The sequence below is a fragment of the Thalassobaculum sp. genome, from assembly GCF_040219615.1.
GTDB lineage: Bacteria > Pseudomonadota > Alphaproteobacteria > Thalassobaculales > Thalassobaculaceae > Thalassobaculum_A.
On the sequence record NZ_JAVJSE010000003.1, the window covers coordinates 57,101 to 169,576 of the forward strand.

Sequence of the window (112,476 nt, forward strand, 5' to 3'; positions counted from 1 at the left end):
GTCGACCCCGACTGGTACCGGCCGCATCTGGAGTTCCGGTTCCCGACCATGGGCAGCATCGGCTGGCGCGACCTGCAGGTCGAGATCCGGTCGGCGCTCGAGCCCTGGCACGTGATGGGCGAGGAAGGCGCGGTCGGCGGTACCGTGCGCTATGTCGACTCCTCGCTGGAGCGGCTGCAGGCCCGGGTCACCGGCTACGACCCGACCCGCTATCGCGTCACCTGCAACGGCTGGGACCTGCCGCTGGCCCCGACCGGCCGCAACGGCGAGGCGGTGGCAGGCGTGCGGTTCCGGGCCTGGCATCCGGCCGCGGCGCTGCACCCGACGATCGGCGTGCACGCCCCGCTGACCTTCGACGTGGTCGACGACTGGACCGGGCGGGCGGTGACCGGCTGCGTCTACCATGTAGGCCATCCGGGCGGGCGCAGCCATGAGACCTCGCCGATCAACGCCTTCGAGGCCGAGGGTCGGCGACTCGCACGGTTCGAGGCCATGGGTCACACACCGGGTCGGTCCGCATCGGTCAGGCAAGCCGTTGATAATCCGGAGTTTCCACTGACGCTGGACCTTCGCCTGACGTGATCGGATGCTGCGTGCTAGCGTCCCGCTCCCCACGTGCCGGAAACCAGAATGCCGCCGAGCGCCGCCGTGCACCCCGATGACCCCGACGATCTGCTGACCGGCTACCGCACGGTCGAGGGGATCTACGACGAACTCGTCGCGCCGGAGGGCGAGCGCCGCGGCTACTGGCAGGGATTTCTCGACGGGATGCGAATGCTGCCGGCCGGCGAGGTGGCGCAGCACTCCGAGACCGCGCTCCGGCTGATCCGGCAGCACGGCGTCACCTACAACGTCTACGGCGACCCCAAGGGCGAGCAGCGCCCGTGGGAACTCGACGTCATGCCCCTGCTCATCCCGGAGCACGAGTGGCAGGTGCTGGAGCGCGGGCTGAAGCAGCGCGCCCGGCTGCTGAACGCGATCCTCGCCGACCTGTACGGCCCGCAGACCCTGATCCGCGACGGCGTGCTGCCGGCGGCCCTGGTCTACGCCAACCCGCACTTCCACCTGCCCTGCCACGGCATCGTCCCGCCCTACGAGACCTTCCTGCAGCTCTACGCGGCCGACCTGGCGCGCTCGCCCGACGGGCGCTGGTGGGTGTTCAACGACCGCACCCAGGCGCCGTCCGGCGCCGGCTATGCGCTGGAGAACCGGGTGATCACGGCGCAGTGCCTGAGCGACCTGTTCCGCGAGGGCCGGGTCAGGCGGCTGGCGCATTTCTTCCAGGCGCTGCGCGAGAACCTGCGGGCGCTGTCCGGCAAGGACGACCCGCGGATCGTGCTGCTCACGCCGGGCCCGCTGAACGAGACCTATTTCGAGCACGCCTTCCTGGCCCGCTATCTCGGCTATCCGCTGGTCGAGGGCGCCGACCTGACGGTGCGCGACAACCGGGTCTACCTGAAGACCGTCGGCGGGCTGCAGCCGGTCGACGTGATCCTGCGCCGGGTCGACACCGAGTGGTGCGATCCGCTCGAACTGCGCCCCGATTCCGCGCTCGGCATCGCCGGGCTGGTGGAGGCGGCGCGCGCCGGCCACGTGACCATCGCCAACGCGCTCGGTTCCGGCCTGGTCGAGTGCACGGCGCTGATGGGCTTCCTGCCCGGCCTGTGCTCGCACCTGCTCGGCGAGGAACTGATCCTGCCGCATATCGCCACCTGGTGGTGCGGCCACGAGAACGCGCGCGAGCACGTCATCGGCAACCTCGACAGCCTGGTGGTGGCCCGGACCTTCCAGTCTCCGACCCTGGTGTCGGCCGACGCCGGGCAGGTCCTGGGCTCGGAACTGACGGCCGAGCAGCGCGCCGACCTGATCGAGCGCATCCGGCAGCGCGGCTACGAGTATGTCGGCCAGGAGGCGATCACCCTGTCGACAGCCCCGGCCTGGGACAACGGCCGGCTGATCGCGCGGCCGATGGCGCTGCGGATGTACGCCACCGCGCTCGGCGACGACTACGTGGTGATGCCGGGCGGCCTGACCCGGATCTCGTCGAGCAACTCGACCCGCGCGGTGACCATGCAGCGCGGCTCCGGCTCGAAGGACACCTGGGTGCTCTCCTCCGCCCCGGTCGACAGCTTCAGCCTGCTGCGCCAGGAAGAGACCTCGCCGGTGCTGCGCCGGGCCGGCGACGACCTGCCCAGCCGGGCCGCCGACAACATGTACTGGCTCGGCCGCTATGCCGAGCGGACCGAGAACCACATGCGGCTGCTGCGCAGCCTGCTGACCCGGCTGGCCGAGGATCCGGTCCAGGACTCCTCGGCCAACCTGGCGATCCAGAAGCTGCTGTACATGCTGGCCCGGCCCGGCGACATCGACGGGCTGATGCGACGGCGCGGCCGGACGCTGTCGGCGACCCAGATCGAGCAGCGGGTCCAGGCCTATATGTTCGACCCGAGCGAGCCGAACGGCATCCCGCAGCTGGTGCAGACCGTGAACCGGGTCGCCTCGCTGACCCGCGACCGGCTGTCGCTCGACGCCTGGCGCACCCTCGACCAACTGCACCAGGACGTGCTGCGGCAGCGCCCGCGGGTGTGGCTCGACATCGGCGACGCCTCGGCGGTGCTCAACGACATGCTGCGCACGATGTCCGCCTTCTCCGGCCTCGGCATGGAGAACACCACCCGGACCCAGGGCTGGCGGTTCCTCGACATGGGCCGCCGGCTGGAGCGGGCGACCACCATGGCGGGCCTGCTGCGCGGCCTGCTGGCGATGGGTGACCCCGAGGGGCACGGCTTCCTGGACCGGCTGCTTGAACTGGCCGACAGCTTCATGACCTACCGGGCCCGCTACGTCAGCACGCCCCGGCTGGTGCCGGTGCTCGACCTGCTGCTGGTGGACGAGAGCAACCCGCGCTCGGTCGCCTTCCAGCTCGACGTCCTGGAGCAGCATGCCGCCCGCCTGCCGCGGTTCGACGATGCCCTCGACCGCTCGCCGGAGCAGCGCCAGATCCTGTCATGCCAAGCGGCGATCCGGCTGGCCGACGTGCGGGCCCTGGCCAAGGCCGACGCGAAGGGTCGGCGGGTCGATCTCGACACCCTGCTGGCACGCGTCGGCAGCGCCATCGGTGATCTGTCCGAAACCATCGGCCGGCACTATTTCAGCCATGCCGACCTCGGCCGTCACACGGAGGCCGCCTCGCTCCGACGGTTCTTTGAGCCGTGACCGGCGCCCCGCCCTCCACGCCGATCCGCTACGACGTCAGGCACCGCACCGACTTCCTCTACTCGGCGCCGGTGTCGATCTCGCATCACCTCCTGCACCTCACGCCGCGCTCGACTCCCAGCCAGCGCACCGAGAGCTGGCGGGTAGCGCTGACCCCGGCGCCGGCGATCCGGCGCGGCGAGGTCGACTTCTTCGGCAATCCGGTCGAGCACCTGACGATCCAGGACGAGCACTCCCGCCTGGTCGTGCAGGCCCGCGGCACCCTGTCGGTCACGGCGCCACCGGCCGTCGATCCGTCGGCCACGCCCACCTGGGAGACCGCCCGGCTCAACGGCTCGGCGGTGACCGACCCCGAGGTGCTGTCGGCCCAGCCCTTCGCCTACGACTCGCCGATGACCCGGTCGAGCGAGGCGGTCTGGGCCTGGGCCCGGGAGTCCTTCGCGCCCGGCCGGCCGGTGCTGGAGGCGGCGCTCGACCTCAACCACCGGATCTTCACCGAGTTCGAGTACGACCCGACCGCCACCACGGTCTCGACGCCGGTCGGCGAGGTGTTCCGGATCCGCCGCGGGGTGTGCCAGGACTACGCCCACCTGATGCTGGCCGGCCTGCGCGGCGTCGGGATCCCGGCGCGCTACGTCAGCGGCTACCTGCTCACATACCCGCCGCCGGGCGGCGAGAAGCTGCAGGGGTCGGACGCCAGCCACGCCTGGGTGTCGATCCGGGTGCCCGGCCACGGCTGGGTCGACCTGGACCCGACCAACGACAAGATGACCACCACCGAGCACGTCACCCTGGCCTGGGGCCGCGACTACGGCGACGTCAGCCCGGTGAAGGGCGCCATCGTCGGCGGCGGCGAGCACGAGGTGAAGGTGGCGGTCGACGTGGTGCCCTTCGAGGCTGCTCTTCGCGCAGCACCTCAGGATGATGGACCTCAACGTTGATAATACTCACTCATCATCCTGAGGCGCCCGGCGCAGCCGGGCCACGAAGGGCCCCCTCGTGCCGCAGCAGCCAGCGCTTGCGCTCGAGGCCGCCGCCATAGCCGGTGAGCGTGCCGTCGGTGCCGATCACCCGGTGGCAGGGCAGCACGACGCTGAGCGGGTTGCTGCCGTTGGCATGGCCGGCGGCCCGGATCGCCGCCGGACGGCCGGCGCGCTCGGCCAGGGCCCGGTAGGTGATGGTCCGGCCGCACGGGATCGAGCGCAGCGCCTGCCAGACCGCCTTCTGGAACGCGGTGCCGCCGGTCTCGACCGGCAGGCTGTCGATGGCCGCGAGATCGCCGGCGAAATAGGCTGCAAACGCCGTGCTGGCACCGCCCGGATCGGCGGCCGGGCGCAGCCGCACCTCGCGCCCGCGGTACAGGGTGCGCAGCAGGTCGTTGAGCCGGTGCTCGTAGTCCGCCCAGTCGACGGCGCGCAGCCGCCCGGCAGCATCGGCAACCACCAGGAGCTCGCCGATCGGGGTCGGCAGCCGGTCGACCAGGAAGTCGAGCGCCGCGGCCACGGTAGCCACCCGCTACTTGTAGAACGTCGCCTTGGCCTTGGAGGTCGGGGCGATGCGCTCGACGCAGCCGGCGATCTCGCCGCCGGCGTCGGCGCAGGCGGTCACGTCGTTCAGCAGGATCGAGCCGATCTTGTCGCAGCCGACACCCGACACGTCGAACAGCTTGACCGAGGTCTTGCCGGCGCGCAGCGGCGCCGCGTCGATGGCCAGCCACTTCTGGATGATGCCGCCGGTATCGAACACCAGCAGCTCCATCTTGAATTCCTTGTACTCGGTCGTGCCCTCCGGCCGGACCACGAAATACGCCCGGCAGCTGCCCTCGATCGGCTCGAGCTTGTTCAGCTCGATGGCAATCCCCTGCTTGGTCTGGGCCGAGGCGCCGGCTGCCAGACCGGTTGCGGTGGCGAGCGCCAGCACCCCACCGACGATCGCAGTCGCCAAACGACGCATGCCTTGTCCTCCGTTTCCGTCCACCCGGAAGGGACTCCCATACCCGCGATATGTGACGGCCACAAGGCAAGTTGCGAACGGATCGCAGGGGTGGCCCGGAGCCGGCCTTGACACACCGGGCAGCGAACTTGATAAGCGGAGGGCCGACGGTTCCCCAGCCTGGGGATTGAAAGGGAACGCGGAGCGCGCGCCGGGTCGGTGCGCGAAGCCGCGGCTGCCCCCGCAACTGTGAGCGGCGAGCGAAGGGTGACCATGCCACTGCCCCCGAATCGGGGCGGGAAGGCGACCCGGAGCCGAGACCCGCGAGCCAGGAGACCTGCCGTCGGCCGTCGCCCGTTCCGGCCCGGGGTGCGGCCAGAGCGCGGGGTTTCCCCGGCGACGCCAGGCGTGCACGAAGGCGGCTCCCCCGAGCCCCCGGACGGAGGCCAGCATGGCGCAAAAAATTCCCGCGACCGTCGTCACCGGATTCCTCGGTGCCGGCAAGACCAGCCTGATCCGCCACATGATCGAGAACGCCGGCGGCAAGCGGCTCGCATTCATCATCAACGAGTTCGGCGACCTCGGGGTCGACCGCGAACTGGTGCGCGGCTGCGGCGACGAGAGCTGCACCGACGACGACATCGTCGAGCTGACCAACGGCTGCATCTGTTGCACCGTCGCCGACGACTTCCTGCCGACCATCAGCGCCCTGCTGGACCGGCCCGAGCCGCCCGAGCACATCATCATCGAGACCTCGGGCCTGGCCCTGCCGAAGCCGCTGGTCAAGGCGTTCGGCTGGCCGGAGGTGCGGACCCGGGCCACGGTCGACGGGGTGATCGCGGTGGTCGACGCCGCCGCCGTCGCCGCCGGCCGGTTCGCGACCGACGTGGACGCCGTACAGGCGCAGCGCGCAGCCGACCCGTCGCTCGACCACGAGAGCCCCTTGGAGGAGCTGTTCGAGGAGCAGTTGGGCTGCGCCGACCTGATCGTGCTGAACAAGACCGACCTGATCGACGCAGACACGCTGGCGCGTGTGAAGGCGGAAATGGCCGGGCACATGCGCCCGGCGGTCCGCACCCTGTCCGCCGTCGGCGGCGCGCTGTCGCCGTCGGTGCTGCTCGGCCTGGGGGCCGGTGCCGAGGACGACCTGGACAGCCGGCCGTCGCACCACGACGACGGCCACGAGCACGACCATGACGACTTCGCCAGCATCGTCGTCGACCTGGGCGAGATCGCCGACCCGGCGGCGCTCGAGGCGCGGATCAAGGGTGTGGCGACCCGCCACGACATCCTGCGGGTGAAGGGCTTCGTCGCGGTGCCCGGGAAGCCGATGCGCATGATCGTCCAGGGCGTCGGCGACCGGGTGCAGCGCTACTTCGACCGGCCGTGGGAGGCCGGCGAGATCCGCACCTCGCGGCTGGTGGTGATCGGCCAGACCGGCTTCGACGCCGAAGCGGTGGCGGCGGAACTGCGGGCGTGAACGTTTGCCGCCCGTCGCGGGGTGGGTTCCGGCTCGTCCGCGCCTGGACGGCGCGTCCGTCCGGAATGACGTCATGAATAGTGGTCGTCATTCCGGACGGGACGGGCCGCGCCAGCGGACCGGATCGAGCCGGAACCCACCGGCCGCCACGACGGGCCTGACGGGGACCGCCTGATGCACCTGCTCGCCACCCGCTCGGGCGCGGTTGACGACGGCTCGGAGGCGGCCGACCTCGGACAGACACCCGGTGACGTCGTGGTGCTGTCGGCCGCCGACACCGACCTGGCCGGGCTGGCGACCGCCCGGGCCCGGCGGCCGGCCGGTGCGACGACGCTGCGGCTCGCCAACGTCATGCGGTTGCTGCACCACCTGTCGGTCGACCTCTATGCCGAGGAGATCGTCGCCAAGGCCCGGCTGGTGGTGGTCCGGCTGATCGGCGGGGTCGCCTACTGGCCCTATGGCATCGAGCAGATCGCCGGGGCCTGCCGCGAGAACGGCGTGGGCCTCGCCTGCGTGCCGGGCGACGACACGCCGGACGCCGACCTGATGGGCCGCTCGACCCTGCCGGCCGAGGCGGTGCACCGGATCTGGCGCTACCTGCAGGAGGGCGGACCGGAGAACGCCGGGCAGATGCTGGCCTATGCCGACGACCTGCTGGGCCGCGGCGGCGATTGGCGGGAGCCGGCGCCGATCCCGCGCGCAGGGCTGTACTGGCCCGGCCTCGACCGGCCCGACCTGGACGCCATCCGCGCCCGCTGGCCGTCGCCGGACGCCCCGGCGGTGCCGCTGGTGTTCTACCGCGCCCTGGTGCAGGCCGGGCAGCTCGCCCCGGTCGACGCAATGGTCGAAGCGCTCGCCGAACGCGGCCTGGGAGCCGTGCCGATTTATGCCCAGAGCCTGAAGGAGCCGACCTCGGCCGCGCTGGTGTCCGACACCCTGGCCGCCTGCCCGCCGGCGCTGATCCTGAACGCGACGTCCTTCGCGGTCTCGCAGCCCGGCAAGCCGGTCGACGGCCCGTTCGCCGCCAGCGACCGGCCGGTGCTGCAGGTGGTGTTCTCAAGCGGAGCGAGGGATGCGTGGGAGACTGGGACCCGGGGGTTGGGCCCGCGCGACATCGCCATGCATGTGGCGCTGCCGGAGATCGACGGCCGGCTGCTAACCCGGGCGGTGTCGTTCAAGGGCGACGGCCGCTGGGACGAAGCGACCGAGTGCCCGATCGTGGCACCCGAGCCGGTCCCGGACCGGGTCGCCCATGTCGCCGACCTGGCCACGGCCTGGGCCCGGCTCGGCGCGACGCCGCCGGCCAAACGGCGGATCGCCCTGGTGCTGGCCAACTACCCGACCAGGGAAGGCCGGCTCGGCAACGGCGTCGGCCTCGACACCCCGGCGGCGACGGTAGCGATCCTGCGGGCGCTGCGCGAGGCCGGCTATGCGGTCGACGGCATCCCCGAGGACGGCGACGCGCTGATGCGGACGCTGAGCGCGGGCCCGACCAACGCGCTGGAAGGCCGATCCGGCAAGGCCGGCGGCGAGGACCTGACGCTCGCCGACTACGCCCGTTTCCTCGACCGGGTGCCTGCAGCCGCACGCACGCTCGTCACCGACCGCTGGGGCGCGCCGGCGGCCGACCCGCATGTCGAGGGCGACCGGTTCCGGCTCGCCGTCCACCGGCTCGGTAACGTCGCAGTGGCGATCCAGCCGGCGCGCGGCTACCACATCGACCCGAAGGCCAGCTACCACGACCCCGACCTGCCGCCGCCGCACGGCTACCTCGCCTTCCACGCCTGGCTGCGCGACGCCTTCGACGCCCATGCCGTGGTGTTCGTCGGCAAGCACGGCAACCTGGAATGGCTGCCCGGCAAGGCGCTGGCGCTGTCGGAGAGCTGCTTCCCGGAGGTGGCGCTCGGCCCCCTGCCCGTGCTGTACCCGTTCATCGTCAACGACCCCGGCGAAGGCAGCCAGGCCAAGCGCCGGATCGCCGCCACCGTGATCGACCACCTGACGCCGCCGCTGACCCGCGCCGAGCTGCACGGCCCTCTGCAGGAGCTGGAGGCACTGGTCGACGAGTATTTCCAGGCCATGGGCGTCGACCCGCGCCGGCTGCCGCTGCTGTCCGAGCGCATTCTCGACGCCGCCCGGCGCACCGGGCTCGACAAGGACGTCGGCATCGACCCGGACGAGGCCGACGAGATCGCCCTCGGCAAGCTGGACAATCATCTGTGCGAGCTGAAGGAGCTGCAGATCCGCGACGGGCTGCACGTGTTCGGCAGCGCCCCCCAGGGCCGGCTGCTGACCGACCTGCTGGTTGCCCTGGCCCGGGTGCCGCGCGGCCGCGGCGAGGGCGGCGACGCCTCGCTGCCGCGGGCGCTGGCCGCCGACCTGGGCCTCGCCGGCTTCGACCCGCTCGACCCGGACCCGGCCGCCGCCTGGGCCGGCCCGCGCCCGGAAGCCCTCGCCGCCGTCGACGGCCAGCCCTGGCGCACCCAGGGCGACACGGTCGAGCGGCTGGAGATCCTGTCGGCCGCACTCGTATCCGGTGATGCGCCCTGCCCCGCCGCATGGCCCCGAACGGCCACCGTGCTCGACCAGGTCGAAAGCCGGCTGCGACCGTCCGTGTTGCAGTCCGGGCCGGACGAGATCGCCAACCTGCTGCGCGGGCTCGACGGCCGTTTCGTGCCGCCCGGCCCTTCCGGTGCGCCGAGCCGCGGCCGGCCGGACGTGTTGCCGACCGGCCGCAACTTCTACTCGGTCGACACCCGGGCGGTGCCGACCCCGGCGGCCTGGACCCTGGGCTGGAAGTCGGCCGGCCTGGTGCTCGACCGCTACCGCCAGGAGAACGGCGACTGGCCGCAGCGGCTGGCGGTTTCGGCCTGGGGCACCGCCAACATGCGCACCGGCGGCGACGACATCGCGCAGATCCTGGCGTTCCTCGGCGTGCGCCCCGAGTGGGAACCGGCGTCCGGCCGGGTCACCGGCTTCGAGATCCTGCCGCTGTCGGTCCTCGACCGGCCGCGGGTCGACGTCACGGTGCGGGTCTCCGGCTTCTTCCGCGACGCCTTCCCGCACCAGATCGACCTGATCGACAGCGCCGTGCGCGCGGTCGCCGCCCTCGACGAGCCGGCCGCGCTGAACCCGGTCGCGGCCCGCGTGCAGGCCGACGCGGAGCGCATGACCGCCGCCGGGGTCGACGAGGCCTTGGCGAAATCCCGCGCCGCCTTCCGGGTGTTCGGCTCCAAGCCCGGGGCCTACGGCGCCGGCCTGCAGGCGCTGATCGACGAACGGATATGGGACACCGAGGCCGACCTGGCCGAGGCCTATCTGGAGTGGGGCGCCTACGCCTACGGCCAGGGCGCCGAGGGCGCGTCCGAGCCGGACCTGTTCCGCGCCCGCCTGGCCGGTGCCGAGCTGGTGGTGCACAACCAGGACAACCGCGAGCACGACCTGCTGGACAGCGACGACTACTACCAGTTCGAGGGCGGCATCACCGCCGCGGTACGCCATCTCTCGGGCGCCCAGCCGACGGTGTTTCACACCGATTCCAGCCGCCCCGAGAGCCCGAAGGTCCGTACCCTCGCCGAGGAGATCGCCCGCATCGTGCGCGGCCGGGCCGCCAACCCCAAGTGGATCGCCGGCGTGATGCGCCACGGCTACAAGGGCGGCTTCGAGATCGCCGCCACGGTGGACTACCTGTTCGCCTTCGCCGCCACCGCGCGCTGCGTCGACGACCACCATTTCGAGCAGCTGTTCGACGCGTACCTCGAGGACGACACGGTGCGCGGGTTCCTGGTGGACCACAACCCGGCGGCCCTGAAGGAGATCGCCGAACGCTTCCAGGAAGCCATCGACCGCGGCCTCTGGCATCCGCGGCGGAATGCGGTGCAGGATCGGCTCGCGGCACTCATGGAGGGAGAGACCCGATGACCGAACAGACCATCGACCCCGAAATCGCCGCCCGGCACGCCGAGAAGATGGCGAAGAAGCGCGCCGCCCGGAACAAGATCATGGCCACCAAGGACAAGACCGGCGGCCTGCTGATCGTCCACACCGGCAAGGGCAAGGGCAAGTCGACGGCGGCCTTCGGCATGGTGTGCCGGGCGATCGGCCACGGCATGAAGGTCGGCGTCGTGCAGTTCGTGAAGGGCAAATGGGAGACCGGCGAGCGCAAGGTGCTGGAGGCGTTCCCCGACCAGGTGTCGATCCGCACCATGGGCGAGGGCTTCACCTGGGACACCCAGAGCCTGGAGCGCGACGTCGCCGCCGCCCGCGCCGCCTGGGAGGCCGCCAAGCAGCTGATGGCGGATCCCGACATCAAGATGGTCCTGATGGACGAGCTGAACATCGTGCTGCGCTACGACTACCTGCCGATCGCCGAGGTGGTCGATACCCTGCGGAGCAAGCGGCCGGACCTGCATGTCATCGTCACCGGCCGCAACGCCAAGGACGAGCTGATCGAGGCCGCCGACCTGGTGACCGACATGACCATGGTCAAGCACCCGTTCCGCAGCGGCTTCAAGGCGCAGGCCGGCATCGAGTTCTGAGGGAGCCGGAGCGACCGACGCCGGCCCTTCGTGGCCCCGCGTTGCGGGGCACCTCAGGGCAACAGGAGGAAACGGGGCGGCATGTCCCTTCCCTGTCGCCCTGAGGTGCGCCCCCGGCCTCGGGCCGGGGAAGCCACGAAGGGCCTGCTTCAGCCGTCCCCGAACACGGCGTCCAGCCACGCCACCACCGCCCGCACCCGCGCCAGCCCGCGCAGTTCGGGGTGGATCATCAGCCACAGCTCGCGCTCCAGCACGGCGTCCGGGTCGTCGAGGCGGGCCAGCCCGGCCGCCCCGTCGCCGACGGCGCGCGGCAGCAGCCCGCGGCCGATGCCGGCGCGGATCGCCTGCAGCAGGCCGCCGCCGTCGTTGACCCGCAGGCCGGCCATGGGCCGGCCGTCGCGCGCCGCCAGTTCCATCATGCGCCGGGCCGGCGGCAGGTCGGCCATGGAGTCGTCGTAGCCGATCCAGGGCAGCGCCGCGGCGTCGGCACCGGTCGGGCCGTATGCGGCGTAGGCCAGACGGCCGATCCGCCGGGCCAGCGGCGCCTGCTCGCCGGTCGGGCGGGCCAGCCGCAGCGCCAGGTCGGCCTCGCGCCGGGTCAGGCTGAGCGCGCGCGGCTCGGCGACCAGTTCCACGGTCAGGTCCGGGTGCCGGGCCAGCAGCGCCGGCAGCGCGGGCACCAGCAGCCGGTCGACCAGCAGCGGCACGGCGGTCAGCCGGACGGTGCCCGCGACCCGCGTATCGGCCCCGGCCACCGCCTCGGCGAGCGCGCCGGCCTCGCCCTCCATGCGCTCGGCCGCTACGGCCGCCGACGCGCCGGCCGCGGTCGGCCGCCAGTTGCCCTCGACCCGGTCGAACAGCCGCACGCCGAGCGCCGCCTCGGCCCGCACGACCCGCCGGGCGACCGTGGTCGGGTCGACCCGCAGCCGCCGCGCCGCCTCGGCCAGCGTGCCGAAGCGGGCCAGCGCCAGGACGATGCGCAGGTCGCTCCAGTCGGGTTCCTGCATTTTCGCAGCCATGGTAGGCCGATCTCCCTCGTGCGGATGCAGCTTCGCCGGTCCACCGTGGAACCGCAAACCCGCCGTCGAGGAGACCGACCATGCTCTATGCCGTGCTGTTCGAGGACGATCCGGCGAAGGCCGACGAGCGCCGCCGGCACATGCCGGCGCATCTCGCCTTCCTGGAACGCGAGGCCGACCGGATCCGCGCCGCCGGGCCACTGCTCGACGGCGAGGCCGGGGCCGGCGGCCTGTGGCTGGTGGAGGCCGACACCGAGTCGACGGTCCGCCGGCTGGTCGAGGCCGACCCGTTCTGGCCGACCGGGCTGCGCCGGTCGGTGCGTATCCTGGCCTGGCGTCAGGTATTTTCCGACGGCCGCCGGCTCGGTTGAGGCTGTCGCAACCGTCAGGCTGGACCAACTTCGTTTCTTAAGAGATATTTAAGTGGGAGACGTTGAAGCTCGGATTCGTCCGAGAAGACGGAGGGGACAGCATGTCGAGAGAGTCGGCATGACGGACGGCGATGAGGGTCCACTGACCGACGTCGACCGCCGCAGTATGCGCATTCTCGCGCGCAGCACCAAGGCTGCCGGTCCGAACAACGCCCGTATCGCCGATCGCCTGGAGAAGGCCGCCGGCACCGGCAACCGGGGCGACTACCGTCGCGCCGAGGAGTCGTTCGACTCCCTGCCGCCGCGCGAGAGGCAGCGCATCGGCACCCATGCCGAGCGCCAGGCGGAGACCGAGAAGGAACTGCTCGCGGCCCGCAAGCTGAAACCCGCGCCGGTCAAACCGAAGCCGCCGGCCGCCGACGACTCGCTGGACTGGAAGCCGCTGATCATGAGCCACAGCCCGGCGACCGACCCGGCCGACGAGGTGGTGGCGAAGCCGGCAGCCCAGGCCCAGGTTCCGCGCCCGTCGGTTCCCAGGCCGATGGCGCCCAACGGCGCTCCCAGGGCCGCACCGAAGGCCGGTTCCGGACGGACCCCGGCGGATCCTTCCGCCGCCCCTGCCCGGGCCAAGCGGCCACCGACGACCGCCGCCCGCCCGGTTGCCGACGAGCCCGAGGAGCCCGACAGGAACTGGGATTGGCAGCGCATTCCCGAGGACCCGGTGCTGAAGTCCACGAGACGGAAGGGGCCTGCGGATCCGATCGCGGAACTGCGCCGCCAGATGCTCGGCGACGACTCCAAGCGACGCTAGCGCTCGGCGACGGCTCCAAGCGACGCTAGCGCTCGATTCCCAGCAGTTGCGGCGCGATCCGCCGCTGGATCGCCGGGTACGGCGCCACGTGGCGCAGCATGGCGTTGCGGACCGCCTGGCCGATGCCCGGCTTCAGGCGGGCGATCCGGAACATCCGGTCGGTGATCGCCAGGATGCGCGCGCCGATCGGGTGACGTTCGGCAGTATATCCGTCGAGGGTCCCGGCCTGGTGTCGCGCGGCGAACGCGCAGGCGTCCCAGATGCCGAGATTCATGCCGCGGCCGCCGGCCGGCGAATGCACATGGGCCGCGTCCCCCGCCAGGAAGCAGCGCCCCTCCTGATAGCGGTCGGCCTGCCGCAGCGCGACGTGAAACGTCGACTCCCAATGAACTTCCCGGACGCTCGCCCCCGGCGGCAGCAGGGCGAGCGCCTCGCCGGTCTGCGAGATCGCCCGGATCCGATCGGGCGCGATCGGTACCGTGAACAGCAGCGACCCGTCGCGATGCAGGAACAGATTTACCTCGCCGTAGCCGTAGTCCCAGTCGAGGGTGACGTCGGCGAGGCTCCAGGTCTCGTCGTAGCGCGAGCCGGTGAACGGGATGCCAAGGGTCTGGCGGGTCAGGCTGCGCGACCCGTCGGCGCCGAGCAGAAGACCTGCCGACACCTCGCTGTCGCCGGCCGCGGTCTTCAGGGCGGCCGTCACCTGGTCGGCGGAGGGCAGCAGGCTCGTCATCTCGGTCTCGCGCTCGACGGCGACGCCGCGCTCCGCCAGCGCCTCCTCGAGAACCCGCTCGGTCTCGCTCTGCGGCAGCGCCAGCAGGAAGTTGAAGCGGTGCCGGGCCTGCGACAGGTCGAGGGTGACCAGCTTCGCCCCGTCGAAGTGCAGGTTGGCGTGGGCGATCCGGATCCCGGCGGCCAGCAGCCGTTCGGTGGCCCCGCTCGGCTCCAGCAGTTCCAGGCTCTGCACGTTGATCCCGGCCGCCTTCGACAGCTTGGTGCGGCTGCCCTCCCGGTCGACGATCCGGACCGAGGCGCCGCGCCGGACCAGTTCGAGCGCCGCGGTCAGCCCGACCGGGCCGGCGCCGGCGATCAGCACATCCAACCCGGCCATGCTCCACCTGCCATGCACCCGTGACGCACAACGGGCCTGACGAACGGGGCCCGCGATGCCATTCTGTCGATTGCCAGCCTATCGGATTATCCAGTGGTTGAGGAGACAGGGGTGCAGCAGCGATCGACAGCAAGGGCGGCACGCCTGCTCGTCTCCGGTGCCGCCGTCGCGGTCGCCCTGTCGGTCAGCGGGCCGGCAGCCGCCCAGGCGCCGTTGCCGGAACCGGCGCCGCCCGCCCCCGGCGCCCCGCCGGTGCTCGAGCGGTCGCTCTACAAGACCCTGGTGTTCGAAGGCGCCACCAACGCCATCGACCTGCTGCTGTTCAGCAGCATCCTCGGCGGACACATCTATGGCGGACCGGCCTTCCTGGCGGTCAACGCCAGCGCCGCGATGGCGATGTACTACGGCCACGAGGTCGCCTGGGGCTATCTCGGCCCGCCCGAGGCCGAGTACGACCTCAAGGACAACCTTCTGAAGGGCATCACCTTCCGGCTGGCCAGCTCGACCCGGGCGTTCGCCGTCGGCCTCGGCTTCACCGGCAATCCGGTGGTGGCGGGCGGGTTCATGGTCGGCAGCGCGGTCGGCGAAACCGTCGTCTACGTCGCCAACGAGTACGGCTGGGCGTTCTACGACGACCTGCGCCGGGCCGATGCCGCGGGGCCGGTCCGGACGATTTCCGCGAACTGGCAGGGAGCACCGCCAAACCGATGAGTACCGGACGAAGGATCCTGACGACCCATGCCGGCAGCCTGCCGCGGCCCGGGCGCCTCGTGCAGCTCTACGCCCACCGGGTGAACGGCGAGGCGATCGACGAGACGGCGCTGGCTGCCGAGGGCGAGGCCGCCACCCGCGCCGTGGTGGCGCAGCAGCGCGATGCCGGCATCGACATCCCGAGCGACGGCGAGCAGGTCCGCGAGGGCTTCTTCCTGTACGTGCAGCGCCGGATGTCCGGCTTCGGCGGGAAATGGACCCGGCGGCCGAGCCGCGAGTTCGAGTCCTATCCCGAGTTCGCCGAGGTCCGCCGGCAGGCGCTGGCCACCACCAAGGGGGTCACCAACTTCTCGCCGCCGATGGCGGTCGGACCGATCCGCTACGAGGACCGCGCCGCCAACGCCGCCGAGATCGACGGGTTCAAGGATGCGCTGAAGGCCGCGGGCGGCGGTTTCGCCGACGCGTTCATCACCGCGCCCTCGCCCGGCATCGTGGCGATGGCCATGAAGAACCAGTACTACCCCGACGATCAGGCCTACCTGACCGACGTCGCCGAGGCGCTCAAGGTCGAGTATGTGGCGGCGATCGAGGCCAGGCTGATGCTGCAGATCGACGCGCCCGACCTGGCGCTGGAGCGGCACCTGACCTATGCAGACCGGCCGGTCGCCGACTTCGTCGGCTTCGTGGAACGGGTGGTGGCCACCATCAACACGGCGATCGAGGGACTGCCGCGCGACCGCATCCGCCTGCATGTCTGCTGGGGCAACTACGAGGGGCCGCACGACCACGACGTGGCCCTGCGCGATATCCTGCCGGCGATCGCCGAGGCCCGGGTCGGCACCTTCATGCTGCCGTTTGCCAACCCCAGACATCAACATGAAATCAAGGTTTTCAGGGATATTCCTCTGAAAAAAGATCAATCCCTGATCGTCGGCTGTATCGATACCCAGACGGCGTTCGTCGAGCACCCCGAAGTGGTCGCCGACCGCCTGGAACGGGCCGCCGAGATGGTCGGCGACCCGGCCCGCATCCTGGCCGGCACCGACTGCGGCTTCGACACCTCGGCCGGCATGGGCCGGGTCACCGCCGACGTGGTCTGGGCCAAGCTGCGCAGCATGCGCCAGGGCGCAGACATCGCGGCCGGGCGGCTGTTCTAGGCATCAACCCGGAGCGGCCGAGCGGCCGGTGGGTCCCGGAGCCGGCCGCTGGCGCGGCCCCTCCGGGATGACGAAAATGGCGAAGCTTCCTGCTCATCTTGTCGTCATCCCGGAGAGTCGGCGTGAGCCGACGGCTCCGGGACCCACGAAGCGACGTGCGCCTCAGTAGCTCTTCGGCAACCCCAGCACCCGCTCGGCGATGAAGCACTTGATCAGCTCCGGCGACACCGGGGCGATGCGGTTGATCAGCACCTCGCGGAACAGCCGCTCGACCCCGTACTCGGCGGCGTAGCCCATGCCGCCGAGGGTCATGACCGCCCGCTCGCAGGCCTTGAACGCCGCTTCCGCCGCCAGGTACTTGGCGGCGTTCGCCTCGGCGCCGCAGGGCTCGCCGGCGTCGTACAGGGCGGCGGCGCGCAGCACCATCAGCCACGCCGCCTCCAGTTCCATCCAGTTCTCGGCGAGCGGATGCTGGATGCCCTGGTTCTGGCCGATCGGCCGGCCGAACACGATGCGTTCCTTGGCGTAGGTCACGGCCCGGGCCAGCGCCTGACGGCCGATGCCGACGGCCTCGGCGGCGATCATCACGCGCTCCGGGTTCAGCCCGTGCAGCAGGCAGCGGAAGCCCTGGCCCTCCTCGCCGATCCGGTCCGCCGCCGAGACTTCCAGGTCGTCGATGAACAGCATGTTCGAGTCGACGGCGTGCCGGCCCATCTTGTGGATCGCCCGGATCTCCACCCTGGAGCGGTCGAGCGGCGCGTAGAACAGCGACAGACCGTCGGTCGGCTTCGGCGTGGCCTCGACCGGCGCCGTACGGGCGATGATCAGCACCCGGTCGGCCTCCTGGGCGGTCGATGTCCAGATCTTGCGGCCGGTGATGCGGTAGACGTCGCCGTCGCGCACCGCCGCAGTCTTGATCCGACCGGTGTCCAGCCCGGCGTCCGGCTCGGTGACGCCGAAGCAGGCGCGTTCCCGGCCGGCGATCAGCGGCGGCAGGAAGCGCTGGCGCTGTTCGTCGTTACCGAACACCACCACCGGGTTCAGGCCGAAGATGTTGATGTGGATCGACGAGGCCGCGGCCATGCCGCCGGCGGAGTTGGCCACGCGGTTCATCATCAGCGCCGCCTCGGTCAGGCCCAGCCCGGCGCCGCCGACATTCTCCGGCATGGCGATTCCCAGCCAGCCGCCTTCCGCCATCGCGCCGGCGAACTCCACCGGGAAGCGCGCTTCCTCGTCGGCCTTGCGCCAGTAGTCGTCGTCGAACCCGTCGACGATCCGGCCGACGGCATCGACCAGGGCGCGCTGGTCGTCGGTAAGCAGCTGGGCTCCGGTCATGCGTGCAGCATCCTCACAATGCGGGTCGACGATCGAACCAGGGGTGCGCCGCCTCGAGCTGGCCGGCCAGGCGAAGCAGCAGGTCCTCGCGACCATAGCCCGCCCCGATATGGATTCCGACCGGCAACCCGCCGTCGGTCCAGTGCAGCGGCACCGACATGGCCGGGCAGCCGGTCATGTTGAAGAAATGCGTCACCGGCATCTCCGCATGGCACTGCCGGGCGAACTCCTCGCCGCCGGTCGCGTCCGGCCGCAGGGTGCCGAGCGGGAACGGCGGCCGGCGCATGGTGGTGGACACCAGCACGTCATGGCGCTCGAAGAACCGCCCGAACGCCCGGCCGGCGCGGTGGAACGCCCCGACCGCCGCGGCGTATTCCGGCGCGGTGATGTCCGGCCCGGCCCGGGCGATCTCCCACGACGCGCGCTCGTAGCCGGTGCCGTCGGGCTCGCGGCCGAGCTCGGCCGAGCGGCCGACGACGGTGTTCCAGGCATTGGCGGCGACGATCACCATGATCGCCCGGTTCAGGGCGGCCGACTCGATCTCCGGCATCGCCTCCTCGACATGATGCCCAAGGTTCTCAAGCAGCCGACCCGCCCGCTCGACCGCCCGGCGGTTCTCCGGATCCAGCGCGATGCCGTCCAGCCCGGTGAGATGCAATGCGACGCGCAGCCGGCCGGGATCGGCGCCGACCTCCTGCACGAACGGCCGTGGCGGGGCCGGCGCGGCATAGGGGTCGCCGACCTCCGGCCCCGAGGTGGCGTCCAGCATGGCGGCGCTGTCGCGCACGCTGCGGGATATCACGTGGCTGCAGGCCAGCCCGGCCCAGCCCTCGCCGACGAACGGTCCCATCGGATTGCGCCCGCGGCTCGGCTTCAGGCCGAACAGCCCGCACTGCGCCGCCGGAATCCGGATCGAGCCGCCGCCGTCGCTGCCATGGGCCATCGGCACGATCCCGGCCGCCACCGCCGCCGCCGCCCCGCCGGAGGAGCCGCCGGCGGTACGACCGAGGTTCCAGGGATTCCGGGTCGGGCCGGTCGCGACCGGTTCGGTGGAGATGCTGATCCCCTCCTCCGAGGTCGCGGTCCGCCCGAAGCTGACCAGCCCGGCATCCCGGCAGCGCGCCACGTAGGTGAAGTCGGCCGGGGCCGAGAACCCGTCCCAGAACCGCGACCCGTTGCCCGTCGGCACCCCGGCCTCGAAGGTGTAGAGGTCCTTGAACAGGAACGGCACACCGGCGAACGGCCCGATCCCGTCCCGGACCGCCTGTCGGGCGCGCTCGTCGAGCCGCCGGACGATGGCGTTGACCCGCGGATTGACCGCGTCGGCCCGCGCCAGGGCGGCCTCCAGCACCTCGGCCGCCGACACCTCGCCACGCCGGATCAGGCCGGCCAGGCCGAGGGCGTCGTGACGGGCGTAGTCGTCGTAGCCGAGCATCGGGATCTCCAGCGCCTAGAGTGCCGGCACTCGGTCGAACCAGGGCCTGGCCTGCTCGAGCTGTGAGGCCAGCCGAATCAGCAGGTCCTCACGCCCGAACGCCGCCCCGATGTGGATGCCGACCGGCAGGCCGTCGGCGGTCCAGTGCAGCGGCACCGACATCGCCGGGCAGCCGGTGGCGTTGAACAGCGGCGTCACCGGCATCTCGTCCATCAGCAGCCGGTAGTACTCCTCGAGCCCCTGGTCGTCCTGCCGCAGCACCCCGAGCCTCGCCGGCGGCTCGTGCATGGTGGTCGACAGCATCACGTCCCAGTTCTCGAAGAACCCGGCGAGCTGACGGCCGGCCACATGGATCGCGGTGACCGCCGCGGCGTAGTCGGCGGCGGTGTACTCCCGGCCCTCCTCGGCCCAGGCCCAGGTCGCCTTCTCCAGCCCGTAGCCGTCCGGCCTGCGGTCGAGCGCGGCATAGCGCAGCGCCACGGCGTTCCACAGGTTGCCGGCGATGATCACCCGGAACGCCTTCGACAGCGCCGGCACGTCGACCGACGGCATCGCCTCGTCGACGTCGTGGCCGAGCTCCTGCAGCAGCTTGGCCGCCTCCCGGGCCGCCCGCGCGTTCTCCGGGTCGAGCGGACGGCCGTCGAGACCGGTGGTGTGGAGCGCGACCCGCAGCCGGCCCGGATCGGCGCCGACCTCCTCGCTGAACGGCCGGGCCGGCGGCGGAGCAGCGTAGGGATCGCCGGGCGCCGGCCCCGAGGTGGCGTCCAGCATGGCGGCGCTGTCGCGCACGCTGCGGCTGACCACGTGGCCGGTCGACAGCCCCGACCAGCCCTCGCCGACGAACGGGCCGGCCGGATTGCGGGCGCGGGTCGGCTTCAGGCCGAACAGCCCGCACTGCGCCGCCGGGATGCGGATCGAGCCGCCGCCGTCGGTGGCATGCGCCACCGGCACGATGCCGGCCGCCACCGCCGCCGCCGCACCGCCCGACGAGCCGCCGGCCGAACGCTCCGGGTCCCAGGGGTTGCGGGTCGGGCCGTGCGCCGTCGGCTCGGTGGTCCAGGCGATCCCGAGCTCCGGCGTGTTGGTCTTGCCGAACACCACCAGGCCGGCCTCGCGGCAGCGCCGGGTGTAGGTGAAGTCGGCCGGCGAGACGTAGTCGGCCCATAGCCGCGAGCCGTTGGACAGCGGCGCACCCTCGTAGCCCATGTACAGGTCCTTGAGCAGAAACGGCACGCCGGCGAACGGACCGGTCGGCAGGTCGGCCGCTACCCGGCCGCGAGCCTCGGCATCCATGCGGTGGACGATGGCGTTGATCGCCGGGTTGACGGCGTCGGCGCGGGCGATCGCCGCCTCCAGCACCTCCTCGGGCGTCACGTCCTTGCGGGCGATCAGCCGGGCCAGTCCGAGGCCGTCGTGGTTCGGGTACTCGGTGAAGGCTGCCATGGGAGCTCCGAGGCTAGAGATCGACCTTGTCGTCGAGGGAATCGCCGCCGAAGAACCGCTCGGCGTTGGCGAACATCTGGCGGAACTTGCGGTGCATGATGTCGCGGGTGCCGGGCGCGTTGTGCGGGGTCAGCACGACGTTGCGGAATCCGGCGAATGGCGACGGGCCGACCACCGGCTCGATCTCGAAGACGTCGAGGCCGGCGCCGCCCAGCTTGCCGGATGCGAGGCCCTCCAGCAGCGCCGGCTCCGAGACCACCGGGCCGCGCGCACAGTTGATCAGGATCGTCCCGTCCTGCATGGCGGCGATCGCCTTGGCGTCGATCATGTGCCGGCTCAGGTCGGTCAGCGGCACGTGCAGGGTGATGAAGTCGGAGCTGGCGATCAGCTCGTCGAACGGCAGCCGCTCGACCCGGAGCGCGTGCTCGACCGCCGGGTCCATCTCCAGCAGGTCGTGGTAGGCGACATTCGCGCACTCGAAGGGAATCAGCCGCTTGGCGACCTGCTTGCCGATCCGGCCGAGCCCGATGATCCCGACCCTGGCGCCGCCGAGGCCGAGCGCCTCGGCCCGCACGGTGTTGGAATGCCAGCGCCCGGCCCGCAGCTCGGCGTCCTGCCAGGCGAGCCGGCGGCCGACCGCCAGCATCATCATGATGGTGTGCTCGGCCACGCCCTCGGGGGTGCCGCCGGGGGTAATCGCCAGCGGGATCTGGCGGTCGCGCAGCGCGGTGGTGGCCACGGTGTCGTGGTAGCCGACCCCCTGGTGCAGCACCAGTCGCAGCCTCGGCGCCGCCTCGACATGCCACGCCTCCAGCCGCTTGGCGCCGATCATGACGACCTCCGCCTCGGCGAGCTTGGCGCGGATCTCGGCCTCGTCGTCGCGGTCGAGGTACATCAGTTCGTAGCCGTCCGGCCGCTCCTGCTCGATCAGGGCGCGCAGATTGGCGTCGGCGGGGACGAAATAGAGGATACGGACGGTCATGGATCGCACGCGGATGGGTGGCGGGATGCGGTCGGATCCGGGCCTCGATGGGCGCGAGCCGGACCGCACGAGCCCGGATGCTAGCGGGCGGACGGCGGGTTTGTCATGCAGCGCGAACCGTGTCCGGGAAAATCCGTTGCCGGACTGTCCGGCGGACGCTCCCTAGAGGCGCGCCGGGTCGATGTCGGCCACCGCAATCGGCAGAAGCAGCGGCCGGCAAGTGACTTCGACCGGTCCGACCGGGAAACCGCCATAGGCCTGGACCATGGCACGGCCGGCCATGAAATGGCCCAGCCGCTGGCAGTCCTCGAGGCTGCCGGTCACCGTGGTGTCCGGCCGGTAGGTGCAGACATCCTCGGTCGGCGAGCAGGCGATGATGAGCGCGAGCATCCACATCGGAAAATCGTGGGCGCACGCCGTGCGCCTGTCAAGCGCACGGCGTGCGCATTGAAGCAATCACGCTACAGCAGCCGGTCCTGGCGGGGGTCGCCGCCGTCGACCTCGACGATGCGGGCCGCGACCCTGTCGTGCTCCTCGACCGTGCCGTCGGCCCGCAGATGCCGGATCCGGTGCCCGCGTGCCAGCAGCAGCGGCGCCACCAGCCGGGCGCGGTGGCAGCGGGCCGGATCGGATTCGGCGCACATCAACGCGACCCGGTAGCGGGCCGCCCCGTCGGCCAGCCGGTCGAGGGCCGCCGCCACCACCTGCCCGGTCGGCGGCGGGGCATCGCCGCGCTTGCCGCCCAGGGCATCGCCGAGCCAGACATAGGCAATCCCGGCACTGGCCAGCGCGTCGCGCAGCGGCTCGCGGTTGAAGTGCCGGACCCGCCGGGAATACGGCGCCGAGCGCACGTCGGCGACAGCGGTCACGCCGGCCGCGCGCAGCAGGTCGAGGAACCGGTCGATCCCGTGGTTCGAGTGCCCGACGGTCCAGATCTCGGCCGGCGCCGTCATCGCGGCCTCTGTCACAGCGTGAACAGCGACTCGATCTTGCGGCGCAGCTGGTTCGGGCTGAACGGCTTCACCACATAGGCGTCGACGCCGTTGCGCGCGGCCGCGACCACGAAATCGCGGCTCGCCTTGCCGGTCAGCATCACGAACTTCATGTGCGGCCAGCGCAGCCGCACCGCCCTCAGGAACTCCAGCCCGGACATCTTCGGCATGTTCCAGTCCGACACGATCAGCTGGAACTGGCCCTGCTCGTGCTCCAGCACCGCCAGCGCCTGCTCGCCGTCCTTGACCGACACGATGTCGGTGATGCCCATGACCTTGAGCGCGCCCTGCGCCAGCTTGGTCGCCATCGGCTCGTCCTCGGCCAGCAGCACCCGCAGGCCGGCATAGGTCGGCAGCGGCTTTGGTGCGGCAGGTCGATCTGATTCCAGGCTCATCGGGCGGCACTCACTCGGCGGCGGACCTGCGGGCAGCGGCACGCAGGGCGGTCAGCCCCTGCTCGATGGCGGCCGGCAGGGCCTCGCACCCGGCGTGCGTGTCGTCCATATGCCCCGCCAGGGCCGCCTCTTCAACCATTCGGGCGCTTCGCCACGCCGTGCGCAGGCCGATGGAGCCGGCGGCGCTCTTCAGTCCGTGGGCGGTGTCGGCGATCGCCGGCAGGTCGCCGGCGTCGCGCGCGACGGCAATGGCGGCCAGCGCCTCGGCCGCGGTCTCCTCGAACGCCGCCACCAGTTCCCCGGCCATCTCGTCGCCCAGTTGATCGGCCAGGGCGTGGTAGACTTCCGGCTCGAACGGCTCGCTGTCGGACTCCAGCAGCGCCGTCGGGTCGCCCTCATCCGCCGGCTCGTCGTCCGTCTCGACAGGTGCCGTCGCCATCACCCGCGCCAGGGTCCGGAACAGGGCGCGCGGGTCGATCGGCTTGGCGACCGCGGCGTCCATGCCGGCCGCCAGGCAGGCCCGGACCTCGTGCTCCATGGCGCCGGCGGTCGCCGCCACCACCGGGACCAGCGACGCCGGGCCGTCGAGCGCCCGGATCGCCCGGGTCGCGGCGATGCCGTCCAGCTCGGGCATGTGCAGGTCCATCAGCACCAGGTCGACGCCGCCGGCCGCGACCGCCGCCACCGCCTGTGCGCCGTCGGGTACCACGGTCACCCGGTGTCCGCGCTTCTCCAGCAGGCCGCGGGCGACCTGCTGGTTGACCAGGTTGTCCTCGGCCACCAGCACGTGCAGCGGCGACAGGTCGGGCACCTCGGCCTCGGCGGTCGCGGCCGGCTCGCCGCCTTCCGGCAGCGTCACGCGGACCCGGAAGGTCGAGCCGCTGCCCGGCGCGCTCTCGACGTCGATGGTCCCGCCCATGCGGCCGACGATGCGCTTGGAGATCGACAGGCCGAGCCCGGTGCCGCCGTAGCGGCGGGCGGTCGAGGCATCGGCCTGGGCGAACTCCTGGAACAGCCGGCCCAGCACCTCCGCGGTCATGCCGATGCCGGTGTCGGTCACCTCGACGATCAGCGACACGTCGGCGCCCGTGCCGGCCGCGCGCCGGACCGACAGGGTCACCGCGCCGGAGTCGGTGAACTTCACGGCGTTGCCGACCAGGTTCAGCAGCACCTGCCGCAGCCGCCCGGCGTCGCCGCGCAGATAGGGCGGCACCTCGTCGGCGACCCGGCCCTGCAGCAGCAGCCCCTTCTCCGACGCCCGCCCGCTCATCAGCGCGACCGTGCCCTCGACCAGCCGGCGGACGTCGAAGTCGGTCTCCTCCAGTTCGAAGCGCCCGGCCTCCAGCTTCGACAGGTCGAGGATGTCGTTGAGGATGGTCATCAGCGCTTCGCCGGACTCCAGCACGATGCCTGCGGTCTCGCGCTCACGGGCCGCCAGGTCGCCGTCCAGCAGCAGGCGGGTCATGCCGATCACGCCGTTCATCGGCGTGCGGATCTCGTGGCTCATCATCGCCAGGAACTCGGACTTGGCGCGGGTCGCCGCCTCGGCCCGCTCCTTGGCGTCGCGCACCTCGGCCATGGCGTCCTTGAACACCGCCAGCGCCGCCGCCATCGCACCCACCTCGTCGCGCCGGCCGAGGTCGGGCACCGCCACCTCACGGGTGCCGCCGGCCAGCGCCGTCATCGCCTGCTCCATGCGACCGAGCGGCCGCACGATGGTCTGGATCATCCAGACCGCCACCGCCAGCGCCGTCACCGCCACCCCGGCGATCACCGCCAGGGTGAAGGTCTTGGTCTGCTCGATCAGCCGCTCGGCCTCCAGCCAGAACCGGTAGCCGCCGGACGCCGCCGCCTCGACCAGGATCTCCAGCTTCTCGCGGATCCCGGCGGCAATCTCCTGCCGGGCGGCGCCGGGTACGGCCTCCCGCCAGCCGTCGACCTCGGCCAGGATGGTGCCGACCAGCCCCCGCATCGCCTGCGACTGCGAGCGCTCGGCGACCACCGCCAGGTCCGAGACGAGTTGCTCCCGGCGCTCCTCCCGCTCGGTGGCGGAGTCGGCGCGCTGCATCACCGCGAAGGCGGTCTCGGCCGAGCGGGCGTGGTTGATGGCCTGCAGCGGCTGGTCGTACAGGCGCTGGGCGAGGTCGGCGAGCGACCAGGTCGCGGTCAGGGCGACCGCCGCCAGGGCGGCGGCGGCGATCACCGCGACCAGGAAGGCGCCCAGCAGCTTGAACCGGATCGACATGCCCCGCGCCCCTTCCTGTGGGCCGGCCGTCACTCGACCGTGATCACCAGCTTCATCTTGGGATGGATCCGACAGAGCACCTGGACCGTGCCGGCATTCGCCAGGGTCACCGCGTTGGTCTGGCCCGGCGGCTGGATGCCGAGGTTGAACACGTTGCCGTCGGACTCCGAATACACGTTGTGATCGTAGAAATCCTCGTTGGCGAACACGACGCTGTCGCCGGCCTTCACGGTCAACGCCTTCGGCTCGAAGGCCTTGCCGGTCTGGACCACCCGGCTCTCGGCGGCGAAGGCCGCAACGGCGACCAGGGTTCCGAGGGCGGTGCCGGCAACGGCGGCCGCCGAAACGGTGCGAATAGGATGGCGCATGATGCCGATTCCCCGAGCGTTCCGATGTCCAGCAGACTACCGCAAGGTCCGCAGCCGATGCGAGAAAGCTCGGTCCGTCACAGCATCTTGATGGGCCTGGAGTGAGGCCGTCGAAGCAGCGGATGGGTTTCGGATCGCCCACGCTGGCGCGCGTGCGTCCGGAATGGCGATGGGGTAAGGACGCGCCCTTTCCCCACAGCCGTCATTCCGGACCGGGCCGCCGACGGCAGGACGGAGCCGGAACCCACGGCTCGACGGACCCCGCGGCGAACGCTACCCCGCCAGCTTGGCCTTCAGCAGCTCGTTGACCATGCCCGGATTGGCCTTGCCGCCGGAGCGCTTCATGGTCTGGCCGACGAAGAAGCCGAACAGCTTGTCCTTGCCGGACCGGTACTCGGCGACCTTGTCCTGGTTCTCGGCCAGCACGGCGTCGACGATCGCCTCGATGGCGCCGGTGTCGGAGACCTGGCGCAGGCCCTTCTCCTCGACGATCGCCGCGGCGTCCTTGCCGGACTCGAACATCTCCGCGAACACGTCCTTGGCGATCCGTCCGGAGATCGTGCCGTCGCCCAGCAGGTCCATCAGCCCGCCCAGCGCGTCGGCCGAGACCGGGCTGTCGGCGAGGTCGAGCCCGGCCTTGTTCAGGGCGCCGAACAGCTCGCTGGTCACCCAGTTGGCGGCGATCTTCGGATCGCGCTTGCCGTCGCCGCCCCGGACCACCTGCTCGTACCAGTCGGCGGTCGCGCGCTCCTCGGTCAGGGTCGCGGCGTCGTACGGCGACAGCCCGTACTCGCCGATGAACCGGGCCTTGCGGGCATCCGGCAGCTCCGGCAGCGCCGCCCTGAGCTCGGCGATGCGGGCCGGGTCGAGCACCAGCGGCAGCAGGTCCGGGTCCGGGAAGTAGCGGTAGTCGTGGGCCTCCTCCTTGGAGCGCATCGACCGGGTCTCGCCGCGGTTGGCGTCGAACAGCCGGGTCTCCTGGTCGATGGAGCCGCCGGACTCCAGGATCTCGATCTGGCGACGCGCCTCGTACTCGATGGCCTGCTGCACGAACCGGATCGAGTTGACGTTCTTGATCTCGCAGCGCGTGCCCAGGCCGTCGCCCGGCTTGCGCACCGAGACGTTGACGTCGCAGCGCATCGAGCCTTCCTGCATGTTGCCGTCGCAGGTGCCGATGTATCGCAGGATCGACCGCAGCTTCTTGATGTAGGCGGCGGTCTCCTCGGGCGATCGCAGGTCCGGCTTGGAGACGATCTCCATCAGCGCCACGCCCGACCGGTTCAGGTCGATATAGGACTTCGACGGGTGCTGGTCGTGCAGCGACTTGCCGGCGTCCTGCTCCAGGTGCAGGCGCTCGATCCCGACCGCGCGGGTGCGGCCGTCCTCCAGGTCCAGATGCACCACGCCCTCGCCGACGATCGGCTGCTGGTACTGGCTGATCTGGTAACCCTGCGGCAGGTCGGCATAGAAGTAGTTCTTGCGGTCGAAGACGCTGACCTCGTTGACCTGCGCCTCCAGCGCCAGGCCGGTGCGCACCGCCTGGTCCACGCATTCCCGGTTGATCACCGGCAGCATGCCCGGCATGGCGGCGTCGACCAGGCTGACCTGGCTGTTCGGCTCGGCCCCGAAGGCGGTGGAGGCGCCGGAGAACAGCTTGGACCTGGAGACCACCTGGGCGTGGACCTCGAGGCCGATCACGACCTCCCAGGCCCCGGTCTCGCCCTGGATGCGGTAAGGCTGGGCGGTATGGGACTCGGCCATTTCTCAGACCCCTTCCAGCATGGCGGGCCGGGCGGTGAACGCCGCCGCCTTCTCGAGCGCGCGGGCGACCCGCAGCACCATCGGCTCGTCGAACATCCGGCCCAGCACCTGCAGGCCGAGCGGCAGCCCACGCGCCGACAGCCCGGCCGGCACCGACGCGCCGGGCAAGCCGGCCAGACTGGCCGGCACGGTGAACACGTCGTTCAGGTACATCTTCACCGGGTCGTCCTCGTTGGCGCCGACGGCAAAGGCGTCCGACGGCGCGGTCGGGGCCAGGATCGCGTCGACCTGTCCGAACGCCTCGTCGAAGTCGCGCCGGATCAACGTCCGGACCCGCTGGGCCTTGCGGTAGTAGGCGTCGTAGTAGCCGGCCGACAGCACGTAGGTGCCGATCAGGATGCGGCGCTGCACCTCGGCCCCGAAGCCCGCGCCGCGGGTGTTGGCGTACATCTCGGCCAGGCTGTCGCCGTCGACCCGCAGGCCGTAGCGCACGCCGTCGTAGCGCGCCAGGTTCGACGACGCCTCGGCCGGTGCCAGGATGTAGTAGGTCGCCAGGGCGTAGCGGGTGTGCGGCAGCGAGATGTCGACGATCTCGGCCCCGGCGTCGCGCAGCCAGGCGATGCCCTGCGCCCAGATCGCCTCGATCTCGGACGGCATGCCGTCGACCTTGTACTCGGCCGGAATGCCGATGCGCAGGCCCTTCACCCCCTGCTCGAGGCCGGCCGTCAGGTCCGGCATGGCCTCGGGCGCCGAAGTCGAATCCCTGGGATCGTGCCCGGCCATGGCCGACAGCATCACGGCGGCGTCCCCGACCGTGCGGGCCATCGGCCCGGCCTGGTCGAGCGACGACGCGAAGGCGACGATGCCCCAGCGCGAGCAGCGTCCGTAGCTCGGCTTCACCCCGACGATGCCGGTATAGCTTGCCGGCTGGCGGATCGAGCCGCCGGTGTCGGTGCCGGTCGCGGCCAGCGCCGCCCGGCCGGAAACCGCCGCCGCCGAGCCGCCGGACGACCCCCCCGGCACCAGCCTGGTCCCGGCGTCCTGTGCCGCGCGCCACGGGTTCACCGCCGGCCCGTAGTAGGACGAGCCGTTCGACGACCCCATGGCGAACTCGTCCATGTTGGTCTTGCCGAGCATCACCGCGCCGGCGTCCCACAGCTTCGCCGTCACCGTCGATTCGTAGGTCGGCTTGAAGCCGTCGAGGATGTGCGAGGCGGCGGTGGTCAGCACGCCCTCGGTGCAGAACAGGTCCTTCACCGCGATCGGCAGGCCCTCGAGCGCCCCGCCCTCGCCCTTCGCCAGCCGGGCGTCGGACGCCTCGGCCATCGCCATCGCCCTGTCGGCCGTCACCGTGATGTAGGCGTTCAGGTCCTTCGTCGCCTCGATGCGGGCGAGATAGGCCGCGGTCAGTTCGCTGCTGGTGATGTCGCCGGCGCGCAGGGCGTCGCGGGCGCCGACCAGATCGAGGTCGAGAATCCCGGCCATCACTCGACCACCTTCGGCACCGCGTAGAAGCTGCCGGCGGGGTCCGGCGCGTTGGCGGTCACCCTGTCCGGATAGCCGCCGTCGGTCACCGCATCCTCGCGCTGCGGCAGGCTGTGGCCGGTGACGCTGGCCAGCGGCTCGACGCTGGCGGTGTCGACCTGCTCGAGCTGCTCGACGAAGCCGAGAATGGCGTTCAGGTCCGCGACCATCGGCTCCAGCCGGTCGTCGGGAACCCGGAGCCGGGCGAGTGTCGCGATGGACGCGACGGTGGCCTTGTCGAGCGACATGGGCTAAAGACCGTATCAGTTAATCGTGAAAGCCTGAGAACGGCGGATTTCCGCCGTTTCGGAGCGCGGAAGCTAACACCGCCCATGCCCATCTGCAAGCTTGCCGACCTGCCCCGGCTGCTGCCCCCCGGCGGCCGCCTGATGGGCCTCGACTTCGGGACCAGGACGATCGGCGTCGCGGTCTCCGATGCCGCCCTGCGCGTGGCCTCGCCGGTCACCATCGTCCGCCGCCGCAAGTTCTCGGCCGACGCCCTCGAGCTCGCCGAGCTGGTGGAGAGCCGCAACATCGGGGGCTTCGTGGTCGGCCTGCCGCTGAACATGGACGGCACGGAGGGCCCGCGCTGCCAGGCGACCCGCGACCTGACCGCCGAACTGCTGCTGCGCATGGACCTGCCCTGCGCTTTCCAGGACGAGCGCATGAGCACCCAGGCGGTCGAGCGTGCGATGATCGCCGAGGCCGACCTGACCCGCTCGAAGCGCAAGAAGTCGATCGACTCCGCGGCCGCCGCGTGGATCCTGCAGGCCGCCCTGGACACCCTGCCCGCCCCCGAGTGACGGTCGCCACCCGATGACCGCCACGCTCAGCGCCCTGGCCCCGGTGTTCGGGCTGATCGTGCTGGGCGCCGTGCTGCGGCCGATCGGACCGATCGGCGAGGATGGCTGGCGGGCGCTGGAGCAGATCACCTACTGGCTGCTGCTGCCGGCCCTGCTGGTCCTCAAGCTCGGCGGCACCGACCTGAGCGACTACGAGATCGGCCCGATGGTGACGGCGATGGCCGGGGCGGTGCTGATCGTCACCGCCTTCCTGGTCGCGATCCGGCGAGCCACCGGCATCGGCGCCGCCGCCTACACCAGCGTGATCCAGGGCGCGATCCGGCAGAACACCTATATCGGCATCGCCGCCGCCGGGCCGCTGTACGGCCCCGACGGGGTGGCGCTGGCGGCGGTCGGGATCGCCGCGGTGATCCCGCTCGGCAACGTGCTGGCGGTCTGGTTCCTGACCCGCATGATCGGCGATACCCCGGCCGGTCTCGGCGTCGTGGCGAAGTCGATGGTCCGGAACCCGATCATCGTCGCCTGCGCGGTCGGCATCGCCCTGAACGCCGGCGGCATCGGCCTGCACCCGCTGCTGGCCGACGGGCTGGACCTGCTGGCCCGCGGCGCCCTGGCGCTCGGCCTGCTGGCGGTCGGCGCCGGCCTGCGCTGGACGGCGATCCGCAGCGGCTGGACGGCGCTGCTGCTGTCCAACCTGCTGAAGCTGGTGGCGGTGCCAGCGCTGACCCTGGCGCTGGCCGGGCCGCTCGGCCTGTCGGGCGTCGCCCTGCAGGTGGCGGTGCTGTTCAACGCCCTGCCGAGCTCGGCCTCGACCTACGTGTTCGCCCGGGCGCTCGGCGGCGACCACGCCCTGATGGCGGCGATCCTGACGACCCAGGTGGCGATGGCGGCGGTGACGCTGCCGCTGTTCATCGCGCTCGTCGGCTGAGCTACATTGGCGGTCGGTCACACCGTCAGCAGCGAGATCGGACCGTTGCAGGTAAACGGGGCCCAGCCGAGCGATCCGCCGCCGCACAAGACGCGAACGCCACCCTGGCAACTGCTGCTCTATGCGGTCGCGAGCCTCCTGTTCGGCGTATCTCCGCTCCTGGCCGCGGCATACGGGCCGGAGATCATGATGGGCGTGTTGATCGTCATCACTGCGCCGGTAGGCTTCTTCTTCGCGCTGTGTTTCGGGCTCGCCGCCGCCTTGAGAAGGCTCGGCGGCCTGCCCAATAAAGGCCGGCTTACGTCCGGACGACGCCAGGTGGCGTTCCGTTCGCCTGCCGTAAGCCTTGAGATCGTCGGATAGCCCTTTTCCGCACCGCAGCATCGCTCTACGCTTCGCTGTTACAGCCGGAGCCCCCCCATGCTGCCCGTCTTCGAGTTCTGGCCCGCCCTGACCGCCCTCGCCGTCCTGCACCTGCTCGCCGCCATGGTGCCGGGGCCGAATACCGTGGTGGTCAGTCACCTGGCCGCCGCCCAGTCGCGAGGCGCGGCGTTCCGTGCGGTCGCCGGGGTCGCCACGGCGACCGGCACCTGGGTGGTCGTCACGCTCAGCGGCGTCGCCGTGGTCCTGCACCAGGCCGAAGGGATGTTCTGGCTTATGCGGATCGCCGGCGCGCTCTACCTGTTCTACACCGGGCTGCGGCTGCTCTCGGCGCTGGTCCGGTCGTCCGGTGCGGACGGGGCTGCCGGCCCCGCGGCGGTCTTGGCACCCTATCGCCTCGGCCTGCTGACCAACCTGCTGAACCCGAAATCCGGGGTGTTCTGGGTCAGCGTGTTCGCCGTCGCGGTACCGACCGGCGCCCCGACCGGCTTCTACGTCGCCGCGGTCGCCCTGATCCTGGTGCAGACGTGCCTGTGGTACGGGCTGGTCGCGCTGGTGTTCGCGAGCGGCCCGGCCCGCCGATTGTACCGCCGCGCGGCCAAGTGGCTGGAGGGCGTGGCCGGCCTGGCGATGATCGGTTTCGGCATCAAGCTGGCGGTCGCAGGGCGGTAGCCCCGCCCGTGGGGTTCCGTCTCGGCCCCGGCGCGCCTACGGTGCCGGCCATGACACCCGATCTCGCCCTGGAGCCGGTCACCCCAAGCCTCGGCGCGCGCCTGACCGGCATCGACCTCAAACAACCGATCTCGGATTCCCTGGCGGCCGCCCTGCGCGCCGCACTGGCCGAGCGGCTGGTGCTGTTCCTGCCCGGCCAGTTTCTCGACATCCCGGCCCTGAAGCGCGCGACCGCGGCGTTCGGCCCGCTGCTGCGGGTACCGTACATCGCACCGTCGCCTGAAGACCCGGACGTGGTGGCGGTGCTGAAGGAGGCCGACGAGACCCGGATCTCGACCTTCGGCGGCGACTGGCACTCCGACTTCTCGTTCCTGGCGGAGCCGCCCGGCGGTTCGCTGCTGCAGGCGGTCGACCTGCCGCCGGTCGGCGGCGACACCCTGTGGGCCGACCAGGCGACCGCCTGGGCGACCCTGCCCGACGACCTGCGCGCCCTGGTCGCCGGCCGCCGGGCGATCCAGACCGGCGCGCCCTACGGCGTGACCCATGCCCCGGCGGCGGACATTGCGACCAGCCGGTCGATCCGGATCGCCCGCGGCGACCCGGAGGCCGACCGCGAACGCGCCCACCCGGCGGTGCGCCGGCACCCCGACAGCGGCCGCGCGGCGCTGTTCCTGAACCCGATCTACACGATCCGCCTGGACGGCATGAGCGAGGCCGAGAGCGCGCCGGTCCTGGCCCGCCTGTACGCCCACATGACCCGGCCGGAGTTCTGCTGCCGCCACCGCTGGCGGCCCGGCGACCTGGTGATCTGGGACAACCGCATGACCCTGCACTTCGCGGTCAACGACTATGACGGCCATCGCCGCCTGCTGTGGCGCACGACCTTCGCGGGGGAAGCGCCGATTCCGGCGTGAGACCCGGCGCCGGCGCTCAGAACGCCCAGACCAGCGCCGCCACGCCGCCGGCGTAGAGGACCGTCAGCGATGCGCTCTCGAAGCCGATGTTGGCGAAGCCGCGCCGCTCGCGGTGCAGCAGGCCGAAGATCAGGACCGCCGTCATGACCATGGCCAGCAGCACCAGGAAGACCTGATCCGGTGACAGCGTGTGGTAGATCGATCCCGGCCGGTAGGCGATGTCGGAGAACGCCATGAACAGCACGTCGAAGGTGTTGCCGCCGAGGATGCCGCCGACCGCCAGGGCGAGCGCGCCCCGGCGCACCGCCGCCAGGGTGGTCACCAGTTCGGGGGTCGAGGTGACGGTCGAGGTCAGGACCGCCCCGATCAGTCCTTCGCGTACTCCGAGGGTCGACGCCATCGCCAGGGCGCTGCCGGAGATCAGGTAGCCGGCGACACCGACGACCGCCCCCAGCCCCAGAATCGCGAGCACCAGCGGCAGGCCGACGCCGATGCGCCGCGCCTGTTCGTCCGGCTGGTCGACGCGGGTCTCCGAGGTCTGCCGCGGTATCCAGTTCTGTTGCCGGCCCGCCCGGTCGGTAGCCCGCACCGCCAGGACGTAGATCAGGAACAGGACGGGCGTCAGCGGGTGCACGCCGGCAACGGTCACCGGCGGGAGCAGCGCCGCCATCGGGAGCAGCCCGAGCAGGATCATCAGGACGGAGCCCGACAGCATGTTCGGCAGCGAGGCGGCGGCATGCTCCAGATTCGCCCTCCGATACACGAGGTCGCCGATCACCAGGAACATGGTCTGCGCGGCGATGCCGCCGATGGCGTTCGAGGTGGCCAGCGCCGGATGGCCGGCGGCGGCGGCGGACACCGAGGTGACACTGCCGGAGAGCGATGTCAGCGCGCCCAGGACCACCGCCCCCGTCACCGCCTGGCCGATCCCCGAGCGGGCGGCGAACCCGTCGGCCAGACGGGTCAGACGGACGCCGCACAGCAGCACCACCAGCCCGCTCGCGAGGAAGATCGCGACGACGGCGGAGAGGTCGAGGGACTGGATGTCGAGCACTGGCACGCGACGCGGCTGTTGGACGGGGCAGACGGACTCAACCACTGCCGGCCGGCGACGTTCCGGTTGCCGCGCCGATCCGGCCCCCGAGGGTCGTCCCGATTGTCACGCCCGACCATTCGCCGGACTCCGCCGATTCCCGCCGATCCGGCCCGGAACCCGGCCGGCGAGGCGCCCGGCCGGCCGTCGCCGGGCACCGGCAAGCGGCCGAAATCAGGGAATATCCGAGCCCGGTCGCCGGCGGCGCTTGCCGGTGCCCGGCGGCACCCCCTATAACGGCGCTTTAATGACCAGTGCCATCTCCCCCGGACCCGCGAGCGCCGTCTCCGACGGCTCGCGCTATCCGTATCGCCACCTCCTCGGAATCGAGGGGCTGTCGCGACCCGACATCGATTTTCTCCTGGACCGCGCCGACGGCTTCGTCGAGCAGAACCGGCAGGTCGACAAGAAGTCGTCGACCCTCCGGGGCCGCACCCTGATCAACCTGTTCTTCGAGAACTCGACGCGCACCCGCACCAGCTTCGAGCTGGCCGGCAAGCGGCTCGGCGGCGACGTCATCAACATGTCGGTCTCGACCTCGTCCATCAAGAAGGGCGAGACCCTGATCGACACCGCGATGACCCTGAACGCCATGCACCCGGACGCCCTGGTGGTCCGGCATTCGGAGTCCGGCGCCGTCCACCTGCTGGCCGAGAAGGTCAACTGTTCGGTGGTCAACGCCGGCGACGGCAGCCACGAGCACCCGACCCAGGCGCTGCTCGACGCCCTGACGATCCGCCGCCGCAAGGGCCATCTCGAGGGCCTGGAGGTGGCGATCTGCGGCGACGTCGCGCACAGCCGGGTGGCGCGCTCCAACATCCACCTGCTATCGATCATGGGCGCCCGGGTCCGGGTGGTGGCGCCGCCGACCCTGCTGCCGTCCGGCATCGAGCGGTTCGGGGTCGAGGTGCATCACGACATGGAGCGCGGGCTGGCCGGCTGCGACATCGTGATGATGCTGCGCCTGCAGACCGAGCGCATGAAGGGCAGCTTCGTGCCGTCGATCCGCGAGTACTTCCGCTACTACGGGCTCGACGAGGACAAGCTGCAGGCGGCCAAGCCGGACGCGCTGATCATGCATCCCGGGCCGATGAACCGCGGCGTCGAGATCGACTCGGTGGTGGCCGACGACATCGCGCGCTCGCTGATCCGCGAGCAGGTCGAGATGGGCGTGGCCGTCCGCATGGCCGTGCTCGAGATCCTCGTCACCAACCAGACCGAGCCGTGGGCGAAGAACCAGTGAGACCGACCCTCTTCAAGAACGCCCGGCTGCTCGATCCGGCCGCCCGCCTGGACGCCAAGGGCGCCGTCCTGGTGCGCGACGGCCGGATCGCCGAGGTCGGCCCGCAGCTGTTCGTCGACGCCATCCAGGAGGACGTCGAGGTGGTCGACTGCGGCGGCCGCTGCCTGGCGCCCGGCCTGGTCGACATGCGGGTCCAGACCCGCGAGCCGGGCGAGGAGCACATGGAGACCCTGGCCTCGCTGCAGGCGGCCGCGGTCGCCGGCGGCGTGACCACGGTCGCGACCCTGCCGAACACCAGCCCGATCATCGACGACATCTCGATCCTGGAGTTCGTCGAGCGGCTGGCCCAGGAGGTCGGGCTGGTCAACGTCCACCCCTACGCCGCCGCCACCAAGGGCCTGAAGGGCCTGGAGATGACCGAAATCGGGCTGCTGTCGGCGTCCGGCGCGGTCGGCTTCACCGACGGGGTCAAGGCGATCGCCGACGCGGCGGTCATGCGCCGGCTGCTGTCCTACGCCACCATGTTCGACCGGGTCGTCATCCAGCACCCGGAGGATCCGACGCTGGCCCGCGGGGGTTGTGCGACCGAGGGCGAGATCGCCACCCGGCTCGGCCTGCCCGGCATCCCGGCCTGCGCCGAGGTCATGATGATCGAGCGCGACCTGCGGCTGGTCCGCCTGACCGGCGGCCGCTACCACGCCGCCCACGTCTCGACCGCCGCCGCCATCGAGGCGATCCGCCGGGCCAAGGCCGACGGCCTGAAGGTCACCTGCGATACCGCCCCGCAGTATTTCGCGCTGAACGAGCTGGCGATCGTCGACTACCGGACCTTCGCCCACATGTCGCCGCCGCTGCGCGCCGAGTCCGACCGCCAGGCGGTCGCCGCCGGGGTCGCCGACGGCACCGTCGACGCGATCGCCAGCGACCACAATCCGGAGGACCAGGACGCCAAGCGGGTCCCGTTCACCCAGTCGGTGCCGGGCGCGGTCGGCCTGGAGACCCTGCTGCCGATCAGCCTGGGCTTGGTGCATGACGGCGCCATGGAACTGCTCGACCTGATCGACCGGCTGACCCTGCGCCCGGCCCGGATCCTGGGACTCGAAGGCGGCACGCTGGCGCCGGGCGCCTGGGCCGACCTGATGGTGTTCGAACCGGACCGCGCGGTGCGGATCGATGCCCACCGGTTCCGCTCGAAGTCCAAGAACAGCCCGTTCGACGGCAAGCCGGCCCAGGGCCGGGTGTGGCGCACGGTCTACCGCGGCCGTACCGTGTTCGACCTGGACGCCGAGGAGCCGCGCTCGCGGCGGGAGCAGTCCCATGCCTGACCCGATGGGTGGGTTCGCCTACACTTGGCCGTTCTATGCCGGCTTCGTGCTCGCCTACCTGCTGGGCTCGGTGCCGTTCGGCCTGGTGCTGACCCGGCTGGCCGGGCTCGGCGACATCCGGGCGATCGGTTCCGGCAACATCGGCGCCACCAACGTGCTGCGCACCGGGCGCAAGAGCCTGGCCGCCGCCACCCTGCTGCTGGACGGCGGCAAAGGCGCGGTCGCGGTGCTGATCGCCGCCCGGTTCGGGCCGGACATGGCGGTGCTGGCGGCGGCCGGGGCGATCCTCGGGCACTGCTTCCCGGTCTGGCTCAGGTTCAAGGGCGGCAAGGGCGTCGCGACCACGCTCGGGATCTGGCTGGCGCTGTCCTGGCCGGTCGGGCTGATCGCCTGCGCGGTCTGGCTCGGGGTGGCCGTGGCGTTCCGCTACTCCTCGCTCTCGGCCCTGCTGGCGGTCGCCGCCGCCCCGTTGGCTGCCTGGCGGTTCGAGGGGCCGCAGGTCGCCGAGCTCGGCGCATTCATTGCCGCGCTGGTCTGGATCCGCCACCACGAGAATATCCGACGCCTACTGCGCGGCGAGGAGAGCCGGATCAAGTTCGGCGGCTCCAAGAAGGACGTAAGCTGAGGCTTCACCTCGCGAAACCGACACAACAGTTTCGTTTCGACATCGCATCGTCCTGAAAACTGCGCTCGGGGTTTCATAGCCGGGAGGACCGCCGCCACCGGAGCGCCCCCGATGCCCGCCATCCCGCCAGAGCCCCCGCTGTCCGACACCGAGCGGCTCGACCGCCTGCGGCTGATCCGCACCGAGAACGTCGGACCGGTCACCTTCCGCCATCTGCTGGCCCGCTATCGCACCGCGACCGACGCCCTGCAGGCGCTGCCGGGGCTGGCGCGGCGTGGCGGCCGGCGCCGGCCGCTGGCGGTACCGACTACCGCCGAGGCCGAACGCGAGGTCGCGGCGGTCCGGCGCGCCGGCGCCGCCCTGATGGTGATCGGCGACCCCGGCTACCCGGTCCGGCTGGCGGCGATCGACGACGCCCCGGCCTGCCTGTCCGTGATCGGCGACCCGGCGCTGCTGGGCGTGCCGGCGGTCGCCCTGGTCGGGGCGCGCAACGCCTCGGTCAACGGCTGCCGCCTTGCCACCCTGCTGGCCCGCGCCTTCGGGGTCGCCGGCTATACGGTGGTGTCGGGCCTGGCCCGCGGTATCGACGCCGCCGCCCACGAGGGCGCGCTGGCGACCGGGACCGTGGCGGTCCTCGCCGGCGGCATCGACGTGGCTTATCCGCCGGAGCATACCGACCTGCTGCGCCGGGTCGCCGACTCCGGCGCGGTGGTCGCGGAGATGCCGGTCGGCACGGTGCCGCAGGCCCGGCACTTCCCGGCCCGCAACCGCATCATCGCCGGGCTGTCGCTCGGAACGGTCGTGGTCGAGGCCGCCCGCCGGTCCGGCTCGCTGATCACCGCGCGGCGCGCCCTCGACCAGGGCCGCGAGGTCTTCGCGGTCCCGGGATCCCCGCTCGACCCGCGGAGCGCCGGCTGCAACGCCCTGATCCAGGACGGTGCCGCCCTGCTGATCCAGGACGCCGACGACGTGCTGGCGGTGCTGCGGGCGATGCCGGAGCAGGTCCGGAACGCCGGGACCCCGGCCGGAGTCCCGGCCGGGGTCCTGCACGAGGACGGGCCGGGCTGGCGGCCGCTCGACACCGACGATTCGACCCGCCGGCGGGTGCTCGACGCACTGGGCCCGGAGCCGCTGCCGGTTGACGAACTCATTCGCGGCTGCCAATTGTCTGCACCAATCGTCGCGACCGTGCTCCTCGAGGCGGAGCTGGCCGGTCAGGTCGACCGGTACCCGGGAAACCAGGTGGCGCGACGGCTGGACCCCCCGGCCTGAAGGCGAACCGCCAAAGGGCGCGCCGGGCACGGACGACCGTGAACCCGACGGACTTCGCCGGGAAGCGCCACAGGGAAGTGAACCTGCCGAATGAGCAAAGTCGTCGTCGTCGAGTCCCCCGCCAAGGCCAAGACGATCAACAAGTACCTGGGTGACGACTACCGCGTCCTCGCCAGCTACGGGCACATCAGGGACCTGCCGCCGAAGGACGGCTCGGTGGATCCCGAGCACGACTTCGCGATGCTGTGGCAGACCGACCCGCGGGCCGAGAAGCAGATCAAGGCGATCGCCGAGGCGCTGCGCGGCGCCGACCAGCTGATCCTCGCCACCGACCCGGATCGCGAAGGCGAGGCGATCAGCTGGCACGTCCAGCGGGTCCTGGAGGAGCGGAAGGTCCTCAAGGGCATCGACGTGAAGCGCGTCGCCTTCAACGAGATCACCAAGTCGGCGGTGCTGGACGCGATCGCCCGGCCGCGGGAACTCGACCAGGACCTGATCGACGCCTATCTGGCGCGCCGGGCGCTCGACTATCTCGTCGGCTTCACCCTGTCGCCGGTGCTGTGGCGCAAGCTGCCGGGCGCCCGGTCGGCCGGCCGCGTACAGTCGGTGGCGCTGCGGCTGATCTGCGAGCGCGAGGCCGAGATCGAGCGGTTCCGCGCCCAGGAGTACTGGAGCATCGAGGCCGACTTCCGGACCCGCGAGCGCAAGTCGTTCACCGCCCGGCTGACCCATCTCGACGGCAAGAAGCTGGAACGGCTGGAGATCGGTGACGAAGGGTCGGCGAAGGCCGCGGTGGCGGCGGTCGAGGCCGGCGAGTTCGAGATCGGCGAGGTCGAGAAGAAGCGGGTCCGGCGCAATCCGCAGCCGCCGTTCACCACCTCGACCCTGCAGCAGGAGGCGTCGCGCAAGCTCGGCTTCGGCGCGACCCGGACCATGCAGCTGGCCCAGCGCCTCTACGAGGGCGTCGACTTCGACGGCGAGACCGTCGGCCTGATCACCTATATGCGGACCGACGGCGTCCAGCTCAGCCAGGAGGCGATCCAGTCGATCCGCGGCGCCATCGGCTCGACCTACGGCGACCGCTACCTGCCGAACACCGCCCGGGTCTACACCTCGCGCGCCAAGAACGCCCAGGAGGCGCACGAGGCGATCCGGCCGACCGATGTGAAGCGCACGCCGGAGAGCCTGCGCGACCGTGTCGACCCGGACCAGCTGAAGCTCTATACCCTGGTCTGGAAGCGCACCGTCGCCAGCCAGATGGCCAGCGCCGAGCTCGACCAGACCACCATCGACGTGGTCGACCGCAAGGGCCGCTCGACCATGCGGGCCACCGGGTCGGTCGTCGTGTTCGACGGCTTCCTGACCCTGTACCAGGAGGATCGCGACGAGCCGGCGGCGGAGGACGACGAGTCCGGCCGGATCCTGCCGGCGGTCGAGCGCGGCGAGGACGTCGCCCGCCAGGAGGTGCGCTCCGAGCAGCACTTCACCCAGCCGCCGCCGCGCTATTCCGAGGCCAGCCTGGTGAAGAAGCTGGAGGAACTCGGTATCGGCCGGCCCTCGACCTATGCCAGCATCATGCAGGTCCTGCAGGACCGCGAGTACGTGACCCTCGACAAGCGGCGCTTCGTCCCCGAGGACCGCGGGCGGCTGGTCACCACCTTCCTGTCGAGCTTCTTCAACCGCTACGTCGCCTACAACTTCACTGCCGACCTCGAGACCAGGCTCGACGACGTGTCGGCCGGGCAGATGGAATGGCGGCGGGTCCTGCACGACTTCTGGGACTCGTTCAAGGGCGCGGTCGACGGCACCAAGGACCTGTCGATCGGCCAGGTGATCGAGGCGCTCGACAAGGAGCTCGCCGACCACTTCTTCGCGACCGGGCCGGACGGCCAGCCGGAACGCGGCTGCCCGAGCTGCCAGGCCGGCAACCTGTCGCTTCGGCTCGGCAAGTTCGGCGCCTTCATCGGCTGCTCGAACTATCCGAACTGCCGCTACACCCGGCAGCTCGGCGAGGCGGCCGGCGGCAAGGCCTCCGGCGCCGAGGGCGAGGAAGCCCTGCCGAAGACCCTGGGCACCGACCCGGAGACCGGCCAGGAGGTGAGCATGCGCAAGGGTCCCTACGGGATCTACGTGCAGCTCGGCGAGCCGGCGGAAGGGTCCAAGGAAAAGCCGAAGCGGGCCTCCCTGCCCCGCCAGCTGGCGCCGGCGGACGTCGACCTGGCCAAGGCGCTGGTCCTGCTCTCGCTGCCGCGCCCGATCGGGACCCATCCCGAGACCGGCGTGCCGATCGAGGCCGGCATCGGCCGGTTCGGTCCGTACCTCAAGATCGACAGCACCTATGTCAACCTGCCGCCCGACGACACCGTGCTGACCATCGGCCTGAACCATGCGGTGCAGCTGATCGCCGAGAAGGGCGCGAAGAAGAAGCCGGCGCGCAGCCTCGGCGACCACCCCACGGACAGCAAGCCGGTGACCGTCCACGCCGGCCGCTTCGGCCCCTACGTGCAGCACGGCGCCCTGCGCGCGACGCTGCCGCGCGGCGAGTCGGCGGACGATATCTCCCTGGAGCGCGCGATCGAGGTCCTGAACGCCAAGGCCGCCAAGGGCGGCAGCGCCGGCGGCGGCAAGAAGCCGGCCGGAAAGAAGGCGTCGGCCGCCAAGGCGGCGCCCGCCGACAAGGCAGCCGCCAAGAAGCCGGCCGCCAAGAAGAGCGCCGCGAAGAAGAGCCCGGCCAAGAAGGCCGCCGGCGCCAAGAAGGCCGGAACCAAGGGAGGCGGGGCCGGCACCGCCGCGTCCTGAAGCCGCCGATGCCCCGTCCTTCCGCCCAGGTCCCGTCGCGCGAGGCGATCCTGGAATTCGTCCGTTCCAGCACCGGTCCGGTCGGCCGCCGCGAGATCGCCAAGGCCTTCGACGTGCGCGGGGCGGAGCGCGCCGAGCTGCGGCGCGTGCTCAAGGAGATGGCCGACGAGGGCCTGCTCGACTTCGGCCGCCGCCGCAAGGTGGCCCCGCCGGGCGCCCTGCCCGAGGTCGCGGTGGTCGAGATCACCGGAACCGACGAGAACGGCGAGCCGCTGGCGCAGCCGGCCAACTGGCGCGGCGACGGCCCGGCGCCGCGGATCCTGGTGCTGGAGGACCGCGGTTCCGGCGCGATGGGGCCCGGCGACCGGGCCCTGGTCCGGCTCGAGCGGCGCGACGAGAACCGCTACGTCGCCCGGGTGATCCGGCGGCTGACCGCTACGGCCCCGCGGGTGCTCGGGATCTACGAGGCCGCGGCCGACGGCGCCGGCCGGGTCCGGCCGACCGACAAGAAGGCGCGCTCGGAGATCACCGTGGATCGGCGCGACGCCGCCGACGCCAAACCGGGCGACCTGGTCAGCGTCGAGTTGCTGCCGCGCAGCCGCAACCGCCTCGGCCTGCCCGCCGGCCGGGTGGTCGAGCGCTTCGCCGGGATCGCCGACCCGCGGTCGTTCAGCCGGATCGCCATCCAGGAGCACGACATCCCGGACGTGTTCCCGCGCGAGGCGGAGGACCAGGCCGAGCGCGCCCGGCCGGTGACCCTGGGCAAGCGCGAGGATCTGCGCGACATCCCGCTGGTCACCATCGACGGCGAGGATGCCCGCGACTTCGACGACGCGGTGTTCGCGGCGGCCGACGACGATCCGGGCAACCCCGGCGGGTTCCGGCTGCTGGTCGCGATCGCCGACGTCGCGCACTACGTGCGGCCGGGCGATGCGCTGGACCGCGAGGCCCTGAAGCGGGGCAACTCCGTGTACTTTCCGGACCGCGTGGTGCCGATGCTGCCGGAGGCGCTGTCCAACGGCCTGTGCTCGCTGCGCCCGGACGGGGATCGCGCCTGCATGGCGGTCGAGATCACGATCGACGCCGAGGGCGGCAAACGCAGCCACCGCTTCACCCGCGGCCTGATGCGGTCGCGGGCACGGCTGACCTACCGGCAGGTCCAGCAGGCCGTCAACGGCGGCGACGGCGCAGGCGTTCCGGAAGGCGTGCTGGCCCCGCTGTACGGCGCCTACCGGGCGCTGAAGCTGGAACGCGGGCGACGCGGCGCGCTCGAACTGGAGATCCCGGAGAAACGGGTGATCCTGGACGACGACGGCAAGGTGGTGGAGATCGGCATCCGCGACCGGCTGGATTCCCACATGCTGATCGAAGAATTCATGATCCTGGCGAATGTGTGCGCCGCCGAGACCCTGGAGGCGCGCCGCCAGCCCTGCATGTACCGGATCCACGAGGACCCCGACCCGGAGAAGGTGAACGCGTTGGCCGACGTGCTGGAGAGCCTTGGCATCTCACTTGCAAAGGGCCAGGTCGTGCGGCCGAAGACCTTCAACGGGGTGCTGGCCAAGGTAAAGGGCCAGCCCGCCGAGCGGATGGTGAACGAGATGATCCTGCGCGCCCAGTCACAGGCGCAGTACTCGCCGTCGAACGCCGGGCATTTCGGGCTCGGCCTCGCCCGCTATGCGCATTTCACCTCGCCGATCCGGCGCTACTCCGACCTGCTGGTGCACCGCGCGCTGATTCGCGGCCTGCACCTCGGCGACGGCGCCCTCGGGCCGGCCGACGACGACAGCTTCATGGAATGGGGCGAGCACATCTCCGCCACCGAGCGCCGTGCCGCGGCAGCCGAGCGCCAGACCGTCGACCGCTACCTGGCCCGCCATCTGGCGGACCGCGTCGGCGGCCAGTTCGACGGCCGGATCAACGGCGTGACCCGGTTCGGCCTGTTCGTCACCCTGTCCGAGACCGGCGCCGACGGCCTGGTGCCGATCCGCTCGCTGCCGGACGACTACTACGATCACGACGAGGCCCGCCACAGCCTCACCGGCCGATTCCACGGCCGGGTATACCGACTCGGGGATCCCGTGGAGGTCCGCCTGATCGACGCCGACCCGGTTTCCGGTGCCCTGGCGCTGGAGATCCTGTCCGGCGGCACCCAGGAGACGCCGGGCGGAAGCGGCCGGGTACGGCGGCGCGGGGCCGCGCCGAAGCGACCCGGCGGCGGACGCGGCGGCAACCGCGGCGGGAGACGTCGTTGATCGTGCCGACGGAATGCCGCATGCTTTCGCATCTGCACACGACTGCAGTGGGTGAACGGGGGCCCTGGGACGCATGAGCCACGCGCACAGTCCAGCCCTCCATCGCCGTCCGTCCGCCCGGATCCGGATGGCGATGGCGGCCGTGGCCCTGTTCGGCCTCGGTTCCTGCGTCGGTGCGGGCAAGGCCGTCAGGTCCGAGCACTATCAGCGGCAGACCGCGGCCGAGATGTTCTCGGCGGGGTATGAGGGTATCGCCGACTACTATGTCGATGCGGTCCCCACCGACGCCATCGCGCTGGGGGCCCTCGACGGCGTCGCGTCGATCGACCCGGCCCTCGGTTATGCGCGCCGCGGCGACCGCCTGACGGTCACCATGGACGGTCGCCCGATCGCCGAGTTCGTGACCCCGCCGAACGACGACGTCCCGCGCTGGGGCATGCTGACCTCCGCGGCCATCGACGCCGGACGCAGCGCGTCGAAGCAGGTGCGCGACGCGACACCGGAGCGGATCTACGAGGTCGCGTTCGGATCCGCCCTGCGCAAGCTCGACCGGTTCTCGCGTTATCTCGGCGCCGAGGAGGCACGCTCCGCGCAGGCCTCGCGCAACGGCTATACCGGCATCGGCATCACCATCATCGAGCGGGACGGCGGCGTCTTCGTCACCTCGGTCTTCGAGCACTCGCCCGCCAGTCAGGCCGGCGTCGAGCCCGGCGACCGCATCGTCGAGGTCAACGGCCAGTCGACGGAAGGCCTGGAGATCGCCGCGGTCGCGGATCGCCTGCGCGGCCTGATCGGCAGCCGGGTCGACGTGACCTTCGACCGCAGCGGCGCCCCGGTGGTCACCACGCTCGAGCGCCGGCCGGTGATCGAGACCACGATACACGTCCACCGCGTTCAGGACATCGGCTACGTCCAGATCTCCGGCTTCAACCGCGACACCGCCAGCAGCCTCGAAGACGGACTGCACCAGTTGCAGGCTCCCGGTGCCGACCCGGTGCGCGGCCTTATCCTCGACCTTCGGCAGAATCGCGGCGGACAGCTGAACCAGGCGATCCGGGTCTCCGATCTGTTCATCGACCGGGGCACGATCCTGGCGACCCGCGGCCGGCACCCGAATTCCGTCCAGCACTTCGAGGCCCATGACCGCGACGCCACGGCCGTGCCGATCGTCGTGCTGATCGACAGCGGCTCGGCCTCGGCCGCCGAGATCGTGGCCGCCGCCCTGCAGGATGCCGGCCGTGCCCTGGTCGTCGGCGCCCGCTCCTACGGCAAGGGTACCGTGCAGCAGATCGTGCCGATGCCGAACGACGGCGAGCTGATCCTGACCTGGGCCCGGATGCATGCGCCGTCGGGCTACGGCCTGTCGCGCTTCGGGGTGTTCCCCTCGATCTGCACGGCCGACGGCCAGGTCGACGTCGAATCGGTGGTCGCCGGACTGCGCGACGGCCGGCTCCAGGCCGGCGAGGCGGTGCATCGCCGGCGCGGCGCGGACAGCCTGGACCAGGCCGGGCAGGAAGCCCTGCTGTCCTGGTGCAAGGCCGACCACCCGCCGAGCGACAACGACGTCGACGCCCGCATCGCGCGGCGGTTGCTGGACGAGCGGGACCTGTTCCAGCAGGCCTTCAACGCGTCCCGGATCGCCCTCGGCGAACAGCCGGGAACCCTGCACTAGCCCTCGGATTCCGGGATCGAGGCCATGCTTGACTTCCGAGGCGCGATAGTTATGTTGCGCGCTCCGATTTCGCGAAGGAGACGACAATGGCGAAGCCTGCGACCGTTCTGATCAAGATGGTCAGCACCGCCGAGACCGGGTACTTCTACGTCACGAAGAAGAACCCGCGCACCAAGACCGAGAAGCTCGAGCTTCGCAAGTACGACCCGGTCGTGCGCAAGCACGTGCTGTTCAAGGAAGCCAAGATCAAGTGATCTGGCCGGCAATGGCTGTCGTTTCCACGGGCCGCCCTCTGGGCGGCCCGCTTGGTTTCGAGCTTCTGCCCGACCGGTTTCGCGAAACGACGGACCACACGGCATTCCACCGCCGCCGGGGCAGCACAGATCGATTCCAGTCAGGCGGTGGTCGGAAGACTGCCGGCTGACCGGCACAGCGGCCCTATGGACCGGAAGCGCCGCCGAGGGCGGCCGGACCGTCCGGGTCCGGCGCCGAGATATGCTCGACCCGGTTGCGGCCGCCGGCCTTGGCCCGGTAGAGCGCCTTGTCCGAGCGCTGCATCAGATCCTCGGGGCTGTCGTCGTCGGGCCCCCCCCGCATCGCGCAGCCGATGCTGACGGTCAGCGAGAGCGCCCGGCCGTCCGGCAGGGCCATCGGGGTGTCGGCGATCCGCTGGCGCAGGCGGTCGGCGATCCGCACCGCGAACTCCTCATGGGTGTCCGGCATCACGATGACGAACTCCTCGCCGCCAAGCCGCGCCACCGTATCGACATTGCGCACGTTGGTCCGCATCACCTCGGTGATGTGCTGGAGCGCGATGTCCCCGACGGCATGCCCGTAGGTGTCGTTCACCTGCTTGAAATGATCGACGTCCAGCATCAGCACCGACAACGGCTTCTGACGGTGCGCGGTGTCCTGCATCAGCCGCTTCAGGTGGCTGAGCAGGTAACGGCGGTTGTACAGCCCGGTCAGGCTGTCGGTCAGCGCCAGCGACAGGCTCTGCTCGTAGTTCTCGCGCAACAGTTCCTGGAAGCGCCGCCGCCGGATCTGAGTACGGACCCGGGCCAGCAGCTCGTTCCGGTCGACCGGCTTCATCAGGTAGTCGTTGGCGCCGAGGTCCAGCGCCTTGGCCAACTTGTCGGTCTGGTCCTCCTCGCCGACCATCAGGATCGGCAGGTGCCGCGTCGCCTCATGGGCCCGGAACTGCGACAGCAGCCGTAGTGCGTCGTCGTCCTCCAGGTTGAGGCTGCAGATCACCAGGTCGGGGTCGTCGCGGCTGGCGACCTCGAAGCCGAGCCGCCCGGATTCGACTCGGCTGACCTCGTCGTTGTCGACCGCCAGGCTTTCGATCATGTTGACCGCGTCGATGGTGTTGTCCTCGATCACCAGCAGCCGCGCCGAGGTCACGTCCAGTTCCGTCATCGCGCGCGGCGTCATCATGCCGAGCTGGCTCGAGGTCTGCTCGCGCAGGCGCCACTCGTCCATCATCATCTTGAGCCGCAGCAGCGAGCGGACCCGGGCGAACAGCGCCGAATCGATCACCGGCTTGGTCAGGAAGTCGTCGGCCCCGGCCTCGATGCCGCGCACCCGGTCGGCGACGTCGCTGAGCGCCGTCACCATCACGACCGGCAGGTGCGTGGTCCGCGGATCGGCCTTGATCCGTCGGCAGACCTCGAAGCCGTCCATCACCGGCATCATGACGTCGAGCAGGACGATGTCCGGGTTCTCGCGCTCGATCACCTCGAGCGCTTCCGGGCCGTTACTCGCCGTCAGGACCTCGAAGTACTCGCTGCTGAGCTTGGCCTCCAGCAGCTTCACGTTCGGCAGAACGTCGTCGACAACGAGGACTCGGCCAGGCATCGCCGGCTACCCGAGGTACTTCTTGACCGTCTCGAGAAAGTTGGTCACGGAGATCGGCTTCGCGATGTAGGCCTCGCACCCACCCTCGCGGATCTTCTCCTCGTCACCTTTCATGGCGAAGGCGGTCACCGCGATCACGGGGATCGACTTGAGGCGATCGTCCTCCTTGATCCACTTGGTGACCTCCAGCCCCGAAACCTCCGGCAGCTGGATATCCATGAGAATCAGGTCGGGCCGGCTGTCACGGGCGATCCGCAGCGCCTCCATCCCATCCCGGGTGCCGATGATGTTGTATCCATGGGCCTCCAGGAGGTCATGGAACAGCTTCATGTTCAGCTCGTTGTCCTCGACGATCAGGACCGTCTTGGCCCCGCTGGCCGACTCGCCGGACCCGCTGCCCGTCTCGACGGAGGTCATGCGCTCATCCACCCTGTACCGTTATCGGGATATGATCGCGCCACAATCCGGTCCGAACCATGAAGGTCTCCCGGTTGGACAAGCCCGGAGTATAGACACTTAGGCCGGCGTATACCACTGACGAGGCTACGTTGTCGAACGCACAGGACCGGGACCAGCCGGCGATCCGCATCGGGGTCGATCTCGGGGGCACCAAGATCGAGAGTATCGTGCTCGGGAACGACGGGCGCGTGCTCGATCGGCGACGGACTCCGACCCCCAGAAACGACTACGACACCACCATTGCGACAGTGGCCGGACTGGTCGACGCGGTCGAACGCGACCTCGGCCGTACCGGGCGAGTCGGCGTCGGAATCCCCGGTACGCTGTCGCGCGCCACCGGCCTGGTGAAGAACGCCAACTCGACCTGGCTCAACGGCCGCCCGCTCGACCGCGACCTCGCCGCAGCCCTTGGCCGCCCGGTCCGGTTGCAGAACGACGCCAACTGCTTCGCGGTTTCCGAGGCCGCCGACGGCGCGGCCGCCGGCGCCGGCGTGGTGTTCGGCGTGATCCTCGGCACCGGGGTCGGCGCCGGGCTGGTGATCGACGGTCGCCCGCTCGACGGCCCGAACGGCATCGCCGGCGAATGGGGGCACAACCCCCTGCCCTGGCCGGCCGACGACGAGCGGCCCGGACCGCCGTGCTACTGCGGCCTGAACGGTTGCATCGAGACCTTCCTCTCCGGCCCCGGCTTCGCCGCCGGCTACAGCCGGGAGACCGGCTGCGAGATCACCGCCGCGACCGTGGCGGAGCGGGCGGCGGCGAGCGAACCGGCCGCGGTCCGCCATCTCGAACGCTACGTCGACCGGCTCGCCCGCGGCCTGGCCCATGTCATCAACATCCTGGACCCCGACGTGATCGTGCTGGGCGGCGGCCTCTCCAACCTGGCGGTTCTCTACGAACAGGTGCCGGAACGCTGGCAGCGGCATGTGTTCTCCGACCGGGTCGATACCCGGCTGGTGCCGCCGCGCCACGGCGACTCCTCGGGCGTCAGGGGGGCGGCCTGGCTGTGGCGGCCCGGCGAGGTCTCCGGGCCATGACCGCGCCCGCGGCCGGGTCGGCACCGGGCCTGTGCCGCGACTGCTTCGCCTGGGCCCGCCCGGCAGCCGGCCCGCCGGCGGACCGCTGCCGTCGATGCGGCTCGCGCCGGGTGATCGCGCATCCCGAACTGGATCGCCTGAGCATCGCCCATCTCGACTGCGACGCGTTCTACGCCAGCGTCGAGAAGCGCGACGACCCCTCCCTGCTCGACCGACCCGTGATCGTCGGCGGCGGCCGGCGGGGCGTGGTCTCGGCCGCCTGCTACGTGGCGAGGGTGTACGGCGTGCGCTCCGCCATGCCGATGTTCAAGGCGCTCGACGCATGCCCGCATGCCGTAGTCATCAAGCCGAACATGGAGAAGTATGCCGCCGTCGGCGCCGAGATCCGGGCGCTGATGCGCGACGTCACGCCGTTGGTCGAGCCCCTGTCGATCGACGAGGCGTTCCTGGACCTCTCCGGGACAGCACGGCTGCACGGCGGCCCGCCGGCCGAGACTCTGGCAAGACTGGCGAAGCGGGTCGAGGACGAGATCGGGGTGACGGTCTCGATCGGGCTCAGCTACAACAAGTTCCTCGCAAAGGTCGCCTCCGACCTGGACAAGCCACGGGGATTCTTCGTGATCGGCGCCGACGAGGTCGAGCGGTTCCTGGCCGAGCGGCCGGTGACGATCATCTGGGGAGTCGGCAAGGCGCTGCATCGAACGCTGGTGGCAGACGGCATCCGCACGGTCGGCGACCTGCAGCGCCTGGACGAACGCGATCTGATGCGCCGCTACGGCAGCATCGGGCAACGGCTGGCGCGCTTCTCGCACGGCCGGGACAGCCGCACAGTCGAACCCGGCTCGGTGATCAAGAGCGTGTCGTCGGAGACCACCTTCGACACCGACTTCTCGGCACTGGATGCGCTCCGCCCCTATCTCTGGCGACTCAGCGAGGATGTCTCCAACCGTCTCAAGCGCAAGGCGATCGCCGGTCAGGTCGTCACGCTGAAGCTCAAGACCGCCGACTTCAAGCTGCACTCCCGCCAGCGCCGGCTGCAGTCACCGACGCAACTGGCGGACCGCATCTACCGGACCGCCGACGACTTGCTCGGCGGCGAGGCCGACGGCCGCCGGTTCCGGCTGATCGGGGTCGGCGTGTCGGACCTGTCAGGCGAGGCATTCGCCGATCCGCCGGACCTGGCGGAGCCGGCCCTCGATCGCCGGCGCCGGGTCGAGGCGGCGATAGACGCGGTCCGCGCCAAACTGGGCAGTGCCGCGATCGTCAAAGGCCGCGGCCTGCGGGCCGGGACCCTGAAGCAGTCACCCGCGAACCGGATCAGGCCGGACGACGACCCGGCCTGACGGTCAGCATGCCTTGATGTCGAGGGACTCCAGCCGCTCCAGGATCATCGTGACCTGGATATCGCCGTAGTCCAGGAGCATGCGCCGGGCAATTCCGTTGGCCAGGAGGTCGACCGACATCTCGAAATCGGGATTGCTCTCCGCCTGGCCCGGTTTGAAGAAGGCCAGCCGGATCGGCCAGTAGCTCCCGACCAGCGCCGGATGGTCGATCGGCGGCGGGTCGGACCTGGCGGCGCCGATCACCGCGGACACCAGGGACCCCGGCTCCACCTCGCTGCCGTCGAAGACGTTCGCCCGGAAGAACCGCTTGCCCTGCTGCGCCTGTGCAATCAGGCGCAGCGTGTGCTCGGTGGGCATCAGGGTGTCCGCGGCGAGCAGGATCTCCTCCTGGCGCGGCTCGGTGAAGCTGGCCTTCCCGGCACCCGAGCCGAGGGGCAACGGCATGACCGCCCGCCCGGTGATGCGCTCGCCCCCACCGCCGCGCTCGCGCTCCACGATGAAGCGGTAGGCGTCACCCGATTTCGACTCCCAGGTCGTGTACTTCGAACTCACTTCGTAGCCTGCGCCGGACGCCCGCGAGAACGACATCAGATAGCGCTGGTCGATCGCCCAGCCGTCGCAGTCGTCGCGCCACTCGAAGCCCATCCGGCCACGCACGTCGATGATCTCCGACGACGGCTCCGCCCGGGCCAGCGACACCTTGTACAGCGCACGGTGCGAGGCGATGGCGACGGACGGCGTGATCGCGGACGCGGGCGAGGCCAGCAGGGGCGCCGTGAGCAGACCGACAAGGGCCAGCAGCGAAAGGGTCGGGCGTGTGCCCCGCATAAAGTCCTCCTGAGTCGTTCGGCACCGACTATCGCACGCGCCGGTGCACTCGGCATCATCCGCCGGACGGTGACCGCGCATGTCGGCAAAACTTGCCGCCATGGCCCGGCGGCCTGCCGAATTCACGGCGCGTCCCGGCCGACTCTTCCAAGGATCGACCTCAATTCCGGCAGATTTCCGGCAGAGCTGCCTGCCGGGCCATCGAGAGGACCCGCGGCAGAAGTTGGCACGACGGTTGCTTCTATTCGGTCGACTCCCGATGGAGGAACGAAGATGCCGACTGAACCTCAGATCCTGGCAGCCCCGCTAGACGGTCACAGCGTGAGGCAGTACGCCGAGGTCACCGGAATGCTGGCGCGCTTCAACGCCGCCCTCCAGCCGGGCCCGTCGGCGTTCGAGGAGCGCTCCGGGCATGCCCCCGACACCGCCGAGGCAGAGGCCGCGCTTCGTCTCGCACTGGTCGCGATGAGCGAGGCCCAGCGTCGCATCGAGCGCCAGGAGGCCCGCATCCGCGAGCTCGAGAGCCTGTCGGTCACCGACGACCTGACCGGACTGTTCAATCGACGCGGCTTCGACATGCATCTGGGCAAGGCGCTGGCGCAGGCCCGTCGCGGCGAGCGCCGGGGCGCCGTCATGATGATCGACCTCGATCGGTTCAAGCAGATCAACGACACCTATGGCCACGCTGCCGGCGACGGATTCCTGCAGGCGGTCGCCGGGGTCCTTCAGGCGGACGTGCGCGAATGCGACGTGGTCGGCCGTCTCGGCGGCGACGAGTTCGCGGTTCTGATGACCGACCTGGAGCGGGCCAGCTGCGGGTCGCGCGCCCGGGCGCTGACCGACCGGCTGAACGATCACGTCGTCGACTGGCAGGGAACGCTGCTGCCCATCAAGGCCAGCGTCGGCTTCGTCGAGTACGGGGCGGACGACTGCGCCGCGGACGTCCTGCAGCGGGCCGACGAGCTCATGTACCTGCAGAAGAACGCGCGCCGCAGCGGCGCCGGCATGGCGAACTGAGGCGACGGGGCCGATGGCTCAGCGGGCGGCGGTCCTGACCACCCAGGGCCGCTGGCCGTCGACCCGGCCGAGGCCGTCGCGCACCTGCCGCGCCTGCCCCCCGGTCAGCGGGCCGATCGCGACCCGATGCCACTGCCCGCCCTCGACCGTCGCTTCGAGAATCGACGGATCGTGCCCGGCGAACCGGGATGCCATGACCCTGGCCCGCGCGGGGTCGCGGAAAGAGCCCAGAACCACCCAGCGGTCGGCGTCTCCAGCCGCCGCCACGACGGCCGTCGGCGCGATGGCGACAGCCGCGACGCGCTTCGGGGCGCTGGATGCCACCGGACGGGGCGCAGGCGCCTTCGGCACCACGGCCTGCGCGGCCGCGTCCTTTGAAGCCGCATCCCGCAGGGCCGGAGAACCGGGCACGGAAGCGGTCGCCGGCGCGGCCAACGGCTCCGGGGCGGCCAGCGGCGCGACCTCGATGGTCTTGACCGGAACCAGGTCGCTCCACGACGCGTCGGCGGCGATCGGAAGCGCTCGGGTCTGCGGCGCCGGAATGATCTGGTCCTTGGTGACGATGATTCCCGCGACGGAGACCCGCGGCGGCGGCGCCAGGAACCGCGGCGCGATCGCGACCTGCCGGACGTCGCCGTCCACAGCGGCCATGTCCAGGGCGCCCCGGTGGAGCGCGGCGATCCGTGCCTGGTCGGTCACCCCGTCGCGGTCGCCGGGGTAGGAGGCCTCGATGATGGAGGGCGTCCTTCCCTGCCCGTCCGCCCCCACGTCGCGGCAGAACGGCTCGCCGAAAACCGGCCGCGTCAGCGCGCAGTCCTGCTCCATGGTGGCCGACAGCACGTGGTCGCTCGTCGACTTGCCGCTCGTCAGGTAGGAAATGCCGGAGAACGCGGTCGTCGCGATCGTGATGGGCAGTGGAAGACAGCCACCGAGCGCCAACGGCATGAGGGCGACGACCAGCTTGCGCTTCATGTTGATTCCCCCGCCAGAATCAATCGGTTGTTGTGCGAATCGTCAGCTATTTCTCAGCATTTGGCAATCCTAATCTTTCGCGCGCGAATCGCCCGCTCCACTCGCGTTTCCGTCGACTGCCGATTTTGAATCGGATTTCAATGACTTGAGGGAATCACGGCGGTTGCACCGCGGGACCGGTGGTGTATAGGGGGCGCCATGACCCTCGTGACCGATACCGACTCCCTTTCCGCCCTCTGTGATCGTCTGGCCAGCGAGCGCTACGTCGCCGTCGACACCGAGTTCATGCGCGACAAGACCTATTATGCGAAGCTCTGCTTGGTGCAGCTCGCCGGCGCCGAGGAAGTCGCCGCCGTCGACACTCTGGCGCCCGGGCTGGACCTCGCGCCGCTCTACGCCCTGATGGCCGACCCGAACGTATTGAAGGTCTTCCACGCGGCCCGCCAGGACGTCGAGATCTTCGTGCACCAGGCAGACGCTGTACCGGCGCCCCTGTTCGACACCCAGATCGCCGGAATGGTCTGCGGCTTCGGCGACGCGGTCAGCTACGACCGGCTGGTGCGCGGGCTGACCGGCGTCCGTCTCGACAAGACCTCGCGGTTCACCGACTGGAGCCACCGCCCGCTGACCACTCGGCAGGTCGACTACGCGCTCGCCGACGTGATCCACCTGCGGCCGGCGTATGAGCGTCTGCACAAGCGGCTCGAGAAGACCGGGCGGCTGGAATGGCTCAGCGAGGAAATGGCGGTCCTGACCGACCCGAAGACCTATCGGGTCGCCCCGGAGGATGCCTGGCGGCGGCTCAAGATCCGCAGCACCAAGCCGAAGTTCCTTACGGTCCTGCGAGAACTCGCCGCTTGGCGCGAGCGCGAGGCGCAGCAGCGCGACGTGCCGCGCAACCGGATTCTGCGTGACGATGCCCTGGTCGACGTCGCGGCCCAGTTGCCGCAGTCGCCGGAAGAGCTCGCCCGGTCCCGGGCCTTCAACCGCGAGTCGTCGAGCGGCAAGACCGGGCGCGCGATCCTGGAGGCCGTGGAGCGCGCCCTCGCCCTGCCCAAGGAGGATTGGCCGACCCTGCCGGAGCAGGCCGACACGCCGCAGGGCCGCCAGCCGGTCGCCGATCTGCTCCGGGTCCTGTTGAAGATCAAGTGCGAGGAGAGCGACGTCGCACCGAAGCTGATCGCGAGTTCGGACGACCTCGATGCGATCGCGGCGAGCGACGACGCCGACGTCCCCGCGATGCGGGGCTGGCGGCGCGAGGTGTTCGGCGAGGCCGCGCTGGCGGTCAAGCACGGCCGTCTCGGCATGGTCTTCGATCCCGAGAAGGACCGGGTCCGGCTGTTCGAGCCCCAGGACTGATCCGAGGCCTGCGGCGAACCGCGGCCCGGCCCGTTCGTCAACGCCGGCCGCTGGCCTTGCGCGTTCCGGGACTCAGGACCGCGGCCTGACGCTCGAGGTGACCCGGCGGCTGGCGTTCGCCTGCACCGCGATCGGTGCACCGATGGCGGACGAAAGCGCCGCCACGCGCCGGTCCACCACGTCGCCGAGCAGCGACAGCGCCTCGCCCGACAGCACCAGGTTGAAGCCGCCGTCGGCCCCGGGCCGCAGCCGGGTCCGGCGCAGCAGCGTAGTGGCCCCGCCCGACAGCGTGAGCGCCAGCCTGAGAGCATGGCCGACCTGGATCGCGAGCGCGCGCCGGGCCGGATCCAGCAGCCCCTCGACGGCCTTCGCCGCCGGCAGGTCGGTATGCCCGACATAACGCACCAGCAACCCGAGCGCCAGGAACACCCGGTCGGCGTGGTCGAGGCCCGCGACCGGCAGCCGCAGCACCCGCAGGAACCCGTGCTCGCCGCGGTAGCTCGGATGCTCGGACCAGGCGACGTCGCTGAGCATGCACAGCGCCCTGATCAGCCGGGCATCCTGCTCCTGCAGGGTCGGGAACAGCGGCGTCAGCCAGCCGTAGATGGTTTCCGGATGCGGCGCGAAGCGATTGGTCTCGCGGGCGATCTCCTCGGCCGCCATCAACAGCGGGTCCTTGGCCCGCTCGGCGTCGGTCAGGCGGTCGTAGAGACAGCCCTCGCGCAGTCCGAACGCCGAGAACACCACGCCGGACGGCTGTCCGCGCGCCAGAACCCGCTGCAGCACCAGGGCCGCCGACGGAATGGCGTCGCCGCGCCGCCGCGACACGCCTGGAATGCTGCGGACCGACTTCTTCGACGTCTGGACGAGCGATCCCAGGTAGTCCGACAGCGCGTCGCGGCCGACGGTGTAGCCGTGGATCACCTCGATCGGGTAGGAGGCCTGGGTCATGTGGGCCCGCGCGATGCTCCGCCAGGCGCCCCCGACCGCATACAGGGTCCGTCCTGCGAGGTTCGGCAACCAGGGCGCGGAATCGAGATGGGCGTCGATCATCGCGACGAAGCGGCGGCGCTGTCCGCGTGCCACGTCGCCGATGCGCAGCGGGCCGAGCGGCATGGTCGCGTGCGCGCCGAGCCGGCGGTCGGAGACGTCGATCAGTTCCAGGCTGCCGCCGCCGAGGTCGCCGACCACGCCGTTGGCGTCCGGAAACCCGCTCAGCACGCCGAGCGCCGACAGCCGCGCCTCCTCGTCGCCGCTGATCACGTCGACCGGGTGGCCGATCCGCCGCTCCAGCTCGGCGACGAAGCCCGGTCCGTTGGCGGCGTCGCGCACGGCCGAGGTCGCCACCACGTCCAGGTGGCGCACCCGCATCGCCCGGGCGATCTGGTTGAACCGGTCGATATTCATCAGGGCCGACGCCATGCCCTCGACCGGCAGGTTTCCGGTATCGGTCACGCCGCGCCCGAGGCCGCACAGGGCCTTCTCGTTGAACACCGGTATCGGCGAGCGCCCGGCGTGGTCGTAGACCACCAGCCGGATCGAGTTCGAACCGATATCCAGCACGCCGACCCGCTGGCCGCGCACCGGTTCCCGGGTTCCGCGGCCCTCGCTCTGGGAAAAATTCGGTTCGGTCACTCGCCCTCGCGCAGGGTCCTCGGGGCCTCGCCGCCGCGCCGGAGCGCGCTGCCGCGTCCCGACAGGCTCGGATTGGTCATGAAGTAGGTGTGCGCCGAGAAGTCGTCCGGCGAGAACCGCACCCGCTCGTAGTGCCCGTCGCTGTTCAGCACCCAGCTGTTGGTCCGGTCCTTGAGGTTGGCGACCATGATCTGGTCGAGCACCTGGCGGTGCACGGTCGGGTTCTCGATCGGCACCAGATGCTCGACCCGGCGGTAGATGTTGCGCTGCATCCAGTCTGCCGAGGAGATGTAGACCTTGGCCGCGTCGGACGGCAGCTTGTGGCCGTCGCCGAACGCCACGATCCGCGAATGCTCCAGGAACCGCCCGACGATCGACTTGACGCGGATGTTCTCCGACAGGCCGGGCACCCCGGGCCGCAGGCAGCAGATCCCGCGGATCACCAGGTCGATCTGCACACCGGCCTGGCTGGCGGCGTACATCGCGTCGATGATGGTCGGGTCGACCAGCTGGTTCATCTTCGCCCAGATCGCCGCCGGCCGGCCGGCCCTGGCATGCTCGATCTCGCCCCGGATGCAGTCCAGCAGCGTGTTGTGCATGTTGACCGGCGAGATCGACAGCTTGTCCATGCTGTCCGGGGTCGCGTAGCCGGTCATGTAGTTGAACATCCGCGCGGCGTCGCGGCACAGTGCCGGGTCGCAGGTGAAGAACGACAGGTCGGTGTAGATCTTGGCGGTGATCGGGTGATAGTTGCCGGTCCCGAAATGCACGTAGTTGCGCAGGCCGCCGCCCTCGCGCCGCACCACCAGCGACACCTTGGCGTGGGTCTTCAGGTTCACGAAGCCATACACCACCTGCACGCCGGCGCGCTCCAGGTCGCGCGACAGGCGGATGTTCGCCTCCTCGTCGAAGCGGGCCTTGATCTCGACCATCGCGGTGACCGACTTGCCGGCCTCCGCCGCCTCGATCAGTGCCTTGACGATCGGGCTGTCCTTCGAGGTCCGGTACAGCGTCTGCTTGATCGCGATCACCGACGGGTCGGCGGCGGCCTGGCGCAGGAACTGGACGACGACGTCGAAGCTCTCATAGGGGTGGTGGACGATGATGTCCTTGGTGCGGATCGCCGCGAAGCAGTCGCCGCCGAAATCCCGGATGCGCTCGGGGAACCGCGCGTTGAACGGGGTCCACAGCAGGTCCGGCCGCTCCGACACGATGAGCTGCGAGAGATCGGCGAGCCCGACCATCTCCTCGAGCGCGAACACGTCGTCGCGCGGCACCTTGAGTTCGTCGATCACGAGCTGCTGCAGCGGTTCCGGCATCGCCAGATCGACCGCCAGCCGGATGACGTTGCCGCGCCGCCGCGCCTTGAGCGCGGTCTCGAACGACAGCACCAGGTCCTCGGCCTCCTCGTCGATCTCCATCTCGCTGTCCCGGATGACCCGGAACACGCCCTGGCCCCGCACCCGGTAGTTCGGGAACAGCCGGTCGACGAACAGCAGGATCACCTGCTCGATCGGGATGAACCGGATGGTATCGCCCGGCAGGCGCACGAACCGCCCGATCTGCTGCGGCAGCTGGACCAGGCCCTGCATCTCGTTCGAGCCGGTCGCCGCCCGCAGCTGCATCGCCAGGCAGATGCCCTTGTTGGCGACGAACGGGAACGGATGTGCCGGGTCGACCGCCAGCGGGGTCAGCACCGGATAGATCTGCTCGCTGAAATGATGGGCGAGCCAGGTGAGGTCGTCCGGGCCGAGCTCGCTGCCGTCGACCAGGTGGAAGCCGACCTCCTTGAGGGCAGCGCGCAGGGTCCGGAGCGCGACCTGCTGGTCGCCCATCAGCTTGGCGGCTTCCTCGGCGATCGCCACCAGCTGCTGCGCCGGGGTCGAGCCGTCGTCGCTCGGCGTGGTGATGCCGGCCGATACCATGCCCTTCAGGCCGGCCACCCGGACCATGTAGAACTCGTCCAGATTGGACGCCGAGATCGCCACGAAGCGCAGCCGCTCGAGCAGCGGATTGCCGGGATTGAGCGATTCCTCGAGCACCCTGGTGTTGAACGCCAGCCACGAGATCTCGCGGTTGATCAGCCGCTTGGGGCTGTCCATGGTGATCGCCGCCGCGGCAGGGCTCGGGGCAGCGGCGTCCTTGGCGTCGGCAGCGCCACGGCGCCGCGGTGTCCGCCGCGCCCGCGCGCCGCGGGCCTCGTCCAGCGTCCCCACCTTTTCCGTCGAATCGGTCACGGCTCGCCTCCCGGGTCAGACGGCGCCGTCACGCGGCCCCGCATCGGGGTGTAGCCCCGCTCCGTGACAACCGCGTGACAGGCGACGCAGCACCTCAGAGTGTGCCAGGGAACGCGCCGCCGTCCATCAGCAGGTTCTGCCCGGTGATGAATCCGGCATGGGCACTGCACAGAAACGCGCAGGCCGCCCCGAACTCGTCCGCCGTGCCGAAGCGCCCGGCCGGGTTCTTCTCGGCCTGCTGCTTCGAGAACGTCTCGTACGGCACCCCGGCCTTCTCGGCCTGCAGCTTCATGTTGCCGCGCAGCCGGTCGGTGTCGAACGGCCCCGGCAGCAGGCCGTTGATCGTGACGTTGTGGCGCACGGTCTCGCGGGCGACCCCGGCGCAGAAGCCGGTCAGCCCGGTGCGGGCGCCGTTCGACAGGCCGAGGATCGGGATCGGCGCCTTCACCGCCCCCGAGGTGATGTTCACGATGCGCCCGAACTTGCGCTCGATCATGCCGTCGACGGTCAGGCGGATCAGCTCGATCGCCGTCAGCATGTTGGCGTTCAGCGCCTTCATCCAGTCGTCGGTCGACCAGTCGCGGAAGTTGCCCGGCGGCGGACCGCCGGCGTTGTTGATCAGGATGTCGACCGGACCGGCGGCGGCCAGCACCTCGGCCCGCCCTTCCGGCGTGGTGATGTCGCAGGCCACGGCGGTCACCTTGGCGCCGGTGGCGCCGCGGATCTCCTCGGCGGCCGCGTCCAGGGTCGCCTTGGTGCGCGCGTTGATGACCAGCTCGACGCCCTCGCGGCCCAGCGCCATCGCGCAGCCCTTGCCGAGGCCCTTGCTGGCGGCGCACACGATCGCCTTCTTGCCCTTCAGTCCGAGATCCATGCGCCGTCACTCCCTCGATCGGTGTCTTCATCGGCGAGCGCCCGCCTGGCGAGCGCCCGGTCCACTCTGCGTCCTTCGGCCAGCGCCAGGCGGTCGAGGCGATCGACCAGCCTGTCGGCGGCCGCGAAGGACCGCTCCATACGGGCCACCAGATAGGCGACCACGTCCTCGCGCACGGCAACCTGTCGATCCGCGAAATGCTTGGCCAGGACCCCGGCCAGGAGAACCTCGTCGGGCCCGCCGACCGTGGCCACCGGCAGGGTCGCCAGCCTGGACGCCAGATCGGGCAACCCGACTTCGAGCCGGGCCGGCGCCGCGCGCGACAGGATAAGCACAGATCCGCCGCGTTCCGCCACCGTGTTGTAGAGGTGCAGCAGGGCCTGCGGCTCGCGCAGCTCGGTCAGGTCGTCGACCGCGGCGTTGCACGCCTCGCCGAGCGAGTCCGGGACACCGGCCACGGTCAGGTCGGCCGCCCGCAGGTCAGCGGCCGCGCTGGCCCGGCGCCAGACCGCCCCGAGATGGGTCTTGCCACAGCCGGCCGGCCCGACGATCGCCAGGCCGCGCAACGGCGCCGGCCAGTCCGGCCAGCGGTCGATCCAGGCCGCGGCGTCGGCGTTGCAGGCCGAGACCAGGAAGTCGCCGCGGCCGAGTGCCGGTCGGTGACCGAGATCGAGGATCAGCTGATCGGGCGCCACGGTCAGTCCCTGCCCGCCCGGTCGTCCTGCGAATCCGCGTCGTCGGCCGGCGGGATCCCGTGCAGGTGCAGCGGGCTGGCCAGGTACTGGGCCAGCGCGAACCGGGCCATCACGCCGACCACCGCCGCCGTCGGCACCGCCAGCAGCACACCGACGAAGCCGAACAGCGTGCCGCCGGCCAGCAGGCCGAAGATCACCCAGACCGGGTGCAGGCCGACCGCGTCGCCGACCAGGTTGGGGGTCAGGAAGTTGCCCTCGATCACCTGGCCGGCCGCGAACACCGCCGCCACTGCCAGAATCGGCTGCCAGCTGTCGAACTGCGCCAGCGCCAGCCCGACGCTCAACAGCCCGCCGAGCAGCGCGCCGACGAACGGCACGAAGGAGATCAGGCCGGAGAACAGGCCGATCACCAGGCCGAAATCGAGGCCCGCCAGGGTCAGCCCGGCCGCGTAGAACACGCCGAGCATCAGGCAGACCGTGCCCTGGCCGCGGACGAAGGCCGACAGGGTCCGGTCGACCTCGCCGATCTGCGCCCGCACCGTGCCCGCCTGCTCGCGCGGCAGCCAGGAATCCACGGTCGCCACCATGCGGTCCCAGTCGCGCAGCAGGTAGAACGACACGATCGGGGTGATCAGCAGCAGCGACAGGATATTGGCGATCGCGAACCCGCCCTGGATCACGCGGCCGATCACGTTGCCGACCCAGCTCACCAGGTCGCCGGTCATCCCGGTGATCTTCTGCAGGGCCGCCTGTCGATCTATGTCTTCGTCGAAATGCGCGAGGAGCGGCCCCAGGCGATCGCGCACCAGCTCGACATATCCCGGCAGCACCGCGGCGAGCCGCTCCACCTGGGTCTGCAGCAGCGGGATCAGCAGCAGCACGAGGCCGATGGCGACCGCGAAGAACCCGAACAGCACCGCGAAGGTCGCCAGCCCGCGGCCGATCCGCAGGCGCTCCAGCCGGTCCACCACCGGGTCGAGCAGATAAGCCACCGCCATGCCGGCAACGAACGGCACCAGCACGTCGCGCAGCACGTACAGGCCGAAGGTCACGGCGGCCAGCAGCAGCGCCCAGAACAGGCTCCGCTCGCGCCGGGTCATGGCTCGAACACCGGGATCACTGCGTGGCCGGGACGGCCGGTGCGGACGGCGATGCACCCGGCGCCGTCGTGGACGGCCCTACGATCACCGTGTCGGAGGTCCCGTAGGCCGGCGCCCGCGGATACGCCGGATCGGCCGCCGGTCCCGGCGCCGGGCTGTTCAAGGCCGACGGATCGGTCACGACCGCCGGCTCCGGCATCGGCTGGCCGCGCTGCTTGAGCACGTAGTCGCCGGCGCCGGGCAGCAGCTGCAGGTCGCGCTGCGCCAGGGCGACCCGGAACTGCTCGGGGTCGCCGTTGATCCAGACGTCCACCAGGGCCTCGCGGCGCGTCAGCTGGACGACCTCGTAGCGCGCCACGATCGACAGGCCGTCCAGCGCCTCGCGCACGGTCAGCCAGCGCTTGAGCGAATCGAGCGGTACCGTCGCCGTCACCAGCGTCTCGAAGCCCGGCCGGATCAGGTTGTCCTGCTTCCAGGCCTCCTCGACCAGCGACACCGCGCGCAGGACCGCCGGCTCCAGCCGCCTGGCCTCGTCCAGATCCTCGGCGCCGGCGACCGTCTCGACCATGGTGCTGTCGGTGCCGCCCTGACCGAGCCGCTGGATCGACAGTTCGACCGCTCCGCCGGCACGCGGCCGGGCGCGCGCGATGACGGCGTCGCGCGCGCCGTAGCGCTCGGCAATCCGGGTCAGCGCCTCGACGTCGCCGGCCATCGCCTGGTCCGGCGACAGGTCGCGAATGTCGGCGACATCGCCATACGGCATCACGAACGGCACGAGCCCGCCCTGCGGCGGCAGGTTGTACCAGGCGTTGCGCCAGGGGTTCGGCTCTTTCCAGAGCACCGTCTCGCCGCCGGCCTCGTACAGCGGAATCACCAGCACCGGCAGGCTGCGGACCTCGGCATAGGGCACACCGGCGGCGCGCAGGCGGGCTCGCACGGCCTCGGGGTCGAAGGCCACGGTAAGCTGGGCTATCCAGCGCACCGTCGAACTGCGCTCGTTGGCGACCTCGAAGCCGAGCACCATGCGCTGCAGCTCGGCATCGGTGGGGTCCGGCATGCCGGCGGCCTCGGCGGCCGGGACCAGTCGCCCGACCAGCCGCCGATACGCCAGGCGGCGGCCCTCGGCGACCGCGCGGTCGCGGGCCGCGGGCGCGGTCTCGGCGGTCGCGTCGACCGGCACCGCGCGGATCGTGAACAGGTCGGCATCGGCCGCGCCCGCCGGACCGGACGGCACCAGAATCGCCGGCAGCAGCGCGATCGCCGCCACCAGAAGGATGTAAAGCAGGCCCGATAGTCCGTGCCGCGAGGTATCGCTCATCGTCGTTCGACCCACTTGCCGCTTGCGGGGAGCGCCGGCACCACGGCATAAACCGCGATCCGGGCGATACCAAGGCACCGCCCGACAGCCCGGCCTTATACCGCAGCCCGGCGGAGGACACCATAAGCGCCCCCGAGAGTTCAAACCGCCCCCTCACCTACCGCGACGCCGGCGTCGACATCGACGCGGGCGAGGCCCTGGTGGAGGCCATCAAGCCGCTGGCGGCATCGACCCGCCGGCCCGGCGCCGACGCCGATCTCGGTGGATTCGGCGGCCTGTTCGACCTCAGGGCCGCCGGCTTCCGGGATCCGGTCCTGGTCGCCGCGACCGACGGGGTCGGCACCAAGCTGCGGGTGGCGATCGATGCCGGCCGGCACGACGGCGTCGGCATCGACCTGGTGGCGATGTGCGTCAACGACCTGGTCGTCCAGGGCGCTGAGCCGGTGATGTTCCTGGACTACTACGCGACCGGCAAGCTCGAGGTCGCGGTCGCCCGCGACGTGGTCGCCGGCATCGCCGAGGGCTGCCGGCAGGCCGGCTGCGCCCTGGTCGGCGGCGAGACCGCCGAGATGCCCGGCATGTACCGCGCCGGCGACTACGACCTCGGCGGATTCGCGGTCGGCGCCGCCGAGCGTTCGGCGATCCTGACCCGCGACCGGGTCAGGGCCGGCGACGTGGTGCTGGCGCTGCCCTCCTCGGGCGTGCACTCCAACGGCTTCTCGCTGGTCCGCCGCATCGTCGAGCGCAGCGGGCTGGCCTGGGACGCGCAAGCGCCGTTCGCCCCGGACCGCGCCCTGGCCGAAGCGCTGCTGGAGCCGACCCGGATCTACGTGAAGTCCTGCCTGGCGGCGATCGCCGCCGGCGGGATCACCGCCTTCGCCCACATCACCGGCGGCGGCCTGATCGAGAACCCGCCGCGGGTCTACGGCGACGACCTCGCCATGCGGCTCGACCTCGGCGCCTGGCGGCTGCCGGCGGTGTTCCGCTGGCTGGCGGCGACCGGCGGGGTGGAGGCGCGGGAGATGCTGCGGACCTTCAACTGCGGGCTCGGCATGCTGGTGGTGGTCGAGGCCGACCGGGCCGACGCGGTGCGAGCGGCGCTGGCCGCCGCCGGCGAGGCGCCACTGACGGTCGGGCGGATCGAGGCGCGGACCGGCGACGCCGTGGTATTCGACGGCCTGTCCGCCGCCTGGCTGGCATGAGTGCGCCCGTCGCGCCGGACGCCCGCAAGCGCGTCGGCGTCCTGATCTCCGGGCGCGGCAGCAACCTGCAGTCGCTGCTGGACGCCGCCGCCGACCCTGCCTATCCGGCGGAGATCGCCCTGGTGATCTCGAACAAGGCCGACGCCTACGGCCTGGTGCGCGCCCGCGAGGCCGGCGTCGCGACCGCCGTCGTCGACCACAAGGCCTATGCCGGCCGCGACGCCTTCGATGCGGCCATCGACGCGGCCCTGCGCGACGCCGGCTGCGAGCTGATCTGCCTCGCCGGCTTCATGCGGATCTTCACGCCGGGCTTCGTGAACCGCTGGCCGAACCGCATCCTGAACATCCATCCGTCGCTGCTGCCGTCGTTCACCGGGCTGCACGTGCAGCGGCGGGCGATCGAGGCCGGCGCCACCATCGCCGGCTGCACGGTGCACATCGTCACCCCGGACCTGGACGCCGGGCCGATCCTCGCCCAGGCCGCGGTGCCGGTGCTGGCCGACGACACCGAGGCCAGCCTGTCGGCCCGGATCCTGGCGCAGGAGCACCGGCTGTATCCGGCGGCCCTGGCCTGGCTGGCCTCGGGCCGGGTGCGGGTCGACGGCAACCGCGCGACGGTCGACGGCGCGACCGCGGACGGCGTCCTGCTGTCGCCGCAACCCTAGTCGTCTGAGCTCGACTTTGTCCGAGTGTTCGCAGGCGGCGACCGGGCGTCACCGACTTTGCCGTTGAATTTCCCGCTCTCCCGGCGCCGCCGGGACAGGAGAGAATTCGGGTGGTCGTGGGCTCGCTTCGATCCGCCGCAATGCCCGTCGCTCCGTGGGTCCCGGAGCCGTCGCGGATCAAGTCCGGGACTCTCCGGTATGACGAAGTAAGGCGCGGCACACTCCCGTTTTCGTCATTCAGGAGGGGGCGCGCCAGCGCCCGGCTCCGGAACCCACGGGGCGACGGGCAATGGCAATTCGCCAAAGTCGAGACGAGACCGGCGGAAGGGCTTTGAGCGCGCGGCGCGCTTCGCTATAACGGGCACAATTCGCCTTATCGCCGGGAGGGCAGCATGGCCGTCGAAGACCGTTTCCCCGACATCACCCGTGAGCATCGCGAGATCTATTCGGGCTTCATGACCTTCCTGAAGGTCAGCACCGCACTCTGCATCCTCACGGTCGTCCTGCTCGCCCTGTTCGTCGTCTGAGACGGCGACCGGAGCACGGAACGGAAAAGGGCCGACCCCGCGGGGCCGGCCCTTTCGATTCCAGGCCCGATCGAATGCGGGCCGTGCGGCGACGGTCGGGCTGCGGTCAGCCGACGATCTCGTTGCCGCTGAAGAACTGCGCGATCTCGATCGCCGCGGTCTCCGCCGCATCAGAGCCGTGCACGCTGTTCTCGCCGATCGACAGCGCGACTTCCTTGCGGATGGTGCCGGCGTCAGCCTTCGCCGGATCGGTCGCGCCCATGACCTCACGGTACTTGGCGACCGCGCCCTCGCCCTCGAGCACCTGCACCACGACCGGCGCCGAGATCATGAAGTCGACCAGCTCGCCGAAGAACGGCCGCGCCTTGTGGACCGCGTAGAAGGTCTCGGCCTGCTCGCGGGTCATCCGGATCCGCTTCTGCGCGACGATGCGCAGGCCGGCCGCCTCGATCATGGCGTTGACCTTGCCGGTCAGGTTCCGGTTGGTGGCGTCCGGCTTGATGATGGAAAAGGTGCGCTCGAGGGCCATGAGTCTCTCTCGGAAATCAGTGAACGGGTGAGACCGCACGGGCCCCACGCCCGCCGGTCGGCGGGCGCCTTATAGCGGCGGGCGGGCGGCCGGGCAAGCAACCCGGCCGATCCCTCCCTACCGCAGCAGCATGGTGATCTCGGGGAACAGCAGCACGAGCAGCAGCACGAAGAGCTGTATCCCGATGAACGGCAGGAAGCCGCGGAAGATGTCCGGCAGGGTGATGTGCGGCGGCGCCACCGACTTGAGGTAGAAGGCGGCCGGCCCGAACGGCGGCGACAGGAAACTGACCTGCATGTTCACGCAGAACAGGATGCCGAACCAGACCGACACGAAGGCGACGTCCAGCGAGCCGAACAGGCCCAGTTCCTCGACCGGCAGCTTCTTCACGATCGGCAGGAACACCGGCATCACCAGCAGCACGATCCCGGTCCAGTCCATGAACGCGCCGAGGAACAGGAAGATGATCATCATCACCGCCAGCACGCCCATGGTCGCCATGTCGGCCCCGACGATCAGGTTGGCCACATAGGTCGGACCGCCGGCGATCGTGTAGGCCCCGGCCAGCGCGGTGGCGCCGAAGGTCACCCAGATGATCGTGCCGGTCGACTTCCAGGTCCGCATCAGCGCTTCGCGCAGCAGGGTCATGGAGAATTCGCCGCGGAGCGCGATCAGCAGCAGCACCGCGACGCTCCCCAGGCCGGCCGCCTCGGTGATGCCGGTGATGCCGCCGTAGATCGAGCCGAGCACCACGAACACCACGGCCAAGGGCGCCACCAGGCCCTTGCCGCGCTCCCAGGCCTCGCGGGTCGCGTCCTTGCCGACGACGAACAGCGCGTTGCCCACGCCGACGGCGATGAGCGCCAGGCAGACGACCAGCGAGCCGGTGTCGACCAGCGCGGTCTCCTCGTCGAACGAGCCCAGCGTGTGCAGGAACACCCAGCGCACCACCAGCAGCGCCGCGGCCGCCGCGGCGACCATGGTCAGCAAAGTGAGGCCGAGCCGGGCCTTCTGCGATCCCGTCATGTCGTCGGGCGACGGCTCGGGCAGCGGCGCCTGCTCGGGGTTCAGCCGGGTGCGGATCAGGATGTAGACGATGTACAGCCCGGCCAGGATGAAGCCCGGCACGAAGGCCGCCTTGAACAGGGCGTGGATCGAGGTCTCGGTGATCAGCCCGTAGAAGATCAGCACGATCGACGGCGGGATCATGGTGCCGAGCGATCCGGACGCGCAGATCGTGCCGATCGCCAGGTCCTGGTTGTAGCCGAGGCGCAGCATCTGCGGCAGGGCGATCAGGCCGAGCAGCACGACCTCGCCGCCGATGATCCCCGACATCGCCGCCATCACGATCGCCATGATGGCGGTGACGACCGCGATGCCGCCCCTGGTGCGGGACAGCCACAGATTCAGCGAGGAGTACATGTCCCGGGCGATGTTCGAGCGCTCGAGCAGGGTCGCCATGAAGATGAACAGCGGCACCGAGATCAGCACGTAGTTCGTGGTGATGCCGTAGAGCCGCTGCGCCAGGATGTTCAGCGGCCCGGTGCCGAAGCTGGAGAACAGCAGGTCGGGGCCGAACTTCAGCACCATGACCACGACGGCCAGGAATCCCGACGCGAAGCCGAGCGGCATGCCGATCGCCAGCAGCACCAGCATGCCGACCAGCAGAATCAGCGAGATCGTCGCGATGTCCACGGGCCTTCTCCGATATCAGTTCGGCTTCGGTCCGCCGCGATCGGACGATCCGGCGGACATGTCGAGGTGGGTCGGAAGATCCAGGTCGTCCGCCGGATCGTGCGAGACCGGATCGCGGTTCCAGTCGTGGATCAGGTTCGAGATCGACTGCAGGGCGAGCAGAACCAGGGTCAGCAGGATCAGCGGCTTGATGGTCGCCGGGATCGGCGGGTCCCACGCGGTGCCGAAGGTTTCCCAGCGCAGCAGCTTGGCCTTGGCCTCGCCGAAGCCGCCCCATACGACGGCGAAGGCGAAGATGCACACGCAGGCCAGCGACAGAAGGTCGAAGGTCTGGCGCAGCCATTTCGGCGCCATGTCGTAGAGGATGAAGATCCGGATATGGCTGCGCTGCTGGAGCGCATACAGGCCGGCCGTGAGGTAGATGACGCCGCCGACCCACAGCGACATCTCGTTCACCCACAGGGTGGGCGCGCCCAGCACGTACCGAACGAAGACCTCATAGAAGATGATGGCCACGACGAAGGCCGGCAGCCACATCGCCACCCGGCTGATCAGCAGCGTGATGCGATCCAGCCAGCCGGTTACCTCATGCTCAACCATCCAGCCGTCTCCCTGGTCGGGCGATCAATGCGACGGGTTCCGGAACCGGCCCGGGGCGGGACCCGTTCCCGGGCCCCGCCCCCGCCGTTCGCCGGACCGATCCTAGCCGCTGATCAGGCCGAGCTGCTTCAGGAACTTGACGTGGCTGTCGACCAGCGCCCGTGCCTCCGGGGTCTTGTCGGCCCAGCCCTGCCAGGCGCCCTGGGCGGCGGCACGGAACTTGGCGCGGTCCTCGTCGGACCAGTTGTGCAGGGTGACACCCTGGGCCCGCAGCTTCGCGGCCGCCTCGGTGTTCTTGATCTCGAAGGTCATGGCGGTCTGGAACGCCAGCTTCTGCATGGCGACCTGCATGATCCGCTTCAGATGCTCCGGCAGCGCGTCCCACTTGGCCTTGTTGATCGCCAGGTGATCGGACGGCATCGAGTGGAAGCCGGGATAGGTCGCGTGCTTGACCAGGTCATACAGGCCGAGGCCGACGTTGTTGGCGAGGCCGGATGCGTCGGCACCGTCGATGATCTTGGTCTCGAGCGCGGTGAAGATCTCGGTGAAGTCCATCACGATCGGCTTGGCGCCGAGGCTGGCGAAGATCTCGGTCTCGAGGCCCGGCGGCGACCGGAACTTGAAGTCCTTCAGGTCGGCGATGCCCTTGAGCGGCTTGGAGGCGGCCAGCGACTCCTGGCCGTAGACCCACCAGCCGATCAGTTCCATGTCGTACTTGTTGTACAGCTGGTTGGCGGCCTCGAAGCCGCCGTTGTACAGCCAGGCGTACTGCTGCCAGGGCGTGTCGTAGCCGCCCATGATGTCGCCGACGAACTGGAAGGCGGGGTTCTTGCCGGTCTGGTAGGCACCGCCGGTCATGTCGCCGTCGAGGATGCCGGTAGCCGCCGCGTCGAAGGTCTCGACCGACTTCACGACCGAGGACGAGTAGAACATCTCGATCTTCAGCTGGCCGTTGGACATCGTCTGGACGTCGTCGACGAACTGCCCGGCGAGCTTGCCGGAAACCGTCTCCGGCGCGTAGTGGGTCTGGATGCGCAGCGTGTAGACGTCGGCCGCAGCCGCGGCGAAGCCGGTGCCGGCGACCATGCCGGCCACCAGAAGGCCGGTCAGGCTCTTCTTCATCGTGTTCATCGGGTTTCCTCCATTGGTCCTTTTACCCTTCACCGTTCTCGCGCGGCGAGCGGCCACGATGAGGGGCCTCCCTGCGAGGGCGCCCGCGGTGGTTTCGCGGGCGACCCCATGCTCCTGAGCTTGCCCGGCAGGCGTCGCCTCGACCTCGGCCTTGGCGACGGGAGCGCCGAGCTCACGGAACCTAACAGCCAGCCATCCTGCGTCACAAGCGGGATTGCCGCCAATAATACGATGATCATATGACTCGATAACGGCTATCCGGCCTTTTCCCAGCCGCCGCGGTCGGTCTGCCGCCAGTAGGACAGGCCATGCCCGGCGTCGCGGGCGGCCTTCCAGCGCGCCCGGGCGGCGGCGACGGCAGTGTCGTCGCGGCCGTCGAACAGGTCGAAGACCCGGGTCCAGGCCGCGAGGTCGGCGGCCGCGACTCCGTCGGTCAGGAACAGGAATCCCGCGCCATTGGGATTCTCCTGCGTCGTCGTCAGCCAGATCGGCTGGTCCCCGGCAAAGCCGTCGCGCGCCGCCCCGTGCGGCAGCCACGAGCGTTCCTCGTAGGTCCACAGCAGGCCGTTCAGCGCCTGCACCCGTTCCTCGCTGCCGGCCAGCACCACGGCCCGCTGGCCGGCCTGCAGGGTCCGCTCCAGCAGTTTGGGCAGCGCGCGATCCAGCGGCGTGGCCGTCAGGTGATAGAAGCCGACCTCCGCCACGCCGCCCCCGATCCTAGCCTTCCGCCCGCCTCTCAGGCCTTCTCGACGTAGTCGCGCACCAGCCGGTCGAGGGCCCGCACGCCGAAACCGCTGGCGCCCTTCGGGGTGGTGCTGCGGTCCTTGCGGGACCAGGCGACGCCGGCGATGTCCATGTGGATCCACGGCGTCTTGTCGACGAACCGCTCCAGGAAGCACGCTGCCGTGATGGCGCCGCCCCAGCGCGGGCCGGCGTTCTTCATGTCGGCGATGTCGCTGTCCATCTGCTTGTTGTAGGCGTCGCCCAGCGGCATCCGCCACATCGGCTCGGCGACCGCGTCGCTGGCCGCTTTGAGGGCGTCCGACAGCTTGTCGTCGTTGGCGAAGTAGCCGCAGGTTTCCTCGCCCAGCGACACCATCATGGCGCCGGTCAGGGTGGCCAGGTCGACCATGAAGGCCGGCTTGTACTTGTCCTGGGTGTACCAGAGCGCGTCGGCCAGCACGAGGCGGCCCTCGGCGTCGGTGTTGATGATCTCGATGGTCTGGCCGGACATCGAGGTGACCACGTCGGACGGGCGCTGGGCGTTGCCGTCCGGCATGTTCTCGACCAGCCCGATGACGCCGATCACGTTGGCCTTGGCCTTGCGGCCGGCGAGCGCCTTCATCAGCCCGGACACCACGCCGGCGCCGCCCATGTCGAACTTCATGTCCTCCATGCCGCCGGCCGGCTTGATCGAGATGCCGCCGGTGTCGAAGCACACGCCCTTGCCGACGAAGGCCACCGGCTGGTCGCCCTTGGCGCCGCCGTTCCAGCGCATGACGACCATCTTGGATTCGCGGCGGCTGCCCTGGCCGACCCCGAGCAGGGCGCCCATGCCGAGCTTGGCCATCTCCTTCTCGCCGAGCACCTCGACGTCGACCCCCAGCTTCTTCAGGGCGACGCAGTGCTCGGCGAAGCTCTCCGGGTACAGGACGTTCGGCGGCTCGGACACCAGGTCGCGGGTGAACGCCACTCCCTCCGCGATCGCCGCCTCGACGTCGTACAGCTTCTTGGCCTCGGCGTGGTCCTTCACCATGAAGGTAAGCTTCTCGAGGGTCGGCCTGTCCTCCTTCTTCATGGTCGTGCGGTACTTGTCGAACCGGTACGACCGCAGAACGGCACCGAGCGCCACATGCGCCGCGCGCTCGGCACAGCCGGCGTCGTCGCGGTCCATCACGACGGCCGCTTCCTTCTCGCCGGAGGACGCCAGGGCCGCGTAGATGCCACCGCCGGCGGCCTCGGCCCACTGCGGGTCCAGCTTGGTCGGATCGCCCAGGCCGTACAGCAGCACGCGGCCCGCCGGGGTGAAGACCGTCAGGCTCTGGTGCGCCTTGCCGGTGAACCGCGAGGCCGCGATCGCCTTGCCGATCAGCCCGCCATTCTCCTCGTCGAGCGCCGCTGCGGTCGGTGACAGCTTGCCGCCCTCCAGGACGGAAGCGACCACCGCCCCCTTCTTGGGACGACCGATCTTGGCGAAGGCGATCTTCATCGGGAACTCCTGGAATTACCGGTTCGCGGGTTGCGGGCGGGCTGCGTTTGGGGTAGCCGTCGCCGGCGGGCACTGTCAACGGGCTGCAGGACCGTTATCATGCGCCCGTCCGCCTGGGAACGCGAGCCGGGGAAGGCATGCGCATCACACGCTACCTGTCCGGTCAGATCGTCACGGCGATGCTGTTCATCGTGGTGTCGATGACCTGCGTGATCTGGCTGTCGCAGTCCCTGCGTTTCGTCGACCTGATCGTGAACCGCGGGCTGCCGATCCCGAGCTTCATCTATCTGACGCTCATGCTGATGCCGACCTGGCTGTCGATCGTGCTGCCGATCGCAGCCTTCGCGGCGACGCTGTTCGTCTACAACAAGTTGACCAACGACCGCGAGATGGTGGTGCTGGCGGCCGCCGGCCTGAGCCCGCTGCGGCTGGCGGTCCCGGCCCTGCTGGTCGCGGTCGCCACCACGCTCGCCGGCTACCTGATGACGCTCTACCTGGTACCGATGAGCTACCGCGGCTTCAAGGAGCTGCAGTTCCAGATCCGTCACAACTTCGACCATCTGGTCCTGCGCGAAGGCGAGTTCCGGTCGATCGGCGACGGCCTCACCGTCTATGTCCGGGCCCGCGAGGACCAGGGACAGCTCGCCGGCATCATCGTCCACGACCAGAGCAGCCCGAAGAAGACCGTGACCCTGGTGGCCGAGCGCGGCGCCCTGGTCACCACCCCGGAGGGACCGCGGGTGGTCATGGCGAACGGCTCGCGCCAGGAGCGCGACACCGAGAGCGGCCGGGTCAACGTGCTGTATTTCGACCGCTACACGGTCGACCTCGGGGCCATGCGCGAGGAGGTCCAGCGGACCTTCCGCGACCAGAACGAGCTGTTCATCGACGACCTGCTCTATCCGACCGACCGCATCACCGATCCCCGGAACTTCGACGAGTACATCGCCGAGGGTCACCAGCGCCTGACGGCGCCGCTGCTGGCGCTGTCGCTGACGGCGATCGGCGTCGCCGTGCTGCTATCGGGCGAGTTCTCGCGACGCGGCCAGACCGTGCGGATCGTCTCGTCGGTGGTGCTCGCCGGCATCGCCGAGGCCATGGGGCTCGGCTCGAAGTACCTGGCGGCGCGCTATCCCGTCCTGATCCCGGTGATGTGGCTCGCGGTGCTCGGGCCGTTCCTGATCGCGTTGCTCTCGATGACCCGACGGCGCCTGCGCCGCCGCGGTCCCGCCCCGGCGGTCGCGTGAGGCCCCGATGCGGCTGTCCATGACCCTTTCGACCTATTTCGGCCGGCAGTTCGTGGTCTGGGTGCTCGGCACCTTCGCGGCGATCATGGCCATCGTGTTCCTGCTCGACGTGATCGAGCTGATGCGCCGGGGCGCCGGCAAGGAGGACGCCTACTTCGCGGTGCTGCTCGAGATGGCGCTGCTGAAGATGCCGAACATGGGCCAGCAGATCCTGCCGTTCGCGGTGCTGTTCGGATCGATGCTGGCGTTCACCCGCCTGACCCGGACCAACGAACTGGTGGTGGCGCGCGCCGCCGGCGTGTCGGTCTGGCAGTTCCTGATGCCGGCGATCGCCGTGGCCTTGTTGCTTGGCGCCCTCAAGGTCGGGGTGTTCAACCCGATCGCCTCGGTGATGACGGCGCGCTTCAACGCGCTCGAGGACACCGTCCTGCGCAACCGGGTCGACAGTTTCATGACCGTCGGCCAGGGCGGGCTGTGGATCCGCGAACGGACCGAGGAAGGCCAGCACGTACTGCATGCCCTGGCGGCCCGGCAGAACGACGCCGAGCTGGCCGACGTGCTGGTGATCCGGTTCGGGCCGCGCGACGAGTTCCTGGAGCGCCTGGACGCCCGTACCGCCGAGCTCGGCCCGGGCTACTGGACCCTGCGCGACGTGGTGCTGATCTCGACCGCCGGGCGGCCGGAGCACCGCGATGCGATTCGGATCCCGACCCGACTGACCATCCAGAACATCCAGGACAGCTTCGCCTCGCCCGAGACCATGTCGTTCTGGGAGCTGCCGGGCTTCATCCGGATCCTCGAGAACGCCGGATTCTCGGCGGTGAAGCACCGCTTGTACTGGCATGCGATGCTGGCATCGCCGCTGCTGCTGACCGCGATGGTGCTGATCGCCGCCACCTTCTCATTGCGGCTGACCCGGCGGGGCGGCACTCTGCTCTGGGCTTCGAGCGGACTGTTCACCGGGTTCCTCTTGTACTTCATGTCGGACATCGTCTTCGCACTGGGCCTGTCGGCCCGCATACCCGAGGTGCTGGCGGCATGGACCCCGGCGACGGTCACGATGCTGCTCGGCATGACGAGCCTGCTTCACCTCGAAGACGGATGAGGCGGACCGGCGCCACCTTGCTCGGGCCGCTGATCGGCCTGGCGCTGTTGTTCGCCTCCGCCCCGCCGGCGGCCGCCCAGGACGTCGATGTCCAGAACACGCCGGTCCTGCTGCAGGCGGACGAGCTTACCTACAACGAGAATCTCGGGGTGGTGACGGCGCGCGGCAGCGTCGAGATGAGCCAGGGTCCGCGGATCCTGATGGCCGACACCGTGACCTACAACCAGAAGGCCAACACGGTCGTGGCCAGCGGCAACGTCTCGCTGATGGAGCCGACCGGCGAGGTGCTGTTCACCGACTACGCCGAGCTGCACGACGAGCTGAAGACCGGCTTCATCGAGAATCTCCGCGCCCTGCTGTCCGACGGATCCCGGCTGGCCGCCAACCGCGCTCGGCGCACCGCCGGGCAGCAGAAGATCATGGACCACGGGGTGTTCTCGCCCTGCAATCTCTGCAAGGAGGACCCGTCGCGCGCGCCGCTCTGGCAGATCAAGGCGGTCAAGGTCGTCCACGACGAGGTGGCGAAGGACATCATCTACGAGGACGCCACCCTGGAGATGTTCGGGGTGCCGGTCATGTACACCCCGTACATGCGGCATCCCGACCCGACGGTCGACCGGCGCTCCGGGCTGCTGGCGCCGACCCTCGGCTACTCCGGCGATCTCGGCGCGATCGTCGGCCAGCCCTATTACTACGTGTTCAACGCGTCGCAGGACGTCACCATCGAGCCCCTGGTCTACAGCGCCGAGGGCCAGGTGCTGCGCGGCGAGTACCGCCAGCGGTTCTCGAACGGTGTGATCGACCTGAAGGCGACCGGCGCCTATGTCGACCAGCACGACTCCAACGGCGACGAGAACGGCGAACAGGGCATCGAGGGCAGCGCCGACTTCGAGGGCCGGTTCGCCCTCGACCGCACATGGCGGGCGGGCTTCGACTTCGAGCAGTCGAGCGATCGCACCTACCTGAAGCGGTTCCGGCTCGGCCACCAGGACGTGCTGACCTCGCGGCTGTACACCGAGGGCTTCCGGGGTCGCAACTACGCCGCCCTGAACGCCTACAAGTGGCAGGACCTGCGGGCCTCCAGCGACCCCGACGACACGCCGCTGGTCATGCCGTTCGCCGAGTACAGCTTCGTCGCCGAGCCCGGCCGCATCGGCGGACGGTCGTCGATCGACGCCAGCCTCATGTCCCTGACCCGGGAGCGCGGGACGGACAGCCGCCGGGCCTCGCTGGTCCATGGCTGGAAGCTGCCCTACACCACCGCCAACGGGCAGATGCTCACGGTCGAGAGCCGGGTGCAGGGCGACGGCTACTACACCAGCGACCTGGAGGGCGACGTCGACGGCAGCAACGAGACGACCGGCCGGCTGTTTCCGCAGATGGGCGTCAAGTGGCAGTATCCCTGGGCTCGCCGGTCCGGCACCTACACCCAGGTGTTCGAGCCGATCGTCGGCGTGGTCGGTGCACCGAACGGCGGCAACCCGGACGAGATCTCGAACGAGGACAGTCGGTCCTTCGAGTTCGACACAACCAACCTGTTCCGCCTGAACCGTTACGAGGGAGTCGACCGGGTCACAAGCGGCTCGCGCATCGACTATGCGCTGCGGACCGGCGTCTACGGCGACGGCGGCGGCTCGACCGAGTTCCTGGTCGGGCAGAGCTACCGGTTCTACGGCAACAGCGCGTTCGAGCCCGGCACCGGCCTGGACGAGGACCTGTCGGACATCGTCGGCGCCGTGACCGTCCGGCCGCGCGATCAGTTCGACCTGTCGTACCGGTTCCGGCTCGACAAGGAAACCGGGGCTATCCGCCGCAACGAGTTCGGCTTCGGCTACCACCACCCGCGGTTCGCCACGCTGATCGATTACATCGCGATCGACGACGCCGCCGGCAGCGACCTGACCGGCGACCAGGAGCAGATCGAGGCCACGTTCAACATCGTGCTGAGCCAGCACTGGAGCACCCTGGTCAACGTCGTCCACGATCTGTCCGACGGCGACAGCCGGCTGCTGCGCGGCCGGGCCGGGCTGACCTACACCGACGAATGCCTGACCCTCGGCGTTGACTTCGAGCGCTCCGACATCGAAGACGAGGACATCGAGGCCGACACCCGGGTGATGTTCCGGATCGTCTTCAAGTATCTGGGCGGCGTCGAAAGCCAGTGACGGCCGCGGCAACGGCCATCGCCCCCCTGGCCCGCCATGGTCTCCGACCAGCGCGACTGCTATGATTTCCCGAAGTTTCACCGTCCCCGGTTGACCGCAATGAAGCCTGTCCTTCGATCCGTCCTGGCCACGCCGATCCTGGCCGTACCGATCCTGGCAGCCACGCTGGCCGTCGTGGCCGCGACGCTGCTGCCGGGCCCGGCTCGAGCCCAGGAGCAGCAGCGCATCGCCGCGGTGGTCAACGACGAGATCGTCTCGATGCGCGACCTCCAGAACCGGCTGCGAATGGTGATCATCGCCTCGCGGCTGCCGCAGACCGACGAGACCGCACAGCGGATCGCGCCGCAGGTGCTGCGCAGCCTGATCGACGAGCAGATCCAGCTGCAGGAGGCAAAGCGCCTGAACGTCGCGGTCAGCGACCAGGACATGGCGCGGGCGCGTGCCGACGTCGAGCAACGCAACAACCTGAAGCCCGGGCAGTTCGCGAACTTCGTGCGCAATCTCGGCGTAGACCCCGACACCGTCGAGCGACAGCTTCGCGCACAGGTGGCCTGGGGCAAGCTGGTGCGGCGTCGTTTCGGCAACGACGTCACCGTGAGCCAGGAGGAAGTCACCGACGTTCTGGACCGGATGCAGGCGGATGCCGGCAAGACCCAGAAGCGGATCGCCGAGATCCTGTTGCCGGTCGAGGACCCGGCCAACGAGGCGCAGGTCCGCCAGCTGGCCGACCGCATCACCGAGCAGCTGCGCGGCGGCGCCAACTTCGCGGCGGTCGCCCGGCAGTTCTCGGGGGCGGCGAACGCCGCGGTCGGCGGCGATATCGGCTGGGTGTTGCCGGAACGCATGGCCCCCGAGATCGCCGAGGCGGTGGCCAAGATGGAGACCGGGCAGATCTCCGAGCCGATCCGCACCCTGCTGGGCTTCCACATCGTGCAGGTCGTCGACTCCCGGGTGCTGGCAGAGGCGGATCCCCTGAAGGCGGTGGTCGACCTCAAGCAGCTGTTCCTGCCGGTACCGCCGGATGCCGGGCCCGACGTGCGCGGCTCGCAGCGGGCGCTGGCAGAGGCGGTGTCGAGCTCCGCGCAGAGTTGCGACGACCTGGTGGAACTGGCCAAGGAGGTGAAATCACCGACCTCCGCCAGCCTGGGCGAAATTCAGGTCGGCGAACTGGCACCGGCGCTGCGCGATCCTGTGGCCACCCTCAAGGTGGGCGAGGTGAGCACGCCGATCGACCTGCCGAACGGCGTGATGGTCCTGATGGTGTGCTCGCGCAAGGCGCCGCCGAACAACCTGCCGAGCCCCGAGCAGATCCGCCAGCAGCTCGAAACCCAGCGCTTCGAGATCTCCGCTCAACGCTACCTCCGCGACCTGCGGCGCAGCGCTTTCGTCGAACCTCGCGTCTGAGGCGCGCCATGACCGCGATACAGCCGCTGGTCCTGACCCCGGGCGAACCGGCGGGTGCCGGTTGCGAGCTCGCCGCCGACGCCTGGCTGCGGCGCGGCGAGCGGCTGCCGCCGTTCCTGCTGATCGACGATCCGGACCGGGTCGCGGCGCGCCTGCGCGCGATCGGCCGGGATGTCCCGGTCCGGGCGGTCGACGGTCCCGAGGCCGCGACGGCGAGCTTCGCCGACGCCCTGCCGGTGCTGCCGCACGGCTTTCCCGCGCCGGACCGGCCGGGATCGCCCGACCCGGCGAACGGCCGGGCGGTGGTCGATGCGATCGAGCGGGCGGTCGCCCTGGTGCGCGACGGCCGGGCGGCGGCCGTGGTCACGAACCCGATCCAGAAGGAGACCCTCTACCAGGCCGGCTTCGCGTTTCCGGGCCATACCGAGTTCCTGGCGCATCTGGCCGGCCCCGGGGTCGTCCCGGTGATGCTGCTGGCCAGCCCCGAACTGCGCGTGGTCCCGGTCACCATCCACATCCCGCTGGCCGAGGTACCCCGTCGGCTCACCACCGAGGGCATCGTCCAGGTCGGACGGATCACCGCCGCCGCGCTGGCGCAGGACTTCGGGATCGCCCGCCCGCGACTGGCCCTGGCCGGCCTCAACCCGCATGCCGGCGAAGGCGGCGCGCTCGGCCGCGAGGAAATCGAGGTGGTGGCCCCGGCAGTCGCGGCACTGCGGGCCGAGGGCATCGACGCGGTCGGTCCGCTGCCGGCCGACACCATGTTCCACGCCGAGGCCCGCGCCGGCTACGACGTGGCTCTCGGCATGTATCACGACCAGGTCCTGGTGCCCCTGAAGACCCTGGATTTCTGGGGCGGCGTCAACGTCACCCTCGGCCTGCCGTTCGTGCGGACCTCACCCGACCACGGGACCGCCCTGACTCTCGCCGGTACCGGCCGGGCCCGACCGGACAGCCTGATCGCGGCGCTGCGGATGGCCGCGGACATGGCGGCGGCACGGGCGGCCGCGGCGCCCCGCGGCGCCGGACGGACCGGTACGGGAGCGGCGGCGTGACCGATGCCGTGGCGACCCGGGTCGCCGCCCTTCCCCCGCTGCGCGAGGCGATCGCCGCCGCCGGATTCTCGGCCAAGAAGAGCCTCGGGCAGAACTTCCTGCTCGATATCAACCTCACCCGCCGGATCGCCCGCGCCGCAGGCCCGCTCGACCGCGGCACCACCATCGAGGTCGGGCCCGGGCCCGGCGGCCTGACCCGGGCGCTGCTGATCGAGGGTGCCACGGAACTGGTGGCGATCGAGCGCGACGCCCGTGCCGCCGCCGCCCTGGCGCCGCTGGTCGAGGCCGCCGCCGGCCGGCTGCGGCTGGTCGAGGCCGATGCCCTGGAGGTCGGAATCGCGTCGCTCGGCGAGGCGCCGCGCCGGGTGGTCGCCAACCTGCCCTACAACGTCGCGACCCGGCTGCTGCTCGGTTGGCTGGAGACCCCGACGGCCTTCGAATCCCTGACGCTGATGTTCCAGAAGGAGGTCGCCGACCGGCTGCTGGCCGCGCCGGGCGACGATGCCTACGGCCGCCTGACCGTCCTGGTGCAGTGGCTGTGCACGGCGCGCCGGGTCACCGAGCTGCCGCCCTCGGCCTTCACGCCGCCGCCGAAGGTATGGTCGGCCGTGGTCCGCCTCGAGCCCCGGCCCGAGCCGTCGCACCCGGCCGACCGGCGGACGCTCGAGCGCATCACCGAGGCGGCCTTCGGGCAGCGCCGGAAAATGCTGCGGCAGAGCCTGAAGGGGCTGGGCGGCGATGCCTTGCTGGCGGCCGCGGGCATCGAGCCGACGGTGCGTCCCGAGCGCCTGACGATTGCCGAGTTCTGCCGTCTGGCCAATGCCCTGAGCGACCGCGAGACCCGCCGATGACCCAGCCCGCCGCAGGTGCCGCTTCCGAAACCGCGCTCGACGCCGTGTGGCGCGATACCGACGGCCTGCTGATCCGCCCGGCCGCCGAGGACGACCTGCCGGCGGTCGTCGCCATGCTGGCCGACGACGGCCTCGGCAAGAGCCGGGAACGCCCCGAGAGCCCGTTGCCGGCCGCCTATGGCGAGGCGTTCCGGCGCATGGCCCTGCAGGGCGGCAACCTGATTCTGGTGGCCGAGCTGAACGGGGCCGTGGTCGGCTGCCTGCAACTGACCCTGATCCACGGGATCAGCCGGATGGGGGCGACCCGGGCACAGGTCGAGGGCGTCCGCGTGGCGGCCGCGGCCCGCGGCCGCCGGGTCGGAGAGCGGCTGATGCGCGCCGCCACGGTGCGCGCCAAGGCGAACGGCGCGGTGCTGATGCAGCTAACCACCGACCATCGCCGGATCGACGCACACCGGTTCTACGAGCGCCTCGGCTTCGTCGGCAGCCATCTGGGCATGAAGAAGGAACTCGGCTGAGCGGCGGTTGATATTTCGCAGGTGCGAAACGACGTTCATCGACTCCTAACGAATCCGGCGGCACCATATTCCCGACGACGAGGCGGCGACCATGCCGCGCCCGCCCCCAGAGGATCGGCGATGCTGTACCACATGCACGAACTCACCCGCCTCGCCATGATGCCGTGGCGGAGCGCCGCGCAGATGACCCGGATGATGGTGGCGGCGCCCTGGAATCCGATCGCCTACACCCCGTTCGCCCAGCAGGTGATGGCCGGGACCGAGGTGTTCGAGCGCGCCACCCGGCGCTACGGCAAGCCGGAATGGGGCCTGCCGACCACTCAGATCGACGGCCGCGAGGTGGCGGTCGAGGTCGAGCCGGCAATCAAGCGCAGCTACTGCCACCTGCTGCGGTTCAAGCGCGACGTCGTGCGCGACGACCCGCGGGTGCTGGTGGTGGCGCCGCTGTCCGGGCACTTCGCGACCCTGCTGCGCGGCACCGTCGAGGCGCTGCTGCCCGACCACGAGGTCTACGTGACCGACTGGCAGGACTGCCGGATGATCCCGGTCGAGGCCGACCGCTTCAACCTGAACGACTACATCGACTACATCATCGACTTCCTGCACTTCCTGGGCCCGAACACCCATGTCATCGCGGTCTGCCAGCCGAGCGTGCCGGTGGTGGCGGCGGTGTCAGTGATGTCGGGCTGGGGCGACCTGTGCGCGCCGGCCTCGATGACCCTGATGGGCGGGCCGATCGACACCAGGCAGAACCCGACCGCGGTCAACAAGCTGGCCGAGGAGCACGACTTCGAGTGGTTCGAGAACAACGTGATCACCACGGTGCCGCCGCCCTATCCCGGCGCCGGCCGTCGGGTCTATCCGGGCTTCATCCAGCTGACCAACTTCATCTCGATGAACCTGGACCGGCACATGCAGTCGTTCCACGAGCTGTTCGACCACCTGGTGCAGGGCGACGACGACGAGGCCGAGAAGCGCACGGCGTTCTACGACGAGTACCTGGCGGTCATGGACCTGCCGGAGGAGTTCTACCTGCAGACCATCAAGACGGTGTTCAAGGACCACGCCCTGCCGAAGGGCGAGATGATCCACCGCTGGCACCCGGTGAAGCCCGAGGCGATCACCCGCACCGCCATCCTGTGCGTCGAGGGCGAGCTCGACGACATCTCGGGGGTCGGCCAGACCCGGGCGACTCTCGACCTCGCGACCTCGCTGCCCGACGACATGAAGAAGTACCACCTGCAGAAGAACGTCGGGCACTACGGCATCTTCAACGGCGGCCGCTGGCGCCGCGAGATCGCACCGGTGGTGAAGGACTTCATCCGCGAGCACGACCACCGGCTCGGCAAGCGCAAGGCCCGCCTGAAGGCGGTGGGGTGACCCTGGCATGACCGCGGATACGGCGACGAGACGAATTACCCGCCCGGCCTGACCGCGTCAGGCCGGGTACTCGTCGTTCGCCGGATCGGGCGCCACCGGCGCCCCCACGCCCGTGGAGCCGTCATGCCTGCGCACCAGCCGACCCTGCACCTGCTGTGCGGCAAGATCGCCGCCGGGAAATCCACCCTCGCACGGCGGCTCGCTGCCGGACCCGCGGCCGTCCTGATCGCCGAGGACGAATGGCTGCCCCGGCTCTATCCGGGCGGGATCGGATCGCTCGACGACTATGTCCGCTGCAGCGGCCGGCTGCGCGCCGTCATGGGCCCGCATGTCGTGGCGCTGCTGCGCGCCGGCGTGTCCGTCGTTCTGGATTTCCCGGCCAACACGATCGCCAGCCGGCAATGGATGCGGGGGATCGCCGAGGCGGCCGATGTCCCGCGCCGCCTGTACTGGCTGGACGTTCCGGACGCGACCTGCAAGGCGCGGCTGCGTGCGCGCAACGCTGGGGGCACCCATCCGTTCGCACCGACCGAGGCCGATTTCGACCTGTTCGCCAGCTACTTCGTGCCACCGTCGGAGGATGACGGACCAGTCATCGTCGTCCATGAGGGGGAGGTCCCGGATGATCGGCCCTGACCAGCCCCTACACGCCAGGGTTGCCGCCCGGTCCGCCGGCGGTTAACACATGGCGAAGCGAGGGAGGGTGCCACATGCGGGCGATCACGGCCTTGATGCGCACCGGCGCGGCCCTGCTCATCGTATCGGCTCTCGGTGGATGCCTCGCGACGACCACGGCGCCCCCGGCCGCGCCGGAGGATCGGGCCGCGCTTGGTGCGAGGGCCGGATCCCTGCTCGCCCTCAGCGCCGGGTCGCCGCTGGTCGACCGCACCGACGGGAAGCTTCGCGCGCAGGCCGGCTATGCGGAGCAGGCGTTCGACCTGTACGACAGGACCGGCGACCACAAGGGCCGCTGGCAGGCAGCCCAGAATGCCGCCCGCGCATACCAGGATCTGCACGAGTACGAGAAGGCTCTGCTGTTCTTCGGCGAAGCCGCGGATTCCGGCGGCAAGGCCGACTGCCTGCCATGCGTGGCGACCGCCGAGCAGGGCCTCGGCGCTGTCGCCGCGTTGCTCGGCCGGCCGGACATGCGGGCGCACTTCGTCAGGGCCGCCTCGTTGCACGAACTCTCCGGCGACGGACGCGCCGCCGCGTCCAACTGGTACCTCCTCGGTCAGCTGCAATCGGCGCGCGGCGACCTGGACGACGCGATCCTGGCCTTCGACAGATCGGAAGCCCTCTACCGGGCCTACGAGGATCCCGAACTCGCGGCACGCTCGATCATCGGCAAGGCCGGTGTCGCCATCCGCCGCGGCGATCCGGATACCGCCGGCTCGGAGACCCGGCGTGCGCTGGAGATCCAGCGCGGTCTCAAGTTTCGGATCGACGAGGTCATATCGCTGACGATTCTCGCCCGTCTGGCGCACGATCGCGGCGACGGTGCCGCAGCCCTCGCTCGGCTGCAGGAGGCCGAGTCCGCCCAGGAACGCGAGGCGACCGCGAACTTCCACGGGAACGAGTTCTATGCGATCGCCTCGACCTACCGGCAACTCGGCCTGGCCGACCAAGCATTGGCCACCCTCGCGAAGTCCCGCGACGCGTTCCGCCGGTCCGGGATCAGCCTGGGCGAAGCCACGGCCCTCCTGGGGCTGGCGGAGATCGCCCACACGGCCAAGGATTTCGACAGCGCTCGCCGGGAAGTCGACGCGGCCGAGCAGGTGCTGACGCGCGGCAGCAATAAGGAGGGACTCGCCGTCGCGCTGAGGATAGTGCCCATAGAGCGCTGGAAATGCACGGCACGTATCCTGGTTCTGAGAGGCTCGCTCGCCATCCAGGGCAAGGACCTGGAACTCGCGGCGTCACGGTTCGACACGGCCATGGCACTCTATCGCAGGAACGGCGCCGAGGTCGAAGGTGCCCGGGCGCAGATGCTCAAGGGGCTGTCGCTCCTGGGGACGCCCCGCCGGGCGGAAGGGCTCCGGCTGCTGACCGAGGCCCGACAGGTGCTGGCGAAGCACGGGGTGCAGACGAAGTTCGACAACAAGGACGAAATGTTCCTGAAGCTGCTCGAACTGAGCGGCGCAGAGAGCGCCTGAGTCCCTACTCCGCGCTACCCTCGCGCAGGCCCTTCACGAAGTCCGGCAGGCCGATCTGGCGCTCGCGCTTCAGGCGCTCGGCTGCCAGGATCGCGCGCACCGCGCTGGTGCTGCGCTCGAGATCGTCGTTCAGGATGATGTACTGGTATTCCGGGTAGTGGCTGATCTCGTCGGCCGCCTTGGCCATGCGCGCCGCCACCACCTCGGCTGAATCCTGCGCCCGGGCCCGCAGCCGGCGCTCCAGCTCGCGGGTCGACGGTGGCAGGATGAACACGCTGACAAGGTCGCGGGGTGCCGAGTCCTGCAGCTGCTGGGTGCCCTGCCAGTCGATGTCGAACAGCACGTCGCGGCCGGCCGCCATGGCGTCCTCGACCGGGGCGCGCGGCGTGCCGTAGTAGTTGCCGAACACCTTGGCGTGCTCCAGCAGCTGGCCGCGGTTGACCATCAGGTTGAATTCGGTCGGGTCGACGAAGAAGTAGTCGCGGCCGTCGACCTCGCCCGGCCGGCGCGGCCGGGTGGTCGCCGACACCGACATCACCAGGTCGCGCTCGGCCTCGAGCAGGCGGCGCGAGATCGTGGTCTTGCCGGCGCCGGAAGGCGACGACAGCACCAGCATCAGACCGCGTCGGGTGATCGTCACTGCCGTGCCCCCGCCCTACTCGACGTTCTGGATCTGCTCGCGGAACCGCTCGACCCTGGTCTTCAGCTCGACGCCGATGCCGGTGAGCGCCAGGTCGACCGCCTTCGAGCACAGGGTGTTGGCCTCGCGGTTCAATTCCTGGCACAGGAAATCGAGCTTGCGGCCGATCGATCCGCCGTCGCCCAGCAGTTCGCGGCAGGCCGCGACATGGGCGGTCAGCCGGTCGGTCTCCTCGCGCACGTCGGCCTTGGCGGCCAGCAGCGCCAGCTCCTGCACCATGCGCTCCTCCGGCACCGGCGGCGACGCCTCCAGCAGCAGGGCGAGTTGCTCGGCCATGCGGGCCCGCAAGGCGGCCGGCTGCGATTCCGCCGCGGCCACGGCGCGGGCGGTCAACTCGGCCATCTCGTCGAGATGGGTCTCCAGCAGCGCCTTGAGCTTGTCTCCCTCGCGGCCGCGCGTCTGTACCAGCCCGTCCAGCGCCCGGTCCAGGTCGGCCAGGGCCGGCGCCTCCAGGGCGGCGATGACGGCGCCGTCGGCGATCCGCTCGACCACCTCGATGACCCCCCTGACCTGCAGCAGCCGGTCCAGGCTCGGCGGCGTCGGGTACACCAGGCCCTGCGCCTCCAGGGTCTCCTGCAGCGCCAGGATCTCGCGCAGGAACGGTTCGTTGACCACGACCTGCGGAGCCTTGCCGCGATCGGCCTGCTCGAGCGTCCAGTTCACCGTGACCGAGCCGCGCGACAGCCGCGCCTGGGCGCGTTCGCGGATCTTGCTCTCCCAGGCGTCGGCGAGCGACGGCAACCGGGTGCGCAGGTCGAGGCCCTTGGCGTTGACGCTGCGGATCTCCCAGCTCCAGGTCCAGGGGACCGCGGTCTCGGCGCCTTCCGGGGCCGCCTCGGCGCCGCCGTCGATACGGGCGAAGCCGGTCATGCTCATCACGGACAACGGGATACCCCACTGGAAGGTCGCGGAACGGGCCGTCGCCCTTATATCCTGGGGTGTCCGGAGCGCCAAGCAGAGCCGCCCGGCACAACGGGGGAGCCGCTTGAAGCAGCCGACATCCATCCTGATTACCGGGGCCTCCAGCGGAATCGGCGCCGGCCTCGCCGCCGAGTACGCCGCCCCCGGCGTCGTCCTGCATCTCGGCGGCCGTGCCGCCGACCGGCTGGAATCGGTGGCCGCGCAGTGCCGCGCGGCCGGCGCCGCCGTGCATGCAGGGGTGATCGACGTCACCGACGCGGCGGCGATCCGGGCCTGGGTGCTGGCGTCCGACGATGCGACGCCCCTCGACCTGGTGATCGCCAACGCCGGTATCTCCGCCGGCACCGCCGGACTCGCCGGCGGCGAGCCCGAGGATCAGGTGCGCGCCGTGTTCGCGACCAACCTCGACGGCGTCCTGAACACCGTTCTGCCGATCCTGCCGCGGATGAAGGCGCGCGGCGCCGGGCAGCTCGCCCTGGTGGCCTCGCTGGCCGGCTATCGCGGCATGCCCGGGGCGCCGAGCTACTGCGGCTCGAAGGCGGCGGTGAAGGTGTTCGGCGAGGCCCTGCGCGGCACCCTGTATGAGAGCGGGGTACGGGTCTCGGTGGTCTGCCCCGGCTATGTCCGCACGCCGATGACCGCCGTCAACGCGTTCCCGATGCCGTTCCTGATGGACCTGGACAAGGCGGCCCGGGTGATCCGCCGCGGCCTGGAACGCGACCGCCCGCGCATCGCCTTCCCGTGGCCGCTGGTCGCCGCGGTGACCCTGCTGCAGGCGATCCCGCCGGCCTGGATCGATCCGCTGCTGCGGCGGTTGCCCGGCAAGGCGGCGACTGGAGCGTAGAGACCGATAGGCGCGTTGCGGGTCTCAGCCGATCACGCTCGACGCTTGAACAGCAGAACCCCGGGGGCGGCAAGCGCAGGCACCAGCGCCAACAGGTTGAACGAGTTCACGTAGCCGATCATGGCGGCCTGGCGCCTTACCTCTTCGCCAAGCCGCGCATGCAGGACCGGGTCGCCCAGAGCGCCGAACCGGTCGATCCAGGCCAGGATCCTGTCGGTGCTGAATATCGTGACGCCGGCACCGAGATGCGCATACGCCTCGGCGACGGACCGAACGAAGACCACGAGTATGACGGCGATGAAGAGGCTGCTCCCGAGCATGCGAAGCAGGCTGAAGATCGCATTCCCCTGGGTCAGCAGCCGCGGCTCGAGGGTAGAGAACGCCAGCACGGCCATCGGGGTGTAGGCCAGGCCAAACCCGAACCCGTGCATCAGGTTGGTCCAGAGTACCTGCTCGAAGGTCATGTTCAGGTCCAGGAGCCCCATCCAGGCCGCGGCTCCAGCCTGTATCAGCAACCCCGCCGCCAGCGTCGCGCGCGCATCCAGACGCGTGAGCTGCGCGACGACGAAGAAACTGAGGAAGTTGCCGACGCCGCGCATCGAGATCAGGTATCCGACGATCGACTCGGGGTAACCGCGCAGCTCCTGCAGGAGGGCCGGAAACAGCACCATCGGGGTGTACTGGAGCATGCCCATGACCAGCGCGAAGCCGGAACCGAGCACGAAGTTGCGATCCCGAAATGTCGCCCCCTCGAACAACGGCGACGGGGCGAAGCGGGCGTGAACGACGAAGAGATAGAAGGCCCCTGCCGCCAGCACGCACTCCGTCACGATTTCCGCCGACTCGAACCAGTCTTGCCGCTGCCCGCGATCGAAGAACAGCTGAAGCGCGCCGATCGAGACGGCTACCAGAACGAACCCGATGAAGTCGAAGCGGCGCGAGCTACCTCGCTCCTCGTCTCCCAGGGCCAGGAGCGCCGGAATACATGCCACCAGTCCCAGCGGCAGGATCATGAAGAACGACCAGCGCCAGTCCAGGAGGTCGGCGACCAGGCCGCCGAAGGTCGGCCCCAGGATCGGTCCCATGACGCCGCCGACACCCCACATCATGATCGCGATCGGATGGTGGCGACGTTCGAAGCGGGCCAGGATGATCGCCTGTCCCATCGGAAAGATCGGTGCGCCGAGGGCACCCTGCACTACCCGGAAGGCCAGCAGGGTCTCCAGCGACGTTGCGGTACCGCAGGCGACGGAGGCAGCCGTGAAGCCGAGCACGGAGCCGACCATCAGCCGGCGCCAGCCCAGCTTTGCAGCCAGCCAGCCGGTGAGCGGCGTCGCAGCCGCCGTCGCGACGAGGTTGAGCGTGAGCACCCAGGCGATCTGATCCTGGGTCGCCGCCAGGGCGCCCTTCATCTGCGGCAGGATCACCGCTGCACTGGTCACGGTGATGCCGAAAAGGATGGTGCACAGCTGGACAGTGAGCAGTGTGAGCCACTGCCTCGAGGTGAATTCACTCAGCACGCAGGATGCCCCGGGACGGCGCAGAAGGATCGACAGAGCTATCGATCCGGTATCATAGCCGAACCTGTGCCGTCGCCCAGAGCCCCCACCCCGCCGAGAACGGCCGATCGCCACGCTCGTCCGGGCCGCGCTCCCGGCATACCGGCACTGTCAGGCCGATCGGTGGGGTCCTAGCGTTGCAGCCTCCGCCACTTCACGACGTTTCGATTGTGCTCGGCCAGCGTCTTGGCGAAGGCGTGACCGCCGGAGCCGTCGGCCACGAAGTACAGATACTCGGTGTCGGTCGGCTGCAGCACCGCCTGCAGCGACGCCAGCCCCGGATTGCAGATCGGGCCCGGTGGCAGGCCGGCGATGACATAGGTGTTGTACGGGGTGTCCTCGCGCAGGTCGGCCCGGGTCAGCGGCCGGTCCAGTCCCTCGCCGCCGGCAATGCCGTAGGCGACCGTCGGGTCGGACTGCAGGCGCATGCCGCGCTTCAGGCGATTCACGAAGACCCCGGCGACCAGCCCGCGCTCCTCCGCGACCCCGGTCTCGCGTTCCACGATCGAGGCCAGGATGACCGCCTCCGCCGGCGTATCGAAGGGCAGCCCCTCGGCCCGCTGCTCCCACAGCCGGGCGATCGCGTCGTCCATCGAGTGCTGCATCCGCTGCAGCAGCGCGGCGCGGTCGTCGCCCCAGGAGAAGTGGTAGGTCTCCGGCAGCAGGCTGCCCTCGGGCGGCACCTCGCCGATCGTCCCGTCGAGGCCATCGGTGGTCGCCAGCAACGCCACGGCCTGGCTGCCGGTCAGCCCCTCGGCGATGGTGACCCGCCGCACCACGGTCTCGCCCCGCTCGATGATGCCGAGCGCGGCGAAGGCGCTGACGGCCGCCGGGAACCGGTACTCGCCGGCCTTCAGGCCGCGTGCCTTGCCGGTGACCTGGGCGCCGATCGCGAACAGCGTGGTGTCGGCGATGACGCCGGCCTCGGCCAGCCGCCGGCCGATCGACTCCAGCCCTGCGCCGCGCGGGATCACGACGTTCGCCGGCTCGGCCAGCGGCCCGGGCGCCCGGAACGCCGACCATCCCCAGACCGCAGCGAGCCCCGCGACGACCAGGAAGGAGGTCGCAAGCGAGGCGAGCCGGAGAAGCCAGCGCCCCATCCGGCCAGCCTCCGGTCAGTCCGGCTTGGCGAAGATCAGCGAGGCATTGGTGCCGCCGAAGCCGAACGAGTTCGACAGCGCGGCCCGCACCGGCCGCTTCTTCGCGGTGTGCGGCACCAGGTCGATGCCCTCGATGCCCTCGGACGGATTGTCCAGGTTCAGGGTCGGCGGAACCGTCTGGTCGCGGATCGACAGCACCGAGTAGATCGCCTCGACAGCGCCTGCGGCCCCCAGCAGGTGGCCGATCGCCGACTTGGTGGACGACATCGAGATCTTGCCCGCGGCATCGCCGAACAGCCGCTTGATCGCGCCGAACTCGATGGCGTCGCCTAGCGGGGTCGAGGTGCCGTGGGCGTTGACGTAGTCGATGTCGGCCGGGGTCATGCCGGCGCGCTTCAACGCCGCCGTCATCGCCCGGAACCCGCCGTCGCCGTCGTCGGCCGGTGCGGTGATGTGGTGGGCGTCGCCGGACAGGCCGTAGCCGACCACCTCGGCGTAGATCGTCGCCCCGCGCCGCCTGGCGTGTTCGTACTCCTCGAGCACCACCACGCCGGCCCCCTCGCCCATGACGAAGCCGTCGCGGCCTTCGTCCCAGGGGCGCGAGCCCTTCTCGGGTGTGTCGTTGAAGCCGGTCGACAGCGCCCGCGACGCCGCGAAGCCGGCAACGCCGAGCCGGCACACCGCAGCCTCGGCGCCGCCGGCGACCATGACGTCGGCGTCGTCGAGCGCGATCAGCCGGGCCGCGTCGCCGATGGCGTGGGCGCCGGTCGCACAGGCTGTGACCACCGAATGGTTCGGACCCCGGAAGCCGAAACGGATCGACACCTGGCCGGAGATCAGGTTGATCAGGGCGGAGGGAATGAAAAACGGGCTGATCCGCCGCGGCCCGCGTTCCACCAGGACCAGGCTGGCCTCGTAGATCGTGGTGAGACCGCCGATGCCCGAGCCGATCATCACGCCGGTCCGGTTGCGGCCCTCGTCGTCGGTCGGCTGCCACCCGGAATCGACCACGGCCTGATGGGCCGCGGCGATGCCGAGCAGGATGAACCGGTCGATCTTGCGCTGCTCCTTCGGCTCGACCCACTCGTCCGGGTCGAAGCCCCCGTCGGCGCTGTTGCCGGCGGGTACCTGGCCGGCGATCTTGGCCGGCAGGTCGGACACGTCGAAGCCGTCGATCGCCCGGATCCCCGAGCCACCGCCGGTCAGACGTTCCCAGTTGTGTTCAACCCCACAGCCCAGCGGAGTTACGAGCCCGAGGCCCGTGACGACCACTCGTCGCATGCCGGTGTCCCCTTAGCTCGGCAACCTCCGGTGTCGCCGGGCGTGCTCTCCGGCGACACCGAGGCAGGCGTCAGGAATTGCTCTCGATGAAGTCGATCGCGTCCTTGACGGTCTGGATCTTCTCAGCCGCGTCGTCCGGGATCTCGCAGCCGAACTCTTCCTCGAATGCCATCACGAGCTCGACGGTGTCGAGGCTGTCGGCGCCCAGATCGTCGATGAAGCTGGCGTTCTCGGTGACCTTGGCTTCCTCGACCCCGAGATGCTCGACGACGATCTTCTTAACCCGGTCGGCGACGTCACTCATGTCTCAAGACCCTCTGATCTCTCTCTCGATATCGGCCGGAGCGGCCGTGTTTTTCCTTGTATTCCGGGACCTGATAACCGGCTCCGGACGTCGGATCGGCGGGCTGTATCATAACTCTTGCTGCAAGGCCAGCATACCCCGCGCACCAATGCGTCAGAGCATCGCCATGCCGCCGTTCACATGGATAGTGGCGCCGGTGACGTAGGCCGCCTCCTGGCTCGCCAGATAGACGGCGGCGGCCGCGATGTCCTCCGGCGTGCCGAGTCGCCCTGCCGGCACCGCCGTCAGCAGCTTCTCCTTCTGCGCGTCGGACAGCGCCTCGGTCATGGCGGTATCGATGAAGCCCGGCGCCACCACGTTGACCGTGATGCCGCGGTTGGCGATCTCGGCGGCCAGCGCCTTGGAGAACCCGACCATGCCGGCCTTGGCCGCCGCATAGTTGGTCTGGCCCGGGTTGCCGGTGGCGCCGACGATCGACGAGATCCCGATGATCCGTCCCCAGCGCCGCTTCATCATTCCGCGCACCAGGGCCCTGGAAAGCCGGAAGCCGGCGGTCAGGTTGACCGCCAGGACGGCATCCCAGTCGTCGTCCTTCATGCGCATCAGCAGGCCGTCACGGGTGATCCCGGCGTTGTTCACCAGGATGTCGATACCGCCGCCCGCGGCCTCTTCGGCGCGCTTCGCCAGGTCGTCGATCGTGCCGAGCTCGGCGAGGTTGGCCGGCACCACGGAGACCCGGTCGCCGAGCGCCGCCGCCCGGTCCGCCAGCACCGCCTCACGGGTTCCGGAGAGGACGACATGCGCGCCCTGCCCGTGCAGGGCGGAGGCGATGGCGGCGCCGATGCCGCCGGTTGCGCCCGTGACCAGCGCGGTCTTGCCCGTGAGATCGAACATGCTGCTTCCCCCTTGCGATCAGCCGATGGACGCCAGGAAGGCGTCGACGTCAGCCGGTCCGTTGATCGAGACGGCCTCCAGCTCCTTGTCGATGCGCCGCACCAGGCCGGAAAGCACCTTGCCGGAGCCGAGCTCGACCACCGAGCGGATGCCGAGCCCGCCGAACGACGCCACCGACTCGCGCCAGCGTACCCGACCGGTCACCTGCTCGACCAGTTGCCGGCGGATGACGTCGGGATCGCTCGAGGGAGTCGCGCTGACGTTGGCGACCACCGGCACCACCGGCGGCCGCGGATCGGCCGTCGCCAGGGCCTCGGCCATGGTGTCGGCGGCCGGCGCCATCAAGGCGCAGTGGAACGGCGCGCTGACCGTCAGCTTCAGGGCCCGCTTGATGCCATGCTGCGGGGCCAGCGCCACCGCCCGGTCGATCGCGCCGGCATGGCCCGACAGCACGACCTGGCCGCCGCCGTTGTCGTTGGCGATGTCGCAGACCTCGCCCTCGGCCGCCGCCGCCGCCAGGGCCTGGGCGACCTCCAGCTCCACGCCGATCAGGGCCGCCATGGCCCCGACACCGACCGGCACCGCCTTCTGCATGGCCTCGCCGCGCAGGCGCAGCAGCCGCGCCGTGGTGGCCACGTCGAAGGTGCCCGCGGCAGCCAGCGCCGAGTATTCGCCCAGGGAATGCCCGGCGACGTAGTCGCACAGCTCGGCGATGCCCTTGCCGCTCTCGCTCTCCAGGACCCGCACCACCGCCAGGCTCACCGCCATCAGCGCCGGCTGCGCGTTGGCCGTCAGGGTCAGCCGGTCGTCCGGCCCATCCCACATCAGCCCGGACAGCGCCTCGCCCAGCGCGTCGTCGACCTCCTGGAACACCGCGCGCGCCACCGGATAGGCGTCGGCAAGGTCCTTGCCCATGCCGACCGCCTGGCTGCCCTGGCCCGGGAACACGAAGGCCCGGCCGGTTCGCATGTCGCCCATGCTGTCTCCCCGTTCCGATCTCGTTGGGCGGATTACCGCCATTTGCGGCCGGGGACATGCGCCCGACGGGCAGGGATGTCAAGGCGAAGAGGGCGGGCTTGCAGCCCCTCGCCGGCGTCAGTCGTCGGCCCGCATGATCGACCCGACGATGTAGTATCCCTGGCCGTGCGCCGATCCGATCGGGGCTTCCCAGCCGAGTTCGGAGGCTACCTTGCGGCGCAGCCGGCTGACCACCTGGTCTACGTACCGGTGCTCGCCAAGGTCGGCGATCTTGCCCATGCGCAGGCCGATCGTGTCGCGCGACACCGGACGCCCCGGATCGTCGGTCAGGCAGTCCAACACCTGCGCCTCCGCGCGGGTCAGCCGGACCGAGGCGCCGGACGGCGCCGACAGTCGCCACTCGGCCGGGTCGTAGCGCCACGCCAGGCCCGGCGCCGCCTCGCCGGCCGGTGCCACGCGGTCGACCGCCGACCGGTTGCGGAGGGTCGCATGGATCGCGGCGATCAATTCGCCGTAGTCCACCGGCTTGACCAGGTAGATGTCGGCTCCGGTCTGGTATCCCAGGATGCGTTCCTCGACCCGGCCGCGCGCGGTCATCATGACGATCCCCGGCGCGGCGGGTCGCGCCTGCAGACGCGCGGCGATCGAGATCCCGTCCTCGCTCGGCAGGCCGAGGTCCAGCACCACCACGTCGGCCGGCGCTTCGCCGAGCAGCCGTTCGAGTTCGGCCCCGTTCGCGGCCCCGCGAACCGCCAGTCCGGAGTCGGTCAGGAAGTCGACCACCTCCTCGCGCAGGTCCCGCTCGTCCTCGACCACCACGACCGCGACCGGTCGCCCGGATGTCTCGCCCGTCACTCGGCCACCTCCCGCGATCCGGTGACTTCATAGGGCAGCCAGATGACGAAACGGCCGCCCTCGGCCGCCCCGGCCTCGCAACGCACCGAGCCGCCATGCGCATCGGTGATCGACCGGACGAGATGCAGGCCGAGGCCGGCGCCGGCCGTTCCCGCGGTGTTCCCCGCACGATGGTACTTTTCGAAGACGCGCTCGCGATCCTCCGCCGGTACGCCCGGCCCCTCGTCGGTCACGGCCAGTTCCACGCCGTCCGCCCGCGGCGCGACCTCCACAGCGACGGTCGAACCCTGCGGCGAGTACTTCACGGCGTTCTCGAGTAGATTCCCGACGGCGATCTCCGTCAGTCTCGGATCCGCACGCACCGGGACGGGCACCGCCGGTACCCGGACGTCGAAGGCGCGGTCGGGCGCAGCGGCCCGGAACACCTCAACCGCGTCGTCCAGCAGATCGCGCAGATCGAAGCGTTCGGACCGCAGCTGGATCGTGCCGCCCTCGATCCGCTCGTCCAGCAGGCAGGTGTCGATCATCCGCAGCAGCCGCCGGACCGCGGCCCGGATCTTCTCGACCCGACCGCGGCTCCCGGCCTCCTTGACCGCGACGTTCTGGGCCGCACCGTCGATGATGGCGAGCGGCGTGCGGAACTCGTGACTGACCATGGCGACGAACTGCTGCTGCAGGCGGCGGGCGTCGCGCTCGCGCTCGACCGCCGCCTGCAGCGCCGCCGTGCGATCGGCGACCCGTCTCGCCAGGATCGTCTCCTGCTCGCGCGCCGCTGCCAGCGCCTCGCGCTGGATCTGCTCCTTCTCGCGCTGCAACTGCCCGAGGCGCGCCACCAGCATGTAGGCGAAGATCACCATCTCGAAGACCGAGCCGAGCTGCGCTCCGGTCAGAGTGAAGGTGTTGCTCGGCACGACGCCCAGATCCCGCAGCAATGCGAACACGACGGCACCGACAAGGCCGAGCCAGGTCAGCATGAGCGGCCGCGCCGCCGGCTCGCCCCGGTACAGCCCGATCCCGGTCAACCCGAACAGAACCGCCAGGACCGGCAATATGATGGTGCTGACGAGGGCGTGCGACCAGTAGACGTAGCCCTCGGGCACCAGGGCGCCGACCAGTGCCAGCAGCAGCCCCAGGGCGGCCATGCCCCGAAGCGCGATGCAAACCGATGCCGGAACCCGCGTAGTCGACAGGAAATTGGCGGCGAAGGCCCCGGTCGCGTACACCGTCAGCCCGATGAACGGGTGCGGATCGACGTGCACCGTCCGCGCCAGCGTCGGCCAGAGATGCCCCGGCCCGGTCCCGTTGATGAGCAGCCACAGGAGCGTGTGGGCGGTCAGCCCGACCACGTAGACGAGATAGATGGATTGCCGCGCGTAGGCGAACAGCCCGAGAGCCGACAGGCCGAAGATCGCCGCGATGCCCAGATAGAAGGCCTGCAGCGCGAAGAAGTCCTGTTCCTCGACCAGCAGCGCGTCGAGCTTCCGGAGCTTGACGTCGAGCGTCATCGTGCTGCCGGTCTGGCCGCGCAGCAGCAGCACGGTCCGGCCCGGCGGAAGGTCGATCGGCGCGATGTGGAACCGCGTGCGGATGTCCGTCGGCTCCGGCACCCGGTCGCCGAGCACCACGAACGGCACCGGGTCGGAACCGGGTGCGGTCACCGTGAAGACCTGGAGCCGATCGAAGTTCGGCAGTTCGAGGCTCAGATACCAGCGCCCCGCGGCCTCGGGTGCGACATCCAGGACGATACGGGACCACAGCGTGTCCGGGATGTATCCCCGGCTGAACACCCGGGTCTCGACCTTTGCGTCGGCTGCCGCCAGCCGGTCCGCCGCCTCGGCGGGAGCCAGGCTGCCGTCCGGGTCGATCAGGGCGGTGCGCGGAACCAGGGCAACCTTGACGTCGTCGCCGGCCACGCCGACGACCGGCTCGGCCTGCGCGGCATCCGTCACCAGCGCGAAATACAACACGCTCAGAACACCGCAAAATTGCAGAACGAGGCGAGCGCCCCCCGTCAATGCCGCCAAACGCATTCTCCCAGCAACCATTCCGGCCGCCCGGCAGCGGCCGGCCGAGAGTTGACGGCAAGCGACGAGGCAATCAAGCGTTTTCCGAGAACCGGCCGGCGCCGCTATTCCGCTTGCGCGGGCCGGCGCGATGCGTATAGTGCGCGCCTTCCGGCCGCCCCTGGCGTCCGGTGACATAGCTCCTTGCCGGAACGGGCTTGCCCCGCCGGCTTTGTCCCCGGGGTGATGCTCGGGACGCAACATCCACAAGGAGTGCGCAATGCCGTACTACGAGAGCGTGTTCATCGCACGCCAGGACATCTCTTCTGCCCAGGTCGATCAGCTGACGGACCAGTTCGCTGAGATCGTCACGACCGGCGGCGGGGAGATCAAGAAGCGCGAATCCTGGGGCCTTCGCAGCCTCGCCTCCCGGATCAAGAAGAACCGGAAGGGCCACTACGTTCTGTTCAATCTCGAGGCACCGTCGGCGGCGATCTCCGAGATGGAGCGCATCATGCGCCTGAACGAGGACATCCTGCGCTACCTCACCATCAAGGTCGACGCCCTCGAGGAGGGTCCGTCCGTCATGATGCAGGCGAAGTCGGACCGCGATCGCGGCCGCCGCGGCGACCGCTTCGGCGACCGGGGCGATCGTGGTGACCGCGGCGACCGCGGGGATCGTGGCGACCGCGGCGATCGCGGTGACCGTGGCGATCGCCGTCCGCGCGACGGTGAGCGCGAAGAGCAGGGGGAATAATCCATGAGCCAGCTTCAGATTGCCCGGGCGGCCGTTCGCCGTCCTTTCATGCGCCGTCGCAAGTCCTGCCCGTTCTCGGGCCAGAGCGCGCCCGCGATCGACTACAAGGACACCAAGCTGCTGTCCCGCTTCGTGTCCGAGCGCGGCAAGATCGTGCCGAGCCGGATCACCGCCGTGTCGGCCAAGAAGCAGCGTGAGATGGCCCGCGCCATCAAGCGCGCGCGCTTCCTGGCCCTGCTGCCCTACGTCCTGAAGTGACGTGAGGCGGCCGGCCCGATCGCCAGACGAACGGTCATGATCGATGAACTCCGGATGGCTCCCAGTCGGAGCGGCGGCAGCGACAAGCGCACTGCTGCTGTTCGGCGCGCCCGCGGGTTCGCCGGGCGGCATGCTGCTGGCGGTGCTGGCGACCCTGCCGCTGTTTCTGGTTGGGCTGTCCTGGGGCGCGTTCCACGGGGCGGCGAGCGGGGCGGCGGCCACCTTCGCCATCCTGCTGTCGATCAGCACCACGGCCGGTCTCTACTACGGAATCGTCAACGCCCTGCCGGCGGCCTTGCTGATCTGGCAGGCGGAGCGGTCTCCCGACCGGCCGGATCGGCTGGTGATCATGCTGACGGCCTGCGCGGCAGCGCCGATCCTGGCAGCCGCGCTGTACTTCGGCATGCAGGAGGGCGGGCTGCAGGGGGTGATCAGGGGCGAGTTGGAGCCGGCGCTGATCGACTCGGTCGTCGATCCGGCGGGCAACACGCCGCCGCAGTGGCGGGAGTTCGTCGAGGCGGTGGTCGGCCTGTTGCCGGCCATGGCGGCGATGTCCTGGGCCATGCTGATCGCGATCAACGGGGCGCTGGCGCAGGGCGTGCTCAGGCGGTTCGGCAAGAATCGCCTGCCGTCGCCCGACATCGCGTCGATCCGGCTACCGCGGGTGATGGTGACGGTCTTCGCCGTCACGCTCGTGCTGGCGTTCCTGCCCGGAGGGCTCGGGTTCCTGGGGAGCAACCTGGTGCCGGTGGCGGCGCTGCCGCTGTTCTTCGGCGGCCTGTCGCTCATGCACTGGTCGCTGCGACGCTCCGGATCCCCGGGCCTCTGGCTTGGCATGTTGTACGTGCTGCTCCTGGTGTTCGGCTGGCCGGCCGTGATCCTGGCGCTGATCGGGCTGCTGGATGCGATCTTCGATTTCCGCGGACGGGCCGGCCCGCCCCCCGCAGCGCCCATGGTTTGACGGGCGTTCGATGAGAACAGACGGGGTGCTGAGGGCACCTCCCGGGGCCGCGGCCCCGCATGACGAGGAGTGAGGACGATGGAAGTCATCCTGCTGGAGCGGATCGAGAGCCTCGGCCAGATGGGCGAGGTTGTGAAGGTGAAGGCCGGGTTCGCCCGGAATTTCCTGCTGCCGCAGAAGAAGGCGCTGCGCGCCACCGACGGCAACCGCAAGGTGTTCGAGGAGCGTCGCGCCCAGCTCGAGGCCCAGAACCTGGAGCGCAAGGGCGAGGCCTCGCAGGTCGCAAAGACGCTCGACGGCCTGTCGGTGGTGCTCGTACGCGCCGCCAGCGAGAGCGGCCAGCTCTACGGCTCGGTCACCGCGCGTGACGTCGCCGACGCGATCACCGAGGCCGGCGTGACCGTCGGGCGCTCGCAGGTTCGCCTCGACAAGGCGCTGAAGCAGCTCGGCCTGGAGCCGGTCCGGGTGCAGCTGCACCCGGAGGTCGCGGTGACGGTCACCGTCAACATCGCCCGCACGCCGGACGAGGCCGAGACCCAGGCCAAGCTCGGCCGGGCGCTCGACCGCGAGACCATGGAGGACGAGTTCGACCGCGCCACCGAGGCGGCCGAGCGGACCGCCCAGGTCGCCGAGGAAGCTCCGGTCGAGGCGGAAGCCGCGACCGAGAACACCGAGGCCTGATCGGGCCGATCGACGTGCGGCCGGTCGCGGCCGCACCGACAGCATTGCCGACGACCCGCCGGGGAAGCCCGCGCGGGTCGTCGCGTTTTTCCGGCTCCGTCCCCTGCCCGGCTTCCGGCCGACCTTTCCGCTCCCGCACTGTCCACACCCGGTTCCGGCGAGCCGCGTGACCGGCCAATGGGTTGCGGCAACGCTCCACAGGCCGCGCCCGATTCGTCCCCGCGTTCCTCAGGCCCAACCCACTGGTCTGACGGGCATCGAAGGGCTATCGGTTAGTATGCTCGTCAGTTGCTGGTAGAATCGCCGGCCCGCCTCCTGGAAAACAACCGGCACAAACGAGACCATGCCCGAACCCGATTCCCGCGTTGCGCTGTTTCCCGGTGTCGAGCCGGCCGCCCACCGCGAGCCGCCGCACAACCTGGAGGCCGAGCAGGCGCTGTTGGGCGCGATCCTGATCAACAACCGCGCCTATGAGCGGGTTTCCGAGTTCCTGGTCGCCGAGCATTTCGCCGATCCGGTGAACGGCCGCATCTTCGAGGCTTGCGGGCGGCTGATCGACCGCGGCCAGATCGCCACGCCGGTCACCCTGAAGGGCCTTTTCGACCAGGACGAGTCCCTGCGGGACGTCGGCGGCGCCTCCTATCTCGTGCGGCTGGCCGCCTCGGTCGTCACCGTCATCAACGCCGAGGACTACGGCCGGGAGATCCGCGACTGCTTCCTGCGCCGGCAGCTGATCGAGATCGGCGAGACCATCGTCAACGATGCCTTCTCGCGCGACCTGGACAGCCCGGCGCCCGAGCAGATCGAGAAGGCCGAGGCGCATCTGTTCAACCTGGCCGACAACGGCCAGTCGGACGGCGGGTTCACCGAGCTGAAGACCGCGATGACCGAGTCGGTGGCGATGGCCGAGGCGGCGTTCCGCCGCGAGGGCGGCCTTGCCGGCCTGTCCACCGGCCTCCTCGACCTCGACAACCTGCTGGGCGGCCTGCACAACTCCGACCTGCTGATCCTGGCGGCCCGGCCGGCCATGGGAAAGACCTCGCTGGCCACCAACATCGCGTTCAACGTCGCCACCGCCAACCTGCGCGACCCGAGCCAGCCGCGCCAGCCGGTGGCGTTCTTCTCGCTCGAAATGTCGTCCGAGCAGCTCGCCACCCGTATTCTCGCCGAGCGCACCAACATCTCGTCCGAGAAGCTGCGCCGCGGCCAGCTGGTGGACGAGGACTTCGGCCTGCTGGTCCAGGCCAGCCAGGACCTCGAGCGCACGCCGATCTACATCGACGACACCCCGGCGATCCCGATCTCGACCCTGCGCACCCGGGCGCGACGCCTGAAGCGCCAGCACGGCCTGTCGATGATCGTGGTCGACTACCTGCAGCTGATGCGGCCGTCGCCGGGCATGCGGATCGACAACCGGGTGCAGGAGATCTCGATGATCTCCCAGGGCCTGAAGGCGGTCGCCAAGGAGCTGAACGTGCCGGTGGTGGCGCTGTCGCAGCTCAGCCGAGCGGTCGAGCAGCGCGAGGACAAGCGGCCGATCCTGGCCGACCTTCGCGAGTCCGGATCGATCGAGCAGGACGCCGACGTGGTCATGTTCATCTTCCGCGAGGAGTACTACCTGCAGAAGGCCGAACCGGTACAGCGCGCCGACGAGAGCCCGGAGAAGTTCCACGACCGCCACGAGCAGTGGCTGGAACGCTGCGAGAAGGCCTACGGCAAGGCCGAGGTGATCATCTCCAAGCAGCGCCACGGCCCGACCGGCACCGTGACCCTGCACTTCGAGGGCGCGACCACGCGGTTCTCGAACTACATCTCCGAGGATCACATCCCGGCGCACTGAGGCTCGGCGGGCCGCAAATCGGCCTCGGCCAGCTCCCGCACCACCTCGGTAAACGTCGCCAGCGCCGCGGCACCGACCGGCGTCAGCCGGTAGTGGCCGCGCCGTTCGCGCTCGAACCAGCCGTAGACGTTCTGCTGCAGCAGCCGGGCGGCGGGCACCGAGCGGGCCAGCGGCCGCAGTGCCGCCACCGGCAGCACCGCGTCCCCGGCGAGCGCCGCCGCCAGGCGCAGCGCGTCCTGGCGATAGGCGGTGACGATCTTGACCCGGGTCGAGCCGCCGGTGTTGGGGTCGCCGACCCGGTTGGCGAATTCCTTGAGCAGACGGCGCCGGCGCTTGCCGTCGGGGCGCGGCCGGTACGGCGCCGGGTCGAGTTCCGGCAGCACCGCATAGCCGCCGTCCGGCTGGGCGCGCAGCACCAGGATGCCGAGCCCGAGGCGCCGGCAGGTCTTCAGCAGCGAGCGCCGCCGCCGCTTCCAGGCGCCGCCCGCGGTCTCGGCCGGGAACGCCAGGTAGACGGCATCCGAGACGGCCAGCCGGTCGACGCCCTGCAACAGCAGGTCGAGGGAGAACCGGCTCTTCAGCTCGACCAGCACCGGCGGCTCGCCGCCGCGCATCGCCACCAGGTCGCAGCTGCCGACCTCGCTCTTCACCTCGTAGCCCTGGCCGGCCAGGAACGCCGCCACCGGGGCCGCCAGGTCGGTCTCGCGCATCGGCGGCTATCCCTCGGCAGGTCCGGGAACGGAGAAGGGCCGCCCCGAGAGGCGGCCCTTCCGTGAGCCGGTTGGCTCGAACCGTTGGTCGTGCCTCACACGTCGGCCGAAGGCTGCTCCGACATCCGATCCAGGCACGCGGGTTCGACCCGCACCGCGATCTCACTCGACATCGGATCACCTCCTTTCTGCTGTTGAACGCTGATGAGAAAAGTGTGGGGTCGCCTCGTTCACCGGACAAGCCCGTCGCAGAAATTATTCCGTTTCAAACAGTTGGCACACGACCTTCGATAGACTCAACACCCGCGACTCGGAATTCCGCCCGGCTCGACTGGACGCGCGGCGGTCGCGATGGCATCTGAGATCCATGTCCGCCCCCTGTTTCGCCCGGCCGCAGCCGGTCGCCGCATCATGATCGTCCGACGACCTCGTCTCACCATCGGGTTGATGTTGCTCGTCCTGGCCGCAGCCGCCGTCCTGGCTGCACCGGATCCGGCAACCATGCTCGCGGCGTCGCGCGACATGGCCGCCTGGATCGAGCGCAACCCGGTCCTGGGCGGCGGGCTGTTCCTGCTGTTCGCCACCCTCGGCAAGGTCACACCCGTCCCCGGCGGGGTCCCGGTGATGCTGACCGCCGGCTTCCTGTTCGGGCCGGCCGTCGGGCCGGTGCTGGCATCGCTCGGCTCGGCATTCGCGGCGGTCGGGGTGACCGCGACCGGCCGCTGGGTGTTTCCCGGGTTGATCGCGCGCATCCGGGGCAGCCGGTTCGCCCGCTACGAGGAAGCCCTGGCCCGCGACGGCATCGCCTACCTCGCCGCCATCCGCATCCTGCCGATCGTCCCGGCCTGGGTCGGCAACCTGCTGCCGGTCGCCGTCGATATCCGGCTGCGCTGGGTGTTCCTGGCCACCCTCGGCGGCGTCGCCCCCCTGACCGTGGTCGTGGCCGGCATCGGCAGCCGGCTGCAGAGCCTGACCGAGGCCGCCCGCTTCGACATCGCCCTGGTGCTGGACCCCGCGACCCTGCTGCCGCTGCTCGGGCTGCTGGCGGTCGCCCTGCTGCCGGTGGCGGTGCGGCGCTGGTGGCGACGGGAGGCACGCTAGCCGGATGCCTCGACCCACTGTACGCGCCCTGCTGCTGACCCTCGCCGTCGCTGGACCGACGGCGGTCGCGCCGGCGCCGGCCCGGGCCATCGAACCCGCCTCCTACACGCTCGACGACGGCAGCTACATGGCCCGGCCGCCGGCCGGCTGGGACGGCCGCAGGCCGCTGCCGCTGCTGGTATTCTTCCACGGCTACCGCCAGCAGGGCTCGGCGGTCATGACGATCGCCCAGCTGACAGCGGCCGCCGACCGCCACGGCGTCCTGCTGGTGGCCCCCGACGGCCTGGGGGGCAGCTGGGCGCACCAGGGATCGCCGTCGTCGCGGCGCGACGAGAGCGCCTTCATCGACGCCCTGCTCGCCGACATCGAGCGGCGCTGGCCGGTCGACCGAAGCCGGCGCTGGGCCGCCGGCTTCTCGCAGGGCGGCTCGATGGCCTGGCACGCCGCCTGTTTCCGCGGCCGGTCCTTCACCGCCTTCATGCCGGTCGCCGGCGCGTTCTGGCGCCCGCATCCCGACCAGTGCCCGGGCGGGCCGGTCAACCTCCTGCACACCCACGGCACCGCCGACACCGTGGTGCCGATGGCCGGCCGGCCGATCGGCGCGACCTTCCATCAGGGCGACGTGCGCGAGGGCATGGCGCTCTGGCGCGACGAGGACGCCTGCGGCGGTAAACCGGTCCGGGCGACATCGGCCGGCGACGTCGACTGCGAGGCGTGGACCGGCTGCGGCAGCGGCCGCGAGCTCGGGCTGTGCCTGCATCCGGGCGGCCACAGGATCCCGCAGGGCTGGGCCGAATTGGCGTTCGGCTGGGCCGAGGCGGTGTCGTCGCGGCTGGCGGCCGACGACCCATGCTGACGCGGCCTCTCCGCTTGCAAGATGCCCGCAAACGGTGTCTTTGCACGGCCGAGCCCGACGGGAGTCCGCCATGTCCCCCACCACGTCCCCCACGACGTCCTACGAACGCGACGCCATCGCCCGGATGGCCGGCTACGTGCCCGGCGAGCAGCCGGCCCGCACGGTGGTCGCCAAGCTGAACACCAACGAGAACCCCTACCCGCCCTGCCAGGCCGTGATGGACGCGCTGCGGAGCATCGACGGTCACGCCCTGCGCCGCTATCCGAGCGCCATGGCCGACGGCTTCCGGGCCGAGGCGGCGCGGCTGCACGGGGTCACCCCGGACCACGTGATCGCCACCAACGGCGGCGACGAGCTGCTGCGGCTCGCCATCACCACCTTCCTGGAGCCGGGCGGCCCGCTCGGCATCGCCGAGCCCGGCTATTCGCTCTACCCGGTGCTGGCGGCGGTGAACGACAGCCCGCTGGCGCGTGTGCCGCTGGCCGACGACTGGTCGCTGCCCGCCGGCATCGCCGAGCGCTGGAACGCGGCCGGCGCGCGGCTCGCCATGCTGGTGAACCCGCACGCCCCGTCCGGCCGGCTGACCCCGGTCGCTGAGATCGCGGCCGTCGCCCGCGCCTTCGACGGCGTGCTGCTGCTGGACGAGGCCTATGTCGACTTCATCGACCCGGCTCGCGGCTACGACTCGACGCCGCTGGTGCGCGAGCTGCCGAACGTCCTGCTGCTGCGGACCATGAGCAAGGGCTACTCGCTCGCCGGCCTGCGCTTCGCCTACGGGATCGGCGCGCCGGCGCTGGTCGCGCCGATGCTGACCAAGAGCAAGGACTCCTACAACGTCGACGCGGTCGCCCAGGCGCTCGCCACCGCCTCGCTGCGGCATCGCGACGAGGCGGCCAGGACCTGGGACGCTGTGCGCGCCGAGCGCGCGCGGGTCCGGTCGGTTCTGGTCCAGCGCGGCTACGAGGTGCCGGAATCCGAGACCAACTTCCTGCTGGCCACGGTGCCGGGCGGCGACGCCCGGGCGATCTACCGGGCGCTGGCCGACGCCGGCATCTACGTGCGCTGGTTCGACCAGGACCGGCTGCGCGACAAGCTGCGGATCAGCATCGGCACGCCGGAGGAGAACGACGCCCTGCTGACGGCGCTCGACGCGATGGCTTGACCGACGGGAGCCGCGGGTGGGTTCCGGCTCGCCCGCGCCGAGTGCGGCGCGGCCGCCCGGAATGACGAAAAGAAGTAGAGAGAAGAGAGAACCGGACGACCCCCCAATATCGTCAGTCCGGAGAGACGCGCCTGCGCGCGGCTCATCCGGAACCCACGGAGCGACGGGCCAGCTTCAGTCTGGCGTCACACCACGCTGACCTCGACGCTGCCGAGGCCCTCGACCGTGTAGTGCGCGCGGTCGCCGACCTCGGCGAACCGGGTCTTGAGCGTCGAGCCGGTCATCACCCACATGCCGGCCTCCAGCGGCCGCCCCTGCCCCCCCAGCACGTTGGCCACCCAGGCCAGCGCGTTCAGTGGGTCGCCGAGGGCGGCACCGGTGACGGCGGTCTCGGTCTCGGTCTTGCCGCCGCTGGTATACTCCAGGCGCACCGGGTTGGACGCCAGGTCGAGGTCGCGCCAGTCGCCGGTCGCCTGACCCAGCACGATGCCGCCGCACCAGCAGTTGTCGGCCACCAGCGAGTTGGCATCGAGCTTCGAGTAATCGCTGGCCCGATCCTCGATCAGCTCGAAGGCCGGCACCGCGGCGTCGACCGCGTCGCGAACGCTCTCGGCGGTGTAGGGCTGCGGGCGGCCCGGCAGGGCCGAACCGAGCCGCAGGCAGAGCTCGAACTCCAGGCCGAGGCGCACGAAGTCGGCGCGCTTCACGGTGGCGGGGCTGTCGTGCACGCTCGAGGCGAAGATCGCCCCGGCGCAGGGGTGGTCGACCCCTACCAGGTCCTGCACCGCCTTCGAGGTCAGCGCGATCTTGTAGCCGGCGATCGGACCGCGCGCGCCGGCGCTCCAGCGCTGGATCAGCACACGCTGCGCCGCGTAGGCCTCGTCCAGCGTGTCCAGCGCCAGCGCCCCCGACAACGGCTCGAACCGGTCCCGGTTGGCGTGCTGGGCCTCCAGAGCCTCGGCGACGGCCTCGATCCTGTGGGTGTAGGCCATTCCATTCCTCCCCGTGAGCTTGCCCGTGGGCTCGATCGTGTTTTGCCGGGAGAATGCGTCGGCCGCGCCGTGATTGAAAGAGTGCGCGCCTCCGCCGCCTTGCCTTTGTCGGAATGCGTTGATATCTCGCGGTCATGAATCCGCGCGATCCCGCAGCCGAGGGGGCCCTGTCCCGCCTGACCATCGACCTCGGCGCGGTCCGGCGGAACTATCGCCGGCTGCTCCGGCGGCTCGGCGGCGTGTCCTGCGCCGGGGTGGTCAAGGCCGACGGCTACGGCCTGGGCGCGGACCGGGTAGCGCCGGCGCTGTGGGCCGAGGGCTGCCGGGTCTTCTTCGTCGCGACACTGGAGGAAGCGGTGCGGCTGCGCCCGGCGGTGCCGGACGCCACGGTGTGCTGCCTGAACGGCCTGCTGCCCGGGACCGAGGCGGTGTTCGCCGAGCACCGGATCGTGCCGGTCCTGAACGCGCTGGACCAGGTCGCGCGCTGGCGGCGCTTCGGCGACACGGCCGGCCGGAAGCCGCCGGCCATCCTGCACGTCGACACCGGGATGAACCGGCTCGGCCTCGGCGAGGACGAGTGGCAAAGGGTGCTCGAGGCGCCGGACGTCCTCGACGGGGTCGACTGGCTCTACCTGATCTCGCACCTGGCGTCGGCGGACGAGCCGGACGCCCCGTCGAACGCCCGGCAACTTGCCCGCTTCCGGCAGGTTCGCCAGCGCCTGCCCCAGGGCATGAAGGCCAGCTTCGCGAACTCCTCGGGTATCTTCCTGGGGCCGGACTACCACTTCGACATGGCGCGCCCGGGCATCGCCCTGTACGGCGGCCGGCCGAACCTCCGGGACCCCAATCCGCTCGAATGCCCGGTGCGAATCGAAGGCCGCATCCTCCAGATCCGGACGGTCACGGCCGGCACCGCCGTCGGCTACGGCGGCAGTTGGACGAGCCCCCGGGCCTCCCGGATCGCCACGGTCGCCGCGGGATACGCCGACGGATACCTGCGCAGCCTGTCGGGCGTCGGAACGGTGGCGCTTGGTGGGCGAAGTTGTCCCGTGGTAGGACGCGTCTCGATGGATCTGATCACGGTGGACGTCACCGATGTGCCCTCGGCCGAGGCATTTGCGGGCGCGTTCGTCGAGGTGCTGGGACCGTCGGTGACGCCGGACGATGCTGCCGACGCCGCCGGCACCATCGGTTACGAACTGCTGACCTCCCTTGGCCGGCGCTACGTCAGACACTATGTCGAGACCCCGGCCGGTGACCGACTTGCTTGAGGGCGAGGCCGCGTGAGAAAGCAACGGATGCTACAACCAGCGTCGCGCCCGTCCGGGTCGAACGAGGCCGCCCTCCGCAGGTCGCGAGGACCGGTCGGCGCATGAACCCGCTCGCCACGATCGGCAGCGCATTCCTGGTGTTCCTGGTCGCCCTCGGGCGACTGGCGATGTTCGTCGGCAGTGCCGTCGGCCATTGCGTGCGGCCGCCGCTGTATCCGCGGCTGATCGGCCGGCAGTTCCTGGAGATCGGCTACTACTCGCTGCCCGTCGTCGGCCTGACCACGCTGTTCACCGGCATGGTGCTGGCGCTGCAGAGCTACACCGGCTTCTCACGGTTCTCGGCCGAAAGCGCGGTGGCCACCGTCGTCGTCCTGTCGATGACCCGGGAGCTGGCACCGGTGCTGGCCGGGCTGATGGTTGCCGGCCGGGTGGGTGCTGCGATGGCGGCCGAGATCGGCACCATGCGGGTCACCGAGCAGATCGACGCCCTGACCACACTTTCGACCAACCCGTTCAAGTACCTGATCGCGCCCCGGCTGATCGCCGCCACCGTCAGCCTGCCGATCCTGGTCCTGATCGGCGACATCATCGGGGTGTTCGGCGGCTATGTCGTCGGCGTCTACAAGCTGGACTTCAACGCCGGCAGCTATATCCAGTCGACCATCCAGTACCTGGAGCGGATCGACGTGGTATCGGGCCTGGTGAAGGCGGCGGTGTTCGGGTTCATCGTCGCGCTGATGGGCTGCTACCACGGCTACAACTCGCGCGGCGGCGCCCAGGGCGTGGGGGCCGCGACCACCAACGCCGTGGTGACGGCATCGATCATGATCCTGATCGCGAACTACGCGATCACCGAAATGTTCTTCTCGGGCTGAGAGGGCGAATGGCCGGGCAGCCGAAAATCCGCATCCGCGACCTGCACAAGCGCTTCGGGCCGAAGGTGGTCCTGAACGGCCTCGACCTGGACGTCGGGGTGGCCGAGTCCGTGGTGGTGATCGGTGGCTCCGGCACCGGCAAGTCGGTACTGCTGAAATGCATCCTCGGCCTGATGGAACCGGATTCCGGCACCATCGAGATCGACGGCCGCAACGTCGTCGGGCTGCCGCGCGCCGAGCGCGAGGCCTATATGCGGAAGTTCGGCATGCTGTTTCAGGGCGGCGCGCTGTTCGATTCCCTGCCGGTCTGGGAGAACGTGGCGTTCGGCCTGATCCAGGCGCAGCGCATGGACCGCCCCCAGGCCCGCGAGATCGCCCTGCAGAAGCTGGCCCAGGTCGGGCTGGGCGGGGACGTGGCGACGCTGTCGCCGTCGGAACTGTCGGGTGGCATGCAGAAGCGGGTCGCGCTGGCCCGCGCCATCGCGTCCGAGCCGGAGATCATCTTCTTCGACGAGCCGACCACCGGCCTGGACCCGATCATGGCCGACGTGATCAACGACCTGATCGTCAAATGCGTACGCGAACTCGGCGCCTCCGCGCTGTCGATCACCCACGACATGGCCAGCGCCCGCAAGATCGCCGACCGCGTGGCCATGCTGTACGAGGGCCAGATCATCTGGGCCGGCCCGGTCGCCGAAATCGACCGGAGCGGCAACGAGTTCGTCGACCAGTTCATCCATGGCCGGGCCGACGGCCCGATCCAGATGGCTGTCATGAGGCCGTAGGACCCACCATGGCGAAATCGTCCAGCCGGTACGTCTGTCAGGACTGCGGCGGCCTGCACCCCAAATGGGTCGGCAAGTGCGAGGCCTGCGGCGCCTGGAACACGCTGGTCGAGGAAGTCGTCGAGGCGGCGGCGCCGAAGGGCATGAAGCCCGGCGGCGGCCGGCGGCTGTCGTTCGTCGAACTGGACGGCAAGACCGCCGACACGCCGCGCCGGGTCACCGGCATGGGCGAGTTCGACCGGGTGCTGGGCGGCGGGCTGGTCGCCGGCTCGGCGACGCTGATCGGCGGCGACCCGGGCATCGGCAAGTCGACCGTTCTGCTGCAGGCGGTCGCCGGGCTGTCGGGCGGTTCGCGCTGCGCCTACGTCTCCGGCGAGGAGGCAATCGACCAGGTGCGCATGCGCGCGCGCCGGCTGGGTGTCGCCGGCGCCACCGTCGGCCTCGCCGCCGCCACCAACGTGCGCGACATCGTGGCCAGCCTGGAGGCCGCCGACGGCCCGGACGTGGTGGTGATCGATTCGATCCAGACCATGTATGTCGACGCCCTGGACAGCGCCCCCGGCACGGTCGCCCAGGTGCGGGCCTCGGCGCAGGAGCTGATCCGGGTCGCCAAGCGCCGCGGCATCGCTCTGCTGCTGGTCGGCCACGTCACCAAGGAAGGCACCATCGCCGGCCCCCGGGTACTCGAGCACATGGTCGACACCGTGCTGTACTTCGAAGGCGAGCGCGGCCACCAGTTCCGTATCCTGCGGGGCGTGAAGAACCGCTTCGGCCCGACCGACGAGATCGGGGTGTTCGAGATGACCGAGCGCGGGCTGGTCGAGGTCGGCAACCCGTCGGCCCTGTTCCTGTCCGACCGCCAGGACGACGTCTCGGGCGCCTGCGTGTTCGCCGGTATGGAGGGCACCCGGCCGGTGCTGGTCGAGATCCAGGCGCTGGTCGCTCCCTCCCCGTTCGGCACGCCGCGCCGTGCCGTGGTCGGCTGGGACTCCAACCGGCTGGCGATGGTGACCGCGGTGCTGGAGGCGCGCTGTGGCGTCAGCCTGGCCGGCAACGACGTGTTCCTGAACGTCGCCGGCGGCCTCAGGGTCTCGGAACCGGCTGCCGACCTGGCGGTTGCCGCGGCGCTGGTGTCGTCGCTGACCGGGGTGCCGGTCCCGAAGGGCAGCGTGGTGTTCGGCGAGATCGGTCTGGCCGCCGAGGTCCGAGCGGTCGCGCATGCCGAGACGCGGCTGAAGGAGGCCGCCAAGCTGGGCTTCACCAAGGCGCTGCTGCCGGCGTCCCGGCGAAAGGGCGCGGGGCCGGCCGCCGGCGGCATGGAACAGGTGGCGATCGCGCGCTTGCCCGACCTGGTCGAACTGCTGCACGACCCGGGCGACGACACCCGGTTCGGCCGGCGCGTCGTGTCGGGCTGAGGGACCGATGGACGCGCTGCCGATCAACATCACCGACCTGATCATCCTGCTGGTGCTGCTGCTGTCCGGCCTGCTGGCGTTCCTGCGCGGCTTCGTCGCCGAGGTGCTGTCGGTGGCGGCCTGGATCGGTGCCCTGTTCGTCGCCGTCTACGGCTATATCCACCTGCAGCCCTTCGCCCGCCAGCTGGTCACCGTCAACACAACGCTCGCCGACGCGCTGGCCGGGCTGGTGCTGTTTCTCACGGCGCTGATCCTGTTCTCCGTCCTGGCGCGCCTGCTGTCGCGCACCCTGTCGATGGCCGGTCTCGGCGCCCTCGACCGTACCCTCGGTTTCCTGTTCGGGCTGGCGCGGGGCGCCGCCCTGGTCTGCCTGGCCTACCTGCTGATCCTCTGGGCGGTGCCGGACCGCGACGATCATCCCGTCTGGCTGACCGAGGCACGGGCCCTGCCGCTGGTCGAGGAGGGCTCGGATCTTCTCTGGAGCCTGGTGCCGCCCCATCTACTGGACGAGGCCGACGCCGCCGCGGCGCGGGCCCGTCGCCAGGCCGAGGAGAAGGCCCGGCGAGAGTTGCACGAGAGGCTGCTCAGCCCCACACCGAAAGCCGATGCGCCGGACGCTTCGACCGGCTATAGTGATCGCGAACGTCAAGAGATGAACCGAGCGATCCAGGGCACCCAGTAAGCGGGTGCTTTCGCCATTTCAGGACCACCCTTCGCTCACCCAGGAAGCGGGACGGATGACGCTCAGCACCTCGCCCCTCAGTACCTCGCCCTACGACGACGACCACCTGCACGAGGAGTGCGGGGTGTTCGGGATCTTCGGAACCCCCGACGCCGGCGCACACACCGCTCTGGGCCTGCACGCCCTGCAGCACCGCGGGCAGGAGGCGACCGGCATCGTCGCGACCGACGGCGAGCACTTCAACGCCCACCGCGGGCTCGGCCATGTCGGCGAGAACTTCGGGGCCGACGCCCAGGTCAACGTCGCCCGTCTCAAGGGCTTCGCGGCGATCGGCCACAACCGCTACGCCACCACCGGCGAGACCGCGATCCGCAACGTCCAGCCGCTGTTCGCGGACTTCGAGTTCGGCGGCTTCGCGCTGTGCCACAACGGCAACCTGACCAACGCGCTGCTGATGCGCCAGCAACTGGTCCGCCAGGGCTGCATCTTCCAGTCGACCACGGACACCGAGATCATCGTCCACCTGATCGCCCGGTCGCGCCGCCGCACGGTGGTCGACCGCCTGATCGAGGCGATGAACCAGGTCGACGGCGCCTATGCGCTGGTCTGCCTGTCGAGTTCGGCCCTGATCGGCCTGCGCGACCCGAACGGGGTGCGTCCGCTGATCCTGGGCCGTCTCGGCGATACCTACATCATGACGTCGGAAAGCTGCGCGCTCGACATCATCGGCGCCGACTTCGTGCGCGACGTCGAGCCCGGCGAGCTGCTGGTGATCGACGCCGAGGGCCTGAAGTCCTACTTCCCGTTCCGGCCCGCCCAGCGCCGGTTCTGCATCTTCGAGTACATCTACTTCGCGCGTCCGGACAGCCTGGTCGAGGGAATCAGCGTCTACGCCGCCCGCAAGGCGATCGGCGCCGAGCTGGCCAAGGAGTCCGGGGTCGACGCCGACGTGGTGGTCCCGGTGCCGGATTCCGGCGTGCCGGCCGCCGTCGGCTATGCCAGCGCGGCGGGTATCCCGTTCGAGCTCGGCATCATCCGGAACCACTATGTCGGCCGGACCTTCATCCAGCCGACCGACCAGGTCCGCCACCTCGGCGTGAAGCTGAAGCACAATGCCAACCGCGCCCAGCTGACCGGCAAGCGGGTGATCCTGGTGGACGACTCGATCGTGCGCGGCACCACCTCGACCAAGATCGTCGAGATGGTCCGGCAGGCCGGCGCCCGCGAGGTGCACATGCGGATCGCCAGCCCGCCGACCACCCATTCCTGCTTCTACGGGGTGGACACCCCGGAGCGCGAGAAGCTGCTGGCCGCCCGCATGTCGGTCGACGAGATGGCCAAGGTCATCGGCGTCGACAGCCTGGCCTTCATCTCGATCGACGGGCTGTACCGTGCCATGGGCGAGCCGCGCCGCGAACCCGAGGCCGTGCAGTACTGTGACGCCTGCTTCACCGGCGACTACCCGATCGCCCTGACCGATCGCGACGGCGGCACCGCCGCCCGGCAGCTCTCGCTGCTCGCCGAAGCTTCCTGAGGCCATCATGACCGGACGTCTCGAAGGGCGCCTCGCCCTGATCACCGGCGCGTCGCGCGGCATCGGTGCCGCCGTCGCCGAAGCCTTCGCCCGCGAGGGCGCCCACCTGATCCTGGTCGCCCGCACCGTCGGCGGCCTGGAGGAGACCGACGACCGGGTGAAGCGGGCCGGCGGCAGCGCCACGCTGGTGCCCCTCGACCTGACCGACTATCCGGCGGTCGACCGGCTCGGAGGGTCGATCTTCGAGCGCTGGAAGAAACTGGACGTGCTGGTCGCCAATCACGGCAGCCTGGGCGTGCTGACCCCGATCGCCATGTACGACCCGAAGATGTGGGACGAGGTGATGGCGGCGAACCTGTCGGCGTGCCACCGGCTGATCCGCAGCATGGACCCGCTGCTTCGGCAGTCCGATGCCGGGCGGGCGGTCTTCGTGACGTCCAACGCCGCCATCGGCGAGCGCCCTAACTGGGGCGCCTACGCGGCCTCGAAGGCGGCGCTGGAGGCGATGGTGCGCAGCTATGCCGGCGAGACCCGGAAGTCCGCCTTGCGGGTCAACCTGCTGAATCCCGGCGCGGTCCGCACGAAGATGCGGGCGACGGCGTTTCCGGGCGAGGATCCGATGACCCTGAAGACGCCGGAGGACATCGCCCCGGTCTTCGTCGACCTGGCCGACCCGGCCTGCACCCGCCACGGCGAACGGGTCGACGCCCAGGGCTGACCGCCGCCGGACGCGAACCGGCTAGGCCTCCTCGCGAGCCTCCGGCTCGGGCGGTGGCTGAGCCGGCAACTGGACCAGGACCCGCGTGCCGGCGCCCGGGGCACTGTCTATCTCGATGGTGCCGCCGTGCCGCTCGACCAGGGTCCGCACGATCGCGAGCCCCAGGCCGACACCGGCCCGCTCGGCGTTCCAGGCCGAACCGCCCTGCCAGAACGGCTCGAACACGTGCGGCAGGTCCTTTGTCGGGATCCCGACCCCGAGGTCGGCCACCCGGATCTCGATACCGCCGCCGGCGATGCCGCGCAGCGACGTCGTGACCGACGATCCGCGCGGCGAGAACTTCACGGCATTGGAAACCAGGTTGACGACGATCTGACGGATCGCGGAGGGGTCGGCCACGATCCGGCCGGGTCGATCGACGTCGAGTTCCAGCGTCACGCCGGCGTCGTCGGCGGCCCGCTGGACCATGTCCTGCGCCTCGCGCACGAGCACCTCGGGCTCGATCTCGCGCGGCGACAGGCGAAGCTCGCCCTGTTCGATCCGCGACACGTCCAGCACGCGCTCGATGAGATCCTTGAGGTGCGTCGCGCTGGTGTCGATATGGGCGATGTATTCGGCGTAGCGGGTCGAGCCGATCGGCCCGAAGATCTCGCTGCGGATCACCCCGCTGAACCCGATGATGGCATTCAGCGGGGTGCGCAGTTCGTGGCTCATCTGGGCGAGGAACGCGGATTTCGCCCGGTCGCTGCGCTCGGCGGCATTGCGGGCCTCGACCAGGTCGCTCTCGATGCTCTTGCGTGCCGTCACGTCCTCGACCAGCAGCACCGCCCGGCCGTCGAGGCCGGCCGCCGACAGCGGCGACAGCACGCAATGCAGGACCATGGCCGCGCCATCGCCGGCCGGGCGCATGGTGGCGTCCTCGCGGACCGTTCGGCCGGCCCGTATCAGTGCCATCCGGGCCGCCATATCGGGGCCGGCGGCACCGGCAAGTACGTGCGGAACGGCCCCGATCGGGTCCGCCGGTCCGACCAGCCTGCAATAGCTCGCGTTCGCGAACAGGATCCGCCCGTCGGGCTCCAGGATGGCAATCCCGACCGGCGCCTGCTGGACCGCCATCTCGTATTCGCGCAGGGCCTCGACGAGATGGTCGTTGGCCGACTCGCGGTCCTGGATGCGCCGGCCAGCGTCCCATGCCGCGGCGTCGAGTTCCCGGAACTCCGCCGGCCCGGCCATCACAGGACGGTGATCCGGTTTGCCTTCGGCGATCCGGCGAAGCCGCTCGGCCACCAGTCCGATCGGGCCTTCGACCCCGAAGCGCCAGGCCACCAGCGTAAGCACCACCGCCGTCAATGCCATGCCGACCGTGACGAAGACGATCCGGTCGCGCATGGTCCGGGCCCAGGAGAACAGGGAATCGGTGGGAACCGAGACTGCCATCAGCCAGGGCGAGGACACCGCATCCAGTGGCTGCAGGTCGATCCAGTAGCGGCCCCCCGCGGTCTGGATCGATCCGAAGCGCGAGAGCCGCGCCGTCGCCAGCAGTTGCTGGAAGTCGGGGCTGGCCACCACCGGGCGGTCCGACAAGGCGGCCCGTCCGAACAGGCCGGGCCACCGTTCGGGATGATCCGGCATGGCGACGATCATGCCCTCGCGGTCGACGATGAATGCGGCCTCCGACCCGGCCGAGAGCTCCGTGAGCCGGTCTGCGAAGGAACTCAACCGGATGTCGACTCCGACCGCGCCCCACTGCCGGCGGTCCTCGGTCATGATGGCCACCGCCGCACTCACCCCGGTCTCCCGGGCGGTGTAGAACACGTAAGGCGCCGTCCACATCGCGGCATCGGCCTCGACCGCCGCCGAGAACCATGGCCTCACCCGCGGATCGAAGTGGTCGTCCGGGTCGCTCCAGGTCTCGACCAGTTGCAACTCGGCGTCCCGACGCCGGTAGGTCACCCGACGCACACCGTCGATGGACCGGATCTCCTTGACCAGATATCCGCCGCGACCGATGTCGCGCGCCACGAACAGGAAGTCACCGGCGGTCGATCCGAAGTAGAGCGAATCGATGGTCGGGTGCAGGCGCAGCGGCTCGGCCATGTACCGCTCGAGCGGCTCGAGGTCGGCCCAATCGAACGCCTCGTCGACGATCAGGCGCCCGAGGAACCGGGAAGCCTCCTCGGCCGGCGCCAGGAACAGATGGAACCGGTCGCTGGCGACCCGGCCCAGGTGGCGCATCGAGTCACGGGCGTTTTCCTCGATCCCCTCGGAGATCGAATGCCAGGTCGCTCCGACCACCAGTACTGCCGCCGCGAGTTGGACGCCGACAACCGTCAGGACCACCCACCACTTCAGCCGCACGCTCGACTCCGACGCGACCCCAGGACTGCACATACTGTAGATAGGACCAAGCCCCGTCGAGTCCGGTCGCGCCCACCGCAACCATTCCTCGAAGTCGCAGCCGATT

The 112,476-nt window shown here is 70.5% G+C and carries 102 protein-coding genes and 1 riboswitch (1 of these 103 running past the window's edge); of the genes, 56 read left to right on the plus strand and 46 right to left on the minus strand.

The window, feature by feature from the left end; all coding sequences use genetic code 11:
• The 3 genes in view from RIC31_RS00930 to RIC31_RS00940 are tightly spaced (at most 48 nt apart) and all read left to right on the plus strand, a layout consistent with a single transcriptional unit that may run on beyond the window.
• Window positions 1-582 carry the final stretch of a transglutaminase family protein gene (locus RIC31_RS00930; RefSeq protein ID WP_350100110.1) on the plus strand. The gene continues 2,727 nt to the left of window position 1, outside the view, so only the last 582 of its 3,309 coding nucleotides appear in the window; its start codon lies beyond the left edge, outside the window; its stop codon occupies window positions 580-582.
• Window positions 583-630: 48 nt separating this feature from the next.
• Window positions 631-3,216 carry a circularly permuted type 2 ATP-grasp protein gene (locus tag RIC31_RS00935; protein ID WP_350100112.1) on the plus strand — a complete coding sequence of 862 codons (2,586 nt, stop codon included), beginning with the start codon at window positions 631-633 and terminating at the stop codon, window positions 3,214-3,216.
• On the plus strand, window positions 3,213-4,157 hold the full coding sequence (locus tag RIC31_RS00940) for a transglutaminase family protein (RefSeq protein ID WP_350100114.1): 945 nt from the start codon (window positions 3,213-3,215) through the stop codon (window positions 4,155-4,157). Before RIC31_RS00935 ends, RIC31_RS00940 begins: the two co-directional genes overlap by 4 nt.
• A gap of 13 nt (window positions 4,158-4,170) precedes the next feature.
• On the opposite strand, the gene ogt is transcribed toward RIC31_RS00940, so the two are convergent.
• Window positions 4,171-4,728, minus strand: coding sequence for a methylated-DNA--[protein]-cysteine S-methyltransferase (ogt, locus tag RIC31_RS00945; RefSeq protein ID WP_350100116.1), 558 nt, complete (start codon window positions 4,726-4,728; stop codon window positions 4,171-4,173).
• A 3-nt stretch (window positions 4,729-4,731) separates the two neighbouring features.
• A complete protein-coding gene (locus RIC31_RS00950) occupies window positions 4,732-5,169 on the minus strand; it encodes a Tat pathway signal sequence domain protein (RefSeq protein WP_350100118.1) in 438 nt (145 codons plus the stop codon).
• A 130-nt stretch (window positions 5,170-5,299) separates the two neighbouring features.
• Window positions 5,300-5,507, plus strand: a riboswitch (cobalamin riboswitch).
• Between the two features lie 92 nt (window positions 5,508-5,599).
• On the opposite strand from RIC31_RS00950, the gene cobW reads away from it, so the two are divergent.
• From cobW to cobO, 3 genes are all read left to right on the plus strand, one after another.
• The gene (gene cobW, locus RIC31_RS00955; protein WP_350100120.1) at window positions 5,600-6,628 is read left to right on the plus strand and encodes a cobalamin biosynthesis protein CobW; all 1,029 of its coding nucleotides are present in this window, start codon (window positions 5,600-5,602) and stop codon (window positions 6,626-6,628) included.
• A 174-nt stretch (window positions 6,629-6,802) separates the two neighbouring features.
• Window positions 6,803-10,549, plus strand: a complete 3,747-nt coding sequence (gene cobN / locus RIC31_RS00960; protein ID WP_350100122.1) for a cobaltochelatase subunit CobN — start codon at window positions 6,803-6,805, stop codon at window positions 10,547-10,549.
• Window positions 10,546-11,166 carry a cob(I)yrinic acid a,c-diamide adenosyltransferase gene (gene cobO / locus RIC31_RS00965; protein ID WP_350100124.1) on the plus strand — a complete coding sequence of 207 codons (621 nt, stop codon included), beginning with the start codon at window positions 10,546-10,548 and terminating at the stop codon, window positions 11,164-11,166. Before cobN ends, cobO begins: the two co-directional genes overlap by 4 nt.
• 149 nt (window positions 11,167-11,315) lie before the next feature.
• Here cobO and RIC31_RS00970 read toward each other — a convergent pair whose 3' ends face one another.
• A complete protein-coding gene (locus RIC31_RS00970; RefSeq protein WP_350100126.1) occupies window positions 11,316-12,185 on the minus strand; it encodes a LysR family transcriptional regulator in 870 nt (289 codons plus the stop codon).
• Between the two features lie 80 nt (window positions 12,186-12,265).
• Between RIC31_RS00970 and RIC31_RS00975 the strand changes: the two genes are divergently transcribed.
• Complete coding sequence (locus RIC31_RS00975; protein ID WP_350100129.1) at window positions 12,266-12,556, plus strand: YciI family protein; 291 nt, start codon at window positions 12,266-12,268, stop codon at window positions 12,554-12,556.
• A gap of 118 nt (window positions 12,557-12,674) precedes the next feature.
• Window positions 12,675-13,367: a hypothetical protein gene (locus tag RIC31_RS00980; RefSeq protein WP_350100131.1), complete on the plus strand. Its 693-nt coding sequence runs from the start codon at window positions 12,675-12,677 to the stop codon at window positions 13,365-13,367.
• Window positions 13,368-13,392: 25 nt separating this feature from the next.
• On the opposite strand, the gene RIC31_RS00985 is transcribed toward RIC31_RS00980, so the two are convergent.
• Window positions 13,393-14,478, minus strand: coding sequence for an FAD-dependent oxidoreductase (locus RIC31_RS00985; protein WP_350100133.1), 1,086 nt, complete (start codon window positions 14,476-14,478; stop codon window positions 13,393-13,395).
• Between the two features lie 111 nt (window positions 14,479-14,589).
• Here RIC31_RS00985 and RIC31_RS00990 point away from each other — a divergent pair, with 111 nt between their 5' ends.
• The gene (locus RIC31_RS00990) at window positions 14,590-15,189 is read left to right on the plus strand and encodes a DUF2061 domain-containing protein (RefSeq protein WP_350100135.1); all 600 of its coding nucleotides are present in this window, start codon (window positions 14,590-14,592) and stop codon (window positions 15,187-15,189) included.
• Entirely contained in the window at window positions 15,186-16,346 is a 1,161-nt protein-coding gene (locus RIC31_RS00995) for a cobalamin-independent methionine synthase II family protein (protein ID WP_350100137.1), read from the plus strand. The genes RIC31_RS00990 and RIC31_RS00995 overlap by 4 nt, the downstream gene beginning before the upstream one ends.
• A gap of 162 nt (window positions 16,347-16,508) precedes the next feature.
• Here RIC31_RS00995 and RIC31_RS01000 read toward each other — a convergent pair whose 3' ends face one another.
• The 12 genes from RIC31_RS01000 to gatC all read right to left on the minus strand — a co-directional run bounded on the left by RIC31_RS01000 (window position 16,509) and on the right by gatC (window position 29,074).
• Window positions 16,509-17,681: an acyl-CoA dehydrogenase family protein gene (locus RIC31_RS01000; RefSeq protein ID WP_350100139.1), complete on the minus strand. Its 1,173-nt coding sequence runs from the start codon at window positions 17,679-17,681 to the stop codon at window positions 16,509-16,511.
• A gap of 13 nt (window positions 17,682-17,694) precedes the next feature.
• On the minus strand, window positions 17,695-19,116 hold the full coding sequence (locus RIC31_RS01005) for an amidase (protein ID WP_350100141.1): 1,422 nt from the start codon (window positions 19,114-19,116) through the stop codon (window positions 17,695-17,697).
• 15 nt (window positions 19,117-19,131) lie between these two features.
• Window positions 19,132-20,559, minus strand: coding sequence for an amidase (locus RIC31_RS01010; protein ID WP_350100143.1), 1,428 nt, complete (start codon window positions 20,557-20,559; stop codon window positions 19,132-19,134).
• Window positions 20,560-20,572: 13 nt separating this feature from the next.
• Window positions 20,573-21,541, minus strand: coding sequence for a 2-hydroxyacid dehydrogenase (locus RIC31_RS01015; protein ID WP_350100145.1), 969 nt, complete (start codon window positions 21,539-21,541; stop codon window positions 20,573-20,575).
• A 162-nt stretch (window positions 21,542-21,703) separates the two neighbouring features.
• Complete coding sequence (locus tag RIC31_RS01020) at window positions 21,704-21,937, minus strand: hypothetical protein (protein ID WP_350100147.1); 234 nt, start codon at window positions 21,935-21,937, stop codon at window positions 21,704-21,706.
• A 65-nt stretch (window positions 21,938-22,002) separates the two neighbouring features.
• Window positions 22,003-22,494: a DUF488 domain-containing protein gene (locus tag RIC31_RS01025; protein WP_350100149.1), complete on the minus strand. Its 492-nt coding sequence runs from the start codon at window positions 22,492-22,494 to the stop codon at window positions 22,003-22,005.
• 11 nt (window positions 22,495-22,505) lie between these two features.
• Entirely contained in the window at window positions 22,506-22,928 is a 423-nt protein-coding gene (locus RIC31_RS01030; RefSeq protein WP_350100151.1) for a response regulator, read from the minus strand.
• A 10-nt stretch (window positions 22,929-22,938) separates the two neighbouring features.
• A complete protein-coding gene (locus RIC31_RS01035; protein ID WP_350100153.1) occupies window positions 22,939-25,173 on the minus strand; it encodes an ATP-binding protein in 2,235 nt (744 codons plus the stop codon).
• Window positions 25,174-25,202: 29 nt separating this feature from the next.
• Window positions 25,203-25,541 carry a cupredoxin domain-containing protein gene (locus RIC31_RS01040; RefSeq protein ID WP_350100155.1) on the minus strand — a complete coding sequence of 113 codons (339 nt, stop codon included), beginning with the start codon at window positions 25,539-25,541 and terminating at the stop codon, window positions 25,203-25,205.
• 273 nt (window positions 25,542-25,814) lie between these two features.
• Window positions 25,815-27,302 (minus strand): Asp-tRNA(Asn)/Glu-tRNA(Gln) amidotransferase subunit GatB, encoded by a 1,488-nt coding sequence (gene gatB / locus RIC31_RS01045; protein ID WP_350100157.1) that lies wholly within the window; start codon window positions 27,300-27,302, stop codon window positions 25,815-25,817.
• A gap of 3 nt (window positions 27,303-27,305) precedes the next feature.
• A complete protein-coding gene (gene gatA / locus RIC31_RS01050) occupies window positions 27,306-28,787 on the minus strand; it encodes an Asp-tRNA(Asn)/Glu-tRNA(Gln) amidotransferase subunit GatA (RefSeq protein ID WP_350100159.1) in 1,482 nt (493 codons plus the stop codon).
• Entirely contained in the window at window positions 28,787-29,074 is a 288-nt protein-coding gene (gatC, locus tag RIC31_RS01055; protein ID WP_350100161.1) for an Asp-tRNA(Asn)/Glu-tRNA(Gln) amidotransferase subunit GatC, read from the minus strand. Before gatC ends, gatA begins: the two co-directional genes overlap by 1 nt.
• An 84-nt stretch (window positions 29,075-29,158) precedes the next feature.
• Between gatC and ruvX the strand changes: the two genes are divergently transcribed.
• From ruvX to RIC31_RS01080, 5 genes are read left to right on the plus strand one after another with little or no spacing between them, the layout of a single operon-like run.
• Window positions 29,159-29,629, plus strand: coding sequence for a Holliday junction resolvase RuvX (ruvX, locus tag RIC31_RS01060; protein ID WP_350100164.1), 471 nt, complete (start codon window positions 29,159-29,161; stop codon window positions 29,627-29,629).
• A 13-nt stretch (window positions 29,630-29,642) separates the two neighbouring features.
• Entirely contained in the window at window positions 29,643-30,557 is a 915-nt protein-coding gene (locus tag RIC31_RS01065; RefSeq protein WP_350100166.1) for an AEC family transporter, read from the plus strand.
• A gap of 6 nt (window positions 30,558-30,563) precedes the next feature.
• Window positions 30,564-30,920, plus strand: a complete 357-nt coding sequence (locus RIC31_RS01070) for a hypothetical protein (protein WP_350100168.1) — start codon at window positions 30,564-30,566, stop codon at window positions 30,918-30,920.
• Between the two features lie 57 nt (window positions 30,921-30,977).
• Window positions 30,978-31,610: a LysE family transporter gene (locus RIC31_RS01075; RefSeq protein WP_350100170.1), complete on the plus strand. Its 633-nt coding sequence runs from the start codon at window positions 30,978-30,980 to the stop codon at window positions 31,608-31,610.
• Between the two features lie 50 nt (window positions 31,611-31,660).
• On the plus strand, window positions 31,661-32,524 hold the full coding sequence (locus tag RIC31_RS01080; RefSeq protein ID WP_350100172.1) for a TauD/TfdA dioxygenase family protein: 864 nt from the start codon (window positions 31,661-31,663) through the stop codon (window positions 32,522-32,524).
• A 16-nt stretch (window positions 32,525-32,540) separates the two neighbouring features.
• Here RIC31_RS01080 and RIC31_RS01085 read toward each other — a convergent pair whose 3' ends face one another.
• Complete coding sequence (locus RIC31_RS01085; RefSeq protein ID WP_350100174.1) at window positions 32,541-33,584, minus strand: sodium:calcium antiporter; 1,044 nt, start codon at window positions 33,582-33,584, stop codon at window positions 32,541-32,543.
• A gap of 280 nt (window positions 33,585-33,864) precedes the next feature.
• Between RIC31_RS01085 and RIC31_RS01090 the strand changes: the two genes are divergently transcribed.
• The 8 genes from RIC31_RS01090 to rpmG all read left to right on the plus strand — a co-directional run bounded on the left by RIC31_RS01090 (window position 33,865) and on the right by rpmG (window position 45,062).
• Window positions 33,865-34,860 (plus strand): aspartate carbamoyltransferase catalytic subunit, encoded by a 996-nt coding sequence (locus tag RIC31_RS01090; protein WP_350100176.1) that lies wholly within the window; start codon window positions 33,865-33,867, stop codon window positions 34,858-34,860.
• Window positions 34,857-36,185: a dihydroorotase gene (gene pyrC, locus RIC31_RS01095; RefSeq protein WP_350100179.1), complete on the plus strand. Its 1,329-nt coding sequence runs from the start codon at window positions 34,857-34,859 to the stop codon at window positions 36,183-36,185. Before RIC31_RS01090 ends, pyrC begins: the two co-directional genes overlap by 4 nt.
• A gap of 4 nt (window positions 36,186-36,189) precedes the next feature.
• Window positions 36,190-36,810: a glycerol-3-phosphate 1-O-acyltransferase PlsY gene (gene plsY / locus RIC31_RS01100; RefSeq protein WP_350100466.1), complete on the plus strand. Its 621-nt coding sequence runs from the start codon at window positions 36,190-36,192 to the stop codon at window positions 36,808-36,810.
• Between the two features lie 111 nt (window positions 36,811-36,921).
• Entirely contained in the window at window positions 36,922-38,082 is a 1,161-nt protein-coding gene (dprA, locus tag RIC31_RS01105) for a DNA-processing protein DprA (RefSeq protein ID WP_350100181.1), read from the plus strand.
• A gap of 90 nt (window positions 38,083-38,172) precedes the next feature.
• A complete protein-coding gene (gene topA, locus RIC31_RS01110) occupies window positions 38,173-40,881 on the plus strand; it encodes a type I DNA topoisomerase (protein WP_350100183.1) in 2,709 nt (902 codons plus the stop codon).
• Window positions 40,882-40,889: 8 nt separating this feature from the next.
• Complete coding sequence (gene rnr / locus RIC31_RS01115; RefSeq protein ID WP_350100185.1) at window positions 40,890-43,136, plus strand: ribonuclease R; 2,247 nt, start codon at window positions 40,890-40,892, stop codon at window positions 43,134-43,136.
• Window positions 43,137-43,269: 133 nt separating this feature from the next.
• Window positions 43,270-44,808, plus strand: a complete 1,539-nt coding sequence (locus RIC31_RS01120; RefSeq protein ID WP_350100187.1) for a S41 family peptidase — start codon at window positions 43,270-43,272, stop codon at window positions 44,806-44,808.
• Window positions 44,809-44,894: 86 nt separating this feature from the next.
• Window positions 44,895-45,062, plus strand: coding sequence for a 50S ribosomal protein L33 (gene rpmG, locus RIC31_RS01125; protein ID WP_350100189.1), 168 nt, complete (start codon window positions 44,895-44,897; stop codon window positions 45,060-45,062).
• A 184-nt stretch (window positions 45,063-45,246) separates the two neighbouring features.
• On the opposite strand, the gene RIC31_RS01130 is transcribed toward rpmG, so the two are convergent.
• Complete coding sequence (locus tag RIC31_RS01130) at window positions 45,247-46,665, minus strand: PleD family two-component system response regulator (RefSeq protein WP_350100191.1); 1,419 nt, start codon at window positions 46,663-46,665, stop codon at window positions 45,247-45,249.
• A gap of 6 nt (window positions 46,666-46,671) precedes the next feature.
• Window positions 46,672-47,082, minus strand: coding sequence for a response regulator (locus RIC31_RS01135; RefSeq protein WP_350100193.1), 411 nt, complete (start codon window positions 47,080-47,082; stop codon window positions 46,672-46,674).
• Window positions 47,083-47,213: 131 nt separating this feature from the next.
• Between RIC31_RS01135 and RIC31_RS01140 the strand changes: the two genes are divergently transcribed.
• Together RIC31_RS01140 and RIC31_RS01145 are read left to right on the plus strand one after the other, a co-directional pair.
• On the plus strand, window positions 47,214-48,161 hold the full coding sequence (locus RIC31_RS01140) for an ROK family protein (protein ID WP_350100195.1): 948 nt from the start codon (window positions 47,214-47,216) through the stop codon (window positions 48,159-48,161).
• A complete protein-coding gene (locus RIC31_RS01145) occupies window positions 48,158-49,504 on the plus strand; it encodes a DNA polymerase IV (RefSeq protein WP_350100197.1) in 1,347 nt (448 codons plus the stop codon). Before RIC31_RS01140 ends, RIC31_RS01145 begins: the two co-directional genes overlap by 4 nt.
• 3 nt (window positions 49,505-49,507) lie before the next feature.
• Here the strand turns inward: RIC31_RS01145 and RIC31_RS01150 are convergent, their stop codons facing one another.
• Complete coding sequence (locus tag RIC31_RS01150) at window positions 49,508-50,332, minus strand: EipB family protein (protein WP_350100199.1); 825 nt, start codon at window positions 50,330-50,332, stop codon at window positions 49,508-49,510.
• A gap of 273 nt (window positions 50,333-50,605) precedes the next feature.
• Between RIC31_RS01150 and RIC31_RS01155 the strand changes: the two genes are divergently transcribed.
• Window positions 50,606-51,349 (plus strand): GGDEF domain-containing protein, encoded by a 744-nt coding sequence (locus RIC31_RS01155; RefSeq protein WP_350100201.1) that lies wholly within the window; start codon window positions 50,606-50,608, stop codon window positions 51,347-51,349.
• An 18-nt stretch (window positions 51,350-51,367) separates the two neighbouring features.
• Here the strand turns inward: RIC31_RS01155 and RIC31_RS01160 are convergent, their stop codons facing one another.
• Complete coding sequence (locus tag RIC31_RS01160; RefSeq protein ID WP_350100203.1) at window positions 51,368-52,321, minus strand: SPOR domain-containing protein; 954 nt, start codon at window positions 52,319-52,321, stop codon at window positions 51,368-51,370.
• A 198-nt stretch (window positions 52,322-52,519) separates the two neighbouring features.
• On the opposite strand from RIC31_RS01160, the gene rnd reads away from it, so the two are divergent.
• The gene (gene rnd, locus RIC31_RS01165) at window positions 52,520-53,680 is read left to right on the plus strand and encodes a ribonuclease D (RefSeq protein WP_350100205.1); all 1,161 of its coding nucleotides are present in this window, start codon (window positions 52,520-52,522) and stop codon (window positions 53,678-53,680) included.
• Window positions 53,681-53,752: 72 nt separating this feature from the next.
• On the opposite strand, the gene RIC31_RS01170 is transcribed toward rnd, so the two are convergent.
• The 6 genes from RIC31_RS01170 to RIC31_RS01195 all read right to left on the minus strand — a co-directional run bounded on the left by RIC31_RS01170 (window position 53,753) and on the right by RIC31_RS01195 (window position 61,539).
• Window positions 53,753-55,315, minus strand: a complete 1,563-nt coding sequence (locus tag RIC31_RS01170; RefSeq protein ID WP_350100207.1) for a Ppx/GppA phosphatase family protein — start codon at window positions 55,313-55,315, stop codon at window positions 53,753-53,755.
• Window positions 55,312-57,552, minus strand: coding sequence for an RNA degradosome polyphosphate kinase (locus RIC31_RS01175; protein WP_350100209.1), 2,241 nt, complete (start codon window positions 57,550-57,552; stop codon window positions 55,312-55,314). Before RIC31_RS01175 ends, RIC31_RS01170 begins: the two co-directional genes overlap by 4 nt.
• Window positions 57,553-57,646: 94 nt before the next feature.
• A complete protein-coding gene (locus tag RIC31_RS01180) occupies window positions 57,647-58,426 on the minus strand; it encodes an SDR family oxidoreductase (protein ID WP_350100211.1) in 780 nt (259 codons plus the stop codon).
• Entirely contained in the window at window positions 58,411-59,121 is a 711-nt protein-coding gene (locus RIC31_RS01185; protein ID WP_350100213.1) for a P-loop NTPase family protein, read from the minus strand. Before RIC31_RS01185 ends, RIC31_RS01180 begins: the two co-directional genes overlap by 16 nt.
• 2 nt (window positions 59,122-59,123) lie before the next feature.
• Entirely contained in the window at window positions 59,124-60,221 is a 1,098-nt protein-coding gene (locus RIC31_RS01190) for an AI-2E family transporter (protein WP_350100215.1), read from the minus strand.
• A gap of 16 nt (window positions 60,222-60,237) precedes the next feature.
• Window positions 60,238-61,539 carry a DUF2066 domain-containing protein gene (locus RIC31_RS01195; RefSeq protein ID WP_350100217.1) on the minus strand — a complete coding sequence of 434 codons (1,302 nt, stop codon included), beginning with the start codon at window positions 61,537-61,539 and terminating at the stop codon, window positions 60,238-60,240.
• Between the two features lie 122 nt (window positions 61,540-61,661).
• Here RIC31_RS01195 and purM point away from each other — a divergent pair, with 122 nt between their 5' ends.
• The 3 genes from purM to RIC31_RS01210 all read left to right on the plus strand — a co-directional run bounded on the left by purM (window position 61,662) and on the right by RIC31_RS01210 (window position 63,933).
• Window positions 61,662-62,741 (plus strand): phosphoribosylformylglycinamidine cyclo-ligase, encoded by a 1,080-nt coding sequence (gene purM / locus RIC31_RS01200; RefSeq protein ID WP_350100470.1) that lies wholly within the window; start codon window positions 61,662-61,664, stop codon window positions 62,739-62,741.
• Window positions 62,738-63,406: a phosphoribosylglycinamide formyltransferase gene (gene purN / locus RIC31_RS01205; protein ID WP_350100220.1), complete on the plus strand. Its 669-nt coding sequence runs from the start codon at window positions 62,738-62,740 to the stop codon at window positions 63,404-63,406. Before purM ends, purN begins: the two co-directional genes overlap by 4 nt.
• A gap of 392 nt (window positions 63,407-63,798) precedes the next feature.
• Window positions 63,799-63,933: an aa3-type cytochrome c oxidase subunit IV gene (locus tag RIC31_RS01210; RefSeq protein WP_350100222.1), complete on the plus strand. Its 135-nt coding sequence runs from the start codon at window positions 63,799-63,801 to the stop codon at window positions 63,931-63,933.
• Between the two features lie 106 nt (window positions 63,934-64,039).
• Here RIC31_RS01210 and ndk read toward each other — a convergent pair whose 3' ends face one another.
• The 6 genes from ndk to RIC31_RS01240 form a co-directional block, all read right to left on the minus strand.
• Window positions 64,040-64,462 (minus strand): nucleoside-diphosphate kinase, encoded by a 423-nt coding sequence (gene ndk, locus RIC31_RS01215; protein ID WP_350100224.1) that lies wholly within the window; start codon window positions 64,460-64,462, stop codon window positions 64,040-64,042.
• Between the two features lie 117 nt (window positions 64,463-64,579).
• A complete protein-coding gene (locus RIC31_RS01220; RefSeq protein WP_350100226.1) occupies window positions 64,580-66,157 on the minus strand; it encodes a TRAP transporter large permease in 1,578 nt (525 codons plus the stop codon).
• Between the two features lie 15 nt (window positions 66,158-66,172).
• On the minus strand, window positions 66,173-66,757 hold the full coding sequence (locus RIC31_RS01225) for a TRAP transporter small permease subunit (protein ID WP_350100228.1): 585 nt from the start codon (window positions 66,755-66,757) through the stop codon (window positions 66,173-66,175).
• Window positions 66,758-66,859: 102 nt separating this feature from the next.
• Window positions 66,860-67,888, minus strand: coding sequence for a TRAP transporter substrate-binding protein (locus RIC31_RS01230; protein WP_350100230.1), 1,029 nt, complete (start codon window positions 67,886-67,888; stop codon window positions 66,860-66,862).
• Window positions 67,889-68,142: 254 nt separating this feature from the next.
• On the minus strand, window positions 68,143-68,592 hold the full coding sequence (locus RIC31_RS01235; RefSeq protein WP_350100232.1) for a DNA polymerase III subunit chi: 450 nt from the start codon (window positions 68,590-68,592) through the stop codon (window positions 68,143-68,145).
• Between the two features lie 32 nt (window positions 68,593-68,624).
• Entirely contained in the window at window positions 68,625-70,097 is a 1,473-nt protein-coding gene (locus tag RIC31_RS01240) for a leucyl aminopeptidase (protein WP_350100234.1), read from the minus strand.
• Between the two features lie 137 nt (window positions 70,098-70,234).
• On the opposite strand from RIC31_RS01240, the gene lptF reads away from it, so the two are divergent.
• From lptF to RIC31_RS01290, 10 genes are all read left to right on the plus strand, one after another.
• Window positions 70,235-71,344, plus strand: coding sequence for an LPS export ABC transporter permease LptF (lptF, locus tag RIC31_RS01245; RefSeq protein WP_350100236.1), 1,110 nt, complete (start codon window positions 70,235-70,237; stop codon window positions 71,342-71,344).
• Window positions 71,345-71,363: 19 nt separating this feature from the next.
• On the plus strand, window positions 71,364-72,449 hold the full coding sequence (gene lptG / locus RIC31_RS01250) for an LPS export ABC transporter permease LptG (RefSeq protein ID WP_350100238.1): 1,086 nt from the start codon (window positions 71,364-71,366) through the stop codon (window positions 72,447-72,449).
• Window positions 72,446-74,614, plus strand: coding sequence for an LPS-assembly protein LptD (locus RIC31_RS01255; protein WP_350100240.1), 2,169 nt, complete (start codon window positions 72,446-72,448; stop codon window positions 74,612-74,614). The genes lptG and RIC31_RS01255 overlap by 4 nt, the downstream gene beginning before the upstream one ends.
• 99 nt (window positions 74,615-74,713) lie before the next feature.
• Window positions 74,714-76,018, plus strand: a complete 1,305-nt coding sequence (locus tag RIC31_RS01260; RefSeq protein WP_350100242.1) for a peptidylprolyl isomerase — start codon at window positions 74,714-74,716, stop codon at window positions 76,016-76,018.
• 8 nt (window positions 76,019-76,026) lie between these two features.
• Entirely contained in the window at window positions 76,027-77,073 is a 1,047-nt protein-coding gene (pdxA, locus tag RIC31_RS01265) for a 4-hydroxythreonine-4-phosphate dehydrogenase PdxA (RefSeq protein WP_350100244.1), read from the plus strand.
• A complete protein-coding gene (gene rsmA / locus RIC31_RS01270) occupies window positions 77,070-77,924 on the plus strand; it encodes a 16S rRNA (adenine(1518)-N(6)/adenine(1519)-N(6))-dimethyltransferase RsmA (RefSeq protein WP_350100246.1) in 855 nt (284 codons plus the stop codon). The genes pdxA and rsmA overlap by 4 nt, the downstream gene beginning before the upstream one ends.
• Complete coding sequence (locus RIC31_RS01275) at window positions 77,921-78,442, plus strand: GNAT family N-acetyltransferase (protein ID WP_350100249.1); 522 nt, start codon at window positions 77,921-77,923, stop codon at window positions 78,440-78,442. Before rsmA ends, RIC31_RS01275 begins: the two co-directional genes overlap by 4 nt.
• 120 nt (window positions 78,443-78,562) lie before the next feature.
• Window positions 78,563-79,822 (plus strand): polyhydroxyalkanoate depolymerase, encoded by a 1,260-nt coding sequence (locus RIC31_RS01280; protein WP_350100251.1) that lies wholly within the window; start codon window positions 78,563-78,565, stop codon window positions 79,820-79,822.
• Between the two features lie 123 nt (window positions 79,823-79,945).
• A complete protein-coding gene (locus RIC31_RS01285; protein ID WP_350100253.1) occupies window positions 79,946-80,458 on the plus strand; it encodes a P-loop nucleotide/nucleoside kinase family protein in 513 nt (170 codons plus the stop codon).
• A 74-nt stretch (window positions 80,459-80,532) separates the two neighbouring features.
• Window positions 80,533-81,975 (plus strand): tetratricopeptide repeat protein, encoded by a 1,443-nt coding sequence (locus tag RIC31_RS01290; protein WP_350100255.1) that lies wholly within the window; start codon window positions 80,533-80,535, stop codon window positions 81,973-81,975.
• Window positions 81,976-81,979: 4 nt separating this feature from the next.
• Here the strand turns inward: RIC31_RS01290 and gmk are convergent, their stop codons facing one another.
• Window positions 81,980-82,591: a guanylate kinase gene (gene gmk, locus RIC31_RS01295; RefSeq protein ID WP_350100475.1), complete on the minus strand. Its 612-nt coding sequence runs from the start codon at window positions 82,589-82,591 to the stop codon at window positions 81,980-81,982.
• A 39-nt stretch (window positions 82,592-82,630) separates the two neighbouring features.
• Window positions 82,631-83,545 (minus strand): YicC/YloC family endoribonuclease, encoded by a 915-nt coding sequence (locus tag RIC31_RS01300; protein ID WP_350100257.1) that lies wholly within the window; start codon window positions 83,543-83,545, stop codon window positions 82,631-82,633.
• A 115-nt stretch (window positions 83,546-83,660) separates the two neighbouring features.
• Here RIC31_RS01300 and RIC31_RS01305 point away from each other — a divergent pair, with 115 nt between their 5' ends.
• Window positions 83,661-84,440 carry an SDR family NAD(P)-dependent oxidoreductase gene (locus RIC31_RS01305; RefSeq protein ID WP_350100260.1) on the plus strand — a complete coding sequence of 260 codons (780 nt, stop codon included), beginning with the start codon at window positions 83,661-83,663 and terminating at the stop codon, window positions 84,438-84,440.
• Window positions 84,441-84,472: 32 nt separating this feature from the next.
• Here the strand turns inward: RIC31_RS01305 and RIC31_RS01310 are convergent, their stop codons facing one another.
• From RIC31_RS01310 to RIC31_RS01345, 8 genes are all read right to left on the minus strand, one after another.
• On the minus strand, window positions 84,473-85,960 hold the full coding sequence (locus RIC31_RS01310; protein WP_350100262.1) for a DHA2 family efflux MFS transporter permease subunit: 1,488 nt from the start codon (window positions 85,958-85,960) through the stop codon (window positions 84,473-84,475).
• Window positions 85,961-86,130: 170 nt separating this feature from the next.
• Entirely contained in the window at window positions 86,131-87,099 is a 969-nt protein-coding gene (gene mltG / locus RIC31_RS01315) for an endolytic transglycosylase MltG (RefSeq protein ID WP_350100264.1), read from the minus strand.
• A gap of 15 nt (window positions 87,100-87,114) precedes the next feature.
• On the minus strand, window positions 87,115-88,380 hold the full coding sequence (gene fabF / locus RIC31_RS01320) for a beta-ketoacyl-ACP synthase II (protein ID WP_350100266.1): 1,266 nt from the start codon (window positions 88,378-88,380) through the stop codon (window positions 87,115-87,117).
• Window positions 88,381-88,450: 70 nt separating this feature from the next.
• Window positions 88,451-88,684: an acyl carrier protein gene (locus RIC31_RS01325; protein WP_350100268.1), complete on the minus strand. Its 234-nt coding sequence runs from the start codon at window positions 88,682-88,684 to the stop codon at window positions 88,451-88,453.
• Between the two features lie 153 nt (window positions 88,685-88,837).
• On the minus strand, window positions 88,838-89,578 hold the full coding sequence (fabG, locus tag RIC31_RS01330; RefSeq protein WP_350100270.1) for a 3-oxoacyl-[acyl-carrier-protein] reductase: 741 nt from the start codon (window positions 89,576-89,578) through the stop codon (window positions 88,838-88,840).
• An 18-nt stretch (window positions 89,579-89,596) separates the two neighbouring features.
• Window positions 89,597-90,556 (minus strand): ACP S-malonyltransferase, encoded by a 960-nt coding sequence (fabD, locus tag RIC31_RS01335; RefSeq protein WP_350100273.1) that lies wholly within the window; start codon window positions 90,554-90,556, stop codon window positions 89,597-89,599.
• A gap of 117 nt (window positions 90,557-90,673) precedes the next feature.
• The gene (locus tag RIC31_RS01340) at window positions 90,674-91,411 is read right to left on the minus strand and encodes a response regulator transcription factor (protein ID WP_350100275.1); all 738 of its coding nucleotides are present in this window, start codon (window positions 91,409-91,411) and stop codon (window positions 90,674-90,676) included.
• Window positions 91,408-93,378, minus strand: coding sequence for a sensor histidine kinase (locus RIC31_RS01345; protein WP_350100277.1), 1,971 nt, complete (start codon window positions 93,376-93,378; stop codon window positions 91,408-91,410). Before RIC31_RS01345 ends, RIC31_RS01340 begins: the two co-directional genes overlap by 4 nt.
• A 316-nt stretch (window positions 93,379-93,694) precedes the next feature.
• On the opposite strand from RIC31_RS01345, the gene rpsF reads away from it, so the two are divergent.
• From rpsF to RIC31_RS01370, 5 genes are all read left to right on the plus strand, one after another.
• Entirely contained in the window at window positions 93,695-94,171 is a 477-nt protein-coding gene (gene rpsF / locus RIC31_RS01350) for a 30S ribosomal protein S6 (protein WP_350100279.1), read from the plus strand.
• A gap of 3 nt (window positions 94,172-94,174) precedes the next feature.
• Entirely contained in the window at window positions 94,175-94,429 is a 255-nt protein-coding gene (gene rpsR / locus RIC31_RS01355) for a 30S ribosomal protein S18 (protein WP_350100281.1), read from the plus strand.
• Window positions 94,430-94,472: 43 nt separating this feature from the next.
• Window positions 94,473-95,390 carry a DUF2232 domain-containing protein gene (locus RIC31_RS01360; RefSeq protein WP_350100284.1) on the plus strand — a complete coding sequence of 306 codons (918 nt, stop codon included), beginning with the start codon at window positions 94,473-94,475 and terminating at the stop codon, window positions 95,388-95,390.
• A 78-nt stretch (window positions 95,391-95,468) separates the two neighbouring features.
• Window positions 95,469-96,071 (plus strand): 50S ribosomal protein L9, encoded by a 603-nt coding sequence (rplI, locus tag RIC31_RS01365; protein WP_350100287.1) that lies wholly within the window; start codon window positions 95,469-95,471, stop codon window positions 96,069-96,071.
• A gap of 343 nt (window positions 96,072-96,414) precedes the next feature.
• A complete protein-coding gene (locus tag RIC31_RS01370) occupies window positions 96,415-97,911 on the plus strand; it encodes a replicative DNA helicase (protein WP_350100289.1) in 1,497 nt (498 codons plus the stop codon).
• Here the strand turns inward: RIC31_RS01370 and RIC31_RS01375 are convergent.
• A complete protein-coding gene (locus tag RIC31_RS01375) occupies window positions 97,893-98,621 on the minus strand; it encodes a DUF2161 family putative PD-(D/E)XK-type phosphodiesterase (RefSeq protein ID WP_350100291.1) in 729 nt (242 codons plus the stop codon). The genes RIC31_RS01370 and RIC31_RS01375 overlap by 19 nt on opposite strands.
• 501 nt (window positions 98,622-99,122) lie before the next feature.
• Here RIC31_RS01375 and RIC31_RS01380 point away from each other — a divergent pair.
• From RIC31_RS01380 to RIC31_RS01390, 3 genes are all read left to right on the plus strand, one after another.
• Window positions 99,123-99,722: a TVP38/TMEM64 family protein gene (locus RIC31_RS01380; protein ID WP_350100293.1), complete on the plus strand. Its 600-nt coding sequence runs from the start codon at window positions 99,123-99,125 to the stop codon at window positions 99,720-99,722.
• Window positions 99,723-99,726: 4 nt separating this feature from the next.
• Window positions 99,727-100,578 carry a CE1 family esterase gene (locus tag RIC31_RS01385; protein WP_350100295.1) on the plus strand — a complete coding sequence of 284 codons (852 nt, stop codon included), beginning with the start codon at window positions 99,727-99,729 and terminating at the stop codon, window positions 100,576-100,578.
• Window positions 100,579-100,648: 70 nt separating this feature from the next.
• Window positions 100,649-101,740: a pyridoxal phosphate-dependent aminotransferase gene (locus RIC31_RS01390; protein WP_350100297.1), complete on the plus strand. Its 1,092-nt coding sequence runs from the start codon at window positions 100,649-100,651 to the stop codon at window positions 101,738-101,740.
• Window positions 101,741-101,925: 185 nt separating this feature from the next.
• Here the strand turns inward: RIC31_RS01390 and RIC31_RS01395 are convergent, their stop codons facing one another.
• Window positions 101,926-102,732, minus strand: a complete 807-nt coding sequence (locus RIC31_RS01395) for a 2-keto-4-pentenoate hydratase (protein WP_350100299.1) — start codon at window positions 102,730-102,732, stop codon at window positions 101,926-101,928.
• Window positions 102,733-102,866: 134 nt separating this feature from the next.
• Here RIC31_RS01395 and alr point away from each other — a divergent pair, with 134 nt between their 5' ends.
• From alr to RIC31_RS01430, 7 genes are all read left to right on the plus strand, one after another.
• Window positions 102,867-104,003 carry an alanine racemase gene (alr, locus tag RIC31_RS01400; protein ID WP_350100301.1) on the plus strand — a complete coding sequence of 379 codons (1,137 nt, stop codon included), beginning with the start codon at window positions 102,867-102,869 and terminating at the stop codon, window positions 104,001-104,003.
• Between the two features lie 101 nt (window positions 104,004-104,104).
• Window positions 104,105-104,878, plus strand: a complete 774-nt coding sequence (locus RIC31_RS01405; protein ID WP_350100303.1) for an MlaE family ABC transporter permease — start codon at window positions 104,105-104,107, stop codon at window positions 104,876-104,878.
• Window positions 104,879-104,886: 8 nt separating this feature from the next.
• Window positions 104,887-105,663: an ABC transporter ATP-binding protein gene (locus tag RIC31_RS01410; RefSeq protein ID WP_350100305.1), complete on the plus strand. Its 777-nt coding sequence runs from the start codon at window positions 104,887-104,889 to the stop codon at window positions 105,661-105,663.
• An 8-nt stretch (window positions 105,664-105,671) separates the two neighbouring features.
• Window positions 105,672-107,078 carry a DNA repair protein RadA gene (gene radA / locus RIC31_RS01415; RefSeq protein WP_350100307.1) on the plus strand — a complete coding sequence of 469 codons (1,407 nt, stop codon included), beginning with the start codon at window positions 105,672-105,674 and terminating at the stop codon, window positions 107,076-107,078.
• Window positions 107,079-107,085: 7 nt separating this feature from the next.
• On the plus strand, window positions 107,086-107,760 hold the full coding sequence (locus RIC31_RS01420) for a CvpA family protein (protein WP_350100309.1): 675 nt from the start codon (window positions 107,086-107,088) through the stop codon (window positions 107,758-107,760).
• A gap of 55 nt (window positions 107,761-107,815) precedes the next feature.
• Window positions 107,816-109,294: an amidophosphoribosyltransferase gene (gene purF / locus RIC31_RS01425; protein ID WP_350100311.1), complete on the plus strand. Its 1,479-nt coding sequence runs from the start codon at window positions 107,816-107,818 to the stop codon at window positions 109,292-109,294.
• A 7-nt stretch (window positions 109,295-109,301) separates the two neighbouring features.
• Window positions 109,302-110,012 (plus strand): SDR family NAD(P)-dependent oxidoreductase, encoded by a 711-nt coding sequence (locus tag RIC31_RS01430; protein WP_350100313.1) that lies wholly within the window; start codon window positions 109,302-109,304, stop codon window positions 110,010-110,012.
• Window positions 110,013-110,033: 21 nt separating this feature from the next.
• Here the strand turns inward: RIC31_RS01430 and RIC31_RS01435 are convergent, their stop codons facing one another.
• Window positions 110,034-112,370 carry a sensor histidine kinase gene (locus RIC31_RS01435; protein ID WP_350100315.1) on the minus strand — a complete coding sequence of 779 codons (2,337 nt, stop codon included), beginning with the start codon at window positions 112,368-112,370 and terminating at the stop codon, window positions 110,034-110,036.
• Between the last annotated feature and the right edge of the window lie 106 nt (window positions 112,371-112,476).

Excerpts from the sequence above, each read along its gene's own strand:
- RIC31_RS00950 (WP_350100118.1), bottom strand. The coding sequence starts at position 5,169 with ATGCGTCGTTTGGCGACTGCGATCGTCGGTGGGGTGCTGGCGCTCGCC.
- RIC31_RS01180 (WP_350100211.1), bottom strand. The coding sequence starts at position 58,426 with ATGGATCTCGGACTGAAGGGCAAGAAGGCGATCGTGTGCGCCGCCAGC.
- RIC31_RS00995 (WP_350100137.1), top strand. The coding sequence starts at position 15,186 with ATGAGTACCGGACGAAGGATCCTGACGACCCATGCCGGCAGCCTGCCG.
- alr (WP_350100301.1), top strand. The coding sequence starts at position 102,867 with ATGAATCCGCGCGATCCCGCAGCCGAGGGGGCCCTGTCCCGCCTGACC.
- RIC31_RS01395 (WP_350100299.1), bottom strand. The coding sequence starts at position 102,732 with ATGGCCTACACCCACAGGATCGAGGCCGTCGCCGAGGCTCTGGAGGCC.
- RIC31_RS01080 (WP_350100172.1), top strand. The coding sequence starts at position 31,661 with ATGACACCCGATCTCGCCCTGGAGCCGGTCACCCCAAGCCTCGGCGCG.
- RIC31_RS01130 (WP_350100191.1), bottom strand. The coding sequence starts at position 46,665 with ATGCCTGGCCGAGTCCTCGTTGTCGACGACGTTCTGCCGAACGTGAAG.
- cobO (WP_350100124.1), top strand. The coding sequence starts at position 10,546 with ATGACCGAACAGACCATCGACCCCGAAATCGCCGCCCGGCACGCCGAG.
- purN (WP_350100220.1), top strand. The coding sequence starts at position 62,738 with ATGAGTGCGCCCGTCGCGCCGGACGCCCGCAAGCGCGTCGGCGTCCTG.
- RIC31_RS01040 (WP_350100155.1), bottom strand. The coding sequence starts at position 25,541 with ATGCGCCATCCTATTCGCACCGTTTCGGCGGCCGCCGTTGCCGGCACC.
- gatA (WP_350100159.1), bottom strand. The coding sequence starts at position 28,787 with ATGGCCGGGATTCTCGACCTCGATCTGGTCGGCGCCCGCGACGCCCTG.
- RIC31_RS01065 (WP_350100166.1), top strand. The coding sequence starts at position 29,643 with ATGACCGCCACGCTCAGCGCCCTGGCCCCGGTGTTCGGGCTGATCGTG.
- RIC31_RS01405 (WP_350100303.1), top strand. The coding sequence starts at position 104,105 with ATGAACCCGCTCGCCACGATCGGCAGCGCATTCCTGGTGTTCCTGGTC.
- plsY (WP_350100466.1), top strand. The coding sequence starts at position 36,190 with ATGGGTGGGTTCGCCTACACTTGGCCGTTCTATGCCGGCTTCGTGCTC.
- lptF (WP_350100236.1), top strand. The coding sequence starts at position 70,235 with ATGCGCATCACACGCTACCTGTCCGGTCAGATCGTCACGGCGATGCTG.
- RIC31_RS01410 (WP_350100305.1), top strand. The coding sequence starts at position 104,887 with ATGGCCGGGCAGCCGAAAATCCGCATCCGCGACCTGCACAAGCGCTTC.
- cobN (WP_350100122.1), top strand. The coding sequence starts at position 6,803 with ATGCACCTGCTCGCCACCCGCTCGGGCGCGGTTGACGACGGCTCGGAG.
- RIC31_RS01090 (WP_350100176.1), top strand. The coding sequence starts at position 33,865 with ATGACCAGTGCCATCTCCCCCGGACCCGCGAGCGCCGTCTCCGACGGC.
- RIC31_RS01160 (WP_350100203.1), bottom strand. The coding sequence starts at position 52,321 with ATGAAGCGCAAGCTGGTCGTCGCCCTCATGCCGTTGGCGCTCGGTGGC.
- RIC31_RS01325 (WP_350100268.1), bottom strand. The coding sequence starts at position 88,684 with ATGAGTGACGTCGCCGACCGGGTTAAGAAGATCGTCGTCGAGCATCTC.
- RIC31_RS01075 (WP_350100170.1), top strand. The coding sequence starts at position 30,978 with ATGCTGCCCGTCTTCGAGTTCTGGCCCGCCCTGACCGCCCTCGCCGTC.
- RIC31_RS01240 (WP_350100234.1), bottom strand. The coding sequence starts at position 70,097 with ATGAAGATCGCCTTCGCCAAGATCGGTCGTCCCAAGAAGGGGGCGGTG.
- RIC31_RS00970 (WP_350100126.1), bottom strand. The coding sequence starts at position 12,185 with ATGGCTGCGAAAATGCAGGAACCCGACTGGAGCGACCTGCGCATCGTC.
- lptG (WP_350100238.1), top strand. The coding sequence starts at position 71,364 with ATGACCCTTTCGACCTATTTCGGCCGGCAGTTCGTGGTCTGGGTGCTC.
- rplI (WP_350100287.1), top strand. The coding sequence starts at position 95,469 with ATGGAAGTCATCCTGCTGGAGCGGATCGAGAGCCTCGGCCAGATGGGC.
- fabG (WP_350100270.1), bottom strand. The coding sequence starts at position 89,578 with ATGTTCGATCTCACGGGCAAGACCGCGCTGGTCACGGGCGCAACCGGC.
- purF (WP_350100311.1), top strand. The coding sequence starts at position 107,816 with ATGACGCTCAGCACCTCGCCCCTCAGTACCTCGCCCTACGACGACGAC.
- RIC31_RS01010 (WP_350100143.1), bottom strand. The coding sequence starts at position 20,559 with ATGGCAGCCTTCACCGAGTACCCGAACCACGACGGCCTCGGACTGGCC.
- rnr (WP_350100185.1), top strand. The coding sequence starts at position 40,890 with ATGCCCCGTCCTTCCGCCCAGGTCCCGTCGCGCGAGGCGATCCTGGAA.
- RIC31_RS01275 (WP_350100249.1), top strand. The coding sequence starts at position 77,921 with ATGACCCAGCCCGCCGCAGGTGCCGCTTCCGAAACCGCGCTCGACGCC.
- RIC31_RS01005 (WP_350100141.1), bottom strand. The coding sequence starts at position 19,116 with ATGCTCGGCTACGACGACTACGCCCGTCACGACGCCCTCGGCCTGGCC.
- RIC31_RS01390 (WP_350100297.1), top strand. The coding sequence starts at position 100,649 with ATGTCCCCCACCACGTCCCCCACGACGTCCTACGAACGCGACGCCATC.
- pdxA (WP_350100244.1), top strand. The coding sequence starts at position 76,027 with ATGACCGCGATACAGCCGCTGGTCCTGACCCCGGGCGAACCGGCGGGT.
- fabF (WP_350100266.1), bottom strand. The coding sequence starts at position 88,380 with ATGCGACGAGTGGTCGTCACGGGCCTCGGGCTCGTAACTCCGCTGGGC.
- fabD (WP_350100273.1), bottom strand. The coding sequence starts at position 90,556 with ATGGGCGACATGCGAACCGGCCGGGCCTTCGTGTTCCCGGGCCAGGGC.
- RIC31_RS01135 (WP_350100193.1), bottom strand. The coding sequence starts at position 47,082 with ATGACCTCCGTCGAGACGGGCAGCGGGTCCGGCGAGTCGGCCAGCGGG.
- gatB (WP_350100157.1), bottom strand. The coding sequence starts at position 27,302 with ATGGCCGAGTCCCATACCGCCCAGCCTTACCGCATCCAGGGCGAGACC.
- RIC31_RS01255 (WP_350100240.1), top strand. The coding sequence starts at position 72,446 with ATGAGGCGGACCGGCGCCACCTTGCTCGGGCCGCTGATCGGCCTGGCG.
- RIC31_RS01020 (WP_350100147.1), bottom strand. The coding sequence starts at position 21,937 with ATGTGGATGCTCGCGCTCATCATCGCCTGCTCGCCGACCGAGGATGTC.
- RIC31_RS01420 (WP_350100309.1), top strand. The coding sequence starts at position 107,086 with ATGGACGCGCTGCCGATCAACATCACCGACCTGATCATCCTGCTGGTG.
- rnd (WP_350100205.1), top strand. The coding sequence starts at position 52,520 with ATGACCCTCGTGACCGATACCGACTCCCTTTCCGCCCTCTGTGATCGT.
- RIC31_RS01025 (WP_350100149.1), bottom strand. The coding sequence starts at position 22,494 with ATGACGGCGCCGGCCGAGATCTGGACCGTCGGGCACTCGAACCACGGG.
- RIC31_RS01285 (WP_350100253.1), top strand. The coding sequence starts at position 79,946 with ATGCCTGCGCACCAGCCGACCCTGCACCTGCTGTGCGGCAAGATCGCC.
- rpmG (WP_350100189.1), top strand. The coding sequence starts at position 44,895 with ATGGCGAAGCCTGCGACCGTTCTGATCAAGATGGTCAGCACCGCCGAG.
- RIC31_RS01230 (WP_350100230.1), bottom strand. The coding sequence starts at position 67,888 with ATGAACACGATGAAGAAGAGCCTGACCGGCCTTCTGGTGGCCGGCATG.
- RIC31_RS01155 (WP_350100201.1), top strand. The coding sequence starts at position 50,606 with ATGCCGACTGAACCTCAGATCCTGGCAGCCCCGCTAGACGGTCACAGC.
- cobW (WP_350100120.1), top strand. The coding sequence starts at position 5,600 with ATGGCGCAAAAAATTCCCGCGACCGTCGTCACCGGATTCCTCGGTGCC.
- RIC31_RS01375 (WP_350100291.1), bottom strand. The coding sequence starts at position 98,621 with ATGCGCGAGACCGACCTGGCGGCCCCGGTGGCGGCGTTCCTGGCCGGC.
- RIC31_RS01300 (WP_350100257.1), bottom strand. The coding sequence starts at position 83,545 with ATGACCGGCTTCGCCCGTATCGACGGCGGCGCCGAGGCGGCCCCGGAA.
- gatC (WP_350100161.1), bottom strand. The coding sequence starts at position 29,074 with ATGTCGCTCGACAAGGCCACCGTCGCGTCCATCGCGACACTCGCCCGG.
- RIC31_RS01430 (WP_350100313.1), top strand. The coding sequence starts at position 109,302 with ATGACCGGACGTCTCGAAGGGCGCCTCGCCCTGATCACCGGCGCGTCG.
- RIC31_RS01370 (WP_350100289.1), top strand. The coding sequence starts at position 96,415 with ATGCCCGAACCCGATTCCCGCGTTGCGCTGTTTCCCGGTGTCGAGCCG.
- RIC31_RS01145 (WP_350100197.1), top strand. The coding sequence starts at position 48,158 with ATGACCGCGCCCGCGGCCGGGTCGGCACCGGGCCTGTGCCGCGACTGC.
- RIC31_RS01260 (WP_350100242.1), top strand. The coding sequence starts at position 74,714 with ATGAAGCCTGTCCTTCGATCCGTCCTGGCCACGCCGATCCTGGCCGTA.
- RIC31_RS01385 (WP_350100295.1), top strand. The coding sequence starts at position 99,727 with ATGCCTCGACCCACTGTACGCGCCCTGCTGCTGACCCTCGCCGTCGCT.
- RIC31_RS01225 (WP_350100228.1), bottom strand. The coding sequence starts at position 66,757 with ATGGTTGAGCATGAGGTAACCGGCTGGCTGGATCGCATCACGCTGCTG.
- RIC31_RS01150 (WP_350100199.1), bottom strand. The coding sequence starts at position 50,332 with ATGCGGGGCACACGCCCGACCCTTTCGCTGCTGGCCCTTGTCGGTCTG.
- RIC31_RS01000 (WP_350100139.1), bottom strand. The coding sequence starts at position 17,681 with ATGACCGGAGCCCAGCTGCTTACCGACGACCAGCGCGCCCTGGTCGAT.
- ndk (WP_350100224.1), bottom strand. The coding sequence starts at position 64,462 with ATGGCCCTCGAGCGCACCTTTTCCATCATCAAGCCGGACGCCACCAAC.
- gmk (WP_350100475.1), bottom strand. The coding sequence starts at position 82,591 with ATGCTGGTGCTGTCGTCGCCTTCCGGCGCCGGCAAGACCACGATCTCG.
- RIC31_RS01190 (WP_350100215.1), bottom strand. The coding sequence starts at position 60,221 with ATGACCCGGCGCGAGCGGAGCCTGTTCTGGGCGCTGCTGCTGGCCGCC.
- RIC31_RS00985 (WP_350100133.1), bottom strand. The coding sequence starts at position 14,478 with ATGGCCGGGTTGGATGTGCTGATCGCCGGCGCCGGCCCGGTCGGGCTG.
- radA (WP_350100307.1), top strand. The coding sequence starts at position 105,672 with ATGGCGAAATCGTCCAGCCGGTACGTCTGTCAGGACTGCGGCGGCCTG.
- RIC31_RS01030 (WP_350100151.1), bottom strand. The coding sequence starts at position 22,928 with ATGAGCCTGGAATCAGATCGACCTGCCGCACCAAAGCCGCTGCCGACC.
- RIC31_RS01380 (WP_350100293.1), top strand. The coding sequence starts at position 99,123 with ATGCTCGCGGCGTCGCGCGACATGGCCGCCTGGATCGAGCGCAACCCG.
- RIC31_RS01280 (WP_350100251.1), top strand. The coding sequence starts at position 78,563 with ATGCTGTACCACATGCACGAACTCACCCGCCTCGCCATGATGCCGTGG.
- RIC31_RS01360 (WP_350100284.1), top strand. The coding sequence starts at position 94,473 with ATGAACTCCGGATGGCTCCCAGTCGGAGCGGCGGCAGCGACAAGCGCA.
- RIC31_RS01120 (WP_350100187.1), top strand. The coding sequence starts at position 43,270 with ATGGCGGCCGTGGCCCTGTTCGGCCTCGGTTCCTGCGTCGGTGCGGGC.
- RIC31_RS01195 (WP_350100217.1), bottom strand. The coding sequence starts at position 61,539 with ATGAGCGATACCTCGCGGCACGGACTATCGGGCCTGCTTTACATCCTT.
- RIC31_RS00935 (WP_350100112.1), top strand. The coding sequence starts at position 631 with ATGCCGCCGAGCGCCGCCGTGCACCCCGATGACCCCGACGATCTGCTG.
- rpsR (WP_350100281.1), top strand. The coding sequence starts at position 94,175 with ATGAGCCAGCTTCAGATTGCCCGGGCGGCCGTTCGCCGTCCTTTCATG.
- RIC31_RS01015 (WP_350100145.1), bottom strand. The coding sequence starts at position 21,541 with ATGACCGTCCGTATCCTCTATTTCGTCCCCGCCGACGCCAATCTGCGC.
- RIC31_RS00975 (WP_350100129.1), top strand. The coding sequence starts at position 12,266 with ATGCTCTATGCCGTGCTGTTCGAGGACGATCCGGCGAAGGCCGACGAG.
- RIC31_RS00980 (WP_350100131.1), top strand. The coding sequence starts at position 12,675 with ATGACGGACGGCGATGAGGGTCCACTGACCGACGTCGACCGCCGCAGT.
- RIC31_RS01210 (WP_350100222.1), top strand. The coding sequence starts at position 63,799 with ATGGCCGTCGAAGACCGTTTCCCCGACATCACCCGTGAGCATCGCGAG.
- mltG (WP_350100264.1), bottom strand. The coding sequence starts at position 87,099 with ATGGGGCGCTGGCTTCTCCGGCTCGCCTCGCTTGCGACCTCCTTCCTG.
- dprA (WP_350100181.1), top strand. The coding sequence starts at position 36,922 with ATGCCCGCCATCCCGCCAGAGCCCCCGCTGTCCGACACCGAGCGGCTC.
- topA (WP_350100183.1), top strand. The coding sequence starts at position 38,173 with ATGAGCAAAGTCGTCGTCGTCGAGTCCCCCGCCAAGGCCAAGACGATC.
- rpsF (WP_350100279.1), top strand. The coding sequence starts at position 93,695 with ATGCCGTACTACGAGAGCGTGTTCATCGCACGCCAGGACATCTCTTCT.
- RIC31_RS01035 (WP_350100153.1), bottom strand. The coding sequence starts at position 25,173 with ATGTCGATCCGGTTCAAGCTGCTGGGCGCCTTCCTGGTCGCGGTGATC.
- RIC31_RS01290 (WP_350100255.1), top strand. The coding sequence starts at position 80,533 with ATGCGGGCGATCACGGCCTTGATGCGCACCGGCGCGGCCCTGCTCATC.
- ruvX (WP_350100164.1), top strand. The coding sequence starts at position 29,159 with ATGCCCATCTGCAAGCTTGCCGACCTGCCCCGGCTGCTGCCCCCCGGC.